General features: G+C 70.4%; 98 protein-coding genes, 2 tRNA genes and 1 riboswitch (2 of these 101 running past the window's edge). Of the genes, 54 read left to right on the top strand and 46 right to left on the bottom strand.

Annotated elements, in window-relative coordinates; genetic code table 11:
* Together ACFY30_RS22955 and ACFY30_RS22960 are read left to right on the top strand one after the other, a co-directional pair.
* A protein-coding gene (locus tag ACFY30_RS22955; protein ID WP_390847022.1) for a PLP-dependent aminotransferase family protein crosses the window boundary here: on the top strand, nt 1-1,140 show its 3' portion. The gene continues 237 nt to the left of window position 1, outside the view; 1,140 of the gene's 1,377 nt are visible here — the last part of the coding sequence; the start codon falls outside the window, past its left edge; it ends in the stop codon at nt 1,138-1,140.
* 114 nt (nt 1,141-1,254) lie between these two features.
* Complete coding sequence (locus ACFY30_RS22960; protein WP_390847023.1) at nt 1,255-2,472, top strand: MFS transporter; 1,218 nt, start codon at nt 1,255-1,257, stop codon at nt 2,470-2,472.
* Nucleotides 2,473-2,838: 366 nt separating this feature from the next.
* Here the strand turns inward: ACFY30_RS22960 and ACFY30_RS22965 are convergent, their stop codons facing one another.
* The 3 genes from ACFY30_RS22965 to ACFY30_RS22975 all read right to left on the bottom strand — a co-directional run bounded on the left by ACFY30_RS22965 (nt 2,839) and on the right by ACFY30_RS22975 (nt 5,210).
* Complete coding sequence (locus tag ACFY30_RS22965) at nt 2,839-3,705, bottom strand: triphosphoribosyl-dephospho-CoA synthase (RefSeq protein ID WP_390847024.1); 867 nt, start codon at nt 3,703-3,705, stop codon at nt 2,839-2,841.
* An 8-nt stretch (nt 3,706-3,713) separates the two neighbouring features.
* Complete coding sequence (locus ACFY30_RS22970; RefSeq protein ID WP_390847025.1) at nt 3,714-4,643, bottom strand: intradiol ring-cleavage dioxygenase; 930 nt, start codon at nt 4,641-4,643, stop codon at nt 3,714-3,716.
* A 111-nt stretch (nt 4,644-4,754) separates the two neighbouring features.
* A complete protein-coding gene (locus tag ACFY30_RS22975; RefSeq protein WP_390847026.1) occupies nt 4,755-5,210 on the bottom strand; it encodes an ATP-binding protein in 456 nt (151 codons plus the stop codon).
* A 253-nt stretch (nt 5,211-5,463) separates the two neighbouring features.
* On the opposite strand from ACFY30_RS22975, the gene ACFY30_RS22980 reads away from it, so the two are divergent.
* From ACFY30_RS22980 to ACFY30_RS23020, 9 genes are all read left to right on the top strand, one after another.
* Nucleotides 5,464-6,336: a hypothetical protein gene (locus ACFY30_RS22980; protein ID WP_390847027.1), complete on the top strand. Its 873-nt coding sequence runs from the start codon at nt 5,464-5,466 to the stop codon at nt 6,334-6,336.
* Nucleotides 6,337-6,499: 163 nt separating this feature from the next.
* Nucleotides 6,500-7,252 carry a YcnI family protein gene (locus ACFY30_RS22985; RefSeq protein ID WP_390847029.1) on the top strand — a complete coding sequence of 251 codons (753 nt, stop codon included), beginning with the start codon at nt 6,500-6,502 and terminating at the stop codon, nt 7,250-7,252.
* A gap of 101 nt (nt 7,253-7,353) precedes the next feature.
* Nucleotides 7,354-8,007 (top strand): SCO family protein, encoded by a 654-nt coding sequence (locus ACFY30_RS22990; protein ID WP_390847030.1) that lies wholly within the window; start codon nt 7,354-7,356, stop codon nt 8,005-8,007.
* A gap of 23 nt (nt 8,008-8,030) precedes the next feature.
* Nucleotides 8,031-8,501, top strand: a complete 471-nt coding sequence (locus ACFY30_RS22995) for a copper chaperone PCu(A)C (protein WP_390847031.1) — start codon at nt 8,031-8,033, stop codon at nt 8,499-8,501.
* A gap of 13 nt (nt 8,502-8,514) precedes the next feature.
* Nucleotides 8,515-10,416 carry a copper resistance CopC/CopD family protein gene (locus tag ACFY30_RS23000; protein ID WP_390847032.1) on the top strand — a complete coding sequence of 634 codons (1,902 nt, stop codon included), beginning with the start codon at nt 8,515-8,517 and terminating at the stop codon, nt 10,414-10,416.
* An 8-nt stretch (nt 10,417-10,424) separates the two neighbouring features.
* Nucleotides 10,425-11,717 carry an iron uptake transporter deferrochelatase/peroxidase subunit gene (gene efeB, locus ACFY30_RS23005; RefSeq protein ID WP_390847033.1) on the top strand — a complete coding sequence of 431 codons (1,293 nt, stop codon included), beginning with the start codon at nt 10,425-10,427 and terminating at the stop codon, nt 11,715-11,717.
* A 211-nt stretch (nt 11,718-11,928) separates the two neighbouring features.
* Nucleotides 11,929-12,861 (top strand): prephenate dehydratase, encoded by a 933-nt coding sequence (gene pheA / locus ACFY30_RS23010; protein WP_390847034.1) that lies wholly within the window; start codon nt 11,929-11,931, stop codon nt 12,859-12,861.
* Between the two features lie 562 nt (nt 12,862-13,423).
* Entirely contained in the window at nt 13,424-14,701 is a 1,278-nt protein-coding gene (gene serS / locus ACFY30_RS23015; protein ID WP_390847035.1) for a serine--tRNA ligase, read from the top strand.
* Entirely contained in the window at nt 14,698-15,501 is an 804-nt protein-coding gene (locus ACFY30_RS23020; RefSeq protein WP_390847036.1) for an HAD family hydrolase, read from the top strand. The genes serS and ACFY30_RS23020 overlap by 4 nt, the downstream gene beginning before the upstream one ends.
* 112 nt (nt 15,502-15,613) lie before the next feature.
* On the opposite strand, the gene ACFY30_RS23025 is transcribed toward ACFY30_RS23020, so the two are convergent.
* The 6 genes from ACFY30_RS23025 to ACFY30_RS23050 form a co-directional block, all read right to left on the bottom strand.
* Nucleotides 15,614-15,700 (bottom strand) — tRNA-Ser (locus ACFY30_RS23025).
* 239 nt (nt 15,701-15,939) lie between these two features.
* On the bottom strand, nt 15,940-16,182 hold the full coding sequence (locus ACFY30_RS23030; RefSeq protein ID WP_390847037.1) for a hypothetical protein: 243 nt from the start codon (nt 16,180-16,182) through the stop codon (nt 15,940-15,942).
* Between the two features lie 91 nt (nt 16,183-16,273).
* Nucleotides 16,274-16,993: an ABC transporter permease subunit gene (locus tag ACFY30_RS23035; RefSeq protein ID WP_390822908.1), complete on the bottom strand. Its 720-nt coding sequence runs from the start codon at nt 16,991-16,993 to the stop codon at nt 16,274-16,276.
* Between the two features lie 10 nt (nt 16,994-17,003).
* Nucleotides 17,004-17,915, bottom strand: a complete 912-nt coding sequence (locus ACFY30_RS23040) for an ABC transporter ATP-binding protein (protein ID WP_390659851.1) — start codon at nt 17,913-17,915, stop codon at nt 17,004-17,006.
* Complete coding sequence (locus ACFY30_RS23045) at nt 17,912-18,820, bottom strand: ABC transporter permease (protein WP_390847038.1); 909 nt, start codon at nt 18,818-18,820, stop codon at nt 17,912-17,914. The genes ACFY30_RS23040 and ACFY30_RS23045 overlap by 4 nt, the downstream gene beginning before the upstream one ends.
* Nucleotides 18,810-19,775: an ABC transporter ATP-binding protein gene (locus tag ACFY30_RS23050; RefSeq protein ID WP_390847039.1), complete on the bottom strand. Its 966-nt coding sequence runs from the start codon at nt 19,773-19,775 to the stop codon at nt 18,810-18,812. Before ACFY30_RS23050 ends, ACFY30_RS23045 begins: the two co-directional genes overlap by 11 nt.
* 262 nt (nt 19,776-20,037) lie before the next feature.
* Here ACFY30_RS23050 and ACFY30_RS23055 point away from each other — a divergent pair, with 262 nt between their 5' ends.
* The 5 genes from ACFY30_RS23055 to ACFY30_RS23075 all read left to right on the top strand — a co-directional run bounded on the left by ACFY30_RS23055 (nt 20,038) and on the right by ACFY30_RS23075 (nt 24,953).
* Nucleotides 20,038-21,804: an SDR family oxidoreductase gene (locus ACFY30_RS23055; RefSeq protein WP_390847040.1), complete on the top strand. Its 1,767-nt coding sequence runs from the start codon at nt 20,038-20,040 to the stop codon at nt 21,802-21,804.
* Between the two features lie 215 nt (nt 21,805-22,019).
* On the top strand, nt 22,020-22,568 hold the full coding sequence (locus ACFY30_RS23060; protein WP_390847174.1) for an RNA 2'-phosphotransferase: 549 nt from the start codon (nt 22,020-22,022) through the stop codon (nt 22,566-22,568).
* A gap of 18 nt (nt 22,569-22,586) precedes the next feature.
* Nucleotides 22,587-23,030 (top strand): hypothetical protein, encoded by a 444-nt coding sequence (locus ACFY30_RS23065; RefSeq protein ID WP_390847041.1) that lies wholly within the window; start codon nt 22,587-22,589, stop codon nt 23,028-23,030.
* A gap of 42 nt (nt 23,031-23,072) precedes the next feature.
* Nucleotides 23,073-23,975, top strand: a complete 903-nt coding sequence (locus ACFY30_RS23070; RefSeq protein WP_390847042.1) for an LLM class flavin-dependent oxidoreductase — start codon at nt 23,073-23,075, stop codon at nt 23,973-23,975.
* 90 nt (nt 23,976-24,065) lie between these two features.
* A complete protein-coding gene (locus ACFY30_RS23075) occupies nt 24,066-24,953 on the top strand; it encodes a Cof-type HAD-IIB family hydrolase (RefSeq protein ID WP_390847043.1) in 888 nt (295 codons plus the stop codon).
* 82 nt (nt 24,954-25,035) lie between these two features.
* Here the strand turns inward: ACFY30_RS23075 and ACFY30_RS23080 are convergent, their stop codons facing one another.
* The 5 genes from ACFY30_RS23080 to hisC all read right to left on the bottom strand — a co-directional run bounded on the left by ACFY30_RS23080 (nt 25,036) and on the right by hisC (nt 33,651).
* Entirely contained in the window at nt 25,036-26,091 is a 1,056-nt protein-coding gene (locus ACFY30_RS23080; protein ID WP_390847044.1) for a murein hydrolase activator EnvC family protein, read from the bottom strand.
* Between the two features lie 112 nt (nt 26,092-26,203).
* Nucleotides 26,204-29,722 (bottom strand): thiol reductant ABC exporter subunit CydD, encoded by a 3,519-nt coding sequence (gene cydD, locus ACFY30_RS23085; protein WP_390847045.1) that lies wholly within the window; start codon nt 29,720-29,722, stop codon nt 26,204-26,206.
* Nucleotides 29,723-29,734: 12 nt separating this feature from the next.
* Nucleotides 29,735-30,742, bottom strand: coding sequence for a cytochrome d ubiquinol oxidase subunit II (gene cydB, locus ACFY30_RS23090; protein WP_390659843.1), 1,008 nt, complete (start codon nt 30,740-30,742; stop codon nt 29,735-29,737).
* Nucleotides 30,743-30,762: 20 nt separating this feature from the next.
* Entirely contained in the window at nt 30,763-32,271 is a 1,509-nt protein-coding gene (locus tag ACFY30_RS23095) for a cytochrome ubiquinol oxidase subunit I (RefSeq protein WP_390847046.1), read from the bottom strand.
* A 300-nt stretch (nt 32,272-32,571) separates the two neighbouring features.
* Nucleotides 32,572-33,651, bottom strand: a complete 1,080-nt coding sequence (gene hisC, locus ACFY30_RS23100; protein WP_390847047.1) for a histidinol-phosphate transaminase — start codon at nt 33,649-33,651, stop codon at nt 32,572-32,574.
* Nucleotides 33,652-34,071: 420 nt separating this feature from the next.
* Between hisC and ACFY30_RS23105 the strand changes: the two genes are divergently transcribed.
* The 3 genes from ACFY30_RS23105 to ACFY30_RS23115 all read left to right on the top strand — a co-directional run bounded on the left by ACFY30_RS23105 (nt 34,072) and on the right by ACFY30_RS23115 (nt 38,004).
* Nucleotides 34,072-35,184 (top strand): LacI family DNA-binding transcriptional regulator, encoded by a 1,113-nt coding sequence (locus ACFY30_RS23105; RefSeq protein WP_390847048.1) that lies wholly within the window; start codon nt 34,072-34,074, stop codon nt 35,182-35,184.
* Between the two features lie 641 nt (nt 35,185-35,825).
* Entirely contained in the window at nt 35,826-36,908 is a 1,083-nt protein-coding gene (locus ACFY30_RS23110; protein WP_390847049.1) for a metallophosphoesterase, read from the top strand.
* A 214-nt stretch (nt 36,909-37,122) separates the two neighbouring features.
* The gene (locus ACFY30_RS23115; protein WP_390847050.1) at nt 37,123-38,004 is read left to right on the top strand and encodes a hypothetical protein; all 882 of its coding nucleotides are present in this window, start codon (nt 37,123-37,125) and stop codon (nt 38,002-38,004) included.
* A 141-nt stretch (nt 38,005-38,145) separates the two neighbouring features.
* Here the strand turns inward: ACFY30_RS23115 and ACFY30_RS23120 are convergent, their stop codons facing one another.
* Both ACFY30_RS23120 and ACFY30_RS23125 read right to left on the bottom strand, forming a co-directional pair.
* Complete coding sequence (locus ACFY30_RS23120) at nt 38,146-39,645, bottom strand: VWA domain-containing protein (RefSeq protein ID WP_390847051.1); 1,500 nt, start codon at nt 39,643-39,645, stop codon at nt 38,146-38,148.
* Nucleotides 39,646-39,691: 46 nt separating this feature from the next.
* Nucleotides 39,692-40,588 carry a LysR substrate-binding domain-containing protein gene (locus ACFY30_RS23125; RefSeq protein WP_390847052.1) on the bottom strand — a complete coding sequence of 299 codons (897 nt, stop codon included), beginning with the start codon at nt 40,586-40,588 and terminating at the stop codon, nt 39,692-39,694.
* A 117-nt stretch (nt 40,589-40,705) separates the two neighbouring features.
* Here ACFY30_RS23125 and ACFY30_RS23130 point away from each other — a divergent pair, with 117 nt between their 5' ends.
* A complete protein-coding gene (locus ACFY30_RS23130) occupies nt 40,706-41,110 on the top strand; it encodes a VOC family protein (protein ID WP_390847053.1) in 405 nt (134 codons plus the stop codon).
* A 79-nt stretch (nt 41,111-41,189) separates the two neighbouring features.
* Here ACFY30_RS23130 and thiC read toward each other — a convergent pair whose 3' ends face one another.
* The gene (gene thiC / locus ACFY30_RS23135; RefSeq protein WP_390847055.1) at nt 41,190-42,998 is read right to left on the bottom strand and encodes a phosphomethylpyrimidine synthase ThiC; all 1,809 of its coding nucleotides are present in this window, start codon (nt 42,996-42,998) and stop codon (nt 41,190-41,192) included.
* Nucleotides 42,991-43,179, bottom strand: a riboswitch (TPP riboswitch). It overlaps the preceding gene by 8 nt.
* A gap of 396 nt (nt 43,180-43,575) precedes the next feature.
* Here thiC and ACFY30_RS23140 point away from each other — a divergent pair.
* Entirely contained in the window at nt 43,576-45,243 is a 1,668-nt protein-coding gene (locus tag ACFY30_RS23140; protein ID WP_390847175.1) for a YibE/F family protein, read from the top strand.
* 147 nt (nt 45,244-45,390) lie between these two features.
* Here the strand turns inward: ACFY30_RS23140 and ACFY30_RS23145 are convergent, their stop codons facing one another.
* From ACFY30_RS23145 to ACFY30_RS23160, 4 genes are all read right to left on the bottom strand, one after another.
* Nucleotides 45,391-45,837 (bottom strand): SsgA family sporulation/cell division regulator, encoded by a 447-nt coding sequence (locus ACFY30_RS23145; RefSeq protein WP_390822916.1) that lies wholly within the window; start codon nt 45,835-45,837, stop codon nt 45,391-45,393.
* Nucleotides 45,838-45,937: 100 nt separating this feature from the next.
* Nucleotides 45,938-46,813, bottom strand: coding sequence for an IclR family transcriptional regulator (locus tag ACFY30_RS23150; protein ID WP_390847056.1), 876 nt, complete (start codon nt 46,811-46,813; stop codon nt 45,938-45,940).
* 206 nt (nt 46,814-47,019) lie between these two features.
* Nucleotides 47,020-47,232, bottom strand: a complete 213-nt coding sequence (locus ACFY30_RS23155) for a DUF5326 family protein (protein ID WP_390659830.1) — start codon at nt 47,230-47,232, stop codon at nt 47,020-47,022.
* 156 nt (nt 47,233-47,388) lie between these two features.
* The gene (locus ACFY30_RS23160; protein WP_390659829.1) at nt 47,389-47,706 is read right to left on the bottom strand and encodes a cupin domain-containing protein; all 318 of its coding nucleotides are present in this window, start codon (nt 47,704-47,706) and stop codon (nt 47,389-47,391) included.
* A gap of 58 nt (nt 47,707-47,764) precedes the next feature.
* Between ACFY30_RS23160 and ACFY30_RS23165 the strand changes: the two genes are divergently transcribed.
* The 5 genes from ACFY30_RS23165 to ACFY30_RS23185 all read left to right on the top strand — a co-directional run bounded on the left by ACFY30_RS23165 (nt 47,765) and on the right by ACFY30_RS23185 (nt 51,513).
* On the top strand, nt 47,765-48,142 hold the full coding sequence (locus ACFY30_RS23165; RefSeq protein WP_390847057.1) for a phage holin family protein: 378 nt from the start codon (nt 47,765-47,767) through the stop codon (nt 48,140-48,142).
* Nucleotides 48,143-48,149: 7 nt separating this feature from the next.
* Nucleotides 48,150-48,641 (top strand): low molecular weight protein-tyrosine-phosphatase, encoded by a 492-nt coding sequence (locus ACFY30_RS23170; protein WP_390847058.1) that lies wholly within the window; start codon nt 48,150-48,152, stop codon nt 48,639-48,641.
* Nucleotides 48,638-49,795 (top strand): cystathionine gamma-lyase, encoded by a 1,158-nt coding sequence (locus ACFY30_RS23175; RefSeq protein ID WP_390847059.1) that lies wholly within the window; start codon nt 48,638-48,640, stop codon nt 49,793-49,795. The genes ACFY30_RS23170 and ACFY30_RS23175 overlap by 4 nt, the downstream gene beginning before the upstream one ends.
* 230 nt (nt 49,796-50,025) lie before the next feature.
* Nucleotides 50,026-50,931 (top strand): LysR family transcriptional regulator, encoded by a 906-nt coding sequence (locus ACFY30_RS23180; protein WP_390847060.1) that lies wholly within the window; start codon nt 50,026-50,028, stop codon nt 50,929-50,931.
* A gap of 99 nt (nt 50,932-51,030) precedes the next feature.
* Entirely contained in the window at nt 51,031-51,513 is a 483-nt protein-coding gene (locus ACFY30_RS23185) for an NUDIX domain-containing protein (protein ID WP_390659824.1), read from the top strand.
* Between the two features lie 25 nt (nt 51,514-51,538).
* Here ACFY30_RS23185 and ACFY30_RS23190 read toward each other — a convergent pair whose 3' ends face one another.
* On the bottom strand, nt 51,539-53,185 hold the full coding sequence (locus ACFY30_RS23190) for a globin domain-containing protein (RefSeq protein ID WP_390847061.1): 1,647 nt from the start codon (nt 53,183-53,185) through the stop codon (nt 51,539-51,541).
* A 425-nt stretch (nt 53,186-53,610) separates the two neighbouring features.
* The gene (locus ACFY30_RS23195; RefSeq protein WP_390847062.1) at nt 53,611-54,243 is read right to left on the bottom strand and encodes an HAD family hydrolase; all 633 of its coding nucleotides are present in this window, start codon (nt 54,241-54,243) and stop codon (nt 53,611-53,613) included.
* Nucleotides 54,244-54,424: 181 nt separating this feature from the next.
* Between ACFY30_RS23195 and ACFY30_RS23200 the strand changes: the two genes are divergently transcribed.
* Complete coding sequence (locus ACFY30_RS23200; protein ID WP_390847063.1) at nt 54,425-55,294, top strand: GNAT family N-acetyltransferase; 870 nt, start codon at nt 54,425-54,427, stop codon at nt 55,292-55,294.
* A gap of 86 nt (nt 55,295-55,380) precedes the next feature.
* Here ACFY30_RS23200 and ACFY30_RS23205 read toward each other — a convergent pair whose 3' ends face one another.
* Nucleotides 55,381-55,800 (bottom strand): heme-binding protein, encoded by a 420-nt coding sequence (locus tag ACFY30_RS23205; RefSeq protein ID WP_390847064.1) that lies wholly within the window; start codon nt 55,798-55,800, stop codon nt 55,381-55,383.
* Nucleotides 55,801-55,897: 97 nt separating this feature from the next.
* On the bottom strand, nt 55,898-57,106 hold the full coding sequence (locus ACFY30_RS23210; protein WP_390847065.1) for an MFS transporter: 1,209 nt from the start codon (nt 57,104-57,106) through the stop codon (nt 55,898-55,900).
* A 142-nt stretch (nt 57,107-57,248) separates the two neighbouring features.
* Between ACFY30_RS23210 and ACFY30_RS23215 the strand changes: the two genes are divergently transcribed.
* Nucleotides 57,249-57,713: a MarR family winged helix-turn-helix transcriptional regulator gene (locus ACFY30_RS23215; RefSeq protein WP_390847066.1), complete on the top strand. Its 465-nt coding sequence runs from the start codon at nt 57,249-57,251 to the stop codon at nt 57,711-57,713.
* 32 nt (nt 57,714-57,745) lie between these two features.
* Nucleotides 57,746-58,198, top strand: a complete 453-nt coding sequence (locus ACFY30_RS23220; RefSeq protein WP_390847067.1) for a GNAT family N-acetyltransferase — start codon at nt 57,746-57,748, stop codon at nt 58,196-58,198.
* A gap of 92 nt (nt 58,199-58,290) precedes the next feature.
* Here the strand turns inward: ACFY30_RS23220 and ACFY30_RS23225 are convergent, their stop codons facing one another.
* Together ACFY30_RS23225 and ACFY30_RS23230 are read right to left on the bottom strand one after the other, a co-directional pair.
* On the bottom strand, nt 58,291-59,676 hold the full coding sequence (locus ACFY30_RS23225; protein ID WP_390847069.1) for a serine hydrolase domain-containing protein: 1,386 nt from the start codon (nt 59,674-59,676) through the stop codon (nt 58,291-58,293).
* Between the two features lie 51 nt (nt 59,677-59,727).
* A complete protein-coding gene (locus ACFY30_RS23230; protein WP_390847070.1) occupies nt 59,728-60,408 on the bottom strand; it encodes a TetR/AcrR family transcriptional regulator in 681 nt (226 codons plus the stop codon).
* Between the two features lie 69 nt (nt 60,409-60,477).
* Between ACFY30_RS23230 and ACFY30_RS23235 the strand changes: the two genes are divergently transcribed.
* Nucleotides 60,478-61,587 carry an FAD-dependent oxidoreductase gene (locus ACFY30_RS23235; RefSeq protein ID WP_390847071.1) on the top strand — a complete coding sequence of 370 codons (1,110 nt, stop codon included), beginning with the start codon at nt 60,478-60,480 and terminating at the stop codon, nt 61,585-61,587.
* 106 nt (nt 61,588-61,693) lie between these two features.
* Here ACFY30_RS23235 and ACFY30_RS23240 read toward each other — a convergent pair whose 3' ends face one another.
* Nucleotides 61,694-62,329 (bottom strand): SMI1/KNR4 family protein, encoded by a 636-nt coding sequence (locus tag ACFY30_RS23240; protein ID WP_390847072.1) that lies wholly within the window; start codon nt 62,327-62,329, stop codon nt 61,694-61,696.
* Nucleotides 62,330-62,528: 199 nt separating this feature from the next.
* Entirely contained in the window at nt 62,529-64,001 is a 1,473-nt protein-coding gene (gene dnaB / locus ACFY30_RS23245) for a replicative DNA helicase (RefSeq protein ID WP_390847073.1), read from the bottom strand.
* 459 nt (nt 64,002-64,460) lie between these two features.
* Here dnaB and ACFY30_RS23250 point away from each other — a divergent pair, with 459 nt between their 5' ends.
* Complete coding sequence (locus ACFY30_RS23250; RefSeq protein WP_390847074.1) at nt 64,461-65,798, top strand: MATE family efflux transporter; 1,338 nt, start codon at nt 64,461-64,463, stop codon at nt 65,796-65,798.
* Between the two features lie 207 nt (nt 65,799-66,005).
* Here the strand turns inward: ACFY30_RS23250 and rplI are convergent, their stop codons facing one another.
* The 4 genes from rplI to rpsF all read right to left on the bottom strand — a co-directional run bounded on the left by rplI (nt 66,006) and on the right by rpsF (nt 67,760).
* Nucleotides 66,006-66,452 (bottom strand): 50S ribosomal protein L9, encoded by a 447-nt coding sequence (gene rplI, locus ACFY30_RS23255; RefSeq protein ID WP_166000401.1) that lies wholly within the window; start codon nt 66,450-66,452, stop codon nt 66,006-66,008.
* Between the two features lie 18 nt (nt 66,453-66,470).
* Nucleotides 66,471-66,707: a 30S ribosomal protein S18 gene (gene rpsR, locus ACFY30_RS23260; RefSeq protein WP_003949403.1), complete on the bottom strand. Its 237-nt coding sequence runs from the start codon at nt 66,705-66,707 to the stop codon at nt 66,471-66,473.
* A gap of 81 nt (nt 66,708-66,788) precedes the next feature.
* Nucleotides 66,789-67,388 carry a single-stranded DNA-binding protein gene (locus tag ACFY30_RS23265; RefSeq protein ID WP_390847075.1) on the bottom strand — a complete coding sequence of 200 codons (600 nt, stop codon included), beginning with the start codon at nt 67,386-67,388 and terminating at the stop codon, nt 66,789-66,791.
* A gap of 81 nt (nt 67,389-67,469) precedes the next feature.
* The gene (rpsF, locus tag ACFY30_RS23270; protein WP_004950685.1) at nt 67,470-67,760 is read right to left on the bottom strand and encodes a 30S ribosomal protein S6; all 291 of its coding nucleotides are present in this window, start codon (nt 67,758-67,760) and stop codon (nt 67,470-67,472) included.
* Nucleotides 67,761-68,046: 286 nt separating this feature from the next.
* Between rpsF and ACFY30_RS23275 the strand changes: the two genes are divergently transcribed.
* The 3 genes from ACFY30_RS23275 to ACFY30_RS23285 all read left to right on the top strand — a co-directional run bounded on the left by ACFY30_RS23275 (nt 68,047) and on the right by ACFY30_RS23285 (nt 70,777).
* Complete coding sequence (locus ACFY30_RS23275; protein WP_390847076.1) at nt 68,047-68,361, top strand: hypothetical protein; 315 nt, start codon at nt 68,047-68,049, stop codon at nt 68,359-68,361.
* A 213-nt stretch (nt 68,362-68,574) separates the two neighbouring features.
* The gene (gene femX / locus ACFY30_RS23280; RefSeq protein ID WP_390847077.1) at nt 68,575-69,696 is read left to right on the top strand and encodes a peptidoglycan bridge formation glycyltransferase FemX; all 1,122 of its coding nucleotides are present in this window, start codon (nt 68,575-68,577) and stop codon (nt 69,694-69,696) included.
* A 49-nt stretch (nt 69,697-69,745) separates the two neighbouring features.
* Entirely contained in the window at nt 69,746-70,777 is a 1,032-nt protein-coding gene (locus ACFY30_RS23285) for an alanine racemase (RefSeq protein WP_390659808.1), read from the top strand.
* Nucleotides 70,778-70,921: 144 nt separating this feature from the next.
* On the opposite strand, the gene ACFY30_RS23290 is transcribed toward ACFY30_RS23285, so the two are convergent.
* Nucleotides 70,922-72,451, bottom strand: a complete 1,530-nt coding sequence (locus tag ACFY30_RS23290; RefSeq protein WP_390847078.1) for a glycosyltransferase family 87 protein — start codon at nt 72,449-72,451, stop codon at nt 70,922-70,924.
* Between the two features lie 130 nt (nt 72,452-72,581).
* Complete coding sequence (locus ACFY30_RS23295) at nt 72,582-75,242, bottom strand: transglycosylase domain-containing protein (RefSeq protein WP_390847079.1); 2,661 nt, start codon at nt 75,240-75,242, stop codon at nt 72,582-72,584.
* 362 nt (nt 75,243-75,604) lie between these two features.
* On the opposite strand from ACFY30_RS23295, the gene ACFY30_RS23300 reads away from it, so the two are divergent.
* From ACFY30_RS23300 to ACFY30_RS23315, 4 genes are all read left to right on the top strand, one after another.
* Nucleotides 75,605-76,285 carry a PadR family transcriptional regulator gene (locus ACFY30_RS23300; protein WP_390847080.1) on the top strand — a complete coding sequence of 227 codons (681 nt, stop codon included), beginning with the start codon at nt 75,605-75,607 and terminating at the stop codon, nt 76,283-76,285.
* A 44-nt stretch (nt 76,286-76,329) separates the two neighbouring features.
* The gene (locus ACFY30_RS23305; RefSeq protein WP_390847081.1) at nt 76,330-77,412 is read left to right on the top strand and encodes an inositol-3-phosphate synthase; all 1,083 of its coding nucleotides are present in this window, start codon (nt 76,330-76,332) and stop codon (nt 77,410-77,412) included.
* A 97-nt stretch (nt 77,413-77,509) separates the two neighbouring features.
* Complete coding sequence (locus ACFY30_RS23310; RefSeq protein WP_390847082.1) at nt 77,510-78,772, top strand: MFS transporter; 1,263 nt, start codon at nt 77,510-77,512, stop codon at nt 78,770-78,772.
* Between the two features lie 129 nt (nt 78,773-78,901).
* A complete protein-coding gene (locus tag ACFY30_RS23315; protein ID WP_390847083.1) occupies nt 78,902-79,387 on the top strand; it encodes a hypothetical protein in 486 nt (161 codons plus the stop codon).
* A gap of 102 nt (nt 79,388-79,489) precedes the next feature.
* Here ACFY30_RS23315 and ACFY30_RS23320 read toward each other — a convergent pair whose 3' ends face one another.
* Nucleotides 79,490-80,956, bottom strand: a complete 1,467-nt coding sequence (locus ACFY30_RS23320; protein WP_390847084.1) for a CCA tRNA nucleotidyltransferase — start codon at nt 80,954-80,956, stop codon at nt 79,490-79,492.
* A gap of 258 nt (nt 80,957-81,214) precedes the next feature.
* On the opposite strand from ACFY30_RS23320, the gene ACFY30_RS23325 reads away from it, so the two are divergent.
* From ACFY30_RS23325 to trxA, 7 genes are all read left to right on the top strand, one after another.
* Nucleotides 81,215-83,611 (top strand): DUF6049 family protein, encoded by a 2,397-nt coding sequence (locus ACFY30_RS23325; RefSeq protein WP_390847085.1) that lies wholly within the window; start codon nt 81,215-81,217, stop codon nt 83,609-83,611.
* 44 nt (nt 83,612-83,655) lie between these two features.
* Complete coding sequence (gene murJ, locus ACFY30_RS23330) at nt 83,656-85,929, top strand: murein biosynthesis integral membrane protein MurJ (RefSeq protein WP_390847086.1); 2,274 nt, start codon at nt 83,656-83,658, stop codon at nt 85,927-85,929.
* Between the two features lie 137 nt (nt 85,930-86,066).
* Entirely contained in the window at nt 86,067-87,761 is a 1,695-nt protein-coding gene (locus tag ACFY30_RS23335) for a protein kinase family protein (protein WP_390847087.1), read from the top strand.
* 20 nt (nt 87,762-87,781) lie between these two features.
* Nucleotides 87,782-88,507 carry an RNA polymerase sigma factor SigM gene (gene sigM / locus ACFY30_RS23340; protein ID WP_390847088.1) on the top strand — a complete coding sequence of 242 codons (726 nt, stop codon included), beginning with the start codon at nt 87,782-87,784 and terminating at the stop codon, nt 88,505-88,507.
* Nucleotides 88,504-89,430, top strand: coding sequence for an anti-sigma factor family protein (locus ACFY30_RS23345; RefSeq protein WP_390847089.1), 927 nt, complete (start codon nt 88,504-88,506; stop codon nt 89,428-89,430). Before sigM ends, ACFY30_RS23345 begins: the two co-directional genes overlap by 4 nt.
* Nucleotides 89,431-89,595: 165 nt before the next feature.
* Complete coding sequence (gene trxB, locus ACFY30_RS23350; RefSeq protein ID WP_390847090.1) at nt 89,596-90,564, top strand: thioredoxin-disulfide reductase; 969 nt, start codon at nt 89,596-89,598, stop codon at nt 90,562-90,564.
* Between the two features lie 44 nt (nt 90,565-90,608).
* On the top strand, nt 90,609-90,941 hold the full coding sequence (trxA, locus tag ACFY30_RS23355; protein ID WP_390659794.1) for a thioredoxin: 333 nt from the start codon (nt 90,609-90,611) through the stop codon (nt 90,939-90,941).
* Between the two features lie 90 nt (nt 90,942-91,031).
* Here the strand turns inward: trxA and ACFY30_RS23360 are convergent, their stop codons facing one another.
* From ACFY30_RS23360 to rpmH, 9 genes are all read right to left on the bottom strand, one after another.
* Nucleotides 91,032-91,649, bottom strand: a complete 618-nt coding sequence (locus tag ACFY30_RS23360; protein ID WP_390659793.1) for a GNAT family N-acetyltransferase — start codon at nt 91,647-91,649, stop codon at nt 91,032-91,034.
* A 311-nt stretch (nt 91,650-91,960) separates the two neighbouring features.
* Entirely contained in the window at nt 91,961-93,055 is a 1,095-nt protein-coding gene (locus ACFY30_RS23365) for a ParB/RepB/Spo0J family partition protein (RefSeq protein ID WP_390847091.1), read from the bottom strand.
* The gene (locus ACFY30_RS23370; RefSeq protein WP_390847176.1) at nt 93,052-94,125 is read right to left on the bottom strand and encodes an AAA family ATPase; all 1,074 of its coding nucleotides are present in this window, start codon (nt 94,123-94,125) and stop codon (nt 93,052-93,054) included. Before ACFY30_RS23370 ends, ACFY30_RS23365 begins: the two co-directional genes overlap by 4 nt.
* A gap of 263 nt (nt 94,126-94,388) precedes the next feature.
* A complete protein-coding gene (gene rsmG / locus ACFY30_RS23375; RefSeq protein ID WP_390847092.1) occupies nt 94,389-95,105 on the bottom strand; it encodes a 16S rRNA (guanine(527)-N(7))-methyltransferase RsmG in 717 nt (238 codons plus the stop codon).
* Nucleotides 95,106-95,223: 118 nt separating this feature from the next.
* The gene (locus ACFY30_RS23380) at nt 95,224-95,736 is read right to left on the bottom strand and encodes a protein jag (protein ID WP_390659790.1); all 513 of its coding nucleotides are present in this window, start codon (nt 95,734-95,736) and stop codon (nt 95,224-95,226) included.
* A 15-nt stretch (nt 95,737-95,751) separates the two neighbouring features.
* Nucleotides 95,752-97,026 (bottom strand): membrane protein insertase YidC, encoded by a 1,275-nt coding sequence (gene yidC / locus ACFY30_RS23385; RefSeq protein ID WP_390847093.1) that lies wholly within the window; start codon nt 97,024-97,026, stop codon nt 95,752-95,754.
* A gap of 3 nt (nt 97,027-97,029) precedes the next feature.
* Nucleotides 97,030-97,383, bottom strand: coding sequence for a membrane protein insertion efficiency factor YidD (gene yidD / locus ACFY30_RS23390; protein ID WP_390847094.1), 354 nt, complete (start codon nt 97,381-97,383; stop codon nt 97,030-97,032).
* Complete coding sequence (gene rnpA, locus ACFY30_RS23395; protein ID WP_390822928.1) at nt 97,380-97,751, bottom strand: ribonuclease P protein component; 372 nt, start codon at nt 97,749-97,751, stop codon at nt 97,380-97,382. Before rnpA ends, yidD begins: the two co-directional genes overlap by 4 nt.
* 21 nt (nt 97,752-97,772) lie before the next feature.
* Complete coding sequence (gene rpmH, locus ACFY30_RS23400) at nt 97,773-97,910, bottom strand: 50S ribosomal protein L34 (protein ID WP_003956500.1); 138 nt, start codon at nt 97,908-97,910, stop codon at nt 97,773-97,775.
* A 382-nt stretch (nt 97,911-98,292) separates the two neighbouring features.
* Between rpmH and dnaA the strand changes: the two genes are divergently transcribed.
* The 9 genes from dnaA (at nt 98,293) to ACFY30_RS23445 (ending at nt 111,323) form a co-directional block, all read left to right on the top strand.
* Complete coding sequence (dnaA, locus tag ACFY30_RS23405) at nt 98,293-100,251, top strand: chromosomal replication initiator protein DnaA (RefSeq protein WP_390847095.1); 1,959 nt, start codon at nt 98,293-98,295, stop codon at nt 100,249-100,251.
* A gap of 1,036 nt (nt 100,252-101,287) precedes the next feature.
* The gene (dnaN, locus tag ACFY30_RS23410) at nt 101,288-102,418 is read left to right on the top strand and encodes a DNA polymerase III subunit beta (protein WP_390659785.1); all 1,131 of its coding nucleotides are present in this window, start codon (nt 101,288-101,290) and stop codon (nt 102,416-102,418) included.
* Nucleotides 102,419-102,619: 201 nt separating this feature from the next.
* On the top strand, nt 102,620-103,495 hold the full coding sequence (gene gnd, locus ACFY30_RS23415) for a phosphogluconate dehydrogenase (NAD(+)-dependent, decarboxylating) (RefSeq protein WP_390847096.1): 876 nt from the start codon (nt 102,620-102,622) through the stop codon (nt 103,493-103,495).
* A 76-nt stretch (nt 103,496-103,571) separates the two neighbouring features.
* On the top strand, nt 103,572-104,693 hold the full coding sequence (gene recF / locus ACFY30_RS23420; protein ID WP_390659783.1) for a DNA replication/repair protein RecF: 1,122 nt from the start codon (nt 103,572-103,574) through the stop codon (nt 104,691-104,693).
* Nucleotides 104,690-105,220, top strand: coding sequence for a DUF721 domain-containing protein (locus ACFY30_RS23425; protein ID WP_390847097.1), 531 nt, complete (start codon nt 104,690-104,692; stop codon nt 105,218-105,220). The genes recF and ACFY30_RS23425 overlap by 4 nt, the downstream gene beginning before the upstream one ends.
* Before the next feature lie 428 nt (nt 105,221-105,648).
* Entirely contained in the window at nt 105,649-107,712 is a 2,064-nt protein-coding gene (gene gyrB, locus ACFY30_RS23430) for a DNA topoisomerase (ATP-hydrolyzing) subunit B (RefSeq protein ID WP_390847098.1), read from the top strand.
* 42 nt (nt 107,713-107,754) lie between these two features.
* A complete protein-coding gene (gene gyrA, locus ACFY30_RS23435) occupies nt 107,755-110,349 on the top strand; it encodes a DNA gyrase subunit A (RefSeq protein ID WP_390847099.1) in 2,595 nt (864 codons plus the stop codon).
* Between the two features lie 18 nt (nt 110,350-110,367).
* Nucleotides 110,368-111,138 (top strand): DUF3566 domain-containing protein, encoded by a 771-nt coding sequence (locus ACFY30_RS23440; protein WP_390847100.1) that lies wholly within the window; start codon nt 110,368-110,370, stop codon nt 111,136-111,138.
* Between the two features lie 111 nt (nt 111,139-111,249).
* Nucleotides 111,250-111,323 (top strand) — tRNA-Ile (locus tag ACFY30_RS23445).
* 352 nt (nt 111,324-111,675) lie between these two features.
* Here the strand turns inward: ACFY30_RS23445 and ACFY30_RS23450 are convergent.
* A protein-coding gene (locus ACFY30_RS23450; RefSeq protein ID WP_390847101.1) for an AAA family ATPase crosses the window boundary here: on the bottom strand, nt 111,676-115,065 show its 3' portion. 927 nt of this gene lie beyond the right edge of the window; 3,390 of the gene's 4,317 nt are visible here — the last part of the coding sequence; the start codon falls outside the window, past its right edge — the gene reads right to left on this strand; the stop codon is at nt 111,676-111,678.

A 115,065-nucleotide genomic window follows, 5' to 3' on the forward strand; every position in this document is an offset into this window, starting at 1 on the left:
GGGTCGGGGACCCGGGTCGCCTCGCTGACCTCCGCCGGCACCGAACCGCCGGAGGCCGTCACCCGCGCGCGTGAGCCTCGCTTCGACCTGCGGCCCGGCAGCCCGGACGTCGGCGCGTTCCCGGCGGCGGCCTGGCTGCGGGCGCTGCGCCGCGCCATCGCCACGGCACCCTCCCTGGCGTACGACTACGGCGATCCGCGCGGCCGCATCGAGCTGCGCACGGCGCTGTCCGGGTACCTGGGTCGGGCCCGGGGCGTGGTCGCGCCGCCGGAGCGGATCGTGATCACCTCCGGCTATGTACAGGGGCTGGCGCTGCTCACCCGTGTCCTGGAGGGTGCCGAGGTCGCGATGGAGGACCCGGGGCTGCCGTTCCACCGGGAGGTCGTGCGGCGCAACGGCGGGACCGTCGTGCCCGTGGGCGTGGACGAGAAGGGGGTGCGCGTCGCGGAACTGGGGGGCGCGCGGGCCGTGGTGGTCACGCCGGCGCACCAGTACCCGACGGGGGTCACCCTCCACCCCGAGCGGCGACGGGCGCTGACGGACTGGGCACGCGCGCGTGAGGGGCTGATCGTCGAGGACGACTACGACGGGGAGTTCCGCTACGACCGGCAGCCCGTCGGCGCGCTGCAGGGCATGGCCCCGGGACAGGTCGTCTACCTGGGCACGGCCTCCAAGACCCTCGGGCCCGCGCTGCGGCTCGGCTGGATGGTGCTGCCGCCGCATCTGGTCGACGCGGTCGCCGACGCCAAGCTGCACAGCGACCACCACACCGAGTCGATCGGGCAGCTCGCCCTCACCGAACTGATCGACAGTCACGCCTACGACCGTCACGTACGCGCGTGCCGGCTGCGCTACCGGCGCCGCCGTGACCTGCTGCTGGACCGGCTGGGCGCGCGCCGCGGCGTGCGCGGGATCGCGGCGGGGCTGCACGCGCTGGTGGAGGTCGGCGACGAGGCGGAGGTGCTGGCCCGCGCGGAGGCGGAGGGGCTGGCGGTCGGACGGCTCGGGGAGCACTGGCACGGACCCGGCGCGGGCGGCGGGGAACATCTTCAGGGCCTGGTCGTCGGCTACGGGACCCCCCGCGAGCGGGTGTATCCGGATGCGCTGGAGGTGCTGGCGAAGGTGCTGGAGGGAAGCTGATCGGCCGCTGGCCCGGGCGCCGACCCGGATGCTGATCCGGGCGCTGATTGGACCATCCGTACGGCGCCCGATTGGCACTGCCGACCGGTCCACTGCGCGTCTAGCGTCGGCGGTATGACGATCGCCGGTGCGACGAGGACCGCCCGAGGACGCCTGCTCGTGCTCGCCCAGTTGAGCAACTCGGTCGGGGACGGCGCCTACTACACGACGTCGGCGCTGTACTTCACGCAGGTCGTAGGCCTCGCGCCCGCGCGCGTGGGGCTCGGGCTGACCCTGGGGTGGGCGTTCGGTTCACTGGCCGGTGTGCCGTTGGGGCGGCTCGCGGACCGGCGCGGGGCGCGCGGTACGGCGGTGCTGCTGGCGCTGGCGACCGGGCTCGCGGTGGCGGCCTTCACCGTCGTCCGCGGGTTCGTGCCGTTCGTCCTGGTGGCGTGCGGGTACGCGGCCGCGCAGTCGGGGCTCGCGGCGGCGCGGCAGGCGCTGCTGGCGGGGCTGGTGCCCGCCGGGGAGCGCACAGGGCTGCTCGCCCGCCTGCAGTCGACGCTGAACGCCGGGCTCGCGGTGGGCGCCGGGCTCGGGGGGCTCGCCCTGCACGCCGGGACGCGGGAGGCGTATACCGGGGTGTTCGTGGTGGACGCGGTGAGTTTCCTGGTGTGCGCGCTGCTGCTGGCGGGGTTGCCCCGGGTGGCGCGTGCCGTGCGGGTACCCGCGCGTGCCCGAGCAAGTGTCCTGCGCGACCGGCCGTACACGGTCGTGGCGCTGCTCAACACCGTGCTGCTGCTGCGGTTGCCGCTGCTGAGTCTGGTGCTGCCGCTGTGGATCGTCGAGCGGACCGGGGCACCGGCCTGGCTGGTGTCGGCGCTGTTCGTGCTGAACACGGCCGTGGTGACGGTGTTCCAGGTGCGGACGGCGCGCGGGGTGACCGGGCTGGACAGCGCCCTGCGCGCGGTGCGGCGGGCGGGGTGGGTGATGTGCGCGGCGTGCGTCGTGTTCGCGCTGTCCGCGGGGGCGTCGGCGTGGGTGGCCGCGGGGGTGCTGGTGGCGGGGGCGGTGTTGCAGGTGGTCGCGGAGATGGGACAGTCGGCGGGGGCCTGGCAGCTCTCCTTCGACCTGGCCCCGGCCGACCGCGTCGGCGAGTACCAGGGCCTGTTCGGCACGGGCGTCACGCTGGCCCGCACCCTCGGCCCGCTGGTACTGACCTGGCTGCTGGTGGAAGGGGGACCACCCGGCTGGCTGCTGCTGGGCGCGGTGACGGTGACGGCGTCACACGCGCTGAGCCCGGCAACCCGACGGGCGGCCACCACACCCCAACAGCAGCCGGCAACACCGTAGCTGCGGGCAGTCGTACCCCGGGGCCGAGGCCGGGCGGACGCACCGCACCCCGCCCGCGCGCGAACAGCACCGTAGCTGCGGGCAGTCGTACCCCGGGCCAACCCGGGCAGACACACCGCACCCGCCCGCGCCGGCGACCAACACCACAGCTGCGGGCAGTCGTGCCTCTGGGGCGGCACGGGTGGACGCACCGCACCCCGCCTGTGCGCGAACAGCACCTTAGCTGCGGGCAGTCGTGCCGCTGGGGCGGCACGGGTGGGCGCAGCGGCACCCCGCGCGCGCGGGCGAGCGACACCCACCCGGCCCCGGCCCCTCACGCCGGGCGCCCGTCACGCCATCGGACCCGGCCCTCGTAGCGGGCCGCTGTCACGTCACCGGACCCGGCGCCCGCGTACCGGGAACCCGGGTGGCTCCCGCGCCGACGACCGGCAGGGAGTCCGCGAACAGCGCCCCCGCCAGCAACCCGGCACTGCCCCGCGGACTCCACGCCCGCTCGTGCAGATCGGCGTCGAGGGCGGCGAGCGCCTCGCGGCCCGCCGCCGTGGCGGTGCCGCCCGCCTCCAGGACGCCGCGGGCGCCCGCCTGCACGTGCCGCAGGCCCAAGGGCCCGGCGGTGTAGAGGAGTTCGGAGTCCTGGAGGGTGGACATCACGGTGAGCAGGGCGTCCAGCCGCGCCTCCGCCTCGCCCGCCCCGGCCGAGCGCGCCTTGGCCAGGGCGTCCAGGGCCCTCCGTACGTGCGGGAACCCGGCGCGGGCCTCGCCCCGGGCGCCCGCGGCGCCGTACTTGGCGGAGACGGTCGAGCCGCGGGACGGCCGTCGCGGGGCGCCCCGGTCGGGGTGCGCCGCGATCCGCTTGGCGGCCTGGGCGACCTCGGCGCCCCGCGCGCGCGGGTTGAGCGCGGCTGCCGCGACCAGCAGGCCGAGTGTCCACAGCGCGCCCCGGTGCCCGCCGCCGGCCAGGCCCACCGAGTGCTCGACGCACCGTCCGATCGCGCCGAGTTCGGCGCGCAGCCGGGGCGTGGGTTCGCCGGTGCGGCGGGCGGCGGCGGCCATCGCCGCAAGGCCTGGTGCGAGCGCCTTGGCCGACCAGCGCAGCCCGCAGTGGTCTCTGCGGGTGACGCGGGCGTCCAGGTCACGGGGGTCGGGCAGGCCCGGCTTGGGAGCCAGGGCCAGTTGACCGGTGAGCGCGGCCACGGCGGCCTGCGCGAGCACGTCGTCCTCACGGCGCGTCATGGACTCGCCTACGAGGACGCGGAGGCCGTGGGGGCGTCGCTCGGCGGGGTGCCCGTCGGCGCGTCGCCCGGGGGAGTACCGCCGTCGCCGCCACCGCTGCCGCTGCCCGCGCCGGTGTTCTCGGCGTCCGGGTCGATGCCGAGGGTGAGGGAACCCTTGTAGCCCTTGGACGGGTCGGCCTTGTGGACGGCCTTGAGGGTCAGCAGACCGCTGGAGGCGCCGCCGCCGTCGTAGACCATGTCGTTGTCGAGGGTGGTGTAGCTGCCGGAGTGCCGGGAGTAGGGCTCCAGGGCGAAGATCTCCTCGGCGACGGCGTCGTCGAAGAAGAACTGGCCGGTGTAGTTGACCTTGCCGCCCTCGTAGGTGCCGTCCTCCTTCTCGCCGCCGGTGTGCACCTTGACGTGGATGTGGCAGGTGCGGGGCGTGTACCAGCCGGGGAAGATCGTCTCGAACTTGACGACCCCGTTGGCGTTGGCGATCTGGTAGCCGCGCAGGTAGGTGCTGTCGTCGGCGGTGGAGCCGTCCTCGCTCTCGGCGGGGGCCGAGCCGCCGGGGTTGGCGGTGGTGTAGCCGGAGTAGTAGCCCCAGGCGTCGCAGTGCCAGATCTCGACGGCGGCGCCCTTGACCGGGGTGCAGCCGTCGGTGGCGTCGACGACGGTGAGGCGCAGGGTCAGCGGTACGCCGCTCTTGCCCTCGGTGATGTCCTTGCGCACCAAGGCACCGTCGAGGTAGTAGGGCCCTTCCGTGACACTGCTCATCAGTGTCATGCACGCGCTGGCGGTCGAGGTGGCGTCCGCGGTCGCCCCGGCCTCCGTGCCGGTGTCGGCGAACGCCGACTGGTAGCCCGCCACGGCGAGTCCGCCGGCCGCGACCGTCCCGCCCGTCACCGCGAGAGCGCGGCGCCGGGTGATCCTGGTGTCCTTGTGGTTTCCCGTCATGACCAGGAAGTTAGGAACGCAGCCCATCAACGGGCTGGAAGAACGCTGAGAGGAAGCTGTGAGTGCTGAGGAACCTGAAGTTCCGTGCCTCTCACGGGTTCTGAGGGACCGTCACACGGCCATCAGCGGGGCGTCCTTGCGCCACTTCAGGATCTTGTCGAAGCTGACCACCGCTCCCGCGCGCCCCGGCTTGTTGCCGATGTGGACGTGGTCGGCGAGCTCCTGGATGAGGAAGAGGCCCCGGCCCTGCTCGGCGTCGGTGCTCGTGCGCACCGGTACGGGGGCGGGCCGTTCACCGGTGAAGCCGGGCCCCGAGTCGGCGACCTCGATACGGCACTTCTCGCCGTCGAGGTAGGCGGTGACCCGGTACGCCTCCGAGGAGCCGCCGTGCGCGGTGTCCCCGCCGTGCTCGACGGCGTTGGCACAGGCCTCGCTCAGGGCGACGGACAGGTCGTAGCTGACGTCGGGATCGACCCCGGCCGTCTCCATGGCGCCGAGCAGCAGACGGCGGGCGAGCGGAACGCTCGCGGCTTCGCGCCGCAGATGGAGTGACCACCAGATGCTCATGCTCCAGCCTCCTGGCCGCGGCTCGACATACCGATACGTATTGCCGCCCCGGCGGGTATGTAAGCGCGAATTCGACGTGATGCCGCCCATATGGGGGATGCACGGATGACCGGAATCGGTGTATGTGGGGCGCAGGAGGCATCAGCCGCACCAGTCTTACCAGAAGGGGATCTTCCGCATCGTAGGGAGGTGGACCGCATCTTGCGGACCTGCCGTACGGCGGCCGTCGGGCCAGTGCGATGATGAGCCCGCCATGACTGCCCCCCACCAGCGCGCGGCGCGCCCCCGAAGCGAGCGCTGCGGCGCGCGCTCCGGACGCGAGGTCCGACTGCTGCGGGCCGCGGTGTTCACCGCGGTCTGCGTCGTGCTGGCCGCGGCGGGGCACACCCTGGCCTCCTGCGCCACGGTTCCGCTGTGGACGCTCGGAGCCGGCTTCCTGGGCGCTCTCGCGGTCGTGCTGCCGCTCGCCGGGCGCGAGCGTTCGCTGCCGGGCGTCGTGGCGCTGCTCGCCGTCGGACAGACGGTGCTGCACACGCTGTTCGGGCTCGGGCAGCACACCGCCGCCGCGTCCACCGCGGCCGCCTCGATGCCCGCGTCCGACGCCGCGCTCGTCGCGCGGGCGGCCCGGCTGGCCTGCGGGGCGACGGCGGCGGCGATCAGTCCCGCCCAGGCCCGGAAGATCCTGACCGACGCCCGGCTCCTCGGCGGCACCGGCGGTACGGACATGAGCGGGATGAGCGGCATGGGCTCCATGCACCATCCCGCGGACGCGCTGACCACCACCGGCTCGTCGATGTCCCTGCTGCCGTCCCTGCCCATGCTGCTCGGCCATCTCCTCGCGGCCCTCGCCGCGGGCTGGCTGCTGCGGCGCGGCGACTCGGCACTGCGGCGGCTGATCGAACTGTCGGCGCACGGCGTCGCCGAGGGGGCACTCGTACGGTCCCTGCGCGGGGCGCTCGCGCTGGTGCGCGCCCTGCTCGCGGGGCTGCCGGCCACGCCGGAGGCGGGCCCGCGCGCCCCGCGCACCGCCCTTCTCCCGCTCCCGGTGCCCCGGACCACCGCACTCCAGCACACGGTGACCAGACGCGGCCCGCCGGCCGTACCCGCCCTCGTCCTCGCTGCCTGACACGACCCGACCAGCACTCCGCGCTCCGTACTCCGTACGTCACGTGGGAGGCGTGGCCGCCGTCGTGCGGCACGCGCGCGTGCGCCCGGCCCGCCGGTCTCCTCCGGCCCGCCGCGCACGCCTCCCACCGTCAGACCTCACTCGGAGTGGAGTGCTCCCTGCCATGAAGGCCTCTCGTATCGCCGCCGCCGCCGCTGTCGCCGGTTCCGCCGTCCTCGCGCTGTCCTCACCCGCCCTGGCGCACGTCAGCGTGCAGCCGGACGGCACGGCCGCCAAGGGCGGGTACGCCCTCGTCAACTTCCGCGTCCCCAACGAGCGCGACGACGCCTCGACCACCAAGCTCGAGGTCACCTTCCCGACCGACCACCCGCTGGCCTCAGTGATGCCGGAGAAGATCGACGGCTGGAAGGCCACCGTCACCAAGAGCAAGCTCGACAAGCCGCTCGAGGTGCACGGCCGGCAGATCTCCGAAGCCGTCACCAAGGTCACCTGGACCGCCGACGGCAAGGGCATCGAGCCCGGCTACATCCAGCGGTTCCCGGTCTCCATGGGCGCGCTGCCCGACGACGCCGACGAACTCGTCTTCAAGGCGGTCCAGACGTACTCCAACAAGGAGGTCGTGCGCTGGATCGAGGTGCAGGAGGACGGCGCGGAGGAACCGGAGAACCCGGCGCCCGTGCTCGCCCTGGCGGACGCCTCCGAGGACGACCACCACGGCGGTGCGGCCGCCGAGGACGCCTCCGACGAGTCCTCCGACGACGCCGAGGCCGCCGCCTCGACGACCGAGGCCGCCTCCGACTCCGGCGGCACCGACACCACCGCCCGTGTCCTCGGCGTGGTCGGCATCGTCGTCGGCGCCGCGGGCGTGGCCTACGGCGTGCTCGCCGGCCGCCGCCGGACGACGTCCGACGCCTGACCCACCCCGCTCCGCCACCGCACGCACCGGGGCACGTGCACCCGCACGGACGCGCACGACCCCGGTGCGTGCCGGAGTTCACACATCTGGGACATTTCTCTATGCGCAAGAAGACGTTCGCCGCGGCCGCGCTGCTCGCCGCCGCCACCCTCACCCTCTCCGCGTGCGGCAGCGGGGACGGCGGCGCCGGCTCCGTCGCCGCCGTCTCCGAGGAGACCGGCAAGCAGCAGGCCGCGACCGTGCTCGACCAGCCCTTCACCAAGCCGGACCTGGTCCTCACCGACACCCGCGGCACCTCGTACGACCTCCGCAAGGAGACCAAGGGCCACCCCACGCTGGTCTACTTCGGCTACACCAACTGCCCGGACGTCTGCCCGCTGACGATGAACAACATCGCCGTCGCCAAGAAGCAGCTGTCCAAGGCGGACCAGGACGAGCTGCGCGTGGTGTTCGTCACCACCGACCCCGACCGGGACACCCCGGCCGCGCTCGGCAAGTGGCTCAAGGGCATCGACCCCCAGGTCGTCGGCCTCACCGGCAAGTTCGCCACCATCCAGGCCGCCGCCCGCACCCTCGGCATCTCCGTCGAGGCGCCGCACAAGGACAAGAACGGCAAGATCGTCTCCACCCACGGCACCCAGGTCATCGCCTTCTCCCCGAAGACCGACGGCGGCTACCTGCTGTACGGCGAGGGCGCCACGGTCGACGACTACACCAAGGACCTGCCGAAGATCATCAAGGGGCAGACCCCGTGAAGTGCCGAGCAACGCACCACCCCGTGAAACCGGGGACCCGCGGCAGGCACCTCGCCGTGCCCGCCGCCGTGGCCACCGGGGCGCTGCTGCTGGCGGGCTGCGGCTCGGGCCCGGACGGCGAGGCCGAGCTGTCCGTCCGGTCCGCCTACATGCCGCAGCCGGTCTCGGACACCATGGCCGCGGGCTTCCTCACCGTCGTCAACACGGGCGGCGCCAAGGACGAGCTCACCTCCGTCACCAGTGCCGCCGCGGGCAGCGTCACCCTCCACGAGACCGTCGGTTCCTCGATGGAGGAGGTCACCTCCCTCGACGTCCCCGCGCACGGTCAACTCGTGTTCAAGAGCGGTGGGAACCACCTGATGTTCGAGAAGCTGAAGAGCAGGCCGGTGCAGGGCGAGAAGGTGACCGTCGAACTGCACTTCGCCGAGTCCGGCCCGGTCACGGTCGAGATCCCGGTGAAGTCCGCCACGTACACCCCGAAGACCGGCCACTGAGGGAGGGACCACCTTGACGCAGACCATCGCCCCCCGCGTCCGGATGCTCGTGCTGCTGTTCCTGGCGGTCACCGCGGCGCTGCTCGCCGGTGCCGGACCGGCCTCCGCGCACGCCGCACTGACCGGCAGCGACCCCGCGCAGGGGGTGGTGGTCGACAAGGCGCCCACCCAGGTGACGCTGACCTTCTCCGAGAGCGTCTCGCTGAACGACGACTCGCTGCGCGTCCTCGACCCCAAGGGCGCCCGCGTCGACAGCGGCAAGGCAGCTCACACGAGCGGCACCTCGTACGCGGTGCCGCTGCACTCGGGCCTGCCGGACGGCACGTACACCGTGACCTATCAGGTGGTGTCCGCCGACAGCCACCCCGTCGCCGGCGCCTACACCTTCTCCATCGGCTCCCCCTCCGAAACCAGCGTCTCGGTGTCCGACCAGGAGGCGGGCGGCGGGGTCGTCGGCGGGCTGTACGGTTTCGGCCGTTACGTGTCGTACGCCGGTTTCATCGTGATGACGGGCGGGGCCGCCTTCGTGCTGGCCTGCTGGCAGCGCGGCACCGGCGTACGGGCGCTGCAGCGGCTGGTGGTCTCCGGCTGGCTCGCGATGACCGCGGCCACCCTGTTCCTGCTGCTCCTGCGCGGCTCCTACACCGGATCCGGCACGTTCGGCGACGTCTTCGACCTGGCGCTGCTCGGGCAGGTGCTGCAGACCAAGACGGGCGCGGCCCTCGTCTCCCGGCTGCTGCTGCTGGCCGCGGCCGCGCTGTTCATCGCCGTCCTCTTCGGTGCCTACGACAAGCGGGAGGACGAGGAGAAGCGCGACCTGAGGTTCGGCCTCGCGGTCGGCGGAACCGTCGTGGCCGCCGGGCTCGCCGCGAGCTGGGCCATGGCCGAGCACGCCTCGACGGGGCTGCAGCCCGGCATCGCGATGCCGGTCGACGTCCTCCATCTGCTGGCGGTCGCCAGCTGGCTGGGCGGCCTCACCGCGCTCCTCGTGGCCCTCTACCGGGCGCCCGCGGAGCGGCCTGTCGAGATCACCGCGGTCCACCGCTTCTCCCAGGTCGCCTTCGGCAGCGTCATCGCCCTGATCGCGACCGGCGTCTACCAGTCCTGGCGCCAGCTCGGCTCCTGGTCGGCCTTCACCGAGACCCGCTACGGGCAGCTGCTCCTCGTGAAGATCGGCCTGGTGGCCCTGCTCGTCGGCATCGCCTGGATCTCCCGGCGGTGGACCGCACGGCTGGCGGACACCACGGTCGCCCCGGAGGAGGCCGGGAAGGAGCAGCCCGCCAAGGAGCACGCGCCCGTGGCCGCGGGCGCCGGCGACTCCCAGCGTGCCGCCCAGCTCGCCCGGCAGCGGGCCGCCGTCGACGCGGCCCGCGAGAAGCGGCTGCGGGACGGCGACCCGAACCGCTTCGGTCTGCGCCGCTCGGTGCTCGCCGAGGCCGGCGTCGCCGTCGTGCTCCTCGCCGTCACCACCGCGCTCACCTCGACGGAGCCCGGCCGTACGGAGCTGGAGGCCGCCAAGGCCGCCTCGGCGTCGTCCGCTTCCTCCTCGTCCTCCTCGTCGGACTCCACCTCGGGCGCCCTGACCCTGGACATGTCCTTCGACACCGGCGGCGCCGACGGCAAGGGCGTCGTCAGCGTCGACCTCGACCCGGCCCGCACCGGCGCCAACGAGATGCACGTCTATGTGACCCGGCCCAACGGACGCGCCTTCGACGTCCCCGAGGTCAAGGTCGCCTTCACCCTCGACACCAAGGACATCGGGCCGCTGCCCGTCGCCCCCGACCACATCACCACCGGCCACTGGGCGGCGACCGGAGTGCAGATCCCCATGGCCGGCGAATGGAAGATCGCCGTGACCGTGCGGACCTCCGACATCGACCAGGTGACCGTCTCCAAGAACGCGCAGATCGGCTGAACCGCACCATGCCCGACCAGACACTCCCCGAGGCCCCCACCCCCCGGTCCGCCTCCGCCGAGCCTCCGTCCGCCGAGGGCCCGACGCGTCTCACGCGACGCAAGCTGCTCGGTACCGCAGGCGCCACCGGGCTGGTGCTCGGGGCGGCGGGAGCGGCCGCCGGCTATGCGGCGGCGCCCGCGCAGGCGACCCCGCTGTCCTCGATCGGGGCGGGCCAGGCGCCGTTTCACGTGAAACATCAGCCCGGCATCACCCAGGGCCTCCAGGCCCGCGGGCACCTGGTGGCCTTCGACCTCGCGGCCGGCGCGGGCCGCAAGGAAGCCGCCGCGCTGCTGCGCCGCTGGTCCGAGTCGGCCCGCCGGCTGATGGCGGGCGAGGCGGCCCCGAACGACGACACGGACGTCGCCCGGGACGCCGGCCCGTCCTCGCTGACGATCACCTTCGGCTTCGGCAACAGCTTCTTCGCCCGCACCGGCCTGGAGAAGCAGCGCCCGGTCGCCCTGGATCCGCTGCCGGACTTCTCCTCCGACCACCTCGACAAGGCCCGCAGCAACGGCGACCTGTGGGTGCAGATCGGTGCGGACGACGCCCTGGTCGCCTTCCATGCCCTGCGCGCGATCCAGAAGGACGCGGGCAGCGCGGCGAAGGTCCGCTGGCAGATGAACGGCTTCAACCGCACGCCGGGCGCCACCGCCCACCCCATGACGGCCCGCAACCTGATGGGTCAGATGGACGGCACCCGCAATCCCAAGCCGGCGGACTCCGACTTCGACGAGCGCATCTTCGTCCCGGCGAAGAGCACGAAGGACCCCGCCTGGATGGCGAACGGCTCCTACGCCGTCGTCCGCCGGATCCGCATGCTCCTCGACGACTGGGAGAAACTGTCGCTCACCGCGCAGGAGCAGGTGATCGGGCGCCGCAAGTCCAACGGGGCACCGCTGTCCGGGGGCGGTGAGACGACCGAGATGGACCTGGAGAAGACGGACGCGAACGGCGATCTGGTCGTCCCGATCAACGCGCACGCCCGCATCACCCGGCCCGACCAGAACGGCGGCGCGGCCATGTTGCGGCGGCCCTTCTCCTACCACGACGGCATCGACGCGGACGGCACTCCCGACGCGGGCCTGCTCTTCATCTGCTGGCAGGCGGACCCGCTGCGCGGCTTCGTCACCGTGCAGCGCAAGCTGGACCGCGGGGACGCCCTGTCGAAGTACATCCGCCACGAGTCCAGCGGCCTCTTCGCGGTGCCGGGCGGGGCGGCGGAGGGCGAGTACGTGGGGCAGGCGTTGCTGGAGGGGTGAGCCGGGAGGCCGGAGGGATGCGCGGGGAGAGTGCGGCGGGTGGGATGCGGGCGTAGCGCGGCAGGCAGGGTGTGCGGGCAGGAGTGGGTGATCGGGCCGGCTGCTGCGGTCTGGTCCATCGCTTCCTTCCGGGGTTACGCGGATTCATTCCTGCGAGGGGCGCTCGTGAGACACGGGGGCCCGGTCGCACAAGGGCCATTAGGGTGAGGTCATGCCAGCGAGCTATGCGTACCTCGGCCCCGAGGGCACCTTCACGGAGGTCGCCCTGCGCACGCTTCCGGAGACCGCCACCCGGCAGCTGATTCCCTATGTGTCCGTGCAGTCCGCGCTCGACGCGGTGCGCGGCGGCGAGGCCGAGGCCGCGTTCGTGCCGATCGAGAACTCCGTCGAGGGCGGCATCACCACCACCCTGGACGAACTGGTCGCGGGCAGGCCGCTGATGATCTACCGCGAGGTGCTGCTGTCGATCACCTTCGCGCTGCTGGTCCGGCCCGGCACGACCCTGTCGGACATCAAGACGGTCTCGGCGCATCCGGCCGCCCAGCCGCAGGTCCGCAACTGGCTGAAGGCCCACCTCCCCGACGCCGTCTGGGAGTCGGCCGCCTCGAACGCGGACGCCGCCCGCCTGGTCCAGGAAGGCCGCTACGACGCCGCCTTCGCGGGCGAGTTCGCCGCGGCCCGGTACGGCCTGGAGGCCCTGGAGACCGGGATCCACGACGCCGAGAACGCCCAGACCCGGTTCGTGCTGGTGGGCCGGCCCGCCCGGCCCGCGGCGCCGACCGGCGCGGACAAGACCTCGGTGGTGCTGTGGCAGCGCGACGACCACCCCGGCGGGCTGCGCGACCTGCTGGGCGAGTTCGCCACCCGGGGCATCAACCTCATGGTGCTGCAGTCCCGGCCGACCGGCGCCGGTATCGGCAACTACTGCTTCTGCATCGACGCCGAGGGCCACATCTCCGACCGCCGGGTGGCGGACGCGCTGATGGGGCTGAAGCGGATCTGCCGCGATGTGCGCTTCCTCGGCTCGTACCCGCGCGCCGATGTGACGGTGGCGGACGTACCGGCTCCGCTGACCGGGACCTCGGACGGGGAGTTCGTCGCGGCGGCGGACTGGGTGGCGCGCTGCCAGGACGGCCGGTTCTAGACCGCCCCGGGTCCGGTGCAGACCTGTCCTACCTGCATATCTTCGTTATCCACAGGAGTTATCCACAGGTGGGCTTCTCGACCTGGGGACAAGTCGACAACAAAGGGCCGTCCGGTCGACAAATCGCCCTGAGCGGGCCCAGTGCGCCCACAGCCGCGCACATCACTCTTCGTCCACCCGTTTCCTTCGATCAATCCTTTGGGGCGACCCATTTCCACTCGAAAGTGGAGGTGGAGCGGGTTTGAAACAGGAATTCCTCGCTCCGCGACCCCGCCTCGGAATGATCCATTCCGATGTCCACAGACCTTTCGCACACCCTGTGGATAACTCACTCGGGGTGTGGATGCCTGTGGACAACCGAGCCCCCAAGTCCCGCACACCGCAAGGAGATCGAGTCAATGCGACGCCCGTCACATGCCCCGTCCCAGGGAGTGAGACACCTTTCCTTGACACGCTCGGCAATTCCCTCATAACGGAACGTAAGCCGCGATTCGCAGTGATCGGCGCGCGGTTCGGAATAGTGAGTCGTGAGCCGCAAGCGCGCACCGGTAGCCTTGACCGCGTGATTGACCTTCGCCTGCTCCGTGAGGACCCCGACCGTGTGCGCGCGTCCCAGCGCGCCCGTGGAGAGGACGTCGCGCTCGTCGACGCTCTCCTGTCTGCCGACGAGCGGCGCAGGTCGTCCGGCGTCCGCTTCGACGAGCTGCGCGCCGAGCAGAAGGCGCTCGGCAAGCTGATCCCCAAGGCCTCCGCCGACGAGAAGGCCGAGCTGCTCAAGCGAGCCGAGCAGCTCAAGGCCGACGTCAAGGCGGCCGACGCCGAGAGCAACGCGGCCGACGCCGAGACCCAGGAGCTCCTCCTCCAGCTCGGCAACCTCGTGCACCCGGACGTGCCCGTGGGCGGCGAGGAGGACTTCGTCACCCGTGAGACGCACGGCACCATCCGCGACTTCGGCGCCGAGGGCTTCGAGCCCAAGGACCACCTGGAGCTCGGCCAGCTGCTCGGCGCGATCGACGTCGAGCGCGGCGCCAAGGTCTCCGGCTCCCGCTTCTACTTCCTGACCGGTGTCGGCGCCCTGCTGGAGCTGGCCCTGGTCAACGCGGCGATCGCCCAGGCCACGGCGGCCGGCTTCACCCCGATGCTCACCCCGGCCCTGGTCCGCCCCCAGTCGATGGCGGGCACCGGCTTCCTCGGCCAGGCGGCCCAGGACGTCTACCACCTCGACAAGGACGACCTGTACCTGGTCGGCACCTCCGAGGTCCCCCTCGCCGCGTACCACATGGACGAGATCATCGACGCGGACCGTCTGCCGCTGCGCTACGCAGGTTTCTCCCCCTGCTTCCGCCGCGAGGCGGGCTCGCACGGCAAGGACACCAAGGGCATCTTCCGCGTCCACCAGTTCGACAAGGTCGAGATGTTCTCCTACGTCTCCCCCGAGGACTCGGAGGCCGAGCACCAGCGCCTGCTGGAGTGGGAGAAGCAGTGGCTGACCTCGCTGGAGCTGCCGTTCCGCGTGATCGACGTCGCCACAGGTGACCTCGGCGCCTCGGCCGCCCGCAAGTTCGACTGCGAGGCGTGGATCCCGACGCAGGGCAAGTACCGCGAGCTGACCTCGACCTCGGACTGCACCGAGTTCCAGTCCCGCCGGCTGTCGATCCGCGTCCGCGAGGGCAAGCAGGTCCGCCCGCTGGCCACGCTCAACGGCACGCTCTGCGCCGTCCCGCGCACGATCGTGGCGATCCTCGAGAACCACCAGCAGGCCGACGGTTCCGTGCGCGTGCCCGAGGTGCTGCGCCCGTACCTCGGCGGCCGGGAGGTCCTGGAGCCCGTCGCCAAGTGAGTACCGGGTTTCCGTACAAGCTGATCGCGACCGACCTCGACGGAACGCTGTTGCGTTCCGACGAGTCGGTCTCGCAGCGCACCCGTGACGCGCTCGCCGCCGCCACCGCGGCGGGCGCGGCGCACATCGTCGTCACGGGCCGCGGGGTCCCCTGGACCCGGCACATCCTCGACGACCTCGGCTACGACGGCCTCGCCGTCTGCGGCCAGGGCGCCCAGGTCTACGACGCCGGCGCGCACCGCCTGCTGACGTCGGTGACCCTGGACCGGCAGCTGGCCGGGGTGGCCCTCGCGAAGATCGAGGCGGAGGTCGGCCCGCTGTACCTGGCGGCGAGCCGGGACGGGCTGGACGGCGACGTGCTGGTCGGCCCCGGCTACGCGGTCACCGGCAGACTGCCCTCGACCCCCTTCACGGACGCGTCCGACCTGTGGACGGCACCGCTGAGCAAGATCTACATACAGCATCCGACGCTGACGGACGACGAGCTCGCGGAAGCCTCCCACCGGGCCGCGGGCGGCTTCGTCACCGTCGCGATGGCCGGGGAGGGCATCGTGGAACTCCTCCCGCTGGGCCTCTCCAAGGCCACGGGACTCTCCCTGGCGGCCCGCCGCCTGGGGGTGAAGGCCGCGGAGACGATCGCCTTCGGCGACATGCCCAACGACATCCCGATGTTCGCCTGGGCGTCCCGGGGCGTGGCCATGGCCAACGCCCACGAGCAGTTGAAGGCGGTCGCGGACGAGGTGACGTCCTCCAACGAGGAGGACGGGATCGCGGTGGTGGTGGAGCGACTGCTGGGCTAGGGATCGCCGCAGGCGATCCCTGGGCGCGGGGAACTGCGCGACCGGCCAGGACGCTCCCGCATCCGTGCGGCCACCTGGTCGGTCACGCCCCAGTCCCAGTGACAACGTCTCGCGGAGGATGCACGGATCGAACGTGCGCGAGGTGTGACCCCCGACCACGGTTTAGCAAACCGGTGCCTTACCACTCGGCCAATCCTCCGGGTGGGCGGCCCACGCGAGAGCGACATCGCGTGCTCGAAGCGGCCGCCCCGGGCAGCTCCCCGTGCGACACAGGCTCCACGGAGGGGTAACTACTCCGAAGCCCGCCGCCGGCTGCCCTGTCGGGAGCTGGACGTACTGCCGTGCATGGACATCGCCCCGCTCCTCTCCCCGTTCGTGGTGGACGACAACCACTCTGCCCGGCGGACGAGTTGGGCGCCACCGAATAAAACAGCCGCGCTAACGGCGGCGCCACCTGCGGCGGCGGGCCTTGCTGAAGAACCATCCGGCGGGCGGCTCGTCGGAACGCCAGGGCTGGGGCTCGGGTTCCTCCGCCCGCCAGCGTGCGGCGAGCATCCGGGCCCGGGCGGACGGCTCGGACGTCTCGGCGGCGCGGATGAACTCCTCGTCCAGGACGAGGTCTTCCCAGACCTCGTCCCCGGAGCGTCCGCGACCGTCGCTGACCGGTATGTCGTCCGCCATCCCGTCCTCCCTGGCCGTATCCGCTTCGCCCAGTGTGCCCGGAGGGGGATGAAATCCCCGTCAAGAACGGTCCGCCCTCCGGGAAGCCCGCCTACTCCTCGCCCGCCAGCGTCAGCGACCGCAGCTTCTGCCCCGCGTACCAGGTGGCGAGGACGGTCACCGCGACCAGGAACACCGTCGCCGTCGTCAGTCCGACGTCCGAGGTGACCAGGTCCCCGCCGGCCACCTTGTGGGCGACGGCCAGCGACCACTGCTGGACGCTGAGGGTGCGCGCGCCCGGCACCAGGGAGCCGAACAGGGCCTCCCAGACGAGGGCGTAGACGAGGCCGAAGACCACCGCGTGCCGCGACACCGTGCCCAGCAGCAGGAACAGTGCCGCGTAGGCGATGGAGGAGACCAGCGCCGCGACCGTGTAGGCCACCGCGATCTGCTGGCCGTTGCCGTTGAGGATGAACCCGGCGATCAGCGTCGGCAGGGCCGAGAACACCATCGTCACCGCTATCGCGACGATCAGCTTGGTGAAGATGATCGTCGGCCGCTTCAGCGGCTTGGACAGCAGATAGACCACGGAGCCGTCGTCGATCTCCGGGCCGATCGCGCCGGTGCCGGCGATGACGCCGATGATCGGCACCATCGTGGCCAGCGCGAGCCCGCCCAGCAGGTCGGACGCGGTCTGGTCGTCGGCGCCGGCCAGGGCGCGCACGACCAGGGAGATCACGATCAGCAGCAGGGGCAGGGCGCCCAGAATGAGGGCCCGACGCCGGCCGAGCAGGGCCCGGTAGGTGAGCCGGGCGACTGTGGGGTCGTACATCGTGGGCCTCCTACGCCGCGACCAGGTACGAGAACACGGACTCGAGGGACTCGTCGGACGGCGAGACCGTCAGCAGCCGGATGCCGTGGTCCTTGGCGACCCTCGGCAGCAGCGTCGTGAAGCGGCCGAAGTCGACGGCCTGGATGCGCAACGCACCCTCGGCCAGGTCGACTTCGATGCCGGCGGTGGACGGGTCGGCGATCAGCGCGGCCGCGAGGGCGCGGTCGTCGCTGGAGCGCACCAGATAGCGGTGCGGGCGGTCGGTCATCAGCCGGCGGATCTTGCGGAAGTCGCCGCTGGCCGCGTGCCGTCCGGCGACCACGACCTCGATGTGCCAGGCGAGTTGTTCGACCTCTTCGAGGATGTGGGAGGAGAACAGCACGGTGCGGCCCTCGTCGCCCATACGCCGCAGCAGGTCCATGAGCTGCATGCGCTGGCGCGGGTCCATGCCGTTGAAGGGCTCGTCGAGCAGGAGCAGCGACGGCTCGTGCACGAGAGCGCTGGCCATCTTCACGCGCTGGCGCATGCCCTTGGAGTAGGTCGCGATCTTGCGGTCCTGCGCGTACTCCATCTCGACCGTGGCCAGGGCGCGTTGGGCGGCCTTGTCGCCCAGGCCGTGCAACTCGGCGTTGGCGACGACGAACTCGCGGCCGGTGAGGAAGTCGTACATCGCCTCGCGCTCGGGGACGATGCCGATGTGCCGGTAGATCGCTTCGTTGCGCCAGACGGGCTGTCCGTCGAGCGTGACCGTGCCGGTGGAGGGGGCCAGGAAGCCGCCCATCATGTTGATGAGGGTCGACTTTCCGGCGCCGTTGGGGCCGAGCAGGCCGGTGACTCCAGGGCCGATGGTCATGGTGATGTCGTTGACGGCGACCACGTTGCCGAACCAGCGGGAGACGTGGTCGATGCTGAGCGTGGTCACAGGCCCACCTTCCGGTAGCGGCGCGTCAGGAGGCCGTAGCAGGCCGCGATCAGCCCGAGGGCGACGAGGACGTAGACGGCGCCCTCACTGGTGGACGGGCCTATGGCCCCCGGGAAGGCGGAGCTCGCGCCGAGGAACGCGGACTGCACGCCGTCGATGAGCGTGACCGGTGAGAACAGGCCGATCCAGGGGATCGCGCCGGTGCTGTTCTGGGCCTCGGCGATGGCCTGGAGCGTGGAGACCGCGCCGTAGGAGATGGTCAGGACGGCGATGACAGCCGCGATGCCGAAGCCCCGTCGGGGGGTCACCGAGGCGATGACCAGGCCGATGCCGGCGAAGAGCAGCGAGAGCAGTGCCACGGAGACGAGTCCCTGCGCGAATCCCTTGGTCTGGTCGGCGAAGTCGAGCTTGGCCAGCAGCGCGCCGATGTAGAGCACCAGCAGGGGGGCGGCGGTGAGGATGAACAGCGCCGAGGCCAGCGCCGCGTACTTGGCGCGTACGTAGTCCGCGGTCTCGATGGGCCGCGAGAAGTACAGCGGGACCGTCTTGAAGCGCAGGTCGCGGGAGACGGACTGGGGCGCCTGCGAGGCGACGTAGAGGCTGATGACGGCCTGCATGACGATCGCGTAGCGCGTGTAGTCCAGGGGGAGTTCCTTGGACTTCGTGGCGACCGCGACGGCGACCATGATGGCCGCGGGCACGCACATCACCACGAACAGCAGCATGGGCAGCACCTTGGACTTCACCGAGCGGCCGAGGCCGTAGGCGCCGCGCAGGGACTGCGAGTACAGGGAGCGGCGGGCGTAGGCGCGTCCGAGGCGGGGGCCGTCGTAGCTGCGGTAGCCGATGTTGTGGATGCGGGTCTGGTCCCCCGAGGGGGTCGTGACGGGGTGCTCAACCGCCATGGCCGACGGCCTCCTTCCTTGTCGTGTCGCTGTCCTTGAAGACCTCGGAGATGTGGTGTCTGCGCTGTTCCATGCGGACCAGGCCGAGGCCGAGGTCGGCGACCACGTCCCGGACGACGTCGTAGGTGTCCTCGCCCTGGGCGGTCAGCAGCAGGATGTGGCCGGCGCCCGGCAGGCCGCCGCCGGAGTCCAGGACGTCCACCCCGCGCGCGTGGAGCGCCTCCCGCACCGCGCGGGTGCCGTCCGGGTGGTCGTCGGTGTCGGTGACCTCGATCGCCAGGGTGGTCGTGGTCTGAGTGAAGTCGGTGGTGGAGCTGGAGCGCAGGAGCTTGCCGCCGTCGACCACCACGACGTGGTCGCAGGTGCGCTCCAGTTCGCCCAGGAGGTGGGAGGTGACCAGGACCGAGATGCCGAAGTCGGTGTGGATGCGGCGGATCAGGCCGAGCATCTCGTCGCGGCCGACCGGGTCGAGGCCGTTGGTCGGCTCGTCGAGGAAGACCAGCTGCGGGTCGTGCACCAGCGCCTGGGCGAGCTTGACGCGCTGCTTCATGCCGGTGGAGTAACCGCCCATGGGGCGGTAGCGCTCCTCGTACAGCCCGACATGGCGCAGGGTGTCCGCGGTGCGCTCGCGCGCGGCGGTGGGCGGCAGGCCGGACATGCGGGCCATGTGCACGACGAACTCGGTGGCCGAGACGTCGGGCGGCAGGCAGTCGTGTTCCGGCATGTAGCCCACCCGCTCGCGGATGGCGGCGCCCTTGGTGGCCACGTCGAGGCCGAGCACCTCGGCGCGGCCCTCGGTGGCGGGCGAGAGACCCAGCAGGATCTTGATGAGCGTGGACTTGCCGGCGCCGTTGGCACCGACGAGTCCTGTCACACCGGGTCCGATGTCCACGGACAGCCGGTCGAGAGCGGTCACCCGGGGGAACCGCTTGCTCAGGCTTTCGGTCGCGATCACAGTCACAGCGTCGAATGTAGTGACGCACGCCACGGAAATCGTCAGACCTCAGAGCCGTCTTCGCGTCAGACCTCAGATGTACGGGCCCGTAAGGGATCCCCTGCCTGAGAGCTACCTGAGAGGCCGCCCCGGGCCACGTCCGCCCTATTGACGCTTTCTCTAACAAGTGCCAGATTCTGCGGGGTCACGTTACGGACACGTACCGGAGCCGGCTCGGGCCGCTTCGGATGGACGCCGGGGTGCGGCGCTGGGCGAAGGGGAAGTGACGGTGCTGAAGGGCGCGCGCGAGCGGCGGGTGCGGACCGGCGGGATCGATCTGTGCGTGGCCGAGCTGGGGGACCCCGGGCGGCCGACGGTCGTGCTGGTGCACGGTTACCCGGACAGCAAGGAGGTGTGGTCCGAGGTCGCGGCCCGGCTGGCCGACCGGTTCCACGTGGTGCTGTACGACGTCCGGGGCCACGGCCGTTCCACGGCGCCGAAGCCGCTGCAGGGCGGGTTCACCCTGGAGAAGCTGACGGACGACTTCCTGGCGGTCGTGGACGCGGTCAGCCCGGACCGGCCGGTGCACCTGGTGGGGCACGACTGGGGTTCGGTGCAGTCCTGGGAGTTCGTGACCGTCGAGCGGACCAGGGGGCGGATCGCGTCCTTCACGTCGATGTCCGGGCCGTCCCTCGACCACTTCGGCCACTGGATCAACGAGCGTCTGGCCAGGCCCACTCCACACGGGGTCGGTCAACTCCTCGGCCAGGGAGCCAGGTCCTGGTACGTGTACCTGCTGCACACGCCCGCGCTGCCCGAACTCGCCTGGCGCGGACCGCTCGGCAGGCGCTGGGCCGGGCTTCTGCGGCGGGTGGAGAAGGTGCCGGGCGTTGACTACCCGACGCCGTCGCTGCCGTCGGACGCGGCCAACGGCGCCTGGCTGTACCGGGACAACGTACGAACCCGGCTGCGCCGCCCGTGCCCCGACGCGCACGCGCACGCGCACGTTCCCGTGCAGCTCGTCACGCCCCTGGGCGACATGTTCCTGTCGGAGCGGCTCTACGACGAACTGGAGCGGTGGGCACCGCGGTTGACCCGGCGGACGCTTCCCGCAAAGCACTGGATCCCGCGTACGCGTCCCGACCTGCTCGCTTCCTGGATCACCGAGTTCGTCACATCGGTCGAGTCCGGCGGGGAGCCGCACCGGCAGGCAGGCGGACGGTACTCCGACCGTTTCCGCGGGCAGTTGGTGCTGGTCACGGGTGCGGGCAGCGGCATCGGCCGGGCCACGGCGCTCGCGTTCGCCGAGGCGGGGGCGCGGATCGTCGCCGTCGACCGGGACGCGGAGAGCGCGGCCCGCACGGCCGAGAGCTCCCTCCTGCTCGGCGCCCCGGAGGCCTGGGCGGAGACCGTCGACGTCTCCGTGGAAAGGGAGATGGAGGAACTGGCGGCCAAGGTCCATGCCGAGTACGGGGTGGTGGACGTCCTGGTGAACAACGCCGGTATCGGGCTGTCTGGTTCGTTCCTCGACACCACGGCCGACGACTGGCGCAGGGTCCTGGACGTCAACTTGTGGGGAGTCGTCCACGGGTGCCGCCTCTTCGGACGGCGGATGGCCGAGCGAGGGCAGGGCGGCCATATCGTCAACACCGCCTCGGCTGCGGCGTTTCAGCCGTCCCGGGTGCTGCCCGCCTACAGCACGTCCAAGGCGGCCGTCCTGATGCTGAGTGAGTGCCTGCGCGCCGAACTGGCCGGGCGGGACATCGGTGTTACGGCGGTCTGCCCCGGGCTGGTGAACACGAACATCACCGCCACGGCGGCCTTCGTGGGCGTCGACGCGGCGGAGGAGGAACGCCGGCGGAAGCGCTCCACCCGCGCGTACCGGCTGCGCAACTACCCGCCGGAGAAGGTCGCGGACGCGATCCTGCGCGCCGTGGTCCGCAACGAGGCGGTGGTGCCGGTGACACCGGAGGCACGGGCAGTCCATGCTCTGTCCCGTTTCGCACCGGGGGTGTTGAGGCGTGTCGCACGGTTGAAGCCGCCGCTGTAGAGCGACTTGGAACGCACCCTCTCAAGTGATGTGCCGTCAGCTGTCGTTGGCGAAAGGGCTTCAGCGGAAGTCCAGTTGTCCACAGAAACTCCAACTCCCCTGTGGATAACTTCTGTTGCTTGTGGATCAAACCTCGCGCCCAAAAGAAAATGCGTGATCCACGTCTCTCCCGCCATCCTGAGGGGATGAGCGAGAAGGACACGCATGACATGAGCATGGACGAGAGACGGACCGTGAAGGTGTCGAAGTACCTCTCGAAGCACCTGCGGCATCAGCCCGAGCGCATCGGCCTCACCCTGGACGAGGCCTGCTGGGTCGAGATCGACGAGCTGATCGCTGCGTGCGCCGCGCACGGCTTCCACTTCACCCGCGACGAGCTGGACCACGTCGTCGCCGCCAACGACAAGAAGCGCTTCGCGATCGAGGGCACCAGGATCCGCGCCAGCCAGGGCCACAGCATCGAGGTCGACCTCGGGCTGCCCCCGGCCACGCCTCCGCCGTACCTCTACCACGGGACCGTGGCCCGCTGTCTGGACGCGATCCGCGACGAGGGGCTGCGGCCCATGAACCGGCACGACGTGCACCTCTCGCCCGACCGCGAGACCGCGACCCGGGTCGGAGCACGACGGGGCCGCCCCGTCGTCCTCTCCGTGGACGCCGGCGCCATGCACCGGGACGGCCATGTCTTCCACGTCAGCGCCAACGGGGTGTGGCTGACGAAGGCCGTACCTCCGCAGTACGTGCGGTTCCCCGAGAAGCACTGACCCTGCATGATCAGTGGTATGGACCACCTCCCGACCACCGAGGCCGCCGTCGCCGCCCTCCGTGCGATCGCCGACACCTACGCCCTCGAGATCGAGGTCACCCACGACATCGGCGCCGACCAGACCTCCCGCCGCACCGCCGCGGGCGTCGGCGTCACCACCGACCCGGACGGCTCGCTGCCCCACGAGGCCTGTGTCGAGCTGGGCGGCCGTCCCCGCGTGAGCGTGCGGCTCTACCCGGAGGACGACGCCCTGATCACCGTCGACGGCGTCGCATGCCCCGACGTGGACCGGGACGACGTCCCCGCCTTCCTCCACGCCCTCTATGAGGGCCACGCCTGGGTCAAGACGCGGCGCTTCCCGCCGAGCGCCATTCTGCTGGTGCCCCTGCCGGGTGACCGGGTGCACAAGGAGTTCATCCCGGTCGGCCTCAGTCCGTGGCTGGCCGGCCGCGTACGGTGACGGTTTCACGTGAAACACGTTCGGCCGCATACGCTCGATGACATGAGTCTGCGCCTGAGCACCGTGATCCTCCCGTACCGACGCTGGAACGAGGGGGGTCGTTCGGCGTGGACGCGAGCCGAGCAACTCGGCTTCCACACCGGTTACACCTACGACCACCTGTCCTGGCGCACCTTCCGCGACGGGCCCTGGTTCGGCGCGATCCCCACGCTCACCGCCGCCGCGGCCGTCACCGACCGTCTGCGCCTCGGCACGCTGGTGACCTCGCCGAACTTCCGGCACCCGGTGACCCTCGCCAAGGACCTGATCTCCCTGGACGACGTGTCCGGCGGCCGGGTGACCCTCGGTATCGGCGCGGGCGGCACCGGCTTCGACGCCACCGCCCTCGGCCAGGAGCCGTGGACCCCGCGCGAGCGGGCCGACCGGTTCGCCGAGTTCGTGCCGCTGCTCGACCGGCTGCTCACGGAGGACTCCGTTTCCTACGAGGGCGACTACTACTCGGCGCACGAGGCGCGCAACATCCCGGGCTGTGTCCAGCGCCCCCGGCTGCCCTTCGCCGTCGCGGCGACCGGACCGCGCGGGCTGCGCCTCGCGGCCCGCCACGGCCAGGCGTGGGTGACCACCGGAGACCCCAGGCTGTACGAGAGCGGCACCCCGGAGCAGTCGGTTCAGGCCATTCGCGGTCAGGTCGGGAAACTCGCCGACGCCTGCGCGGCCCAGGACCGGGACGTGCAGGAGCTGGACAAGATCCTGCTCACCGGATTCACCCCGGACCGAGGCCGCCCCCTGGAGTCCCTGGCCGCCTTCGTCGACTTCGCGGGCCGGCACCAGGAGCTCGGCTTCACGGAGCTGGTGCTCCACTGGCCCATCCCTGATTCCGACTTCGCGGCGGACCAGAAGGTCTTCGAGCAGATCGCCATGGAGGCACCGGCCCAACTCGGCTGACGGTGAAGGCCGGCGCCGGACTCCAGGACCGGCCGTCCGAGCCGCACCGTTGACTCATGTGTGCGGACTCCCGCACGGCCGTGCGGGCATATGCGCGAGAATGGCCGGGTGACCTCAGCGACCATACAGCCCGAGACCCCGGCCCCCGCTCTCCCGCCGCGGCTGATCGCCACCGATCTCGACGGCACTCTGCTGCGCGACGACAAGTCGGTGTCCCCGCGCACGGTCGCCGCCCTCGCGGCCGCCGAGGAGGCGGGCATCGAGGTCTTCTTCGTCACCGGCCGCCCGGCCCGCTGGATGGACGTGGTCAGCGAACACGTCCACGGGCACGGGCTGGCGATCTGCGGCAACGGCGCCGCCGTCGTGGACCTCCACGGCGGCCCCGGCACCCACCGTTTCGTGAAGGTGCGCGAACTGGAGCGGAACAACGCGCTGGACGCCGTACGGCTGCTGCGCGACGCGGCGCCCGGCACGATGTACGCGATCGAGCAGACGTACGGCTTCTACCAGGAGCCGACGTACCCGAAGATGCACATGGAGGTCCCCGACGACCTCGCGCCCGCCGAGGACCTGCTGGCACCGGAGGGACCCGGTTCCACCGAGCCGGTGCTGAAGATCCTCGCGTTCCACCCCACGCTCGACCCCGACGCCTTCCTCACCCTGGCGCGCCTCGCCATCGGCGACCGCGCCAACGTCACCCGGTCCAGCCCCAGCGCCCTGCTGGAGATCAGCGGCCCGGACGTCTCCAAGGCCAGCACCCTCGCCCTGTGCTGCGCCGAGCGCGGCATCTCGCACGAGGAGGTCGTCGCGTTCGGCGACATGCCCAACGACGTCGAGATGCTGACCTGGGCGGGCCGGTCGTACGCCATGGGCAACGCCCACCCGGACGTGATCGCCGCGGCCTCGGGGCAGACGGTCGCCAACAACGAGGACGGGGTCGCCGTCGTCATCGAGCAACTGATCGCCGAACGGCGGTAGTCACGCAGGGTACGTCCCGCGCGGCGGCAGTCACCCGGGGCAGGTCCGGCGGGGCAGGACCCCCGGATCCCGCGAGCAGACCCTAGGCAACGGGCACCCCGCGGGCCGCCAGCCAGGGCACCGGATCGACCCCCGAGCCCAGCTGAGGAGTGACCCGCGCCTCGAAGTGCAGATGGGGGCCGGTGGAGTTGCCGGACGTGCCCGACTGTCCGATCCACTGGCCGGCCGTCACGCTCTCGCCCTGGTCGACCATGACGGCGGCGAGATGGGCGTACTGGGTGTAGTAGCCGTCGGAGTGCCGGAGCACGATCTCGATGCCGAACGCGCCCCCGCACGACACCCGCACCACGCGCCCCGCCCCGACCGCCCGCACGGGCGTCCCGATCGGCACCGCGAAATCCTGCCCGGTGTGCCGGTTCGCCCAGCGCTCACCGCCGCTGCCGAAGCCCGCGGACAGGGTGTACGTCTCGACGGGGGCGACCCACTCGCCGGTGACCCGCGGAGGCGGCTGGTCGAGCCGCACGGCGCCACGGCAGGCGCCCGCCGCCACCGAGGCGTCCGCCCGGCCCTGCAACTGCCACCGCGCCTGCTCGAGCTTGTCCTCGATGTCCTTCTTCAGGGCGGCGAGTTCGGCGGTGCGCCGCTCGACCGTCCGCCAGGCCTCCACAGCCTTCGCCTCGTCGCCGGCCAGCCGTTCCTCGGCCCGTCGGCTCTTGTCCATCGCGTTGTCGACGGCCAGATTCGCCTGGGAGAGCATGTGCTGACCGCGCATCAGCCGGTCCGGATCACCCGCCAGCAGCATCTGCGCGGCGACCGGCAGCCCGCCCCCGCCGCGGTACTGGGCCCGGGCGATACGCCCGAGTTCCTCGCGCAGCACGGCGATCTCCCGCCGTTCCCGGACCAGCAGTCCCTCCAGCCGCCTGACCTCGCCCTGCTTCGCCTCCGCCTCGCGCCGCCCCGCCTCATACCGCTGGGTGGCCGCGGCCGCGTCGTCGTAGAGCCGCGCCACCTGCGTGCTGAGCCCGGAGTCGGACCCGTCGCCGGGGTCCCCGTCGGCGGCCGTGGGGCGGGCCACGAGCACGGCGGCCCCGCACAGCAGAACCGCGACGAGCCTGGGGCGACGCAGAAGTGAGCGCATGTCAGCGATCGTGACCCGTCGAAGCGGGTCCGGTCATGTTGTGGTCGTACGCACGGGGGACGCCTCGCCCCTGATGGCTCAATGCCCGCGGCCGCCCGGCCCAATGCCCGGCCTAGCGTGCCCCCACCAGCAGCTCCGCCGCCTCCTCCCGCTCGACCATCCTCCGCAACGGCCCTTCCACGGCCGCCAGTTCCTGGTACGGCCCGCGCTGTACGACCCGGCCCGCGTCCAGGACGACCACCTCGTCCACCGCCGCGAGCCCGGCCAGCCGGTGGGTGATGAGCAGGGTGGTACGGCCCTCGGTGGCGGCCAGCAGATCCGCGGTGAGCGCGTCGGCGGTCGGCAGGTCGAGATGCTCGGCGGGCTCGTCGAGCACCAGCACGGGGAAGCCGGCGAGGAGCGCGCGGGCCAGCGCGAGCCGCTGCCGCTGACCGCCCGAGAGCCGGGCCCCGTGCTCGCCGACGAGCGTGTCGAGCCCGTCGGGCAGCCCGTCCGCCCACTCCAGCAGCCGGGCCCGCGCCAGCGCGTCCCGCAGTTCGTCCTCGCTCGCGCCCTTCCGCGCCAGCAGCAGGTTCTCGCGCACCGAACTGTCGAAGAGGTGCGCGTCCTGCGCGCACAGACCGACGAGCCGCCGTACGTCGTCGCCGTCCAGCGCGCCGGCGTCCACCCCGCCGAGCGTGTACGAGCCCGCGTCCGCGTCCAGGAAGCGCAGCAGTACCTGGGCGAGCGTCGTCTTGCCGGAGCCCGAGGGCCCGACGACGGCGATCCGGCGCCCCTGCGCGAGCGTGAGGTCGACTCCGGCGAGCGCCTCCCGGTCCTGTCCGGCGTGCCGGGCGGACAGTCCCCTGACGACGAGCGGGAAAGGCGAGGCGGGCGCCTGCCGGGGCCGCTCCGGCTCGCGCACCGGCTCGGGGGAGTCCAGGACCTCGTACACCCGCTCCGCGCTCCTGCGCACGCGCTGGCGGTACTGCACGGCCAGCGGGAGCCCCAGGACGGCCTCGAAGGCGGCCAGCGGGGTGAGGACCACCACCGCCATGGTGACGCCGTCGAGTCGCCCGGCGGCGACCGCCTGAGCGCCCACGAGGGCGGCGGCCGCGACGGTCAGCCCGGAGACGAGCGCGGTCAGCCCGTCGCCGAGCGCGGTGGCTGTGGCGGCCCGTGAGGCGATCCGGGTCAGCACGCCGTCGGCCGCGCGCACCTCGGCGGTACGGGCGGGCAGGGCACCCGCGACGGTCAGCTCGGCGGTACCGGTCAGCAGGTCGGCCGTGCGGGTGGCGAGCACGCCCCGGGCGGGGGCGAGCCGGCGCTCGGCCCGGCGCGCCACCGCGCCGGTGACCAGCGGGACACCCACGCCGGCGGCGAGCAGCCCGGCGGCCAGCACCGCGCCCGCCTCGGGCAGCAGCCACGCGGTGAACGCCACCGACCCGGCGGACACGACGGCGGCGGCACCGGCGGGCAGCAGCCAGCGCAGCCAGTAGTCCTGCAGGGCGTCCACGTCGGCGACCAGCCGCGTCAGCAGGTCGCCCCGGCGGGTCGTCCGCAGTCCCGCGGGCGCCAGCCGCTCCAGGCGCCGGAACACCGCGACCCGGGTGTCGGCCAGCATCCGCAGCACGGCGTCGTGCGACACGAGCCGCTCCGCGTACCGGAACACCGCGCGCCCGATGCCGAAGGCACGGGTCGCCGTGACCGCCACCATCAGGTAGAGCACCGGCGGTTGCTGCGAGGCCCGCGAGATGAGCCATCCGGAGGTGGCCATGAGCCCGACGGCACTGCCGAGGGCCAGGCTGCCGAGCAGCAGTGCGAGGGCGAGCCGGCCACGACGGGCACCCGCCATGCCACGGACCCGGGCGAGCACGCTGCCGCCGGTCCCGGAGCTGCCGGTCCCGGAGCCGCCCGCGGCGGGGACGGCCGCCTCCGCCGCGGGTGCGGGAGCAGGCGCGGCCGCGGATGCCGCCGCCCCGGGCCGGTCCGCCCCGGCCTCGGCCGGTGCCGCCACCTGGTCCGCCAGGTCCAGCCGCACCACGCGGTCGGCCACCCCCAGCAGCGCCGGCCGGTGCACCACCAGCAGCACGGTCCGGCCGGCCGCCAGCCGTCGCACGGCGGCCACGACCTCCGCCTCGGTCTCCCCGTCGAGCGCCGCCGTCGGCTCGTCCAGCAGCAGTACGGGACGGTCCGCGAGGAACGCCCGGGCCAGCGCGATCCGCTGCCGCTGCCCTGCCGACAGCCCTGCCCCGTCCTCACCGAGGACCGTGTCCGGTCCGTCGGGCAGCGCGGCCACGAAGTCCAGCGCCCCCGCGTCCGCGAGCGCCTGCCGCACGGCGGCCTCGTCGGCCCCGGGACGCGCCAGCCGTACGTTCTCGGTGATCGTCCCGGCGTACAGATGCGGGCGCTGCGGCACCCATGCGATCCGCGACCGCCACTGCTGCAGGTCGGCTTCGGCGAGGTCGACTCCCCCGGCCCGCACCCGGCCTCCGGTGGGCTTCACGAAGCCCAGCAGGGCATGCAGCAGGGTCGACTTGCCCGCGCCGCTCGGGCCCACCAGCGCGACGGTCTCCCCCGGTTCGACGGTGAAGGACGCGTCGGAGACGGCGTCGGCCGAGCGTCCGGGGTAGCGGACCGTCACGCTCTCGAAGGCCAGACCGCCCGTCGGAACCGCCGTGGTGCCCGCTGACGGGACCGGGGTCTCCAGCACGGAGAAGATCTCCTCGGCGGCCGCGAGCCCCTCGGCGGCCGCGTGGTACTGCGCCCCGACCTGCCGCAGCGGCAGATACGCCTCGGGGGCGAGCACCAGGATGACCAGTCCGATGTACAGGTCCATCTCGCCGTGCACCAGCCGCATGCCGATCGTCACGGCGACCAGGGCCACCGAGAGCGTCGACAGCAGCTCCAGCGCGAACGACGAGATGAAGGCGATCCGCAGCGTCCGCATCGTCGCCCGGCGGTACTCACCGGTGATGCGCCGGATCGACTCGGCCTGCGCCTTGGCCCGCCCGAACACCTTCAGCGTGGGCAGCCCGGCGACCACGTCCAGGAAGTGCCCGGAGAGCCGTGACAGCAGGCGCCACTGACGGTCCATCCGTGCCTGGGTGGCCCAGCCGATCAGCATCATGAACACCGGGATCAGGGGCAGGGTGGCGACGATGATGGCCGCCGAGACCCAGTCCTCGGTGACGATCCGCGCCAGCACCGCGACCGGCACGACCACGGCGAGTCCCAGCTGCGGGAGGTAGCGGGAGAAGTAGTCGTCCAATGCGTCCACGCCCCGTGTGGCGAGCGCGACCAGCGAACCGGTGCGCTGCCCGCCGAGCCAGCCGGGCCCCAGCGCGGTGGCCCGCTCCAGGAGCCGCCCCCGGAGCTCGGACTTCACGGCCGCGCTCGCGCGGTGTGCGGCGAGCTCGGTGAGCCAGGAGACCAGAGCCCGGCCGAGGGCCACGGCCGCCAGGAGCACCAGGGGGGTGCGGAGTCCGGTGACCGGGAGGCCCTCCTGGAACGCGCCGACCACCACGTCGGCGATGAGCATCGCCTGGGCGATGACCAGGAGAGCCCCGACGGCGCCCAGGCCGACCACGGCCATCAGGAAGAACCGGGTGGCCCGGGCGTATCGGAGCAGACGTGGATCGATTGGTTTCACGTGAAACACACCTCAGTGGGCGGCGTCGACAGCGAGGTGTTGCGTACCGATCCGCTTGCGGAACACCCAGTAGGTCCACCCCTGGTACAGCAGCACGATCGGCGTGGCGATCCCTGCGCACCAGGTCATGATCTTCAGGGTGTACGGGCTCGACGAGGCGTTGGTCACCGTGAGGCTCCAGTCCGCGTCGAGCGTGGACGGCATGACGTTCGGGAAGAGCGTCAGGAAGAGCATGGCCACGGCGGCCACGATGGTGACCCCGGACAGGGCGAACGACCAGCCCTCCCGCCCTGCCTGGTTGGCCACGAGCGCCGCGACCAGGGCGGCGACCGCCACGGCCAGCGCGACCAGACTCTTCGCGTCACCGCTGTCGATCTGCGTCCACACCAGGAAGACCAGGGCGAGGACGGCGGTGACCAGGCCGACCTGAAGGGCCAGCTTCCGTGCGCGCTCCCGGATCTCACCGACGGTCTTGAGCGCCGTGAACACCGCGCCGTGGAAGGTGAACAGCGTCAGGGTGACCAGGCCGCCGAGCAGCGCGTACGGGTTGAGCAGGTCCCAGAAGGTGCCCACGTACTCGAAGTTCCGGTCGATCCGCACACCCCGCACGATGTTGCCGAAGGCCACACCCCACAGGAACGCGGGGAGGAGCGAGGTCCAGAAGATCGCGGTCTCCCAGTTGCTCTGCCACTTCTCCTCCGGCCGCTTCGCCCGGTACTCGAAGGCGACGCCCCGCACGATGAGGCAGATGAGGATGAGCAGCAGGGGAAGGTAGAAGCCGGAGAAGAGCGTGGCGTACCACTCCGGGAAGGCGGCGAAGGTCGCGCCGCCCGCCGTGAGCAGCCACACCTCGTTGCCGTCCCAGACGGGTCCGATGGTGTTGATCAGCACCCGCCGCTCGGGCCGGTCGCGGGCGAGCAGCCTGGTGAGGATGCCCACTCCGAAGTCGAAGCCCTCCAGGAAGAAGTAGCCGATCCACAGGACGGCGATCAGGACGAACCAGACGTCGTGCAGTTCCATGACTGTGCAGCTCCCTCGGCCTAGTAGGAGAAGGCCATCGGCTTGTCGGCGTCACGGGAGTCGCCGCCGATCTTCGTGGGCGGGTTGAGGTCGGCCTCGGTCAGCTCGGGCGGGCCGGCCTTGACGTACTTGGCCAGCAGCTTGACCTCGACGACGGCGAGGACGGCGTACAGGGCGGTGAAGACGATCATCGAGGTGAGGACCTCACCCTGGGAGACACCGGGGGAGACCGCGGCGCGGGTCTGCAGGACGCCGTAGACGGCCCAGGGCTGGCGGCCCATCTCGGTGAAGATCCAGCCCCAGGAGTTGGCGATCAGGGGGAAGCCGAGGGTCCAGATCGCGGCCAGCCAGTACAGCCTGGAGAGCTTGGGGCTGAGGGCCTTGTTCCTGAAGAGGACCAGGTGCGGCACCTCGTCGTCGCCGACCCGCAGGTGCTGCGGCAGCATGAACTTCTTGCGGGTGAGCCAGAGTCCGGCGAGGCCGATGGCGAAGGACGCCATGCCGAAGCCGATCATCCAGCGGAAGCCCCAGAAGGTGACGGGGATGTTCGGCCGGTAGTCGCCGGCGCCGTACTTCTCCTGCTCGGCCTTGTTGACGTCGTTGATGCCGGGGACGTACGAGGTGAAGTCGTCGTTGGCGAGGAACGACAGCAGGCCGGGGATCTCGATGGCCACGGAGTTGTGGCCCTTCTCCACATCGCCGTAGGCGAAGATCGAGAACGGTGCGGAGTCCTGGCCGTCCCACAGGGCCTCGGCGGCGGCCATCTTCATCGGCTGCTGCTTGAACATCACCTTGCCGAGGACGTCACCGCTGATCGCGGTGAGCAGGCCGGCGATGACCACGGTGACCAGACCCAGCCGCAGTGAGGTCTTCATCACGCTGACGTGCTTCTTGCGGAACAGGTGGAGGGCGGCGATGCCCACCATGAAGGCGCCACCGGTCAGGAAGGCCGCCGACAGCGTGTGGAAGACCTGGCTGAGCGCGGTGTTCTGGGTCAGCACCGCCCAGAAGTCGGTGAGCTCGGCCCGGCCCTTCTCCTCGTTGATCCGGTAGCCGACCGGGTGCTGCATCCACGAGTTGGCCGCGAGGATGAAGTAGGCCGACAGGATCGTGCCGATGGAGACCATCCAGATGCACGCCAGGTGGATCTTCTTCGGCAGCTTGTCCCAGCCGAAGATCCACAGGCCGATGAAGGTGGACTCGAAGAAGAAGGCGATGAGGGCCTCGAAGGCCAGCGGGGCGCCGAAGACGTCGCCGACGAAGCGCGAGTAGTCGGACCAGTTCATACCGAACTGGAACTCCTGCACGATGCCGGTGACGACACCCATCGCAATGTTGATCAGGAAGAGCTTGCCCCAGAACTTGGTCGCTCTGAGGTACTTCTCGTTCTCCGTGCGCACCCAGGCCGTCTGCAGTCCTGCGGTGAGGGCCGCGAGGGAGATCGTCAGGGGGACGAACAGGAAGTGGTAGACGGTGGTGATGCCGAACTGCCAGCGCGCCAGGGTTTCCGGCGCCAAAGCCAGGTCCACGTCGCCGCTCCTTACCTCACAGGATCGCGGAACACGCTTGTGAAAGCGTTCACATTCACAAGCAATTATGACGCATACCCGTTCGAGGTCGGAGAGGCGGGGGGTCCCTAATCCGGACCACCCGGCCCCAGCAGGGTGGTACCGACCGGCCCCTGGCGCGCGTGAGGGCGCCTCGGTTCCACGTGAAACCAAGACGCCCCATGGCTCGCGGCAGGCCGGGAGCGGCCTGCCGCGGTGGCCTGTCGAGGTGACCTGTCCATGTGGCCTGGCGCCGGCGGATCCCCGCGGAGGAGCCGCCGGCTACAGCTCCTTGCGGAAGTCCTCCGCCGCCTTCAGGAAGATGTCGTTCGCCTCGGCCTCGCCGACCGTCACCCGGACCCCCTCGCCCGGGAACGGCCGGATCACCACGCCATGCTGCTCGCACGCCGCCGCGAACGCCGCCGTTCGCTCCCCCAGCCGCAGCCACACGAAGTTGGCCTGGGTCTCGGGGACCGTCCACCCCTGGGCACGCAGCCCGTCGACCACCCGGGCGCGCTCGCACACCAGGGAGCCGACCCGGCCGAACAGCTCGTCCTCGGCGCGCAGCGAAGCGATCGCCGCCTCCTGCGCGAGCTGGCTCACACCGAACGGCACCGCCGTCTTGCGCAGCGCCTCCGCCACGGGCTCGTGGGCGATCGCGAAGCCGACCCGCAGGCCCGCGAGACCGTACGCCTTCGAGAACGTCCGCAGGACGCAGACGTTCGGCCGGTCCCGGTACAGCTCGACGCCGTCCGGCACCTCGGGGTCGCGGATGAACTCCCGGTAGGCCTCGTCCAGCACGACCAGCACATCGCTCGGCACCCGGTCGAGGAACCGCTCCAGCTCGGCCCGCCGCACGACAGTGCCGGTGGGGTTGTTGGGGTTGCAGACGAAGATCAGCCGGGTGCGGTCGGTGATCGCGTCGGCCATCGCGTCCAGATCATGCACGTCCCCCGGCGTCAGCGGGACCTGCACCGGGGTGGCGCCGCTGATCCGCGTGATGATCGGGTACGCCTCGAAGGAGCGCCAGGCGTAGATCACCTCGTCGCCGGGACCCGCGGTCGACTGCACCAGCTGCTGGGCGACACCGACCGAACCGGTACCCGTGGCCAGGTGCGAGGCGGGCACGCCGAAGCACTGGGAGAGTTCGTCCAGCAGGGCCGTGCACGCCAGGTCCGGGTAGCGGTTGAAGTTGGCGGCGGCGGCCGTCACGGCCTCCATGACCCCGGGAAGCGGCGGGTAGGGATTCTCGTTGGAGGACAGCTTGTAGGCCACGGGACCGCCGGCTGCCGCGGGCTTGCCCGGCTTGTAGGTGGGAATCCCCTCCAGCTCTGCACGCAGCTTGGGGCTCGTCTCGCTCACCGCAGTCCTCCTCGTGACCACCACCGGCTCCCGGCTTCAATACTGCTCACCTTATGAGGATTCGGTGCGGGAGCGTACAGGTGAGGGACCGCCTCTCTCCGGGGCGGGCGGATTTCCGTGATCTCTGCGGACGAAGACGTACGAAGGCGTACACGTCAGGGGGCGCGCCATACATATATCTACGCGCCGGTGGCTCGCGCCGTGGCGCGCATCCCTCGTGCAGGTGAGTTGAGACCTCTTCGAAACATCGGTGCCTTGGCAGGCTCATGCGCGCCAACACGTCACGTCCTGCCATACGAACGCCCAACTACCTTTATTTCAAAGGGATTTGACACCCTTTGGCCTTGCAGAAACGTGCCTGTCAACGCGTGCATATGCGTCCGCCCTACCCCACCGGATGAGCCCTACTATCGGCTCGCCATGACAGCAGCAGGGAAGCACCAGGTGAGCCGCGCGGAAACCTCACGTCGAGGCAACCGGCCGGGCCGGGCGGGCATCAGGGACGTGGCCGCCGCCGCCGGAGTCTCCATCACAACCGTCTCCGACGCCCTCAACGGCAAGGGCAGGCTCCCCGACGCCACCCGACGCCATGTCCGCGAGGTCGCCGACCGACTGGGCTACCGCCCCTCGGCGGCGGCCCGAACACTCCGTACCGGCAAGTCGGGCCTCATCGGTCTGACCGTGACGACGTACGGGGATGAACCTTTCACCTTCACCGAGTTCGCGTACTTCGCGGAGATGGCGCGCGCCGCCACCTCGGCCGCGCTCGCCCGCGGCTACGCGCTCGTCATCCTCCCCGCGACCTCGCGCCACGACGTGTGGTCGAACGTCGCCCTGGACGGCACGGTCGTCATCGACCCGTCCGACCAGGATCCGGTGGTGAGCGAGCTCGTCCGGCAGGGGTTACCGGTCGTCTCCGACGGCCGCCCGGCCGGCCCGCTGCCGGTCACCGCATGGGTCGACAACGACCACGAGGCCGCCGTCCTCGACATCCTCGACCACCTGGCCGACGCCGGCGCCCGCCGGATCGGCCTGCTGACGGGGACCACGACGGACACGTACACCCATCTGTCGACCACCGCGTACCTGCGCTGGTGCGAGCGCGTCGGCCAGGACCCGGTCTACGAGGCGTACCCCGCCCACGACCCGTGCGCGGGCGCCGTCGCCGCCGACCGGCTGCTGGCCCGCCCGGACCGGCCCGACGCGGTCTACGGCCTGTTCGACCCCAACGGCACCGATCTGCTCGCCGCCGCCCGCCGCTACGGGATGCGGGTGCCGGAGGACCTGCTGCTGGTGTGCTGCAGCGAGTCGACGGTGTACGCGAGCACCGAGCCGCCCATCACCACGCTCTCCCTGAAACCGCGCCGCATCGGCACGGCGGTGGTCCAGCTCCTCATCGACGCGATCGAGGGCGTGGAGTCCGACCGGCCCGTCGAACAGGTGATACCGACCGAGCTGATCGTCCGTACCTCTTCTCAGCGACGTCCGCCGCGGACGACGGTCAGCCCGCCCCGGGCGCCGGAGAACGGGTAGGGGCGACGCGCTCGCCTGTACGGCGGCCGGTCGGTACGGCGGGTCGGTACGGCGGGTCGCTCGGGTCTTGGCGCGGTGCCGATCCAGGGCTGGGGGCGGCGCCCGGTCCCGGCACGCGCTGCCAAGGCCACGACACGGGTGCGTACGTGCACAGCGGGCCTGTGCCGTAGGGCGCGTACGGGCTCGCGACGTGGGGCCGGACGCGCGTGCGGGCACTGCCGGCATGCGGTCGTAGGGCGCGCGGGCGGACACGCCGGGCGTGGGGGGAGGGCGCGTGCGACGCGCGGGGTGCGGCGGAGCGCGCGACGCCCTCGCACGGCTTCGGCGCGCATCCGCCGTACGCGCCCCCTGCCACCGCCCTGCGTCCCTTCGCCGCCTTCCGCTACGGGGCGAGAAGGCGAACTGCGCCCCGCCGGAAGGTCCGGGCGCGTACGAGTGGGGTGTGCGCCGGGTGTGTGTCGACTGCCGAAGCCCGGCCCAATCGGGGCGAAAGCCGCGAGGAACTGGAGCCCTGCTCCGATTCACCACCCCTGGGTCATCACACGGCCCGATCCGCATTCCTATGATGGGCGCACGGCACCGCGGGCAGCTGCGACCAGGCAGCCCGAAGGGTGCATGCGGCGCGATGGTGGAGGGGTCTGATGACTCAGGGGGCCGGTCAGGGACCCGAGGCGGAGCGGACGGCGACGTTGCGCGACTTCCGGGTACCCGCGTACGTGCACGAGACCGGTCCGTACGACCAGGACACGCATCCGGGCAACGTCGCCCCGCCCCTCGAGGAGCCCCTGGAGCACCCGGACGGCTACACGCCCACGCAGCGCGACCTGCCGGTCATCAACCGCGGTGACACGCTCCAGGTGGCCGTGGACCCGGCGGCCGCCCCGGCCCCGCTGCCCGCGACCGGTCCCGGACCGCTGTTCGTCGTCGGGGACGTGCACGGCTACCTCGACGAACTGGTGGCCGCGCTGCAGGAGAAGGGCCTGATCGACACGGCCGGCCAGTGGTGCGCGGGCACCGCCCGGCTGTGGTTCCTCGGCGACTTCACCGACCGCGGCCCGGACGGCATCGGCGTCATCGACCTGGTGATGCGCCTGTCCGCCGAGGCCGCCGCGGCCGGCGGCTACTGCAAGGCCCTGATGGGCAACCACGAGCTGCTTCTGCTCGGCGCCAAGCGGTTCGGCGACACGCCCGTCAACTCCGGTGCGGGCACCGCCACCTTCCAGGCGGCCTGGCTGCTCAACGGCGGCCAGAAGTACGACATGGACCGCCTCCAGGACCACCACCTCCAGTGGATGGCCCGGCTCGACGCCGTCGAGGAGGTCGACGGTCATCTGCTCGTCCACTCCGACACCACCGCCTACCTCGACTACGGCGACTCGATCGAGGCGGTGAACGACACCATCCGCGAGACGATCACGCGCAACGACGCGGACGAGGTGTGGGATCTGTTCCGCAAGTTCACCAAGCGCTTCTCCTTCCGCGACGAGGGAGGCGCCGACGCCGTCCGCTCCCTGCTCGATACGTACGGCGGCACCCGCATCGTTCACGGACACAGCCCGATCCCGTACCTGCTGGGCGAGGTGGGCTCCGAGGACGGCGAGGACGACGGCGGCCCGCACGTCGAGGGACCGCACGTCTACGCCGACGGACTGGCCATCGCGATGGACGGCGGAGTGACGATGGCCGGAAAGCTGCTGGTCCAGCAACTGCCGCTGGACGTCTGAGCGTTCACGAGCGGCCGGCCGGGCGCTCACGAGGCGGCCGCGGCCCGCGTCGGGGCGGCCTGCGGCGTCGCAGGCCAGGGGCCAATTTCGGCAAACCCCCTGTCACCACGGGCCGTCGCCGCTCTACCATCGGCTTATCCGTAGCAGGCTCCCCTCCGTTTCTGCCCGACGGCTCGTTGGCATGCGAGCCCCAAGCCCTACGGAGCATCGGGGGATGCACATGAACAGCGTTCCGCAGCACCTGCACAGTGAGGACCGCCAGGAGTACGAGCGGGTCCTCGACGAGGCGCTGCGCTCCGCACCACACCACCCGGAACTGGCCGCGGTCGGACAGCGGCTCAACCCCGAACAACTGCGCACCATGGCGCTCAACGCCACCGCGCTGATCACGGCCGCCGCGGCGACCGAGTACCACCACTATGTGAAGGTCCGCGAGGAACTGCGCCACCCGGCGCCGTCCACCCCGTCGTCCCCGCACGAGTCCGGCCCGGGTGAGCCGGGCGCGGCCGCGATGGGGCTCGCCACCACCATGGGGGAGGCGGCGCAGGCCGCCGAGGCCGCCGGGGCGGGCGCCGTCGCCGTCGCCGCCGTCCTCACCCCCGTCCTCGCCGGAACCGCCGCGGTGATCTTCCTGCTCGTGGGCTACCTCCTCAGGGCGGTCGAACCCGATCAGACGGTCGCCCAGGCCATGCTCAACGTCGGATGGGCGTTCGGGGCCATCGCCGCCGCGGCGATCCTCGTCGCCACCGTCGGGCTGCTGCTCACCGCACTGCGCAACCGTCCCTCGCTGGAGGCCGGACCGTACGGCGAACTGAGCGACGAGGTCGACCGCGCCAGGGAGGCCTGGCGGGACGCCCTGCTGGAGCGCGGGATCCTGCCGTTCCTGCGGGAAGCCCTCGCCGACCCCGGCACGACGGCCGCGCTGCGCCCGGAACCGTCACCGCCGGCCCCCACCGGTCGCCTCCCGAAGATCGGGTACGACCGTCCGGGCTTCACCAGCCCCGACGGCGGCCCGGGGACCGGCCCGCGCCCGAGCTTCACCAGCCCGGACTACACGAGCCCGGACTTCGGCGGCCCGGAGCACCAGCCGGAATAGGCCCTCGGCTTGCGCCCCCGTACGCGTGTGGACCTGGGGAGCGTGGGGGAGCGCAAGCCGTTCGGTCGATGTCGGCGTGGACCGGCCCATGTCTGCGCTGATCAGCCGAGACCGGCGTGGATCAGCCGAGGCCGGCGCGGATCAGAGGATGCCCGCCCGGCCGGCCGCCGTGATCCAGGACGGGAACTCCGACAGCAGCCGGTCGTAGAGCTCCTGGTCCGGGACGGTGCTGATGTCGTCCACGGCGAAGAAGCCGACGTTGTCGACGCGACGGCCGGGAAGCGTGTCGAACCGTTCCAGGACGCCGTAGTTGGACCGGCCGAGCCCCACGAACTGCCAGAAGACCGGTTCCTCGACCGCCGCGCGCAGCTCCTGCTCGATCGCCGCGTCGCGGTAGACCCCTCCGTCGGAGAAGAACAGGACCAGGGTGGGCGCGGTCGCGGGGTTGTCCCGCACATAGGCCCTGACCTCGGCGATCGCCTTCTGCTCCTCGTTCTGGATGCCGACCGCCCGCATGTCCACCTGCCCCGCCTCCAGTCCCTTGCGCGGCTTCTTGCCCCGGCGGAACAGGCTGATCTCGCCCACCCGCACATGCAGCCGCAGCCACTCGGGGAGCTCGCCCAGGCGCAGGTCGGGCAGTCGTGCGGGGTTGCTGGCGAACGTCCAGGCCTGCATCTCACCGTCGTCGTCGAGCTGGGCCGCCACCGCGGCCATGCGCTCCACGACGTCCGCCACCACACCGCGCGAGTACAGGAACGCCATCGAGCCGGAGGCGTCCAGGACGAGGATGACCCGGGCGCGGATCCCCGCGGCGCCGCGCTTGCTCAGGCTGACGGCCACCTGTTCCTTGCGCAGGGACAACCGTTTGCGCATATCCACGGGCAGCCGCTCCTCGCCTTTGGTCAGGCGGGGGCCGGAAGGCGGCGTGGTCGCGGCGGGCGACGAAGGGGGCGGGGTGGGAGGCGCCGGGGCGGCCCCCGCGGGGAAGGGCGGGGCGACCGCCCCAGGGGGTGGCGGGGCGGCCGCGGCGCGAGGCGTCGGGGCGGCTGCGGCAGGAGGTGCCGGGGCAGCCGCCGCGGGGGACGGCGGGGCGGCCGCGCCGGACGGTTCCTCGTCGACCGTGATCCCGAAGTCGGTGGCCAGACCGGCGAGTCCGGAGGCATACCCCTGACCGACCGCGCGGAACTTCCAGCGCCCCTCGCGCTGGTACAGCTCGCCGCCGATGAACGCCGTCTCCGTCTCCGCCCGCATCTCGAAGCGGGCCAGTTCGGACCGCCCGTCCGGGCCGAGCAACCGCAGCGTCAGGCCGGACACCTGTCCGAAGGTGCCGCCGTCGGCCGACGCGCACAGCACGACACGCGCGATGGCGCTCTCCAGCGCGCCGAGGTCCACCTGCACCGTGTCGGTCACGACTCCGCCGGCCCGCTGCTTGCCGAGGTGCGTCACGGCGCCGGACGTATGACGCGGCTGGTTGTAGAAGACGAAGTCACCGTCGTCCCGCACCCGGCCGGCAGCGGTCAGCAACAGAGCCGAGGCATCGACGTCCGGTCCTCCGGTCCCCTCGGACCAGCTCAGTTCCACACGAACTGCGGGCGAGTCGACCGGCAGGTTCGCGCCCTTGCTCATGGATCGCGCAGTCATGGGCTCAGTCAAGCACCGACGCCCCGCCTTTCCGAGCCGTGCGCGCTCAGGCGAACGCGGGGTTCTCCGCGGCGTCGGCCGCTGCCCGGACGAACGCGTGGATCCGCTGCGTGGTGTTCCCCTCCCTCCAGACCGGCCCCCGCTCGATCAGCGGCGCGTCGTGAAGGGGTACGTAGGACACGTCCGGCCGGGGGTAGTAGCGCCGGGCGTGTTCGCCGACCGGCAGAACGCCTCTGCCCATCGCCACCAGCGTGAGCATCTCGGAGAAGGACCCTCCGGTCGGCCCCTTGGGCACCGGTCGGCCCGAGGGGGTGCGGTCCGGTGTGCGGTCCCGTTTGAACCCCGCCGAGGTCACCTCCGGGTACTGCACCACGGGATGGTCCGCGAGCACTTCGAGCGACACCGCCTCCTCGCCGGCGAGCGGATGCCCGGCGGCGACCGCGAGGACCCGTCTCTCCCTGAGCATGACCGGGCCGCAGGCCATGCCGTCGAACGGGTACGAGGCGATCAGGACGTCGATCGAGCCGTCGAGCAGGCTGGCACGGGAGTTGGACAGCTGAACCTCCCGTACGTCGACTCTGCAGTCCGGGTGCCGCTCACCGAACAGGGCGACCGCCTTCAGGAGGGCGGGTGCCGTCCCCTCGCCGAGGAAGGCGACCCGTAGTTCTCCCGTGACACCGCGACTGGCGTCAGCCGCACGCCGGAGCGCCTCCTCCATCCCCGCGACCAGGGGAACCAGATCATCGGCCAACTGCCGTCCGATCGGCGTGAGTCGCACGGTTCTGCTGGTCCGCTCGAACAGCGAGCCCCCGATCCGCCGCTCGACCTTCTTGATCACCTGGCTGACGCGCCCCGTCGTGACGCGCAGGCGCTCGGCGGTACGGCCGAAGTGCAGCTCCTCGGCCAGCGTCAGAAAGGTCTCGATCTCCACCCGTTCCAGCACGGTCCCCCCGGCGTTTAGCCATGCTCAACGATCTTATGCCGATCCTGCCTTGATGGCGGATGCCCTTCAGCGGATCGTGAGAGGTGTCCGCCCGCACCCCCACCCGAGGAGCCCGCCATGACCGCTTCGACCGCTCTACGCGTGAAGGCATTCGACCACCTGGTCCTCAACGTCGGCGACATCGAGCGGGCCCTGGACTTCTACGCCGGACACCTCGGCCTGCAACCGGTACGCGTCGCCGAATGGCGGGCCGGCAAGGTCCCCTTCCCCTCGGTGAGGATCACCCCCGACACCATCCTCGACCTGGTCGGCCGGCCCCGCGGAGAGTCCAACGTCGACCACATATGTCTCACCGTGGACCCCCTGGACTGGGACGAGTTCATCAGGACGGGAACCTTCACGGTCCTCGAAGGCCCCGTGGAGCGCTTCGGCGCACGCGGCACCGCCACGTCGGTCTACGTCCAGGACCCGGACGGCAACACCGTGGAACTCCGCTGGTACCCGCAGGACCTCCCGGCCTGACCGGCCGGGCGCCCGGTCCGGGTCAGCCACTCCCCGGACCGGGACCCTCGGGACGGCCTCGGTCCCCTGCCGGGCCGCCTCAGTCGGCGAGGGGGAGATACACGCGGTTCCCGCTCGCCGCGAACTCCTTCGACTTCTGGGCCATGCCCTCCTCGATCTCCTCCTGGCTCCCGCCGTGCGCCCTGCGGATGTCCTGAGAGATCTTCATCGAACAGAACTTCGGCCCGCACATCGAGCAGAAGTGAGCCGTCTTGGCCGGCTCCGCGGGCAGGGTCTCGTCGTGGAACTCCCGGGCCGTGTCAGGATCGAGGGCCAGGTTGAACTGGTCCTCCCAGCGGAACTCGAAACGGGCGTCGGACAGCGCGTCGTCCCATTCCTGCGCACCGGGGTGCCCCTTGGCGAGATCGGCCGCGTGGGCGGCGATCTTGTAGGTGATGACGCCGGTCTTGACGTCGTCACGGTTGGGCAGGCCCAGGTGCTCCTTGGGCGTGACATAGCAGAGCATGGCCGTGCCCCACCAGGCGATCATCGCGGCACCGATGCCGGAGGTGATGTGGTCGTACGCCGGCGCGACGTCCGTGGTCAGCGGGCCGAGGGTATAGAACGGAGCTTCATCGCAGATCTCCTGCTGAAGGTCGATGTTCTCCTTGATCTTGTGCATCGGGACGTGGCCCGGGCCCTCGATCATGGTCTGTACGTGGAAACGCTTGGCGATCGCGTTGAGTTCCCCGAGCGTGCGCAACTCCGCGAACTGCGCCTCGTCGTTGGCGTCCGCGATCGAGCCGGGCCTGAGGCCGTCACCCAGCGAGTAGGTGACGTCGTAGGCGGCGAGGATCTCGCAGAGTTCCTCGAAGTTCTCGTACAGGAACGATTCCTTGTGGTGCGCCAGGCACCAGGCCGCCATGATCGAGCCGCCGCGCGAGACGATGCCGGTCTTGCGGTTCGCGGTGAGGGGGACGTACGGGAGGCGGACACCCGCGTGGACCGTCATGTAGTCCACGCCCTGCTCGGCCTGCTCGATGACGGTGTCCTTGTAGATCTCCCAGGTCAGTTCCTCGGCCTTGCCGTCGACCTTCTCCAGCGCCTGGTAGAGCGGCACCGTGCCGATCGGGACGGGGGAGTTGCGCAGCACCCACTCGCGGGTGGTGTGGATGTTGCGGCCGGTGGAGAGGTCCATGACCGTGTCGGCGCCCCAGCGGGTCGCCCAGGTCATCTTCTCCACCTCCTCCTCGATGGAGGACGTCACCGCCGAGTTGCCGATGTTGGCGTTGACCTTCACCAGGAACCCCTTGCCGATGATCATCGGCTCGATCTCCGGGTGGTTGACGTTGGCGGGCAGCACCGCCCGGCCCGCCGCGATCTCCTCGCGGACCACCTCGGGAGAAACGTTCTCCCTCAGAGCCACGAACTCCATCTCGGGCGTGATCTCCCCCCGGCGCGCATACGCGAGCTGGGTGACTGCCTTGCCGTCCCGGCCGCGGCGCGGCAGCCGCGGGCGTCCCGGAAACACCGCGTCGAGATTGCGCAGTCCGCCGCGTGGCGCGGTGTGCTTGATGCCGTCGTCCTCGGGACGGACGGGACGGCCCGCGTACTCCTCGGTGTCGCCGCGAGCGATGATCCAGTTCTCGCGCAGCGGCGCCAGGCCCCTGCGTACGTCGGTGTCGACGAGCGGATCGGTGTACGGGCCGGAGGTGTCGTACAGCGTGACCGACCGACCGTTGGTGAGATGCACCTGGCGAACCGGCACGCGCAGGTCGGGGCGGCTGCCCTCGACGTACCCCTTGTGCCAGCCGATGGACTTCCCGGCCTTCTCGCTGGTCGCGTCGGCGGCGTTTCCGCCGGCCGCGTTCTGCGTGAAGGCAGGCGTGCGTGCGTCCTTGTTGGTCATGAGACCTACTCCCTACGCCGGCATTACCCGGTAACAGGTTCGGCGGTCGACGCAGCGGCTACCGTCTGCCGACGTTCATGTGACACATCACTCGGCTCAAGTGACGTTCCACGTGAAACATCGCGAAGACGGAGGTCAGCGCCCTCTCAGCCCGGTGCTCCGAGCTCCCGCGTGTGCAAAAGGTGGCTCCACGCTAGCGTCCTTTGTGGCGCGGTGAACAGTGGGCCTCTTTCGTTCTTGCGATGATCGGGCGGTGACCACGACACACCAGCCCCCGTATCCGCCGCCCGAGCCACCCCGCAGGCCCGGCACCGGCGGCGGCCCCGGAAACGGTCCTGGCGGCGGCCCGGGGAACGGTCCCGGGGGCGGCCACGGGAGCAGCCCCGGCCATGGCCCCGGGAACGGTCCTCTCGGCGGTCCTCGCAGCGCGCCCTCCCAGGGCCGCGGAGACGACCGCGACTTCGGCAGCGGGCCCGGGCGGGCACCCGACTCCGGCCGCGGCCACGACCTCAGGCGTGGTCCCGGGCCAGGCAACGGCCAGGGCCGCGAGGCCGGTCCCGGACATGGCCGTGGTCCGCTGGGGCAAGAACAGGACAGAGGTCCCGGGCACGGCGGCGGCGAGGGATACGGCGGAGACCACGGCCACCGCCCCGGCCAGGAATACGGCGGAGGTCACCAGCACCGTGACGGTGCGGGATACCGCACGGACCAGGGGCAGGACGCCGGTGAGGCGTACGGCGGGGGGCATGAGCCCCACGACGGTGCGGAACACGGCCGAGGCCCTGCACACGGACCCGGGCACGGTGCCGGCGAAGGACATGCGCACGGCCCCGGCGACGGGCACACCGGCGGGCACGGCCCGGGTGACGGCCGGCACGGCGGGCACGGCGCCGGTTCGGGTGGCGCCCGCGGGCATACGCACGGGCACAGCCACAGTCATGGCCCGGCCGCCCCGGTCTCCAAGCATCTCCGCAAGGTCATCGCGGCCGTCCTCATCCCGTTCGCGGCGGCGGTGCTGGTCGGGCTGGTGGTGCTGTGGCCGGGTGGTGCCCCGGCGCACGAGCGCACCGGGGTCGGCTTCGACCGGCAGACCCAGCAGGCCACGGTCACCAAGGTGGTGAGCGTGAGCTGCCAGTCGGTGAACGCCTCCGGCGGTACGCCGACCGGCGACACCTCGACCGCCGAGGGCTCCTCCGCCGAGCAGCAGGCGAACGGCACCTGCAAGAAGGCCACGATCCGTGTGGACACCGGCGACGACACGGGCCGTACCTTCACCGAGATCGTCCAGCCGGACCAGTCACGGCAGTTGCACGAGGGCGAGAAGGTCGTGGTCGCCTACGAGCCCTCGGCGCCGAAGGACCTGCAGTACTCGGTCACCGATGTGAACCGCCGGGTCCCGATGACGGTGCTGGCGATCATCTTCGCGGTCGCCGTCGTGATCGTCGGGCGGCTGCGGGGCGTCATGGCGCTGGTGGCGCTCGCCGCCAGCTTCCTGATCCTGAACTTCTTCATCCTGCCCGCGATCCTGCAGGGCTCGAACCCGCTGCTGGTGGCCGTGGTGGGATCGAGCGCCATCATGCTGATCGCCCTGTATCTGTGCCATGGTCTCTCGGCCCGTACGTCCGTAGCCGTGCTCGGCACGCTCATCTCACTGATGCTGATCGGCTTCCTCGGCTCCTGGTTCATCGACTGGGCCGCGCTCACCGGCAACACGGACGACAACACCGGCCTGATCCACGGCCTGTACCCGTCGATCGACATGAGCGGTCTGCTGCTCGCCGGCATCATCATCGGCTCGCTCGGTGTCCTGGACGACGTGACGGTCACCCAGACCTCCGCGGTCTGGGAGCTGCACGAGGCCAACCCGGCGATGGGCTGGCGCGGGCTGTACCGGGCCGGCATCCGTATCGGCCGCGACCACATCGCGTCCGTGGTGAACACGCTCGTCCTCGCCTACGCCGGTGCCGCGCTGCCGCTGCTGCTGCTCTTCTCGATCGCGCAGAGCAGCGTGGGCGCGGTCGCCAACAGCGAGCTGGTCGCCGAGGAGATCGTGCGCACGCTGGTGGGCTCGATCGGCCTGGTGGCGTCGGTTCCGGTCACGACGGCTCTCGCGGCCCTCGTGGTCGCGGCCGACCGCCCGGAAACGGGAACAGCGGCCGCTTCGGTGACGGAGTCGATTCCGGCGGGAGCGGCGGCAGGCCCCGCCCAGCCCCGGAGCGGCCGGGGCAGGCGGCGCAAGCGCTGAGGCGGCGGAAGCGTTGAGGCGGCGGGGCGCCCGAGAGGCGCCCCCCGCCCCGGCGGAGGGCGAGCCACCGGCAGATCAGAGAAGAAGCGTTACTGCGGGCCCCCACCCCCGTGGCGAAGCGTTCCGTCACGGCTTGCCCCGGGCGGGTCAGCCGGTGCTTCGCTCCTCCGCCAGGATCCGGTCCAGCGCCTCGTCGAGGTGCGTGTCGAAATCGGCGAGCGCACCCTCCTGGCCCAGCGGCACCAGCTTGTCGGTGCGGTCCAGGAAGGCCACCAAGGGGGCGGCCGACGACCGGAACAGCGCCTGGTCGCCGCCCACCTGAAGCCGGATCAGAACCTCGCCGAGCACATCGGGGTCCACGGGCGAGACCCGTACGTCCCCCTCCCCGCACGGCCGGCCCACCCCGTCGATGAGCAACTCGCGCCCGAAGGCCCAGGTCACCGGGGCGTCACCAGGCAGATGAAAGGTGAGCCGTACGGCATAGGGATCGCACGCCTCATAGCCCAGTTCCACCGGAATGCGGAACGAGAGCTCCTCGGACACGAGGAAGCTCATCATCACTTCTGCCTGAACTGCCTGTACGGACTCGCGCATCGCGTTACCCCGTCATTTGCCGTCGAATGGCCGGTAATCAACCCAAGACACTGCATCGCATCTTGCTGAAAGTGCACAACACATCACAAGGAGTGAGTTTTCAGATGCTGATAGAGATCGCAATTGACCCCAGCGTGCGCCCGACCTCGCTCTGCAACCGCCGCGCCGCGGGGAGCAGTCGTTCGGCCTGATGTGCGGGCAGGGAGATGGCCATCGTCGCCGCCGCGGTGCCCACGGTGATCGGGATCGCGGCGCACACCGTGCCCAATGCGTATTCCTGCCGCTCCACGACCGGTTCCATGCGTCGCATGCGCTCCAGACGCCGCAGCAGGGTGTGGTCGTCACGGACGGTGTACGGGGTGATCGACCGGACCGGGTAGCGGCTCAGGTGGTCGCGGCGGGCGTCCTCGTCCAGCTGGGACAGCAGGCACTGTCCGACGGCGTGCGCGTGCCCGGTCTCGCGGAAGTCGGCCCACTCCTCCACCGCCGGGTTGGCGGGGGTGTCGGAGACGCACATGACCTCGATCTCGCCGTCGCGGTACCGGGCGTAGTACACGGGGGCACCGATCGAATCGCGCCACTGGGCGAGGATGTCGGCGACCGTGCTGCGACGTTTCTGCGCCGCTCCGCTGCTGCCCAGCCGCTCGGCCGCCTCGCCGAGGAAGAACAGCCCCTTGTCCCGGCGCAGATAGCCCTCGTACACGAGGGTGCGCAGCAGGTGGTAGGCCGTGGGAAGCGCGAGCCCGGTCTCGCGGGCCAACTGCTTGGCCGGGGCTCCGCACTCGTGCGCGGCGACGGACTCCAGCAGACGCATCGCCCGCTGGACGGAGCCGATGAGCGTCGAGGCCGGGTGAGGCGATCTCGTGGCGGCGCCGGGCTGCTCGGGGAGGGCCGTGCTCGGCGGGCGCTGGAGCGGGGGTGCGGAGGACCGCGGGGCGGGGGGCGCGTGCGATTCCACGGATGCGGTGTCGACCATGGCCAAGGGGTCACTCCCGAAGCGCGAGGGGGCGGCCCGTGCGGGGAAACACGGGAGGGGGGTGTACGCCGCTCGCGGGGCTCTTCCCCGCGACGAGTTCCGGACTTTAACCGTCCGCCACCGCCCACAGCCGGGCCCTGCGCCAAACTTCCCCCGGGCGAGGGAACAGGCGATTCCTGTTACCGCTCAGGCGCCGCCCGTACCGCTCACCAGTCGCCGCGTGACGAGGAACCCGCCATGAACTTCCGTACGACATAAATGAGTCCGCCGACCAGGGCCACGAAGATCAGCACCTTGAACAGCAGCCAGACCACGAAGCCGACGACGCTGGCTATCAGCCCGCCGAACACGACCAGGGCGATGACCGGCACCGCCACCCACTTCACCCACCACGGCAGTCCCGCGAAGATCTCTCGCATCGCCCTAGTCCTTGTCCTCGTCCGGCCGGAACTCCCTCTGAGTCCGGATGATTCCGGTGTCCTGCCGTCGATGCTAGGTCCGCGAGGGGTGCCGGCGGGGGCCTCGCGCCCCTTGTCCTCCCCTGATCGATCCCCTAGGGAACCCGGGGCACCGGGTCACGCCTCGGGCGGAGAGAACACCACCAGGACCCGCAGGTCCTCGCTGATGTGATGGAACTTGTGGGCGACCCCGGCCGGGACGTACACCACGCTGCCGCGCGCGACCTGAGTGGTCTCCAGACCGACGGTGATGGAGGCGCGGCCACTCACGACGAAGTACACCTCGTCCTGGTTGTGCGGATTCTGCGGATCATGCTCTCCGGCGTCGAGCGCGTACAGGCCGACGGACATGTTCCGCTCCCGCAGGAACTGCAGGTAGGCGCCGTCGTTGGCGGCTCGCTCCGCCTCCAGTTCGTCCAGCCGGAATGCCTTCATCGTCTTCGTCCGCCCTTGCCCGGTGCCCATTGCCGATCTCTCTGCCACGATCAGACACATGAAGAATTTCGTAGTCAAGACGATCGCCAACGCGGGTGCCCTGGCGGTCGCCGTCTGGCTGCTCGACGACATCACTCTGACCGGTGACAGCACGGGCAAGAAGATCGGCACCCTGATAGTCGTCGCTCTGCTCTTCGGCCTGGTCAACTTCCTGGTCAAGCCGATCGTGAAGGTGCTGACCTTCCCGCTGTTCATCCTGACGCTCGGTCTGATCACCCTGGTGGTCAACGCCCTGATGCTGCTCCTGACCTCGTGGCTGGCCGACAGGCTCGACCTGAGCTTCCACGTCGAGGGCTTCTGGACGGCGGTCCTGGGCGGTCTGATCATCTCCGTCGTCTCCTGGGCGCTCAACGCCTTCCTGCCCGACGGGGACTGAGCCCGCGATGACCTACCGTGTCTGTTTCGTCTGCACCGGCAACATCTGCCGCTCGCCGATGGCCGAATCGGTCTTCCGCGCGCGTGTGGCGGAGGCCGGGCTCGACGGGCTGGTCGAGGTCGACAGCGCCGGCACGGGCGACTGGCACGAGGGCGAGGGCGCCGACCCGCGCACCCTCTCCGTCCTGGAGGGGAACGGCTACACCCTCGATCACACGGCCCGGATGTTCGAACGGTCCTGGTTCGCCCGCCTCGACCTCGTGATCGCCCTGGACGCCGGGCACCTCAGGGCCCTGCGCCGCCTGGCGCCCACAGCGGAGGACGCCGAGAAGGTGCGCCTGCTGCGTTCCTACGACCCCGCCGCACGAGACGACCTCGACGTCCCCGATCCCTACTACGGGGGCCGGGACGGCTTCGCGGCGTGCCTTGAGATGGTGGAGGCGGCGGCCGACGGGCTGCTGGCCGCCGTGAGCGAGAACCTGGAAGGACGGGTGTCATGAACGACTCCACCATGCCCGGCGGCGTACCCGGGGACGCGGGTGAGGGCACGCGCGCGGTACGGGCCGGGCTGCCCGAGCCGGTGAAGCACGAACCGACCCTTCCGGGCCCGGTGTTCGCCGCCCACTACCACCTGCCGGGTGAGCCGACGGGGCCGTACACCTACGGCCGTGACGAGAACCCCACCTGGACCCTTCTGGAGCGCGCCGTCGGCGAGCTGGAGGCGCCGGGGCGGGACGACGTCGAGACGCTCGTCTTCGCCTCCGGCATGGCGGCCGTCTCGGCGCTGCTCTTCTCGCAGGTGCGCTCCGGTGACACCGTCGTCCTGCCCAGCGACGGCTACCAGGCGCTGCCGCTGGCCCGCGCCCAGCTGGAGACGTTCGGCGTCGAGGTGCGGACCGCGCCCACCGGCGGCGACGCCCAGCTCGACGCCCTCGACGGCGCCCGGCTGCTGTGGATCGAGTCGCCGTCGAACCCCGGTCTCGACGTGTGCGACATCCGGCGGCTCGTCGAGGCGGCACACGCGCGTGGCGCCCTCGTCGCCGTCGACAACACGCTCGCCACTCCGCTCGGACAGCGCCCGCTGGAGCTCGGCGCCGACTTCTCGGTGGCCAGCGGGACGAAGCAGCTCACCGGACACGGCGACATCCTTCTCGGTTATGTCTGCGGGCGGGCCGGTGAACCGATGACCGCCGTCCGGCGCTGGCGGAAGATCGTCGGGGCGATTCCCGGCCCCATGGAGGCCTGGCTGGCGCACCGGTCGATCGCCACTCTGGGCCTGCGCGTCGAGCGGCAGGCCGCGAATGCCCTGGCCGTCGCGGAGGCCCTGCGGGGCAGACCGGAGGTGACCGGGCTGCGCTACCCCGGGCTGTCCGACGACCCCGCCCACAAGGTGGCCGTCCAGCAGATGCGGCGCTTCGGATGCGTGGTGTCGTTCACGCTGCCCACGCGCGCGCGTGCCGAGCGTTTCCTGGAGGCGCTGCGGCTCGTGGACGACGCGACGAGCTTCGGCGGGGTGCGCTCCACCGCCGAGCGGCGTGGGCGCTGGGGCGGCGACGCGGTGCCGGAGGGCTTCATCCGGCTGTCGGTCGGTGCCGAGGACCCCGAGGACCTGGTGGCGGATGTGCTGCGTGCGCTGGAGGAGTCGGCGGCATGACCGGTTCACGGGGCCGGGGAGGAGTGCCGCGCCGCACGTCGGACGGTCCGAGCCTCCCCCCTCGTGGCTCGGACCGCCCTCGGTTCCGCGCGCGAAGAACCGCGCGACCAAGGCTAGTTGACTCTGTGTCAGTGTCCAATCACCGTAGCGACAGAGACCTATCGACATATTTATAGTTAAGGCCTGCCCCTGAGCCGGGAGAAAGACAGGGGAAGGCAGGAGGACGCTCCATGGATCTGGCCTTGCTGCGCACCTTCGTGACCGTGCACCGGGCCGGCTCCTTCACCCGCGCCGCCGCCCTGCTGGGCCTGTCCCAGCCGGCCGTCACCTCCCAGATCCGCACACTGGAGCGGCAGGTGGGCCGCCCCCTGTTCCTGCGCCAGGCCCGCGGCGTGACACCGACGACCATCGGGGACGAACTCGCGCACAAAGCCGCCCCGCATCTCGACGCCCTGGTGGAGATCACCGAGACCGGCCTCGACGACGAGTCCTCCCTGCGATCCCTGCATCTCGCCGGGCCCCCCGAGTTCACCGCCGAACGCGCTCTTCCGGCCCTCACCGAACTGAGCGGCGCCGACGGCCAGGGACTCGCCCTGCGGGTCTCCTTCGGCACCGCCGAGGAGGTCCTGGAAGGACTGGCGGCCGGCCACCACGACCTGGCGATCAGCACCGCCCGGCCGCGCGGCGCCCTGCTCACGGCCACCCCGCTGTGCGACGAGGAGCACGTCCTGGTCGCGGCCCCGCAGTGGGCGGAGCGGATCGACGCCGGAAAACTGCGCCGCAAGGACGCCTCCGCGCTGGAGAACCTCCCCGTCGTGGAGGTGCACGAGTCGCTGCCCCTCGTCTCCCGCTACTGGGCCTCCGTCTTCGACTCCCGCCCCGCCGCCTCTGGCACGGTCATCGTCCCGGACCTGCGCGCGGTGCTCGCCTGCGCCGTCGCGGGCGCCGGGCTCGCGGTGCTGCCCCGCTATCTGTGCGCGGACGCCCTGGAGTGCGGTGAGGTCGTCGCACCGCACGAGCCGGCGGTGCCGCCGCTGCGGACCTACGTCCTGGTGACCCGGACCGGCACCCTGGCGATACCGCACATCGCCCGCGCCCATGAGTGGCTGCTGGGAGCGGCGGCCCGGTGGTGCTGAGCGGGTTCCCCGGGTACCTCCCGGCCCTGTCACGCCGTGCGCTCGGTTGGTGACGTTTCGCGATGTTTCACGTGGAACATGCGGGGCCACATTTCTCCCATGACCGTCCGACCTGTGGTCAAGCGCACCGCCCGTGCAGTTCTACTGGACGGCGACGACCTGATCCTGATCAAGCGCACCAAGCCCGGTGTCGATCCCTACTGGGTCACGCCCGGTGGAGGCGTCGAGCCGGATGACGCGACCGTCGTCGACGCCCTGCACCGCGAGGTGCACGAGGAACTCGGCGCGAAGATCACCGACGTGGTTCCCTGCTTCGTCGACACCGTCGAGCACATCGGCGAGGACGGCGGCGCGACCGGAGTGAAGGTCCAGCACTTCTTCGTCTGCCGGCTGGAGTCCATGGACCCCGCCCAGCGGCACGGCCCCGAGATCGACGAGCCCGCCGGCGAGTACGAGATCGTCTGGGTGCCGTTCACCCGGGTGGGTATCGCTTCCGTCCATCTCGTGCCGCTGTCGCTGCGCCACTACCTCGACGGCAACATCGAGGGCGTACGGGCCATGCACGCACCCGATCTGGGGTGAGGGCCCACGGCATCCGGGTCCGGCGTCAGCTGCCCGCGGCGACGAGTTCCTCGACCGAGTCGTGCCGTATGCGCTCGGAGGGGAAACCGACGCCGCGCAGGGCGTCCACCCCGCTGCGGATCATGCCGGGCGGACCGGAGACATAGGCGTCGTACCCGGTCCAGGGGCCGAAGGTACGGATGGCGTCCGGCAGTTGGAGCAGGCCGTGCCGGTCCACCACGGGGTGGACCTCCAGCCAGGGGTGCGACTGCTGGAGCCTGCGCATCGTGTCGATGTCGTACAGATCGTGATCGCTGCGGGCGCCGTAGAACACCTCGACGGCGCGGCGCGCGCCGTGTTCGGCGACATCCTCGATCAGTGCCTTGATCGGGGCTATGCCGGTGCCGCCGCCCAGACAGAGCAGGCCGCTGTCCCGGCCGTGGTCGACGGTCATGGTGCCGGCCGGCGGGCCGAGCCGTACGACGTCGCCGGGGTGGGCGCGGTGCACCAGGGCGTTGGAGACCCACCCGGCCGGAACGGCCTTCACGTGGAAGGTGAGGAGCCCGTCGGAACGGGGGGCCGACGCGAACGAATAGTGCCGCCAGATGCGCGGCCACCACGGGGTCTCGAGGCTCGCGTACTGCCCGGCGAGAAAGGGATAGGGCTGGTCGGGGCGGAGGGTGAGGACGGCGACGTCGGGCGTTCTGCGCTCGTGGGAGACGACCTCGGCGTGCCACCAGGCCGGAGCGCGCAGTTCGTCCGCGGCCGCCGCGTCGATCATGACCTGGGAGATCGTCGTGTACGCCCGGACCCAGGCGGCTTCCGTCTCGGCGCCCCAGACGGTGTCGGCGTACTTGCTCAGCGCGCCGATGAGGCATTCACCGACGGCCGGATAGTGCTCGGCCCGGGTGCCGTACTTACGGTGGCCGCGGCCGAGGTTCTGCAGGTAGTCGACGAGGACCGGGGTGTTGTCGATGTGCTCGGCGGCGGTCAGCAGGGCCTTGAGCAGCCGGTCGCGCTGGGCGTCCATCGCCGGTGGGAAGAGGGGGCGCAGTCCGGGGTGGCGGACGAAGAGCAGAGCGTAGAAGTACGAGGTGACCTTGTCGGCCACCGGTGCCACCTCTGCCATGGTCCGGCGGATGAGCACGGCGTCCGGCGAGGCCTCCCGGACGGGGGCCGGACGCTTGGCGGGAACCAGCGGATCGGTGAGCGGGGAGATCTGGAGCGCCGGGGGAGGAAGCGGTTCGGCGAGCCCGGGCCGGGGAGGAAGGGCCGCTGCGGGCCGGTGCGGGGGTGAGTCGGCCCAGGAGGCCGCCGGCGCCGGAGCGGGCGGGCTGAGCGGGCTCTGCGGCCCCGGCTCCGGGCCCCGCGCAGCATCGGCGCCCTGCCCCCGCGCCGCATCCGTGTCCGGCCCCGGCGCCGGGTCGGCGTCCGGTCGGTGCGCCGGGCCTGTCTCCTCTCGCTGCCCCGCGTCCTCCCTGCGCTGCTCCGCGTGTGTGGGAGCACCCCGGGGCGGGGCGCCGTCGCCTACGGTGGTGCCGCGGCCCACCGGACGCAGCGCGGCCAGGCGATGGCCGCCCGACGCGCCCTGCTCGCCTGCGGCAGCCGGCTCCGGCTGTTTGCGCGGGGTGAACCATCCGTCCCCGCCGCCGGACGTGCCGTTGTCGGCCGACTTGGTGGTCGGAGCGTCCATGGTGTGCCTCGCCTCGAACATCTTTCGGTCGGTCTGCGCACTTCCTGGCTCGGAAGATGCCTGCTTCCCCCGCAGACGGCTTGGTATTCCGTGCGGTCCGCGACCGGCAAGGCCGCGGTCCCCCGTTTTCCGCTCCGCATGAACGCACCAGGCGAGAGTGCGACCTGGTCCACAGCACTCTCACCGCAGCGTCCCATCCCGTGGAGACGCTCCGGCCGCACAACCGGAAATGCGGGTCTTCGATCTCTCCGTCCCGTTAGGCTGCATTGCCCTGCTCGCGGCCCGCCCGGAATGTGTGCGCCAGGTCCGGCGAACACCGCTCCCGAAGCGAACCGGAGTCGACCATACCGGCCGCGGTCGACCGCACAAGTCCCCCCTTGCCTCCCCGGTGCACGGCTCGGGGAGTGAACCGTCGATTCCCTCAACTACCGGACGGGAAGCACCAATTCATAGGCTTCCCACAGATCCTCACCCGAGTAGGAATGGGTCGCGATGCTCGCCAGATGATGGTCCGCATTCACCGCCACGGACACGGGTACGGCTCCGAACAGATCTTTGTCGGAGAGCGAGTCGCCGTAGGCGACACAGTCGTCCCGCGTCACTCCGAACTCAGCGCACAAGCGATCGGCGATCACCACCTTCGCCGCGGCATTGAGCACCCCCGCCGGATCCACCGGCCCGGTGAAAGGAAGCGCGGGAAAACGGGATCCATAGGCCGCGTGGGCGCCCCAGCCCATGAGTCTTTCCACAAAGAAGGAGGGCGAGAGCGACACGACCGCGCAGTACTCCCCTCTGCTGCTGATCTCCCCCCAGACCTCACGAATGCGGGCCAGCCACGGTGCTCCCTCGAACGCCGCCGTCACATGGTCCTCGGTGAGGCTCGTCCACAGGGCGTGCACCTGGGTCGCGTACTCGGGCGGCCCGATCCGTCCGGCGGAGATCGCCTGTTCCAGCGCCACCGTCTCGGCCACCAGACCGAGTTGGCGGGAGATCTCCAGGGGCGCGGACGTTCCGTGCAGCAAAGTGCCGTCGAGGTCGAAGAGATGAAGTCTCGCCATGGGCCGAGGCTAACCATGAGTGCTGTCAGCCCCGGCGCCCGCGCCCTGCGCCGGTCACCGCGGTTTCACGTGAAACGGTCTCCTGCTGTGCTGCGCCGTGGACCGCGACATGGCCAAAAGCGCGTACGTCTCCCAGGAATCAGGTGGACGCCAGGGGTGCCCGTCGGACAGCCTGACCCGCGTGCCGACTCCTTCCCTCGCCGCTCTGCCCGTTCGCCGCCTGACGCACCGCGACCTCACCGCCTGCGCCGACCTGTCCGAGGACCGGGGGTGGCCGCGCGAGGAGCGCAAGTGGGGTCTCCTCCTCTCCGCCGGGCAGGGGTACGGCATCGACGACCCCGCCGGGGGTCTGGTCGCCGCCTGCGTCGTCACCGCGTACGGTCCGTCCGACCGTCCTGCCCTCGGGGCCGTCGGGATGGTGCTGGTCGCCGAGCGGCACGCCCGGCAGGGCGTCGGCCGCCGACTGATGCGGCACATCGTCTCCACGATGGGCCCCACCACCCCGCTGACCCTGCACGCGACCCCGAACGGCCGTCCGCTGTACGAGGAGCTCGGCTTCAAAGTCACGGGGCGGGCGGAGATGGTGTGCGGGCACTTCAGCCCGGACGGACCGCCGTCGGACATCGTCACCCGCCCGGCCACGGCCGAGGATCTGCCCTCGATCCTCCGGCTCGACGAGGAGGTGTTCGGCGCCGATCGCACACACATGATCACTCGGCTGCCCGCCTTCGCCGACCAGCTGCGGATCGCCGAGGACAACGGCCGGATCATCGGCTACGCCGCCGCCTGGCCCAACATGGCCACCCATGTCGTGGGTCCGCTGATCGCCCGGGACACCGAGACCGCGAAGGCCCTGCTGGCCTCCCTCGCCGCCCGCACCGACCGGCCGCTGCGGACCGACATCGACGTACGGCACGAGGAACTGCTGGCGTGGGTGAAGGCCCGGGGTCTGGAGTCCGTGGCCTTCAACGCCGTCATGAACCTTGGCATCGCGGATCTTCCTGGCGACTGGAGCCGGCGGTTCGCGCCGCTGACGGTGGCGGCCGGCTGAGGCACACGCGCACGACGACGCCGGTTCCCCGGGACGACGGGAAACCGGCGTTCTGCCTGCGGCCGGCGTTCAGCGGGCCGCCACGCTCAGCCGAGCGTCCGCACGGCGGCCGCGGCGAAGGCGTGGTCCTGTTCCGGGGCACCACCGCCGACTCCGATCGCGCCGATCAGGCGGCCGTCGCGGTGGACCGGTATGCCACCCGCGATGAACAGCAGCGGCCGGTCGAGTGCGGTGGGAAGGGTGTGGAAGGGCCCATCCGGCCGCACGGCGTCGACGAGGCCGGCGGTGGGGGCGTCGAGCTGCAGCGCGGTGTACGCCTTGCGGGTACTCGTCTCGCCCGAGATGAGCACGGCCCGGTCGTCCCGCCGGAAGGCGAGCAGATGGCCGCCCGCGTCCAGGACGGTGACGCTGACCGTGGCCCCGGCCGCCTCGGCGGCCCGGCGGGCGGCCGTGACCAGGACCTCGGCGTCGTCGGTGGTGAGGGGCGCGACGGCGGTGGTGCTCATGTGGGGGTCTCTCCTTGCGCTGCTGCTGAGGCTGTGGGTGTGGTGAGGGGGTACGGCCTGCCGGGGCCGGTTCCGGCCCCGGCGGGGCGGGCGAGGGTCAGTGGTGGACGGCCGTCCGCTGCGCGGCGGATGCGGCGCCGGCGACGACCGTGCCGGAAGCGCCGTCACGGCGTTCCAGCGCGGACGAGACGAGGGCGAGGACCAGGGCGGCCGCGGCGAGGACGGCGCCGACCCAGTTCGGGGCGGTGTAGCCGAGGCCGGCGGCGATGACGAGGCCGCCGAGCCAGGCGGACAGCGCGTTGCCGAGGTTGAAAGCGCCGATGTTCACGGCCGAGGCGAGCGTCGGGGCGCCGTGGGCCTGGTCGAGGACCCGCTTCTGCAGCGGCGGGACGGTGGCGAAGCCCAGTGCGCCGATCAGGGCGATCGTGAGGGCCGCGAGGACCTTGTTGTGGGCGGTGAGCGTGAAGAGGGCCAGGACGACCGCCAGGGCGCCCAGAGAGACGTACAGCATGGGCATCAGGGCGCGGTCGGCGTACCTGCCGCCGACGAGGTTGCCGCCGACCATGCCGAGCCCGAAGAGGACCAGCAGCCAGGTGACGGAGCCGTCGGCGAAGCCGGTCACGTGCGTCATCATCGGCGCGATGTAGGTGATGGCCGCGAAGACGCCGCCGAAGCCGAGCACGGTCATCGCCATGGCGAGCAGGACCTGGGCGTTCTTGAAGGCGGCCAGCTCGTGACGCAGGTGCACGCCCTCGGCCCGGGGCATCTCGGGGACCAGCCGGGCGATGCCGGCCAGGCCGACGACGCCGAGCACGGCGACGATGCCGAAGGTGACCCTCCAGCCGACGTTCTGCCCGACGAGGGTGCCCAGCGGGACTCCGACCACGTTGGCGACGGTCAGACCGGTGAACATCATGGCGATGGCGCCGGCCTTCTTGTCCGGGGCTACCAGATCGGCCGCGACGACCGAGCCGATGCCGAAGAAGGCGCCGTGGGCGAGCGAGGCGACGACGCGACCGACGAGCATCACGGAGAAGACGGGGGCGACGGCGGAGAGCAGGTTGCCGACGATGAACAGGCCCATCAGGAGCATCAGCATCCGCTTGCGGGAGACCCGGGTGCCGAGGACGGTCATCAGCGGGGCGCCGAACATGACGCCGAGCGCGTAGCCGGTCACGAGGAAGCCGGCCGTGGGGATGGAGACCCCGAAGTCGCCGGCGACCTCGGGCAGCAAGCCCATGATCACGAACTCGGTGGTTCCGATGCCGAAGGCCCCGATCGCGAGGGCCAGAAGCGCGAGAGGCATGGAGGATGGACCTTCCCAGAAGATTGCAGGTGCGCTTTACGTGCGTTCACAATAGTTGCAGACGCGGCATACATGCAAGCGCCGACTATTGCGTCGCTGCTCTATCCTGGTGTCAGCCGCTCCGGGACGGAGGAGAACGCCCATGACCGCGACGGACCCCGCGCTCACCGCCCTTGCCCAGGGCTGGTGCGCCCTCTCCCTGTTGCACGGGAGGATCGAGGCCCACATCGAGCGGGCGCTGCAGGCCGGGCACGACCTGAGCGTGCGCGAGTACTCCCTGCTCGACGTGCTGAGCCGGCAGCACGACGGCGAAGGGGGCCATCTGCAGATGAAGCAGGTCGCCGACGCGGTCGTTCTCAGCCAGAGCGCCACCACCCGGCTGGTCACCCGGCTCGAGGACCGTGGCCTTCTGGAGCGCTATCTCTGCCCCACCGACCGCCGGGGCATCTACACCAACGTCACCGAGGCCGGCCTCGCGCTGCTCGCCGCAGCACGGCCGACCAACGACATCGCTCTGCGCGAGGCCCTCGACGAAGCCGCGAGGAATCCCGAACTGGCGCCCCTGGTAAGGGTCGTGGAGTCACTGAAGGCACCCGCCGCCGCGTAGAGGGCGGAGTGGAAGGCGCTTAGGGTGCGGCCATGGGAGATCTTGAAATCCGGCCCGCGGTCGCCGAGGACATCCCCGCGATCGTGGACATGCTCGCGGACGACCCCCTGGGCGCCCAGCGCGAATCCCCGGACGACCTCACGCCCTACCGCAGGGCTCTGGAGCGGTTCAGCGCCGATCCGAACCAGCGCCTGGTCGTCGCCGTGCGCGAGGGGCGCGTGGTCGGCACCCTCCAGCTGACGATCATCCCCGGTCTGTCCCGTCGGGGCGCCACCAGGTCGATCATCGAGGGTGTGCGGGTGCACGCCGACGAGCGCGGCAGCGGCCTGGGCACCCGGTTCATCGAGTGGGCAGTCGAGGAATCCCGGCGGGAGAACTGCCAGTTGGTGCAGCTCACCTCCGACAACACGCGCACGGACGCCCATCGCTTCTACGAACGGCTGGGATTCGTGGCCTCGCACGTGGGCTTCAAGCTGCAGCTCTGAGAGCCCGGTTCCCTGCCGTACGAAAGCCAGGTTCGATGACGGAGGCGCCGTGTTTCACGTGAAACACGGCGTCTCCATCTCCACCGGAGCGGTCAGCCGATCCCCCGCCAGCCCTCCGGGTGCACCCCACCGGGCACGGCGGCCCCCTCCTCGTACGGCTGACGCGTGAACACGAACGATCCGAGGTCCAGGTGGTCCAGGGTTCCGTCCGGCCGCCGTACGGCCCGCAGAACCTCCCCGGCGAAATAGCCCTCGATCCCGGTCCAGCTGCCGTCCCCGTTCGGCCGGAACCGCGAGCGTCGGCCGCCACCGGACAGCGGCCCCAGCGAGACGAGCCCGTCGGCCGTCACCCGCAGGACGGAGGGGCTGGTCCCCCAGTACCATTGGCCCGCCAACTCCAGCACGGAACGGTCGGCTTCCCGCAGCGGCCGCCACGGCTCCGGGATCCGTGGCTCCGCCTCCGCGACGAGGCGTACGAGATCGGTGGCCACCTGGGCCACGAAGAGGCCGGAGGTGCAGTTGGCCAGCACCACCGCGGCGACATCGTCCTCCACCCCGATGAAGAGAGCCGCGAGGAAGCCCGGCACCGAGCCGGCATGCCCCACGAGCAGCCGCCCGTCACGGTGCAGAAGCTGGAGTCCGAGCCCGTACGTGGAGCCGTCCGCCAGTTCCGCCGCCTCGGCCGGTGCCGCCGGTGTCCGCATCTCCCGCAGGGTCTCCGCGCTCAGCACCCGGTCGTCGCCCCGCACCAGGAAGGCGGCGAACCGCGCGAGGTCCGCGGTCGTGGACCAGAGCTGGCCCGCCGGGGCCATCGGCCCGTAGTCCTCGACGGGTTCCGGCTGCATCACGTCGGCCCAGGGATGCACCGCCCAGCCGCCCGCTGCGGGGGCCTGCGGTCGGACGCTCGTGCGATCCAGACCCAGAGGTTCGAGCACTTCACGCAGGAGCACCTCCTCCCACGGGGCGCCGCGCAGCTTCTCGACCAGGGCGCCCAGGACGGCATAGCCCGGGTTCGAGTAGTGGAACCGGCGGCGGGCCGGATGCGGGGCCGTCCGGTTGCCGAGGACGTCGGCGAGCTCGGGCCGCAGGGAACCCGGCGTCCGCTCCCACCAGGGACCGGGCGTCTCGGCCGCCAGCCCTCCCGTGTGGGCGAGCAGTTGGGCGATCGTGACTTCCCCCGCCCCGGTGCCGGGCAGGTGCTTCTCCAGCGGGTCCTCGAGGTCGAGCGCTCCTTCGTCGCGCAGCCGCAGCACCAGAACGGCGGTGAAGGTCTTGGTGATCGAGCCGATCCGGTACTGCACGTTCTCGTCGGGTCCGTGCCCGTCCACCGAGGTCCGCGCCCCGTGCCACACCGCCCGCCCGTCCCGTACGACCGCGGCGACGAGTGACGGGGCGCGGCCGTCGGCCTGGGCCACGGCGATCCGGTGCAGCAGCGCCCGCCGGGTGGCGGGCAGCAGCTCTTCCTGAGGTGTCGTCATGGGTTCAGTCCACCCGCCCGCGCAGCCTGCGTCGAGTCCATTTCGCCCAGGTCACTGCGAGATGCGGGCTTCGATGCCGTCGAGCAGGAAGTCGAGGCCGATCCGGAAGGTGCGGTCGGCGTCCAGGTGGGCGGCATCGCGCACCACCGTGGCCAGCGCGGGGAAGTGGCCGGTGGCGAAGGTGCGCTCCAGATAGGGCCCGAGTGAGGCCTGCCAACGCTTCTCGTCCATCCCGGTGGCCCGCTCGGCACGCCGCTCGGCGATCTCCCGACGCACCGCGCCGATCACGTACGCGTTGACTGCGGCGACCACCGGCATGACGGCGTCCACGTCGACCTCGCCCAGCGCGGCCACCACGGCCTCCCCGCTGGCCAGCGCATGCGGCCCGAGCTGGGGTCGGCCACCCAGCAGATCGGCGAGCCATTCGTGCTCGTGAGCGGCGTGCCGAGTGGATTCGGCAAGGGACGTGAGCACCTCCCGCCAGCCGTCTCCGGCCGGCCGGATCCCGGCGTAAGCGGCGTCGACCATCAGGTCGAGCAACTCCTCCTTGCTCGCGATGTAGCCGTACAGCCGCATCGGACGGACGTCCAGCGCGGTGGCGACCTTGCGCAGCGACACCGCGTCCAGGCCGTCCGCGTCGGCCAGCTGGATCGCCGCCCGCACGATCCGGTCCCGGCTCAACGGGGCTGGCACGGGTCGATTCGGTGGCTCCGGCCTCTCCCACACCAACATTCCGCCAACAATACATCGCATCGCGTCATACAGTGTATCGACCAGTACGGTGTATCGGAGGGAACGACCATGACCATCGCCATCGTCGGAGCCGGCCTCGGCGGCCTCGCTCTCGCCCGTGTTCTGCACGTGAACGGCATGGATGCCGTTGTGTACGAGCGTGAATCGTCACGCGGTGCACGTGGTCAGGGCGGCATGCTCGACATCCACTCCGGCCAGCGGGCGCTGCGCGAGGCCGGTCTGATCGACCAGTTCCACGCGATTGCCCGTGGCGAGGGCCAGGACATGCGTCTTCTCGAACCGGACGGCACGCTGCTGCTCCAGGAGGACACACCCGACGACGCCCCGCTCGAGCGACCCGAGGTCGACCGCGCCGATCTGCGCGCCCTGCTCCTGGATTCCCTCCCCGAGGACGTGGTGCGCTGGGGCCACGCGTTCGAATCCGCCGAGGGCGGCCTGCTGCACTTCGCCGACGGCAGCAGCGCGCCGTACCGCCTACTGGTCGGCGCGGACGGCGCGCAGTCCCGGGTCCGCGCGCTGCTCACCGACGCCCGCCCGACGCATATCGGCCAGAACGTCGTGGAGATCGGCATCCCCGACATCGACCGCACACACCCCGACCTCGCGGCGATGGTCGGGCGCGGCAACTACTGGGTGCTCGGCAACGGCGTGTCCCTGGCGGCGCAGCGCAACGGCGACGGCCGCGTCCGCATCGGCCTCAGCTTCTACAACACCGCCGAGGACTGGTTCGCCACCAGCGGGATCCCGTTCGACGATCCGGCCGCCGCCCGGGCGCGGCTGATCGACCTGCTTCCCGGCTGGGACTCACGCTTCACCGCGCTGATCGCGGCCTGTGACGACATGATCGTGCCGCGCTCGATCACCACTCTTCCGGCCGGCCTGACCTGGCCGTCGACGCCGGGCGTCACGCTGCTCGGCGATGCCGCGCACCTGATGCCGCCGGTGGGAGAGGGCGCCAACATGGCGCTGCTCGACGGCGCCCTGCTCGGTCTCGCGCTGGCCGCGCACCCCGACGACTTTCCCGCCGCCGTCAGCGAATACGAACGAGAGATGTTCGAACGCACCAGCGCCGCCGCCCGGATGTCCGCGGACATCCAGGAATTGCTGATGTCGCCGGACGCCGCCCGGAAGATGCTCGCGTTCTTCCAACCCGGCTGAACGCGACCGAAGGCGACCAGAACCGGTCACCTGGGGATTTCCGGCTGTAGGTTCTCAGCCTCGATGTCATGTGGCTGACCTCACGACCCGCATCTTCCGGCTGTTCTCAACCGGATGGCATGGCTCCGGATTCTCGGTTGCGTGACAGATCCTCTCGGCTGCGGTGCTTCCTCAGGGCTCGGTCGAGGGGAGCTCGCAGGGCGGGCGAGGTCAGTTCCAGGTCGCGGTTGTCGCGGCCGTCGAGCATGTGGTCGAGCCAGCGTTCGTACCAGGCCAGGAAGTCGACGGCCGACGAGACGTTGGGGCCCCAGAAGCCGTCGGCGTTTCCGGTGACGACGCGGCCGGCCAGTGGACCGGTGATGCCGAGAAGCACCAGGTCGGTGCACCCTGCCTCGATGATGTGCAGGAAAAGGTCGCTTCGGTGAAGGGGGCCGCTGACGAACGTGAAGCCCCGAGGGCGGCCGGGCTCGCCTCGGGGGCCCATCGTGAACAGCCGGCATGACTGCAACGGCAGCAGGCCGTAGAAAGGCGATGCGCCGCCCCCGCCCAGTGTGGTCAGGAAGCTGCGGTAGGGATCGGGCAGTTCGATCTGGTGGTCGGCCTCGAACTCAGTGACCTTCGCGTCCGGCAACGGAGGTTCGAGGCGGAACCCGTGCTTCTCTTCACCAAAGGAGTGGCTTCGCATCGCGGCATAGGGCACTTTGGCCAGCTTGCGTCGGATGCGGAAGATCCGGGAGTCCATGCGAACTCTTCTCTCTGTCCTCCGCAAACTACCTGCTCACCGGTGTGGGTGTCACCCGTGTGATCGGCCGCCCGTAAGCCAGCTCTGCCCCGACATCGCGCCCTGGGATCCTCCCCCGGTGACCGGCATCGGCCTCCGCCGGCCACATGACATCGCGACTGAGAAAATGACGGGATTTGAGAACCTACAGCGGCGGGGATCAGGTCTGCGCCATGTCCACGAAGCGCGAGTAGTGGCCCTGGAAGGCGACGGTGATGGTGGCCGTGGGGCCGTTACGGTGCTTGCCCACGATGATGTCCGCCTCGCCCGCGCGCGGTGACTCCTTCTCGTAGGCGTCCTCGCGGTGCAGCAGGATCACCATGTCGGCGTCCTGCTCGATGGAGCCGGACTCACGCAGGTCGGAGACCATCGGCTTCTTGTCCGTGCGCTGCTCGGGACCACGGTTGAGCTGGGAGAGCGCGATCACCGGGACCTCCAGCTCCTTCGCCAGGAGCTTGAGGTTACGGGACATGTCCGAGACCTCCTGCTGACGGCTCTCGGAGCGCTTGCCACCGGACTGCATCAGCTGCAGATAGTCGATGATGACGAGCCTGATGTCGTTGCGCTGCTTCAGCCGGCGGCACTTGGCGCGGATCTCCATCATCGACAGGTTCGGGGAGTCGTCGATGAAGAGCGGCGCGGACGACACCTCGGGCATCCGGCGCGCCAGGCGCGTCCAGTCCTCGTCCGTCATGGTGCCGGAGCGCATGTGATGCAGGGCTACGCGGGCCTCGGCGGACAGCAGACGCATCGCGATCTCGTTGCGGCCCATTTCGAGGGAGAAGATGACGCTGGGCAGGTTGTGCTTGATCGACGCGGCCCGGGCGAAGTCCAGCGCGAGCGTGGACTTGCCCATGGCGGGACGGGCGGCGATGACGATCATCTGACCGGGGTGCAGACCGTTGGTGAGCGAGTCGAGGTCCGTGAAGCCGGTGGGCACACCGGTCATCTCACCGCTGCGCGAGCCGATCGCCTCGATCTCGTCGAGGGCGCCCTCCATGATGTCGCCGAGCGGGAGGTAGTCCTCGCTGGTGCGCTGCTCGGTGACCGCGTAGATCTCGGCCTGCGCGCGGTTGACGATCTCGTCGACGTCGTCGTCGCCCGCGTATCCCATCTGCGTGATGCGGGTGCCGGCCTCGACCAGGCGGCGCAGCACCGCACGCTCGTGCACGATCTCGGCGTAGTACTCGGCGTTGGCCGCCGTCGGCACGGTCTGGACGAGGGTGTGCAGATACGACGCCCCGCCGACCTTGTTGATCTCACCGCGCTTGGTGAGCTCCGCGGCGATGGTGATGGGGTCGGCGGGCTCGCCCTTGGCGTAGACGTCGAGGATCGCCTGGAAGATCGTCTCGTGCGCGGGCTTGTAGAAGTCGTGGCCCTTCAGGACCTCGACGACGTCGGCGATGGCGTCCTTGGACAGGAGCATGCCGCCGAGGACGGACTGCTCGGCGTCCAGGTCCTGCGGCGGTACGCGCTCGAAGGCGCTGCCGCCCTCCCACTCACCGCTGTCCCGGCCTCGCTCGTGCTGTTCGTCCCGGCCGCGGCCGCCGTCGCCGCGCCGACGGGCGGAGGGCAGACGATCACTGGGTCCGCTGTCGGCCCACGGGTCGTCCAAGGGCTCGGAAATGCTCACCGAGCCACCTCCTCCCGTCCGCCGAGCGGACCTCGCCGTGCCCTCAGTTCTACGGCACGACACTGACAATTGAGAGGCCCAACTCCGGTTCAGGCGCGACTGTTTTGTGAGGGTTTCACGGGCCGTCGGACGCAGCGGGCGCCGGACCACGGTAGGCCCGCGGGCACCGTCAGCCAATCTGGTTATCCACAGGGCATGTGGACGACGGCCCGGATGCTGTGGACAACTCCGCAAAACCTGTGCACGAGCCGGTGGACAGCCCTGTGAACAAGCCCTCGTCTTTTCCTGCCGACCGCCTCTGACCTGGTGCTTTACGATCCACCGGCTGTGCAGAAGAAAAACTTTCCCGGTCAGCGCAAGATCGCTTCGAACGAGGGGCGGGACGATACGCAGCGCAACGACAGGTAAGGGTCATAGCCTCATTGCATCTCTTACCTGTGGACGATTAGATTGGTGTCCATGACACAGGCTCCCGCGACCCCGCGGGCCATCCGCCGACAGCACGATCGGGAGATCGTCGCGCTGGCCGTCCCCGCCTTCGGTGCACTCGTCGCCGAGCCCCTCTTCGTCCTGGCCGACAGCGCGATCGTCGGCCATCTCGGCACCGCCCAGCTCGCCGGGCTCGGCATCGCCTCCGCCCTCCTGACAACGGCCGTCAGCGTCTTCGTCTTCCTCGCCTACGCCACGACCGCGGCCGTCGCCCGCCGCGTGGGGGCCGGTGACCTCCCCGCCGCCATCCGCCAGGGCATGGACGGCATCTGGCTGGCCCTGCTGCTCGGCGCCGTCGTCATCACCGCCGTCCTGCCCACGGCCCCGGCACTGGTGGAGCTCTTCGGAGCCTCGGACACCGCCGCGCCGTACGCCACCACCTATCTGCGGATCTCGGTGATCGGCATTCCGGCCATGCTCGTCGTGCTCGCCGCGACCGGAGTACTGCGGGGTCTCCAGGACACCAGGACGCCTCTGTACGTCGCCGTCGCGGGCTTCGTCGCGAACGCCGCCCTGAACGCCGTCCTGGTGTACGGCGTCGGGCTGGGCATCGCCGGCTCCGCCTGGGGAACGGTCGTCGCCCAGTGCGGCATGGCCGCCGTCTACCTCGCCGTGGTCATCCGGGGCGCCCGCCGCCACGGGGCCTCCCTGCGTCCCGACGCCGCCGGCATCAGGGCGTCCGCCCAGGCCGGGCTGCCCCTGCTGGTGCGTACGCTGTCCCTGCGGGCGATCCTGATGATCGCCACGGCCGTCGCAGCGCGCCTCGGAGACACCGACATCGCGGCGCACCAGATCGCGCTGTCCCTGTGGAGCCTGCTCGCCTTCGCCCTCGATGCCATCGCCATCGCCGGACAGGCCATCATCGGCCGGTACCTCGGCGCGGGTGACGCCCAAGGCGCCCGTGAAGCCTGCCGCCGCATGGTGCAGTGGGGCATCGCCGTCGGACTGGCACTCGGCCTCCTGGTCATCGTGGCCCGTCCCGCGTTCCTGCCGTTGTTCACCAGCGACTCGGGCGTGACGGACACCGCGCTGCCCGCCCTGCTCGTGGTGGCTCTGTCTCAGCCGGTCTGCGGCATCGTCTTCGTCCTGGACGGCGTACTGATGGGAGCGGGGGACGGGCCGTATCTGGCCTGGGCGATGGTGCTCACCCTCGCCGTCTTCACTCCCGTGGCGCTGCTGGTCCCGGCCCTCGGAGGCGGCCTCACCGCGCTCTGGGGAGCGATGACGCTGATGATGACCGTGCGCATGCTGACGCTCTGGCTGCGGGCCCGTTCCGGCCGGTGGATCGTCACCGGCGCGACGCGCTGACTCTCTCGTGCGAGGCCCGCGCTCACTGTTTCACGTGAAACACCGGCTCTCGCCGCACCGTTTCACGTGAAACACGGCGCCTTCCACCGCACGCTCACTGACGACACCTACGTCGAGGCATGAAAGCCCCGGCATGCAAAAGGGGCCGCACCCTGCGGGGTGCGGCCCCTCTCACTGACTCGAGCGAGCCGAGCGATCACGCGGCGATCAGGCCGCGACGACCTCGATGTTGACCTTGGCGGCAACCTCGGGGTGCAGACGCACGGACGTCTCGTGGGCGCCCAGGGTCTTGATCGGCGTGCCGAGCTCGATGCGGCGCTTGTCGACCTCGGGGCCACCGGCAGCCTTGATCGCGGAAGCGATGTCGGCCGGGGTGACAGAACCGAAGAGACGACCGGCGTCGCCGGAGCGGACGGCCAGGCGGACCTTGACACCCTCGAGCTGGGCCTTCACAGCGTTGGCCTGCTCGATGGTCTGGATCTCGTGGATCTTGCGAGCACGACGAATCTGCTCGACATCCTTCTCGCCACCCTTGGTCCAGCGGATAGCGAACTTCCGCGGGATCAGGTAGTTGCGAGCGTAGCCGTCCTTGACGTCGACGACGTCGCCGGCGGCGCCGAGGCCGGAGACCTCGTGGGTGAGGATGATCTTCATGTTTCGGTCACCCTTCCCTTAGCGCGCGGTGGACGTGTAGGGCAGCAGCGCCATCTCACGGCTGTTCTTGACGGCCGTGGCGACGTCACGCTGGTGCTGCGTGCAGTTGCCGGTCACGCGGCGGGCACGGATCTTGCCGCGGTCGGAAATGAACTTCCGCAGCATGTTCGTGTCCTTGTAGTCCACGTACGTGACCTTGTCCTTGCAGAAAGCGCAGACCTTCTTCTTCGGCTTGCGCACAGGCGGCTTCGCCATGGTGATTCTCCTGTGTGATCAAGAAGTGGGGATACGACCCGCCCTCGACCTGCTCGGACCCGGACGACCGGGCCCGAAGGTCTAGAAGGGGGGCTCGTCCGAGTAGCCGCCGCCGCTGCCGCCGCCGCTGCCGCCGGAGTTTCCACCCCAGCCGCCACCGCCGCCCTGGTTGCCACCGGCGGGAGCACCGGTCGCCCACGGGTCGTCGGCGGGAGCGCCGCCGCCCTGCTGACCGCCGCCGGGGCCGCCGCCCCAGCCGCCGCCGGCCTGGCCGCCACCGCCGCCGTAACCGCCCTGGCCACCGCGTCCGCCGCCGCCGCTGGTCTTGGTGACCTTGGCCGTGGCGTTGCGCAGGCTGGGGCCGACTTCCTCGACGTCCAGCTCGAAGACCGTGCGCTTGACACCCTCACGGTCCTCGTAGGACCGCTGCTTCAGCCGGCCCTGCACGACGACGCGCATGCCTCGCTGGAGCGACTCCGCGACGTTCTCCGCCGCCTGGCGCCAGACCGAGCAGGTCAGGAACAGGCTCTCGCCGTCCTTCCACTCGTTCGTCTGGCGGTCGAAGGTGCGGGGGGTGGACGCGACACGGAACTTCGCGACCGCCGCACCCGAGGGGGTGAAGCGCAGCTCGGGGTCGTCGACAAGATTGCCGACGACCGTGATGACGGTCTCGCCTGCCATGGGGGAACCTCTCGGCGGGTTTGCTGCTGCTGGCTGCTTGTGCTGCTACTCAGAGTCCCGAGATCGGCTGAGCGGGAGAGCTCAGTGGGTCTCGGGGCGGAGGACCTTGGTCCGGAGGACCGACTCGTTCAGGTTCATCTGGCGGTCGAGCTCCTTGACGACCGCAGGCTCGGCCTGCAGGTCGATGACCGAGTAGATACCCTCGGGCTTCTTCTTGATCTCGTACGCGAGACGACGACGGCCCCAGGTGTCGACCTTCTCCACCTTTCCGTTGCCCTCACGGACGACGGAGAGGAAGTTCTCGATCAGCGGGGAGACAGCGCGCTCCTCGAGATCGGGGTCGAGGATGACCATCACCTCGTAGTGACGCATGTGGAACCCACCTCCTTTGGACTCAACGGCCACGGTCGTTCCGTGGCAGGAGGGTTGTGATGCGTACGCAACGGTATCGGCCGCCACTGACAATCGGGGGTCGGCTTGCGACCACCCGCGCTGACCTGGGCGGAGTTCCTGGCTGTGCCTGGGCAGACACCGGTGCAGAGGGTACAGACTACCCGCACACACGCTTCCGGTTGAAATCCGGCCGTGGGGACCGCCAATCTGTACACGTCGGGTGTGTATGGCGCTACGATGCGCCGCCTTCCGCAGGAGGTGCCCCATGGCACAGGCATTGCGACCCAACACCGGAGTCGGTTCCCTCTTCGCCACCGACGGCAGGCCCCATCCGGTCCAGGACGCCCTCATGGCGGTGACCCTGGTCCTCGGGCTGGTGTCGTTCGTCACGGCGATGTTCGACAACCTCCATCTGATCAGCTCCTGGACCGGTCTGGTGGGGATCGGGACCGGCGCCTACGGACAGTGGATCTCCGAGACCACCCGTGAGCGCTTCTTCCTGATCCTGGGCCTCGGGGCCTCTGGTGTCGGCTTCTTCCTCGGCATGGCGCACGGCGGTCTGTTCGGCGGACTGTGGTGACCCCACCGTCCCCCGTCCGGCCCCACGCGCACCGCCGGCCGCCGAGGGACACGTAGGACATCTACGAACCCTGACGTAACGCCCCGGCCGCCAACTGGCCGGGGCGAAGGTGCCGTACGCCCAGTCAGGCCGCGCGCCGGGCGCAGTAGGCTTCGGCGCTAGAGCCGGAGCCCCTGTACCCATGGGGACACACCAGCCCGAGGAGCGCCCCGAATGAGCCTGACCCTGAGGACGATCAGTCGCGAGCAGCATCTGGCGTACATCCAGAGCCTGCCGTCGGCGAGCCACATGCAGGTTCCGGCCTGGGCTGACGTCAAGGCGGAGTGGCGTTCGGAGAGCCTCGGCTGGTTCGACGAGCGGACCGGCGAACTGGTCGGCGTGGGTCTGGTCCTCTACCGCCAGCTGCCCAAGATCAAGCGTTACCTGGCCTATCTGCCCGAGGGCCCGGTCATCAACTGGTACGCGCCGAACCTGACGGAGTGGCTGGAGCCGATGCTCGCCCACCTCAAGCAGCAGGGCGCCTTCTCGGTGAAGATGGGCCCGCCGGTGATCATCCGGCGCTGGGAGGCCACCTCCATCAAGGCGGGCATCCAGAACCCGGACGTGAAGCGGCTGCGCGACATCGAGGCCGACTTCATCGAGCCGCGCGCCTTCGAGGTGGCCGACAAGCTGCGCCGTATGGGCTGGCAGCAGGGTGAGGACGGCGGCGCCGGCTTCGGCGACGTCCAGCCGCGCTACGTCTACCAGGTGCCGCTGGCGAACCGTTCCCTTGAAGAGGTCCACAAGAACTTCAACCAGCTGTGGCGCCGCAACATCAAGAAGGCCGAGAAGGCCGGTGTCGAGGTCGTCCAGGGCGGCTACCACGACCTCGAGGAGTGGCAGCGGCTGTACGAGATCACGGCCGTGCGCGATCACTTCCGGCCGCGCCCGCTGTCGTACTTCCAGCGCATGTGGACGGCCCTCAACACCGAGGACCCCAACCGCATGCGGCTGTACTTCGCCCGGCACAACGGCGTGAACCTGTCGGCGGCGACCATGCTGATCGTCGGCGGGCACGTCTGGTACTCCTACGGAGCCTCCGACAACATCGGCCGTGAGTTCCGCCCGTCGAACGCCATGCAGTGGCGGATGCTGCGCGACGCCTACGCGCTCGGCGCCACCGTGTACGACCTGCGCGGCATCTCGGACTCGCTGGACGAGACCGACCACCTCTTCGGCCTGATCCAGTTCAAGGTCGGCACGGGCGGGCAGGCCGCCGAGTACCTCGGCGAGTGGGACTTCCCGCTGAACAAGCTGCTCCACAAGGCTCTCGACATCTACATGTCGCGCCGCTGACGTCACACCTCCCCACTTCCGAGCCACGAGAAAGGTCCCAGGTCCGGCCATGGCGCTCACGCTCTACGTCGACACCGCGCGCTGGCGGGCGCACCACAAGCACGTGCAGGAGCAGTTCCCGGGGCTCGTCCCGGTCTGCAAGGGCAACGGCTACGGCTTCGGGCACGAGCGGCTGGCGGAGGAGGCCACCCGGCTGGGCTCGGACATCCTCGCCGTCGGCACGACGTACGAGGCCGCGCGCATCAAGGACTTCTTCGGCGGCGACCTGCTGGTGCTGACGCCGTACCGGCGCGGCGAGGAGCCCGTGCCGCTGCCCGACCGGGTGGTGCGTTCGGTGTCGTCGGTGGACGGCGTGTACGGGCTCGTGGGCGCCCGGGTGGTCATCGAGGTGATGTCGTCGATGAAGCGGCACGGCATCAGCGAGCAGGATCTGCCGCAGTTGCACGCCGCCATCGAGAACGTCCGGCTGGAGGGCTTCGCCATCCACCTGCCGCTGGACCGCACCGACGGCTCCGACGCCGTCGAGGAGGTCATCGGCTGGATGGACCGGCTGCGCGCGGCCCGGCTGCCGCTGCACACCATGTTCGTCAGCCACCTCAAGGCGGACGAGCTCGCCCGGCTGCAGCAGCAGTTCCCGCAGACCCGGTTCCGGGCCCGCATCGGTACGCGGCTGTGGCTGGGGGACCATGAGGCCACCGAGTACCGCGGCGCCGTCCTGGACGTCACGCGCGTCGCCAAGGGCGACCGTTTCGGCTACCGGCAGCAGAAGGCGGCCTCGGACGGCTTCCTGGTGGTCGTGGCGGGCGGTACGTCGCACGGGGTGGGGCTGGAGGCCCCCAAGGCGCTGCACGGCGTCATGCCGCGTGCCAAGGGCGTCGCCCGCGCCGGCCTCGCCACGGTGAACCGGAACCTCTCGCCGTTCGTCTGGGGCGGCAAGCAGCGCTGGTTCGCCGAGCCGCCGCACATGCAGGTCTCCATCCTGTTCGTGCCCTCGGACGCGCCGGAGCCCTCGGTCGGCGACGAGCTGGTGGCCCATCTGCGGCACACCACGACCCAGTTCGACCGGCTCGTGGACCGCTGAGACGGTGGACCGCTGACCGACAGGGCGGGCACGCCGAGAGACACAGCAGGCAACAGGAAGGCCGTACCCGGGGATCCCGGGTACGGCCTTCTCCGCGTGCACGTCCGGTCCGGCTCCGCTACGGCCGGAGGGCGCCCTGTTCGCTCACGGCGAACCGTCGACGGCGTCCGGCCTGCCCCACTCCAGCTGCGGTCCTTCCTGCCTGCCCCACTCCACCTGAGCGCCCTCGTAGGGGGAGGCGTGGCGGGGCGGATGGGCCGCGGCACCGAGGACGAAGACGTCCTCCGCCTCGTCGAGGACACCCCCGGAGGGGTCGTCGTCGCCGCCTTGGCGCACCACGTCCCGCTCCGGCATCAGGATGTCGCGCACGACCACGGCACACAGGTAGAGCGTGCCCAGCAGGTGCACCCCGATGACCCAGTGGTAGCCGTCGGTCGGCAGCCCCTTGTGGGCGTCTCCGCTGGTCGTGTAGGCGAGGTACATCCAGATGCCGAGGAAGTACGCGACCTCGCACGCCTGCCAGATCAGGAAGTCCCGCCACTTGGGCCGGGCCAGCACGGCCAGCGGCACCAGCCACAGGACGTACTGCGGCGAGTAGACCTTGTTGGTGACGATGAAGGCCGCCACGACCAGGAAGGCGAGCTGGGCGAACCGGGGGCGGCGCGGTGCGGTCAGCGTCAGCCAGGCGATGCCGGCGAAGCACACCACCACCAGGAGTGTCGCGAGCGTGTTGACGCTGTCGGTGGTGAGGGGATCGCTGGAGTTCTGGGCCAGGATCAGCCAGAAGGATCCGAAGTCGACGCCCCGCTCCTGACTGAACCGGTAGAACTTCGACCAGCCCTCGAAGGCGAAGAGCATCACCGGCAGGTTCACCACCAGCCAGGCGACGGCGGCGCCTCCCAGAGCCTTGCCGTAGTCCCGCCACTTCCCCGCGCGCCAGCAGAGCAGGAGAAGCGGTCCCAGGAGGAAGACGGGGTAGAGCTTGGCGGCCGTGGCGAGCCCCAGCAGCACGCCGAAGGCGAGGGAGCGGCCCCGCGCCCACATCATCATCGCCGCGGCCGTCAGGGCGACGGCCAGCAGGTCCCAGTTGATGGTGGCGGTCAGCGCGAAGGCAGGCGCCAGAGCCACCAGCAGACCGTCCCAGGGACGCCGGGCGTGCGTCCGGGACACGCAGACCGCGATGACGGCCGCACAGGCCATCAGCATCCCTGCGTTGACCATCCAGTACCACTGCTCCTGGTGCTGGATGCTGCCGCTGCCCGGCGTCAGCCAGGCGGCGACCTCCATGAACACTCCGGTCAGCACCGGGTATTCGAGGTAGTCCATGTCGCCGCTGAGCTTGTCGAAGTACGGCACGAGCCCGTCGGCGAAGCCGCGCCCCTGATAGAGGTGCGGAATGTCCGAATAGCAGGCGTGGGTGTACTGGGTGCTGGCACCGAAGAACCAGCCCCCGTTGTAGCAGGGCGCCTTCTGGACCAGGCCGAGGGCGAACATCCCGATCGCCACGAGCGCGACGACCCGCACGGGCGTCCACCAGGACGTCCCGAGCAGGGCCCGCTGTCCGAGGGGGCCGCCGATCAGCTCGCTGCCGGCCTCGGCCACCTTGTCGTCCCTGGTCGGCCGCACCGGCTCCGGCTCGTGCACGCGCGCTGGCGTCGATTCTGCACTGGGCATGGGCCACATCCTGCCGTACCGAGCTAGGAAAAAGCCGAGAGCCGCCCCACCTGGTGCGATGGAGCGGCTCTCGTTTCACGTGAAACATCTCCCTGTTTCACGTGAAACGCCCGTGGCGGGCGGAATGCGATTAACCGGAGCCTCCGAAGAGGCCTCCGTTCTGATTGCCTCTGGTGCTGTCGGTCTCGGTCGTGGTCGGTGTCGGTGAGGTCTGCCCGCCCGTGCCGCCGTCCGTGGTGCCGGCGTCCGTGCCGCCGTTGTTGTTGCACTGGAAGAAGTTGTTGCAGGTCTCCGTCGCCGTGGGCGACGGCTGCGTCTCCGTCGCCGTGGCACTCGGGGTCGGAGACGGCTCCGTCTCCTCGGTCTCGGTGGCCGTCGGGGTCGGCGTGGGCGACGGTTCCGCGTTGACGACCTCACCGATGGGCTCGGGCTCCGGGAAGCCCTCCTTCGGCATGCCTTCCAGGGCCTCGGCCATGTAGTCGTGCCAGATCTGCGCCGGGAACGAGGCGCCGTGGATCTTCTCCTCGCCACCCGTGCCGAACATCTCCAGGAACGTCCGGTTCTTGTTCTTCTCGTTGTCGTCCAGCCGGAACATGCTGACCGCGGTCGACAGCTGAGGCGTGTATCCCACGAACCAGGCCGACTTGTTGCCGTCGGTCGTACCGGTCTTGCCGGCCACCTCACGGCCGGGCAGCTGGGCGTTGGTACCGGTGCCCTTCTCCACCACGGTCTTCAGGACGTCCGTGACGTTGTCGGCGACCTTCGAGGTGAAGGCCTGCTTCGTCTCGGTCTTGTGCGTGAAGATCTGGCCTTCCTCGCTCGTGACCTTCTCGACCGAGTACGGGTCCCGCTGCTTGCCGCTGGCGGCGAAGGTCGCGTAGGCGCCCGCCATGCGGATCGCGCTCGGGTCGGAGATGCCGATCGAGAACGACGGGAAGGTGGTGCCGGTGAGGCTGCCCTCCCGCAGGCCGGCACTGGTGGCGGCCTCCTTCACCTTGTCCAGGCCGACATCCATGCCGAGCTGCACGAAGGCGGAGTTCACCGACTCGCGCATCGCCTCACGCAGGTCGATCTTGTAGTCCGGCGGAGAGCCGTACGAGGCGTTGCCGTCATTGGTCTGCAGCCACTCCTCGCCCTTCTCGTTCTTCCAGACCGTCCTGTTGTAGTCCTGGATCTTGAGCTTGTTCTTGCCGCTGAACAGGCTCTGCGGGGAGACGATGGTGCGCTCGTCCTGCGCCTGGGAGGACCCCAGGTCGGGATTGCGCACGCCCCAGGTCATCGCGGCCGCCAGCACGAACGGCTTGAACGTCGAACCGACCTGGGCACCGGTTTCGTCGGCGTTGTCGGTGAAGTGCTTGGTCGCGTCCTCGCCGCCGTAGATGGCCCGGATGGCACCGGTGTCCGGTTCCACGGACGCCCCGCCGAACTGGACGTGCGTGTCCGTCTCCGGGCGCTCCTTCGGCTTGATCTTGGCCTTCTGGACCTTCTGCACGGCTTCCTCGAGCTGCGTGACCTTCTTCTTGTCGAAGGTCGTGTAGATCGAGTAGCCGCCCTGCTGCAGCAGGTTCTGGGTGATCCCGGTCTCCTTGCTGTGGGTGACCAGGTAACCGTTGGCGAGGTCGACGAGGTAGCCGATCTGCCCCTTCAGGTCGGTGTTCGACCGGGGGTTCTTCACCACGGGGAGCTTCGTGTACTTGGCCCTGACCTGAGCGTCGAGGTGGCCGTACTCGACCATCTTGGTCAGGGTGTCCTGCATCTGGAGCAGCGCCCGCTTGCTGTTCTTGGCGGGCGTCGCACCGGTCGGGTCGATGGAGGTCGCACCCGCGGGGTCGTAGTACGTGGCGCCCTTCAGCATGGCGGCCAGGAACGCGCACTCGCCCGGGTTGAGCTTGATCGCGTCCTTGTCGAAGTAGGCGCGGGCGGCGGCCTGGATCCCGTACGCGTTGCGCCCGTAGTACGCGGAGTTCAGGTAGCCGGCCATGATCTTGTTCTTGTCGACCTCGGCGCCGACCTTTATCGACACGAAGATCTCCTTGAACTTACGGGAGATCGTCTGCGACTGGTCGTTGAGCATCGCGTTCTTGACGTACTGCTGGGTGATGGTCGAACCACCCTGCGTCTGTCCGCCCCGGGCCATGTTGAACAGGGCGCGGGCGATGCCCTTGGGGTCGATGCCGCTGTCTTCGTAGAACGTCTTGTTCTCCTGCGAGATCACCGCCCATCGCATCTCCTCCGGGATCTGCGACAGGTCGATGTTCTGCCGGTTCGTCTCCCCACCGGTGGCCACCATCTGGGTGCCGTCTTTCCAGTAGTAGACGTTGTTCTGGGCGGTCGCCGTCTTGGCGACGTCCGGCACGCCCACCATGGCGTAGCCGATGCCCGCCACCGCCACCAGACTGCCGACGAAGCCGACGAACAGGCCCGCGACGAGTTTCCAGGACGGCATCCAGCGCTGCCAGCCGTACCTGTCGGCGCGCGGATAGTCGATCAGGCGCTTCCTGCCGGGCGCCGAGCGCCCTCTGGGGCCGGCCGGGCCGCCTCGGCGGCCGCTCGCGGGCTCGGGACCTCTGCGCCGACCACCCGAGCCTCTCTGGGCCGCGCGTCGGGCCTCGGCGCGGCCGCCGAACGACTGCTCCTCGCTTCCCGACCCGTGGCCCAACCCATAGTCGGCAGGAGATCCGGTGGCGCCTCGCGGTGCGCGGCGGCCGGGGGGCGGCCCGGACTGGCCGCGTCGGGCCGCGGCACGTCCGCCTCCCTGCGGCTGCGGCGGTTTGCGACGGTGCTCGCTCATCGAACGATTACTCCTAGGGCAGGCGCATCCGTGCGCGCCTGGAAAGGGCGGCTGGTTTCCTGTCCCCCCGAAGTACGGATGCGGTCGGTCGCGCATTCACCCGTACGGCACCGGGGACCTCGACGCCCCCCGGCGTCCCATGGGTTCCGGTGGTGTGCATGGCGCACAGACTACGCACCGTCAAAACCTGCCCAGCCCCGAGGTTCACCCCAAATCAGGCAAGTTGCCTGCAACTAATCGGTGATGTGATCCCGTTCACCGTCTTCCCCCTTGTCCCATCCGGAAGGCCGTTCTATCGTCATGATGTATCGAGTCGATACATCAGAGCGAGATAAGCGGACCAGGCACGAGAGGAGGCGACGGTGAGCCGACGCTCCGGCATCCTCGAGTTCGCCGTACTCGGCCTGCTCCGCGAATCCCCGATGCACGGCTACGAGCTGCGCAAACGACTCAACACATCGCTGGGGGTGTTCCGTGCGTTCAGCTACGGGACGCTGTACCCCTGCCTGAAGACGCTGGTCGCCAACGGCTGGTTGATCGAGGAGCCGGGGTCCACGTCCGAGGACGCCCTCGCCGCGCCCCTCGCGGGGCGTCGCGCCAAGATCGTCTACCGGTTGACGGCGGAAGGTAAGGAACACTTCGAGGACCTGCTCTCGCAGACGGGCCCCGACGCCTACGAGGACGAGCACTTCGCCGCCCGTTTCGCCTTCTTCGGGCAGACGTCGCGCGATGTGCGGATGCGCGTCCTGGAGGGCCGCCGCAGCCGGCTGGAGGAGCGGCTGGAGAAGATGCGCGCCTCGCTGGCGCGCACCCGGGAGCGCCTCGACGACTACACGCTTGAGCTCCAGCGCCATGGGATGGAGTCCGTGGAGCGCGAAGTGCGCTGGCTGAACGAGCTCATCGAGAGCGAGCGGGCCGGACGGGACCTGAAGGGTTCCGCTTCCGGGGGGACCGCTCAGCAGAACACCAATGGAGCGCCGGGCGTCCTGCCCCGTCCCGGGGACACCCCCGGGACGGATACGCCCGGCGACACCACCACGTGAGCGCCCATCCAGGGCCTCACTCGTACACACAGGGAGCAACCGGAATGGGTTCGGTTCGCGTAGCCATCGTCGGTGTGGGCAACTGCGCCGCATCGCTGGTGCAGGGCGTCGAGTACTACAAGGACGCCGACCCGGCGTCCAAGGTCCCGGGCCTGATGCACGTCCAGTTCGGCGAGTACCACGTCCGTGACGTCGAGTTCGTCGCCGCGTTCGACGTGGACGCCAAGAAGGTCGGGCTCGACCTGGCGGACGCCATCGGCGCGTCCGAGAACAACACCATCAAGATCTGCGACGTGCCCAACACCGGTGTCACCGTGCAGCGCGGCCACACCCTCGACGGTCTCGGCAAGTACTACCGCCAGACCATCGAGGAGTCCGCCGAGGAGCCAGTCGACGTCGTCCAGATCCTCAAGGACAAGCAGGTCGACGTCCTCGTCTGCTACCTGCCCGTCGGCTCCGAGGACGCGGCGAAGTTCTACGCCCAGTGCGCCATCGACGCCAAGGTCGCCTTCGTCAACGCCCTCCCGGTCTTCATCGCCGGCACCAAGGAGTGGGCGGACAAGTTCACCGAGGCGGGCGTCCCGATCGTCGGCGACGACATCAAGTCCCAGGTCGGCGCCACCATCACGCACCGCGTCATGGCGAAGCTGTTCGAGGACCGCGGTGTCATCCTGGACCGCACCATGCAGCTGAACGTCGGCGGCAACATGGACTTCAAGAACATGCTCGAGCGCGAGCGCCTGGAGTCCAAGAAGATCTCCAAGACGCAGGCCGTCACCTCCCAGATCCCCGACCGGGACCTCGGCGAGAAGAACGTCCACATCGGCCCGTCCGACTACGTCGCCTGGCTCGACGACCGCAAGTGGGCGTACGTCCGCCTCGAGGGCCGCGCCTTCGGTGACGTCCCGCTGAACCTGGAGTACAAGCTCGAGGTCTGGGACTCCCCGAACTCCGCGGGTGTCATCATCGACGCCCTGCGCGCCGCGAAGATCGCCAAGGACCGCGGCATCGGCGGCCCGATCCTGTCGGCGTCGAGCTACTTCATGAAGTCCCCGCCGGTCCAGTACTTCGACGACGAGGCCCGCGAGAACGTCGAGAAGTTCATCCGCGGCGAGGTCGAGCGCTAACTCGTCCGAGCGCGCTGAAAATTCGCTCCTGCCAGGGCTGAGAAGGGTCCCCGGGTCGCACGACCCGGGGACCCTCCCGTATGTGAGGCTGGGCCCCATGGCCGTCGTCCGTGATCTGCGCGTCCTCCTGCGCCTCGGCAACTTCCGGCGCCTTCTCGCCGTGCGGCTGCTGTCCCAGTGCGCCGACGGCGTCTACCAGGTCGCGCTCGCCACGTACGTCGTCTTCTCCCCCGAGAAACAGACCTCGGCCGCGGCCATCGCCTCCGCGATGGCCGTCCTGCTCCTCCCGTACTCCCTGGTCGGCCCCTTCGCCGGTGTCCTGCTGGACCGCTGGCGCCGCCGCCAGGTCTTCCTCCACGGCAATGTGCTGCGCGCCCTGCTGGCGTCCGCGACAGCCGTCCTGATGCTCAGCCAGGTACCCGACTGGCTCTTCTACGTCTCGGCGCTGTGCGTCACCGCCGTCAACCGCTTCGTCCTCGCGGGCCTGTCGGCGGCGCTGCCGCGGGTGGTCGACGCCGAGCGTCTGGTGCTGGCCAACTCCCTCTCCCCGACCGCCGGAACGCTGGCCGCGGTCGCGGGCGGAGGTCTCGCCTTCGTCGTACGGCTGGCGATCGCGGACACCGATGCCGCGGTGGTGCTGCTCGGCAGCTTCCTGTACCTGTGCGCCGCGCTCATGTCCCTGACCATGGCTCCGGATCTGCTCGGTCCCGAACGTGACCGCGTCCCGGCCCGGTTGACGGCAGCCCTCAGCGGCACGGCCCGCGGGCTGGCCGCCGGTGTACGCCACCTGGCCGAGCCGAAGCGCAGACAGGCCGCCCGAGCGCTCGGCGCGATCACCCTGCTGCGCTTCTGCTACGGCGCCCTGACCGTCATGGTGCTGATGCTGTGCCGGTACGCCTGGTCGTCGGACACCGACGAGGGACTGGCCTTGCTGGGCCTGGCCGTGGGGATCTCCGGCGTCGGTTTCTTCGTCGCGGCCGTGGTGACCCCGTGGGCGGCGGTACGGCTGGGGCCGGCCCGCTGGATCGTCGTCTGCTCCACGGCCGCCGCCGTCCTGGAGCCGGCCCTGATGCTCCCGTTCACCCAGGCGACCACGTTCGTCGCGGCCTTCGTCCTCGGACTGGTCACCCAGGGCGCCAAGATCGCGACCGACACCATCGTCCAGTTCGCCGTGGAGGACGGGTTCCGCGGCCGGATCTTCTCCCTCTACGACGTCCTGTTCAACGTCGCGTTCGTCGGTGCCGCCGGTGTGGCCGCCCTGATGCTGCCCCCTGACGGCCGCTCAGCGGCACTGGTGGTCACGGTCGCTGTTATCTACGGAGCGATTGCGGGGATTATGGCCCGCTTTGAGCGCCGGTAAGTGTCACATCAAAGACACAGAGTTCCCCTGAAGGAGGGGACTGTCAGTGGCTGCCGGTACTTTACGTGGGTCTTATTTCGCGCCACGCGCAGATGTTCCTGCGCACCCATGTTCTAGGGGGACCCCAGCATGACCACTCCGCCGCCACCTCAGGGCCAGAACCCGTACGCCCAGCCCTCCGCACCCTCGGGGCAGCAGCCCGGTCAGCCGGGAGTCCCGCAGCAGCCGTACGCCCCGTTCCCGAACCAGGGCGCCCCGGTCACCCCGCCGCCCCCGCCGGCCCGGAACGGCGGCAAGAAGGTCATGCGGATCGTCGGCGCCATCGTCGTCGGCATACTCGTGCTCGGCGTGAAGTTCGGTATCGGCTGGTGGGCCGACCGCACCGACGCGGAGACCACGTCGGTGGGCGCCTGCATGCACAACGACGGCAACAACACCAACCCCGACCTCCAGGAGGTCGACTGCTCGTCAAGCGACGCGCAGTACAAGGTCGTCGAGAAGTTCGACAACTCCAGCGACGACAGCAAGTGTGAGGCCGTCACCACGGCGGAGATCTCCTACATCCAGTACGGCAGCGGCCACGACGTGGTGCTCTGCCTGAAGGAAGTCAAGTAGCAGCACGGCTGTCATGCGCGAGGGCCGGTGTTTCACGTGAAACACCGGCCCTCGCCGTGCAACGGGGGGTGTTTCACGTGAAACACCCCCCGTTGCACGGCCTCAGTTCTGCTCGGCCCACCACTCCTTGAGAGCAGCGACCGCCGCGTCGTACTCCATCGGGCCGTTCTCCAGGCGCAGTTCCAGCAGGTGCTTGTACGCCTTGCCGATGACCGGGCCGGGGCCGACGCCCAGGATCTCCATGATCTGGTTGCCGTCGAGATCGGGGCGGATGGAGTCGAGCTCCTCCTGCTCCTTGAGCTGGGCGATGCGCTCCTCCAGACCGTCGTACGCCCGCGAGAGCGCGACGGCCTTGCGCTTGTTGCGGGTCGTGCAGTCCGAGCGGGTCAGCTTGTGGAGGCGTTCGAGAAGCGGTCCCGCGTCGCGGACGTAACGGCGCACGGCGGAGTCGGTCCACTCGCCCGTGCCGTAGCCGTGGAAGCGCAGGTGGAGCTCGACGAGGCGGGAGACGTCCTTCACCAGGTCGTTGGGGTACTTCAGCGCCGTCATGCGCTTCTTGGTCATCTTCGCCCCGACCACCTCGTGATGGTGGAACGAGACCCTGCCGTCCTTCTCGAACCGCCGGGTGCGCGGCTTGCCGATGTCATGGAGCAGCGCGGCGAGCCGCAGCGTCAGGTCGGGGCCGTTCTCCTCCAGCGCGATCGCCTGTTCCAGCACGATCAGCGTGTGGTCGTAGACGTCCTTGTGCCGGTGGTGCTCGTCGCTCTCCAGCCGCAGGGCGGGCAGCTCCGGCAGGACATGGCCGGCGAGGCCGGTGTCGACCAGGAGGGCCAGGCCCTTGCGGGGGTGTGCGGAGAGGATCAGCTTGTTCAGCTCGTCCCGTACGCGTTCCGCGGAGACGATCGTGAGGCGCTCGGACATCTCCTTCATCGCCGTGACGACCTCGGGGGCGACCTCGAAGTCGAGCTGGGCGGCGAACCGGGCGGCGCGCATCATGCGCAGCGGGTCGTCCGAGAAGGACTCCTCGGGCGTACCCGGGGTGCGCAGCACCCGGGCCGCGAGGTCGTCGAGGCCCCCGTGCGGGTCGATGAACTCCTTCTGCGGAAGCGCCACGGCCATCGCGTTCACGGTGAAGTCACGCCGGACGAGGTCCTGCTCGATCGAGTCGCCGTACGACACCTCGGGCTTGCGCGAGGTGCGGTCGTACGCCTCGGAGCGGTACGTCGTCACCTCGATCTGGAAGCTTCGGACAGCGTCCCCGACGCGGGCCTCCTTCTGGGCGCCGACCGTGCCGAAGGCGATGCCGACCTCCCAGACCGCGTCCGCCCACGGCCGCACGATCTTCAGGACGTCCTCGGGACGGGCGTCGGTCGTGAAGTCCAGGTCGTTGCCGAGCCGGCCGAGCAGCGCGTCCCGGACCGAGCCGCCGACCAGGGCGAGTGAGAACCCGGCCCCCTGGAAGCGGCGGGCGAGGTCGTCGGCGACAGGCGCGATCCGCAGCAGTTCACTCACCGCGCGGTGCTGCACCTGGCTCAGGGCACTGGGGGTGTCTTCGTTGGCGTTCGGCACAACAGAAAAGGGTACGTGGCCCGGCGGGCCCCGGGCTCCCGGATTACGACCGGCGGACACCTGCGTCGATAGCCGTCGAAGATCAGCGTTTGAGCTTTTTCACACCTACTCCTCCTTATACGCGAACATAGAGGGCAGGAGGACGGCCTCACCTGATCTTGTAGAGCCCTCCGCGGCACTTCACCTCAGCGCACCTCGTTACCATGCGTGGACGCACTTTCCGACGACCACTGACGACGACGAGAGACGGGCGAACGCGTGGCCGAGGCGGCAGACTTCCCGGGGATGAGTCCCTCACCTGCCCGCCGGTGGCTGCGGCGCACCGGAGCACTGCTCGCCGGGGCGCCCCTGCTGGCGGGTCTGCTCCAGCTGTCCGCACTCCCGGCACACGCCGACGCCCCGGCGGCCGCCAAGGAGACCGCCGACACCGGCTCGGTCGCCGTCGCCGTCGACTCCCTCAGTCCCGCCGTCCCCACCGACGGCGACACCGTGACCGTCTCCGGCACGGTGACCAACAACGGCAAGCAGGCCGTCACCGACGCGCACGTCGGCCTGCGGGTGGGGTCCGCGCTGACCACACGCTCGGCGATCGACGACGCCGCGAAGGGCACGAGGGCCCTCAACGGCGCCTACGGCTCCGAAGTGGGCGGCAAGTACGTCGCCGAGTTCTCCAAGCTCACCCCGGGCGTGGCCGAGCACTTCAGCATCTCCGTACCGGTGGACGAGCTGGACCTCGGCCGTGAGGGCGTCTACCCGCTCGGTGTCTCCCTCTCGGGTGAGACCTCCGCGCAGCAGTGGGAGCAGGTGCTGGGCATCCAGCGGACCTTCCTGCCCTGGCAGCCCGACGGAGCGGACAAGGCGACGAGGACCACGGTGCTGTGGCCGCTGGTCTCCACCGTCCACATGACGGCGGAGACGGGTTCGAACGCGCAGCAGACGCCCGTCTTCCGCAACGACGACCTGGCCGAGGAGATCGCCCCCGGCGGCCGCCTCGACCAGCTTCTGAGCCTCGGCAAGGAGCTCGACGTCACCTGGGTGATCGACCCGGACCTGCTGGCGTCCGTCGACGCCATGACCGGCAGCTACCGGGTTCGCACCGACAGCGACACCACCAGGGCCGGCACCCACCAGGCGGTCGCCAAGCAGTGGCTCGCCGAGCTGCAGCAGGCGGTGGCCGAGAAGGAGGTCGTCGCGCTGCCCTTCGCCGACCCGGACCTGGCCTCCCTCGCCCACAACGGCACCGGTGTGGCCGGCTCGCTGAGCCAGCTGAAGGCGGCCACCGACGTCGCCGCGACCACGGTGGAGACGGTGCTCCACGTGACCCCGAGCACCGACTTCGCCTGGCCGGTGGACGGGGCCGTCGACCCGTCGATCGTGAAGGTCGCCACCTCCGCCGGCGCCGACAAGGTGATCGCCCGCAGCGACAGCCTGGCGGAGACCGGCGGCCTGTCCTACACCCCCTCCGCGGCGCGGCCCATCGGCGGCGGCACCACGGCGGTGGTCGCGGACGCGCGCCTGTCGAAGACGTTCCAGGGCGACCTGACGAAGGCGTCCGCGTCCACGCTCGCGGTACAGGAGTTCCTCGCCCAGAGCCTGGCGCTGAACCTGCAGACGAACAAGCAGCGCAGCATCGTCGTGGCCCCGCAGCGCACGCCCACCGCGAGCCAGGCCCAGGCGATGGCGGCAGCGGTCACGGCCCTCCAGGGCGGCGGCTGGTCGCAGGCGGAGGACCTCACGGCGGCCGCCGCGGCCAAGCCCGACGGCGGTGCCACCACGAAGGTGCCCTCGCGGTCCGCCTACCCCTCCTCGCTGCGCAAGCAGGAGCTGCCGAAGTCGGCCTTCGAACAGATCGCGGCCACGCAGGACAAGCTCGACAACTTCAAGGTGATCCTCGCCGACAAGTCCCGGGTGGTGACCCCCTTCGGGCGGGCCATGAACCGGGAGATGTCCGCGTCGTGGCGGGGCCGCTCCACGGCGGCCGGCACCTTCCGCGAGAGCGTGCTGTCCTACCTCGACACCCTCACCGACCAGGTCAAGCTGATCGACAAGTCGGAGACCAAGCTCTCCGGGCGCAGCGCCACGATCCCCGTGACCGTGCAGAACAACCTGGTGCAGGGCGTCGAGCATCTGATCCTCCGGCTCAGCTCGACCAACGACACCCGCCTGGAGATCGGCGGCCACGTCTACGCGGAGCAGGACATCGAGGTCTCCGGCGGGCACAGCACGACGGTGAAGTTCACCACGTCCGCCAACGTGAACGGCCAGACCACGGTGGTCGCCCAGCTGTACACCGAGGACGGCCAGGAGTACGGCGACCCGGTCGTCTTCGACGTGAAGGTCACCGAGATCACGGCCACCGTCATGCTGGTCATCGGCGGCGGTGTCCTGCTGCTCGTGCTGGCCGGCTTCCGCATGTACACCCAGCGCAAGCGGGCCGCGGCCCGTGAGGCGGAGGAAGCGGAGGAGGCCGGCGCGGAGGAGAGCGACGAGGCCGACGGCGGCCCGGGTGAGCACCGGGGATCCGAGGACCGTACGGAGGAAGAGTCGGGTGCCCACGCCGGGGCAGACGACCCGGAGCAGCCGAGTGACGGGAGCCCGGACACCGCAGCGGAAAGCACGGCCCCCTCGGGCACGGGTGAGAGAGTGGACCGTTGAGGATGTCGTGGCCGGTGGGCCCGGGACGATGAGGTGGGGTAACCATGAACGCGCCGTACGAGGGTGACCGCGGCCAGGCCGCGGGCAGCTCGGGTCACCCCGAGGGCCCGCCGCCCGAGCACGGCCAGGTGCCGCCGCAGCACCCCGCGGACATGTACCTCCAGGACGCCTACGACCAGGACCCCTACCGGTCCCAGGACCTCAGCGCGCAGGACCCGGTCGCCGAGGCGCTCTACGACCGTGCCGCGCACCCCCCGCCGCCCCCGGGCACGTACCAGCCGCAGCAGCCGCTCTACGGCAGCCCCGCGCAGTCGCCGTACGCGCCCGACCCGCGCGTGTGGGCCCAGCCCCCGGCGCCCGAGCCGGAGGGCCCCAGCCAGTACCTGCCCTACGGCGACGACCCGCGCACCACCCAGTTCGTGGGCGTGGACGACCTGGTGTCGCACTCCGGCGAGCAGCAGCAGCCCGACGCCTTCGCCCATCTCTTCAAGGACCAGCAGCAGGGCGGCGTGCGCCCGCAGGCCGATGCTCCGGCCGTGCCGGGGCCGGCCCACGCCCCGGGCGGGCCCGCCGCGGCGCAGAACCACGCTCCGGCGGCCCCGTCGCCGGAAGCCGACCGGACCATGAACCTCACCGCCACGCCGGCCGAGGCCCCCGAGCCGCCCGCGGCCCCCACCGCGAAGAAGGGCGGCCGCGCGGCCGGACTGCTGAAGTCCAGCGCCGTGATGGCCGCGGGCACGATGGTCTCCCGCCTCACCGGTTTCGTCCGCTCCGCGCTGATCGTCTCCGCGCTCGGCGTCGGCCTCCTCGGCGACACCTTCCAGGTCGCCTACCAGCTGCCGACGATGATCTACATCCTGACCGTCGGCGGCGGCCTCAACTCCGTGTTCGTGCCGCAGCTCGTGCGCGCCATGAAGGAGGACGAGGACGGCGGCGAGTCCTACGCCAACCGTCTGCTGACCCTGGTCATGGTGGCGCTGGGCGTGCTCACGATCGCCGCGATCGCCGCCGCACCCCTGCTGATCCGGGCCCTGTCCGACCCGGTCGCCAGCGACCCGGCGGCCAACGAGGTCGGCATCACGTTCGTCCGCTACTTCCTGCCCTCGATCTTCTTCATGGGCGTCCACGTCGTGATGGGTCAGATCCTCAACGCGCGCGGCAAGTTCGGCGCGATGATGTGGACCCCGGTCCTGAACAACATCGTCATCATCGTGACGCTGGGCATGTTCATCTGGGTCTACGGCACCGCCGCCGACTCCGGCATGAAGGTCACGACCATCCCGCCGGAGGGCCAGCGGCTCCTCGGCATCGGCGTGCTGCTCGGCCTGGTCGTGCAGGCCCTGGCGATGATCCCCTACCTGCGGGAGACCGGCTTCCGGCTGCGGCCGCGCTTCGACTGGCGGGGCCACGGCCTCGGCAAGGCCGTGACGCTCGCCAAGTGGACCTTCCTGTTCGTCCTCGCCAACCAGGCCGGCGCGATCGTCGTGTCCCAGCTGTCGACCGCCGCGGGCAAGGAGTCGCCGGTCGACGGCACCGGCTTCGCCGCCTACGCCAACGCCCAGCTGATCTGGGGCCTGCCGCAGGCCATCATCACCGTCTCGCTGATGGCCGCCCTGCTGCCGCGCATCTCCCGCTCGGCGGCCGAGGGCGACGGCGGCGCGGTCCGCGAGGACATCTCCCAGGGGCTGCGCACCACGGCCGTCGCGATCGTGCCGATCGCCTTCGGCTTCCTCGCCCTCGGCATCCCGATGTGCACCCTGATCTTCGGCTCCTCCGGCACCAGCGAGGCCACCAACATGGGCTTCATGCTGATGGCCTTCGGCCTCGGCCTGATCCCCTACTCGGTGCAGTACGTCGTCCTGCGCGCCTTCTACGCCTACGAAGACACCCGCACCCCCTTCTACAACACGGTCATCGTGGCCGCGGTCAACGCAAGCGCCTCGGCGGTCTGTTACTTCGTCCTCCCGGCCCGCTGGGCAGTGGTGGGCATGGCGGCCTCCTACGGCCTGGCCTACGCGATCGGCGTCGGTGTCGCCTGGAACCGGCTGCGCAAGCGGCTCGGCGGCGACCTCGACGGCTCCCACGTCCTGCGCACCTACGCCCGGCTGTGCATCGCCTCCGTACCGGCGGCGCTGATCAGCGGCGCGGCCTGCTACGGCATCGCGCACAGCGTGGGCCAGGGCGTCCTGGGCTCCTTCGCCGCACTGCTGGCCGGAGGCGCCCTGCTGCTCGGCATCTTCTTCGTCGCCGCCCGCCGCATGCGCATCGAGGAGCTCAACTCCCTCGTCGGCATGGTCCGCGGACGCCTGGGCCGCTGAACGAGGGGGTACGCGCACAACCATCGTCAGCCGCCGCGTGTCGTGCATAGCGGCGGACTGTGGGCACAATTGGATCCGGCGTCGGACGGCGCGCACGAGGTCGGCGGCGCGCATGGGATGGGGAGGCAGGAACGACGGTGGCGGAACGGAGCACAGCTGCCGTCGACGTGGCAGACAACAGCGGCGACAAGCCGCTGACCGCACAGGCGGACCAGTCCACGGCCGACGGGGTGGCCAAGAACCGGGAGCGGGACACGGACAGCGACGAGGCACAGGGGAGTAGCGGGACCGAGCATCCCGGCAAGGCCTCGACGCCTGAACTGCACAGCGGCCACAAGCTCGCCAGACGCTATCGTCTCGAGGACTGCGTCACCCGTCTGGACGGTTTCAGCAGTTGGCGGGCCGTCGACGAGAAACTCCGCCGGGCCGTGGGCGTCCACGTCCTGCCCGCGGACCACGCACGCGCCCGTTCGGTGCTGGCCGCGGCCCGCTCCTCGGCGCTGCTCGGCGACCCCCGCTTCGTCCAGGTGCTGGACGCAGTCGAGGAGAACGACCTCGTCTACGTCGTCCACGAATGGCTGCCCGACGCCACCGAACTGACCACGCTGCTCGCGGCCGGGCCGCTGGAACCGCACGACGCGTACCAGATGGTCAGTCAGATCGCCTCGGCGATGGCCGCCGCGCACCGCGAGGGCCTGTCGCATCTGCGCCTCAACCCCAACGCGGTCCTGCGCACCTCCACCGGCCAGTGGCGCATCCGCGGCCTCGCGGTCAACGCCGCCCTGCGCGGCATCACCTCCGACACCCCGCAGCGCACCGACACGGAGGCGATCGGCGCCCTGCTGTACGCCACGCTCACCCAGCGCTGGCCGTACGAGAACGACGCCTACGGCCTGTCCGGGCTGCCCAAGGACGTCGGGCTGATCGCCCCCGACCAGGTCCGCGCCGGCGTCCACCGGGGCCTGTCCGAGCTCACCATGCGCGCGCTCGCCAACGACGGTGCGACCGCGTCCCGGCACGAGGCCGCGTGCACCACGCCGGAGGAGCTGGTGAAGGCGATCGGCGAGATGCCCCGCATCCGTCCGCCGGAGCCAGCGTTCACCGCGCCGCCGGAATACCAGCGCACGACGTACCAGCAGGGCACCTACGGCCGCCCCGCACCCCGCCCGGGTGCCACCCAGCCCGTGCCCACCCCGCCGCCCCCGCTGCAGAGCCGCACCGGCCGCGCCCTGAAGTGGGCGGTCTCCGCCCTGCTCATCGCCGCACTCGGCCTCGGCAGCTGGCAGCTCGCGGACGCCCTGATGAACCAGGACAAGTCCGACGAGACGAACAAGACGCAGACGACGGACGGGGACGGCGACAAGAACAGTCCCACGAAGCCCGCGAGCCAGCCGATCACCATCACGGGTGCCCGGGACTTCGACCCCTTCGGAGACGGATCCGAGAAGCCCTCCGACATACAGAAGGCCTACGACAACAGCAGCGCAACGTACTGGCAGACGGACTTCTACAACGGCTCCAACTTCGGGAACCTGAAGCCGGGCCTCGGCATAATCCTCGATCTCGGCAAGGCCCAGCAGGTCGGGAAGGTGACCATCACGTTCCTGGGGAAGACGTCCGTCGAGTTGCGTGCCGCCTCAGGCGACGCGGGCTCGGTACCCACGTCCTTCAAGGCCTACTCGAAGGTCGCAGCGGGCTCGGGCACGAATGTGACTCTCACGCCGTCCCAGTCCGCCAAGACGCGCTACCTCCTGGTCTGGCTGACCGAGCTGCCATTGACCGAAGAGGGCACCTACCGTGCCCGCGTGGCGGACATCAAAGTAGCGAGCTGAGGCCGAGGGGAGGGGACCCGGTGGCGGAAGGCGGCGGCTATGACGCGGTAAGCGATCAGGATCTCCTCGCCCGGCACGTGGAAGGCGATCCGGAGGCCTTCGGGGAGCTTGTGCGGCGGCACCGGGACCGGCTCTGGGCTGTCGCCCTGCGGACGCTCGGGGACCGGGAGGAGGCCGCTGACGCCGTCCAGGACGCCCTCGTGTCTGCCTACCGTGCCGCCCACACCTTCCGCGGCCAGTCCGCCGTCACGACCTGGCTGCACCGCATCACCGTGAACGCCTGCCTGGACCGGGCCCGGAAGGCGGCCTCCCGCAAGACGTCGCCGGTCGACGACACCGAGCGCCTGGAACAGCTGCTGGAGCCGCACGAGTCGGCCTCGGCCCCCGCCGAGCGCAACGACCTGCACCGCCAGCTCCTCGAAGCGCTCGGCACCCTCCCGCCCGATCAGCGGGCCGCCCTCGTCCTCGTCGACATGCAGGGCTACCCCGTCGCCGAGGCCGCCCGCATCCTCGACGTGCCGACCGGGACGGTGAAGAGCCGCTGCGCCCGGGGCAGAGCCAGACTCGTGCCGCTGCTCACCCATCTGCGGCCGGGTAGGACTAGCGACGAGCAGAAAGGCGGTGAGGGACGGAACCGGGCGCAGGGGACATCCGTCCCACCGGCAGCGGAGCCTCGGGACGAGGGGCCGGACAGCGCCGGGAGAGGCGATTCAGCTGCTGTGAAGGGCGGAGGTGGGCGAGCGTGACATCGACGACGGACACGACCGGGCACCCGGACGTCGCGGAGATCTCCGACCTCACCGAAGGTCTGCTGACACCTTCCCGCAGCGCTGATCTGCGCCGGCATCTCGACGGCTGCGAACTCTGCGCCGACGTCCACGCGTCGCTGGAGGAGATCCGCGGACTTCTGGGCACGCTTCCCGGTCCGCCGCGGATGCCGGACGACGTCGCCCAGCGCATCGATGCCGCCCTCGCCGCCGAAGCGCTCCTCACCGCCACGGCACCGGAGCCCGAGACCACCCCGGAGAGCCCGCAGGGGGCCTCCGCCGTCACGGACGACGCCGAGGCACCCCACGTTTCACGTGAAACACCGGCTGAGGACCGGCCCTCGGGCCGCGCCCGCACCACCTCCACCGGCCCGGGGCGCAAGGGCGGCAAGGACAGCATCGGCCCGCGTCGGGGCGGGCGCCGCAGGGGCGCGGTCCTGGGCGCCCTCCTGGGCGTCGCGGCCCTGGGGCTCGGTGGCGTCCTGGTGTCCTCGCTGGCCGGAGACGACGGTTCAGGCGTCTCCTCGCCCGGGCAGTCCACCGCCGCGGACACCTTCGCCCAGGGCACGCTGGAGCGGAAGGTCACGAATCTCCTCGACACGGCACAGGGATCCAAGGAACCGGACAGTCTGGCTGTCGAGAGTGCTCCCGGCAGCCCGCGGCCCAGGATCCTCCAGCAACCCACCGTCCCTGCCTGCGTCCAGAAGGGCATCGGGCGCAGCGACGCGGCCCTCGCCACCGAGGAGGGCGTGTACCGGGGAACGGACGCCCTGCTCGTCGTGCTCCCCGACGTCTCCGACAGCACCAGGGTCGACGCGTACATCATGGACAGGACCTGCGTCACACACCCGTCGTCGGACCCCGCCAAGATCCTTCTGAAGAACTCCTACACCCGTCGCTGACGGCCCACCTGCGGGTCCTTCCCCGGCGGCTCTCCCCACGGGGTGGTCCCTCCGTGTGCCCGGACACACCGGGAATGCGCGCCCCTTAGGATCCGTTGGGTGGGGTGAGAGTGCAGAGCAGCTCCCCCGGTCGAACGACGCAGACCAGAGACGAGGAACAAAGCCGTGAGCGACGTCCGTAACGTGATCATCATCGGCTCCGGGCCCGCCGGCTACACCGCCGCGCTCTACACCGCGCGCGCGTCGCTGAAGCCGCTGGTGTTCGAAGGCGCCGTCACCGCGGGTGGTGCGCTGATGAACACGACCGAGGTGGAGAACTTCCCCGGCTTCCAGGACGGCATCATGGGTCCCGAGCTCATGGACAACATGCGCGCGCAGGCCGAACGCTTCGGCGCCGAGCTCATCGCGGACGACATCGTCTCCGTGGACCTCACCGGTGAGATCAAGACCGTCACGGACACGGCCGGCACGGTCCACCGCGCCAAGGCCGTCATCGTCGCCACCGGCTCCCAGCACCGCAAGCTCGGTCTGCCGAACGAGGACGCCCTCTCCGGCCGCGGCGTCTCCTGGTGTGCCACGTGTGACGGGTTCTTCTTCAAGGACCAGGACATCGCCGTGATCGGCGGCGGCGACACCGCGATGGAGGAGGCCACCTTCCTCTCCCGCTTCGCCAAGTCCGTCACGATCGTCCACCGCCGGGACACCCTGCGCGCCTCCAAGGCGATGCAGGAGCGCGCCTTCGCCGACCCGAAGATCAAGTTCATCTGGGACAGCGAGGTCGCCGAGATCCAGGGCGACCCGAAGCTGGCCGGCCTGAAGCTGCGCAACCTCAAGACCGGCGAACTCTCCGACCTGGCGGTCACCGGCCTGTTCATCGCGATCGGCCACGACCCGCGCACGGAGCTCTTCAAGGGCCAGCTCGACCTGGACGAGGAGGGCTACCTGAAGGTCGCCGCGCCCTCCACCCGGACGAACCTGACCGGTGTCTTCGCCGCCGGCGACGTGGTCGACCACACCTACCGCCAGGCGATCACCGCCGCCGGCACCGGCTGCTCCTCCGCTCTCGACGCCGAGCGCTACCTCGCCGCCCTCGCGGACGAGGAGCAGGCCGAGCCCGAGAAGACCGCTGTCTGATCCCCTCCTCCCGCCCCACCGCACAAGGAATTAAGGAGCCCCCTGTGGCCGGCACCCTGAAAAATGTGACCGACGCCGACTTCGATGAGGTCGTCCTCAAGAGCGACAAGCCCGTTCTGGTGGACTTCTGGGCCGAGTGGTGCGGCCCGTGCCGCCAGATCGCTCCCTCGCTCGAGGCCATCGCCGCCGAGCACGGCGACAAGATCGAGATCGTCAAGCTCAACATCGACGAGAACCCGAACACGGCCGCGAAGTACGGCGTCATGTCGATCCCGACGCTGAACGTCTACCAGGACGGCGAGGTCGCCAAGACCATCGTCGGTGCCAAGCCGAAGGCCGCGCTCGTCCGCGACCTGGAGACCTTCATCGCCGAGTGACGCACTGTTTCACGTGAAACATGAGAAGGGGCCGGCCCGAAAGGACCGGCCCCTTCTCATGCCGGAAACCACCCCTGGCCCCGACCACGCCTACAGCGGTCGCAGCACCGGTTCCTTCTGCACGGCCCCCAGCAGCCGGTCCAGTGCCATCTCCACGTCTTCCTTCCAGGAGAGCGTGGTCCGCAACTCCAGCCGCAGCCGAGGGTGGGTGGGATGCGGACGCACCGTCTTGAAGCCCACCGCCAGCAGATGATCGGCAGGGAGCATGCAGCCCGGTTCCTTCCAGCGGGCGTCACCGAAGGCCTCGATCGCCTTGAAGCCCCGCCGCAGCAGATCCTTGGCGACCGTCTGCACCATCACCCGGCCGAGTCCCTGCCCCTGATACCCCGGCATGATGAACGAGGTCATCAGCTGCACGGCGTCCGGTGCCACCGGGCTCGTGGGGAACGCCGTCGAGCGGGGCACATAGGCGGGCGGAGCGTAGAGGACGAACCCGACGGGGACGTCGTCGACGTACACCACGCGCCCGCACGACCCCCAGTCCAGCAGGACGGCGGAGATCCAGGACTCCTTCTCCAGGGCTGCCCTGCCCGCCTTTACCGCAGCCTCGCCGCTGACGGGGTCCAGTTCCCAGAAGACGCACGAGCGGCAGCGCTTGGGAAGGTCCTGGAGGTTGTCCAGCGTGAGCGGTACGAGCCGACGCCCCATGAAGGCTGTTCCTCGCTTCCTTCGCCCGCAGCATCGCGAGCGGCTGTCAGAGCGCTGCGTTCCCTGAGCAGACTGCCGACGAAGCCGCCGACCACGCCCAGCCCCAGCCCCGCGCTCACCAGTCCGGTCCGGCTCATCGTTCGCATGGCCCCCGCCTCCCACTCCGAGGTGCTGCCTCGTGGATGCGCCATACCCCACCGCATCGTATCCACGATGAGATTCCCGTCGATACCGACTGAACGCAAAGAGCGAGCCGTGTTCCGGACACACCGGACACGGCTCGCTCAGCGGTCGCGCGACTGAGGCGCGGCTCAGTCCTCCGGCTGTTCCGACTCGTCGCCGGCCTTCTGCAGGGCGAACCCCTCACCGGGAGCCAGCGTGCCGAGGATCCGCTCCAGGTCCTCCACGGAGGCGAACTCGACGGTGATCTTGCCCTTCTTCTGTCCCAGGTCGACCTTCACCCGGGTCTCGAAGCGGTCCGAGAGCCGGGTGGCGAGCTCGGACAGCGCCGGGGAGACCAGGGCACCGGCACGCGGCTTCCTGGCGCGCTGCGCCGTCTGCGGGCGGGAGCCCATGAGGGTCACGATCTCCTCGACACTGCGCACCGACAGCCCCTCGGCCACGATCCGGTGGGCCAGCCTCTCCTGCTCCTCCGAGTCCTCCACGGAGAGGAGCGCCCGGGCATGCCCGGCGGAGAGCACACCTGCCGCCACCCGGTTCTGGACCGCCGGCGAGAGCTTCAGCAGTCGCAGGGTGTTGGAGACCTGTGGGCGGGACCTGCCGATGCGGTCAGCGAGCTGGTCGTGCGTGCAGTTGAAGTCCTTGAGCAGCTGGTCGTAGGCCATCGCCTCTTCCAGCGGGTTCAGCTGGGCCCGGTGGAGGTTCTCCAGGAGGGCGTCCAGGAGAAGCTTCTCGTCGTCCGTGGCGCGGACGATGGCCGGAATCGCCTCCAGACCCGCCTCACGGCAGGCCCGCCAGCGGCGCTCACCCATGATGAGCTCATAGCTCCCCGCGGCCACCTCACGCACCACGACCGGCTGGAGGAGGCCGACCTCCTTGATGGAGGTGACCAGTTCTTCCAGCGCGTACTCGTCGAAGACCTCGCGCGGCTGGCGCGGGTTCGGCGTGATCGCGTCGAGGGAGATCTCCGCGAAGTACGCCCCGATGGGCGGGGCGGGCGTCTCCGTGACGCCAAAGACCGACGGCTCCTCTGTTTCACGTGAAACAGAAGGCAGCGTGGCCACCTTCGCCGCGGCCACCCCGCGGTCGGAACTGGGGCCCGGGATGGCCGCCGAGGACGGGCCGCCGGCGCTTCCCACTGCGCTCTGTGCCGGCGTCTTCTCCGTCGGGGCGGCAGGGATCAGTGCGGCGAGACCACGGCCCAACCCCCTCCGTCGCTCATTCACTGGATCCCCTCCACCATGCTCGGATTGTTCTGTGCGCCGATATGGGCGTGGGTCGCGTCGTAGCTGACACCGACACCCCTCAGCGCGATCTCTCGTGCCGCCTCAAGATAGGAGAGGGCACCACTCGATCCTGGATCGTAGGTCAGCACCGTCTGCCCATAGCTCGGGGCCTCGGAGATACGGACCGAGCGCGGAATGCTCGTCCGCAGCACCTCGTCGCCGAAGTGGGTGCGCACCTCCTCGGCGACCTGCGACGCCAGGCGCGTCCGGCCGTCGTACATGGTGAGCAGGATGGTCGACACATGCAGGGCGGGGTTGAGGTGCCCCCGCACCAGATCGACGTTGCGCAACAGCTGACCCAGCCCCTCCAGCGCGTAGTACTCGCACTGGATCGGGATGAGGACCTCTGCACCGGCCACCAGCGCGTTGACCGTCAGCAGGCCGAGCGAGGGCGGGCAGTCGATGAGGATGTAGTCCAGTGGCTGCTCATAGGCCTGGATGGCCCGCTGCAGCCGGCTCTCGCGGGCCACCAGGGACACCAGCTCGATCTCCGCACCGGCGAGATCGATCGTGGCGGGAGCGCAGAAGAGGCCTTCGACATCGGGGACCGGCTGGACGACTTCCGCGAGCGGGCGGCTGTCGACCAGCACGTCGTAGATGGACGGAACCTCGGCGTGATGGTCGATCCCCAGGGCAGTGGACGCATTGCCCTGCGGGTCGAGGTCAACCACCAGAACGCGGCCGCCGTGGAGGGCCAGAGACGCGGCAAGGTTGACGGTCGTCGTCGTCTTGCCGACCCCGCCCTTCTGGTTGGCGACCACGATGATCCGGGTCCGCTCAGGGCGTGGCAGACCCTCGCCGGCGCGGCCCAGTGCCTCCACCGCCAGTTGGGCAGCACGACCGATCGGGGTGTCGTCCATCGGGGGCGGTGTTTCACGTGAAACATCCTCCCCGAGGGACTCGGTACGGGGACCGGGGACCGGATCGGCCATCGGTCCCGCGATGTTGGCGTCGGACCGCAAGGATTCACTCTCCTCGACTTCAAGCTCGCAATGAACAGAGCCTGCCATGTCTTCGGGGTCGCGAACCAGTGAGGCCTGGGGTTCTGTGGAGAAATCCACCTCTGTGGACAACTCCCGTCCCGCATCGAGTGAACCGAGAGGCTTACGGTCGCGGGGTTCGGCCGCGGCACGACCGCGGCTGATGATGCCATGCAGCAGGGAGCGACGTTTCACGTGAAACACGATGCACAGCGCCCGCGGCCGAACTGTCGCGACACTCCGTCATGCTCAGGTTTGGCAGCTTGTGTGGAGTACGCCTCACCACGTCACCGTCAACGACGGCGACGTGCCCGCCCCGTCCGAGCCGCCTTCGCCCGCTTGGCGGCGAACCGCACACCGCCGGGGCTCTCCCCGACCTCGACCCGCACCACCGTGGAGAGCGGATCGACGACGCCCTCACCGACCTGGAGGATCGAGGTGGCGACCGCGCCGAGCTTGCTCAGGGCGGTGGCCGCACTCTTCAGTTCCTCCTCGGCGGTGTCGCCCTTGAGGGCGAGCATCTCGCCGTAGGGACGCAGCAGAGGGATGCCCCAGGTGGCCAGGCGGTCCAGGGGGGCCACGGCGCGGGCAGTCACCACATGGACGGGCGGGAGCTTGCCCATGACCTCCTCGGCACGGCCACGGACCACGGTCACATGGTCCAGCCCGAGGAGCTCGACCACCTCGGTCAGGAAGTTCGTCCGCCGCAGCAGAGGCTCCAGCAGGGTGATCTTCAGGTCCTCACGCACGAGCGCCAGGGGGATGCCGGGCAGACCGGCGCCCGAGCCGACATCGCACACGGTCACACCCTCGGGTACGACCTCGGAGAGCACCGCGCAGTTCAGGATGTGCCTCTCCCACAGGCGGGGCACCTCTCGCGGGCCGATGAGGCCGCGCTGCACGCCTGCCTCGGCGAGGAGCTCGGCGTACCGGACCGCATCCGCGAAGCGATCACCGAATACCTCGCGTGCCATCTCAGGCGCAGGGGGGAGCTCCGCTGCCTCCGTCACGGGGACCGTCCTTCCGTACCGCATCGGCGCGTCCAGCACCGACCACCAGAACTACCAGGCTGACAAAGACCGGCCCCGCCTGCGCAACAGACGGGGCCGGAGAGACGTACGTACCGAATCAGTCGGGGAGCACGACGACGAACCGCTGCGGCTCCTCGCCCTCGGACTCGCTGCGCAGGCCCGCGGCCTTCACCGCGTCATGGACGACCTTGCGCTCGAAGGGCGTCATCGGCTTCAGCTTCACGGGCTCGCCGCTGTTCTTGGCGTCGGCTGCGGCCTTGGCGCCCAGTTCGGAGAGCTCGGCGCGCTTCTGGGCCCGGTAGCCCGCGATGTCCAGCATCAGCCGGCTGCGGTCGCCGGTCTCCCGGTGCACGGCCAGGCGCGTCAGCTCCTGCAGCGCCTCCAGTACCTCGCCGTCCCGGCCGACCAGCTTCTGCAGGTCACGGGTGCCCGTATCGCTGATGATCGACACAGAGGCACGGTCGGCTTCGACGTCCATGTCGATGTCGCCGTCGAGATCAGCGATGTCCAGCAGACCCTCGAGGTAGTCCGCCGCGATCTCGCCCTCCTGCTCCAGGCGGGTCAGGGTGTCTGCACCCTCGGCGGCGGCGGAGGTGGTGCCTTCCGTCACGGGATGGGCTCCTTCTTACTTCTTGGACGGGGACTTGGGGCGCTGCGGGCCGCCCTTGCGCTGCCCGGACTGGGCCTTGCTGCGGCCACTGGCTCCAGGCTTGGCGGCGGCCTGCCGGTCGGCGCCGGAGGGCTTGGTGTCCTCGGGCTCGTCGGACTTGCTCAGCGACGTGGGCTCGCCGGCCGCCTTGGGGCCGCCGGTCTGGCGCTGGGACTTCGTCTGCCGCTTCGGCTGCTGACGCTTGGCGGCGGCCCCCGTGGTGGTGGGCGTGCCGTCCTCGGTCTGGGCGACGGTCTGGGCATCGCTCTTGACCACGGTGCCGTCGGCCTGGGCCGCGAGGCCCGCCTTGGTCAGACCGTTGATGAACTTGCGCTCGGCCTCGTTGCGGTCGCGGCCCTTGGCGACGATGGCCTTGATGATGGTCTTCTCGCTGCGGCGGCGCGCCTTGCCGTGGTGCGTGACGTGCTTGTACAGACGCTCGAGGTACGCAGCCTGGGCCTTGGAACCCGGGGTCGGGTTGTTGTGGATGACGTACATCTGCTGGCCCATGGTCCACACGTTGGTGGTCAGCCAGTAGACGAGGACACCGACCGGGAAGTTGATGCCGAAGACGGCGAACATGACCGGGAAGACGTACATCAGCATCTTCTGCTGCTGCATGAACGGCGTCTTCACCGTGGTGTCGACGTTCTTCGTCATCAGCTGACGCTGGGTGAAGAACTGCGAGGCCGACATCAGGACGATCATGATGGCGGTGACGACCCGCACATCGGTGATCGTGGCGCCGAGGGCCTCCACCTCCGACGCGCTGTCGGTGAACTTCGCGGCGAGCGGAGCACCGAAGATGTGCGCCTTCTGCGCGCTCTCCAGCAGGTTCTGGTTGATCACGCCGATGGTGTCACCGGACGCGATGCCGTTGAGCACGTGGTACAGGGCGAAGAAGAACGGGGACTGCGCCAGGATGGGAAGGCACGAGGAGAGCGGGTTGGTGCCCGTCTCCTTGTACAGCTTCATCATCTCTTCGGACTGGCGCTGCTTGTCGTTCTTGTAGCGCTCCTGGATCTTCTTCATCTCGGGCTGCAGCGTCTGCATGGCCCGGGTCGCCTTGATCTGCTTCACGAAGAGCGGGATCAGGCAGATGCGGATCAGGATCACCAGGGACACGATCGACAGGCCCCAGGCCCATCCGGTGTCGGGGCCGAAGATCTTGCCGTACACCGTGTGGAACTGGACGATGACCCAGGAAACGGGTGTCGTGATGAAGCTGAAGAGGCTGGCAATCGTGTCCACTAATCATGCTCCTTGGGCATGGGACGAGGTCTCTGCGGCCGGGCTCGGAGAAGAATTCTCCCCGATGGCCGTTGAGGCGGCGGAGGTCCCGCCCCTGCGTGCACGCCAGGCGTCGCGCAGCATTTCGTGCCACCGCGGGCGCTGCCGCGGCGGGACATGGTCCACACCCCCCAGCGACCACGGGTTGCACCGCAGGATGCGCCAGGCGGTGAGTGCCGTTCCCTTGATCGCGCCGTGCCGGTCAATGGCCGTATAGCCGTAGTGGGAGCACGACGGGTAGTACTTGCACACGGGCCCGAGCAGCGGACTGATCGTCCACTGGTAGAGCTTGATCAGGGCCAGCAGCGGGTACTTCATCGCGCGCCCCCTCCCAGCAGCCGTTGAAGGGCGGCATCAAGGTCTTGGGCCAGCTGTGCGTGGTCGGCGTCACCCGCACCGGGCAGCGCCCGTACGACTACCAGGCTACCGGGGGGCAGCAGGACCACTCGCTCGCGCATCAGATGGCGAAGCCTGCGCTTCACCTTGTTGCGCACGACCGCTCCGCCCACGGCCTTGCTCACGACGAAACCCGCACGCGTCGGGGGAGCGCTCTCCCCAGGCGCGTGCGGGTCCGTTGCACCGCTTCGAAGGTGGACGACGAGCGTCGGGCGTCCGGCCCGGCGCCCTCGTCGTACCGCGGTCGCGAAGTCCTCGCGCCGCCTCAGCCGGTTCTCGGTGGGCAGCACGACGGCATGACCTGACCGGGATCAGGCGGACAGACGGGCGCGACCCTTGCTACGGCGGGACGCGAGAATCGCGCGGCCGGCACGGGTGCGCATACGCAGCCGGAAGCCGTGGGTCTTGGCGCGACGACGGTTGTTCGGCTGGAAGGTGCGCTTGCTCACTCGGGGGCTCCAGAAATCAAATCGGTGTGGCGGGTGCCGTCCTGGCTGTCACCGTGCGCCCACGAGTAGCTCTCGTTACGCCCGAGTGCACCGCTTCCCGATCACCTGACGCGATCTGTGCCCATCGGAGGCAGGCGGCAGCAGCCATCGACAACTCGACCTGGTTACGGTACGCGCGGCTACGCCATCCGGTCAAACCAGGGGTCACTGGGAGACACTGTCCACAGGCTGGGGACAACAACTTGAACCGCACCGGTCGCCCTGACTACCGTGACTGGACTCCGATTCGTTCCTTTGTCCCCTGTTCTCGGCTCCCCGCCGATGCGAATCCCGACCCGTCCCGCAACCACACGTTCGTGGGACCCACGAGAGAGCGTGCCCTGTGGCTGACGTACCTGCCGATCTTGCCGCAGTGTGGCCACGAGTACTGGAGCAGCTCCTCGGTGAGGGCCGTGGCCAGGGTGTCGAGGTGAAGGACGAGCACTGGATCCGCCGCTGCCAGCCGCTCGCGCTGGTCGCCGACACCGCCCTGCTCGCGGTCCCCAACGAATTCGCGAAGGGCGTACTGGAGGGCCGGCTCGCCCCGGTCGTGAGCGAGACGCTGAGCCGCGAGTGCGGGCGCCCGATCCGTATCGCGATCACCGTGGACGACACCGCCGGCGAGTCCCCGGCCCCTCCGGCACCCCCCGTCCAGCAGCCTCCGCAGTCCCGCTACGAGGAGCCCGAGCTCCCGTCCGGTCCGTACGACGAGCCCAAGGGCCGCTACGACAGCACGTACGACAACGCGTACGACAGCCCGTACGAGGGGTACGGCCGGCACCGCGCCGAGCAGCGCCCGGCCCCCTCCGGCGACGGCTCGCGCGCGGACCAGCTGCCGACCGCGCGGCCCGCGTACCCGTCGGAGTACCAGCGGCCCGAGCCCGGCGCCTGGCCGCGGCCCCAGCAGGACGAGTACGGCTGGCAGCAGCAGCGGCTCGGTTTCCCGGAGCGCGATCCGTACGCCTCGCCCTCGCAGGACTCCTACGGCTCTCCGCCGCAGGACCCGTACGGCTCGTCGTCCCAGGACGCCTACTCCCAGGACTCCTACGGGCAGCCGAAGCAGGACTACCGCCCGCAGTCGATGGAGCGCCCGTCGTACGACTCCGCTCCCTACGAGCAGAAGCGGCCGGACTACGACCAGCGGGACGCGGTCCGGCGGGAGATGCCCGAGCCGCCGGCCGGTTCCGGCCCGCCGCAGCGGCCGGGCGCACCGGGTGTGCCCGGGTCCTCGGCCGCGCCGTCGCCGTCGGCCGGCGGGCCCGGCGAGCCGACCGCCCGGCTGAACCCGAAGTACCTGTTCGACACGTTCGTCATCGGCGCGTCCAACCGCTTCGCGCACGCGGCCGCGGTGGCGGTCGCCGAGGCGCCCGCGAAGGCGTACAACCCGCTCTTCATCTACGGCGAGTCGGGGCTCGGCAAGACGCACCTGCTGCACGCGATCGGACACTACGCGCGGAGCCTCTACCCCGGCACACGCGTGCGGTACGTGAGCTCGGAGGAGTTCACCAACGAGTTCATCAACTCGATCCGCGACGGCAAGGGCGACAGCTTCCGCAAGCGGTACCGGGAGATGGACATCCTGCTCGTCGACGACATCCAGTTCCTGGCGGACAAGGAGTCGACGCAGGAGGAGTTCTTCCACACCTTCAACACGCTCCACAACGCCAACAAGCAGATCGTGCTGTCCAGTGACCGGCCGCCCAAACAGCTGGTGACGCTGGAGGACCGGCTGAGGAACCGTTTCGAGTGGGGTCTGATCACCGACGTCCAGCCGCCCGAGCTGGAGACGCGGATCGCGATCCTGCGCAAGAAGGCGGTGCAGGAGCAGCTCAACGCCCCGCCGGAGGTGCTGGAGTTCATCGCCTCACGGATCTCGCGCAACATCCGTGAGCTGGAGGGCGCGCTGATCCGGGTGACGGCGTTCGCGTCGCTCAACCGGCAGCCGGTGGACCTCGGGCTGACGGAGATCGTCCTGAAGGACCTGATCCCCGGCGGCGAGGACTCGGCACCGGAGATCACCTCCACGGCCATCATGAGCGCGACCGCCGACTATTTCGGCCTCACGGTCGAGGACCTGTGCGGAACCTCGCGCGGGCGCGCGCTGGTGACGGCCCGGCAGATCGCCATGTACCTGTGCCGGGAGCTGACGGACCTCTCGCTGCCGAAGATCGGCGCGCTGTTCGGCGGCCGCGACCACACCACGGTGATGCACGCCGACCGCAAGATCCGCAATCTGATGGCGGAGCGGCGCTCCATCTACAACCAGGTGACCGAGCTGACCAACCGCATCAAGGCCGGCTGACGCCGTTAGACCCCGCCGAGGGCGTTCCGGGAGCTGATCCCGGGACGCCCTTTCTCGTGGGGAGAGCCGCCCGTGGACACCGGCCGTGGACCGGCCGTGGACACCGGCCGTGGACGCCGGCGGTGGACGCCGGGCGGGGCCGTCGGGGGACGGGAGGGGCCGTCGAGCACCCCGTGCAGGGCTGTCGGGCGCCCCGGGCGGAGGTCTCAGGGACGGTGGATCAGGAGGCCGGGCCCGTGCTCCCGGCCCTGCGCTGTTCGATTAGCCGCCGGGTTACGGCCTCTCTCCACAGATTCGGTGACTTTTTCCCGTCCACACCCTGGGGACCGGGAAGTTGTCCAGACTGTATCCACAGGCGACCCTGTGGGAGGAGCATCGGTCCAGGTCACCTGGCTGTGGATTCGTGGACGAAGGATCTCCACAGGCTGTGGACAAAAAGTCGGTCCACAGGCTGTGCACGAAGTTGTCCACCGGCAACCCACAGGCTGGGGCCGGTTGTCCCCAGCGATCAGCGGTTTCTCCACATCTCTGTCCACTGTTCGGCAAGGCGACGCACCTCCTCACCGCGTCGAGTGAAAGGCGTCACATGAAGTTGCCGAGTCGGCCTGTGGGAAAGACGGGCAAACCTGGGGACGACGCTGGGGAGAACTCGCCCCTCCCTGTGCACGGAGTGTGCAGAACTTTCTGTTCTCCACAGAAGGCCCCGGTTGTCCACCGCCTCCACCCACAGGGCCAGTGGACAAAATCTTGCCTCTGAGCTGCACAAACGGAGTTATCCACGGTTTCCACAGGCCCTACTACTACTGACAACTAGAGAGAGCCAGGAATCCGTTTCGAAGGGGGCCCTGTGCACAACTCGCTCTTCGGTGCCCGACCGCCCCTCGTCACGACTTGACCCCGAGAGGCACCTACTGTCAGTGCGGTGCGTCAGACTGGTCCCCGGTGGTCCTTCCCTTCACAGGGGCCGATCACACAGAGACCAGACGACGAAGCCAGGCAGGCCGAGAAGCGCCGGCAACAGCAGGAGGCGGCAAGAGTGAAGATCCGGGTGGAACGCGACGTACTCGCGGAGGCAGTGGCCTGGGCGGCGCGCAGCCTTCCGGCCCGTCCGCCGGCGCCTGTCCTCGCCGGCCTGCTGCTGAAGGCCGAGGACGGCGCCCTCAGCCTCTCCAGCTTCGACTACGAGGTCTCCGCGCGCGTGTCCGTGGAGGCCGAGGTCGAGGAGGAGGGGACGGTCCTCGTCTCCGGCCGTCTGCTGGCCGACATCTGCCGCGCCCTCCCCAACCGGCCGGTGGAGATTTCCACAGACGGTGTACGGGCGACCGTGGTCTGCGGCTCCTCCCGGTTCACCCTCCACACGCTGCCGGTGGAGGAGTACCCGTCCCTGCCCCAGATGCCGAACGCGACGGGCACGGTGCCCGGCGAGGTCTTCGCCTCCGCCGCCGCCCAGGTCGCCATCGCCGCGGGGCGGGACGACACGCTGCCCGTCCTCACCGGTGTGCGCATCGAGATCGAGGGCGACACGGTGACGCTGGCCTCCACCGACCGCTACCGCTTCGCGGTCCGCGAGTTCCTGTGGAAGCCGGAGAACCCCGACGCCTCCGCGGTGGCCCTGGTGCCCGCCAAGACGCTCCTGGACACCGCCAAGGCGCTCACCAGCGGCGACAGCGTCATCCTGGCGCTGTCCGGCTCGGGTGCGGGCGAGGGCCTGATCGGCTTCGAGGGCGCCGGGCGGCGGACGACCACCCGTCTCCTGGAAGGCGACCTGCCGAAGTACCGCACGCTGTTCCCGACCGAGTTCAACTCCGTCGCCGTGATCGAGACCGCCCCCTTCGTGGAGGCCGTCAAGCGTGTGGCCCTGGTCGCCGAGCGGAACACTCCGGTGCGGCTCAGCTTCGAGCAGGGCGTGCTCATCCTGGAGGCCGGTTCCAGCGACGACGCACAGGCTGTGGAAAGGGTCGACGCGCAACTGGAGGGCGACGACATCTCGATCGCCTTCAACCCGACCTTCCTGCTGGACGGCCTGAGCGCCATCGACTCCCCGGTCGCCCAGCTGTCCTTCACCACGTCCACCAAGCCCGCGCTGCTCAGCGGCAAGCCGGCGCTGGACGCCGAGGCGGACGACGCCTACAAGTACCTGATCATGCCGGTGCGCCTGAGCGGCTGATCGCGGTCCCGCGGTGTGCCCGGTTGTCCACAGGCAGTGGAGAACCGGGCGGCTTCCGCGGGCGAGGCCGACGGCGAATCCGCAGGTGGGGCCGTACGTATGAGCGCGTATGCCCACAGGTGTGCGTGACCGTCCGGGTTTAGGCTCGGACATGGGTACGAAGGTGCCCCTCACGCCACACAGCGACCTAAGGAACAACTGATGGAGCTCGGTCTCGTCGGCCTCGGCAAGATGGGCGGCAACATGCGCGAGCGGATACGCCGCGCAGGCCACACCGTCGTCGGATACGACCGCAACCCGGACCTCGCCGATGTCCACAGCCTCGAAGAACTCGTGGGCAAGCTCGAGGGCCCGCGCGTGGTGTGGGTGATGGTCCCGGCCGGGGCCGCCACCCAGTCGACGATCGACGAGCTGGGCGAGCTGCTGGAGCCGGGCGACGTCGTCGTGGACGGCGGCAACTCCCGCTGGACGGACGACGAGAAGCACGCCGAGGAGCTGGCCGCCAAGGGCATCGGCTTCGTCGACTGCGGCGTCTCCGGCGGCGTCTGGGGCCTGGAGAACGGCTACGCGCTGATGTACGGCGGCGACGCGGAGAACGTCGCCAAGGTGCAGCCGGTCTTCGACGCGCTCAAGCCCGAGGGCGACTTCGGCTCGGTGCACGCCGGCAAGGTCGGCGCAGGCCACTTCGCCAAGATGGTCCACAACGGCATCGAGTACGCCATGATGCAGGCCTACGCCGAGGGCTGGGAGCTGCTGGAGAAGGTCGACTCCGTCACGGACGTGCGCGAGGTCTTCCGCTCCTGGCAGGAGGGCACGGTCATCCGGTCCTGGCTGCTCGACCTGGCGGTCAACGCCCTCGACGAGGACGAGCACCTCGACAGGCTGAAGGGCTTCGCGCAGGACTCCGGCGAGGGCCGGTGGACGGTCGAGGCCGCCATCGACAACGCGGTGCCGCTGCCCGCGATCACGGCCTCGCTGTTCGCGCGGTTCGCCTCCCGTCAGGAGGACTCGCCGCAGATGAAGATGATCGCGGCGCTGCGCAACCAGTTCGGCGGCCACGCGGTCGAGAAGAAGTAGTCCACAGGGTCGCCCCGCGATCCACACGACGGATCGCCCCGCGATCCACGAGCCTCGGGGAGGTCGGCGAACGACCATGCACGTCACGCATCTGTCGCTGGCCGACTTCCGCTCGTACGCCCGGGTCGAAGTTCCGCTCGACCCGGGCGTCACCGCCTTCGTCGGCCCCAACGGGCAGGGCAAGACGAACCTCGTCGAAGCCGTCGGCTATCTCGCCACCCTCGGCAGCCACCGGGTCGCCTCCGACGCGCCCCTGGTCCGCATGGGCGCCGAGCGCGCGATCGTCCGGGCCCAGGTGCGGCAGGGCGAGCGGCAGCAGCTGGTCGAGCTGGAACTCAACCCCGGCAAGGCCAACCGCGCCCGCATCAACCGGTCCTCGCAGGTCAGACCCCGGGACGTGCTGGGCATCGTACGGACCGTGCTGTTCGCGCCCGAGGACCTCGCGCTCGTCAAGGGGGATCCCGGGGAGCGGCGGCGGTTCCTGGACGAGCTGATCACCGCGCGTTCCCCGCGCATGGCCGGGGTGCGGTCCGACTACGAGCGGGTGCTCAAGCAGCGCAACACCCTGCTGAAGTCGGCGGCCCTCGCGCGGCGGCACGGCGGGCGGTCCATGGACCTGTCCACGCTCGACGTCTGGGACCAGCACCTCGCGCACGCCGGTGCCGAGCTGCTCGCGCAGCGGCTGGACCTGGTCGCCGCAGTGCAGCCGCTCGCCGACAAGGCGTACGAACAGCTGGCGCCGGGCGGCGGACCGGTCGCGCTGGAGTACAAACCGTCCGCGCCCGGCGAGGCCCACACGCGCGAGGACCTCTACGCGCAGCTGATGGCCGCGCTCGCGGACGCCCGCAAGCAGGAGATCGAGCGGGGCGTCACGCTCGTCGGCCCGCACCGGGACGACGTGGTGCTCAAGCTCGGTCAGCTGCCCGCCAAGGGGTACGCCTCGCACGGCGAGTCGTGGTCCTACGCGCTGGCGCTGCGGCTGGCCTCCTACGACCTGCTGCGGGCCGAGGGCAACGAGCCGGTGCTGGTGCTCGACGACGTGTTCGCCGAGCTGGACGCTCGCCGGCGGGAGCGGCTCGCCGAACTCGTCGCGCCCGGCGAGCAGGTGCTGGTGACGGCGGCGGTCGACGACGACGTACCCCATGTGCTGAGCGGAGCGCGGTACACCGTGGCGAACGGGACGGTGGAACGCGTATGAGCGAGCAGAAGCCCGGGAAGACGCCCGAGCCCTCCGGCGTCGACCTCGCGCGCGTGGCGCTCAGGGCGGCGCGTGAGCAGGCACGCGCGCGCGGTGACGCGGCGCAGCAGAAGAAGCAGGCGCGGCGCGGCGGCGGCCTGCGCTCCGGCGCGCGGGCGGACGGGCGCGACCCCATGGCGCTCGGTGCCGCGATCAACCGGCTGCTGACCGAGCGCGGCTGGGAGGCACCGGCCGCGGTGGGCGGGGTGATGGGCCGCTGGCCGCAGATCGTCGGCGAGGACGTGGCCAAGCACTGTGTGCCGGAGCGGTACGACGAGGACGAGCGGGTACTGGTGGTGCGCTGCGACTCCACGGCCTGGGCGACGAACCTGCGGCTGCTCGCCCCGACCCTGGTGGCCCGGCTCAACGAGGACCTCGGGCACGGCCGGGTCCAGCAGATCAGGGTGCAGGGACCGGGCGGCCCCGCCCGCCGCTACGGCCCGCTGCGGGCCCCGGGGAGCACCGGTCCCGGCGACACGTACGGGTGATCTGCGTCACGTAGCGGGACGGCCGGGGCGGTGCCGCGTACCGCGCCGGCCGTCTTCTCGTATGCCCGCGGCCGGTCCGGGGGTCTTCCGCGGACGGCCCGCGAGGGGCTGTGAACAGCCCGCACGAGGTTGCGAATTCCGACGTGACTCCCCGGTAGCCAAGGGTTGACACCCGGAAGCGCTGAGTGCCGCTGTGAGCCTCTTGGAGCCCCCTTCCGTATATCGGGACCCGTCGGAGACCGGTTGAGGGCGGCACATCCGGACTCAGGTACCGGCAAACCCCCATCACTGTCAGTGCTACCGGTAGACTGGAACGCAATCCCGCCCCAAACGTGGGGACCGCCCGGGACAAGCTGAGCAACGCTGATCAAGGCTTACCAACGCAACATGCCGCAGCCGCTCCGGCAACCCGCCGACGAGCATGGCTAGTGCTGTGCCAGAAAGGGCGCTTCGTGGCCGATTCCGGCAACCCCAACGAGAACATCCCGTCCACCGACGCCGGCGCGAACGGCGAGGTCACCGCCTCGTACGACGCCAGCGCCATCACCGTCCTCGAGGGCCTGGACGCGGTCCGCAAGCGCCCCGGTATGTACATCGGATCCACGGGCGAGCGCGGTCTGCACCACCTCGTGTACGAGGTCGTCGACAACTCGGTCGACGAGGCGCTGGCCGGCCACGCGGACACGATCGACGTGACGATCCTGGCCGACGGCGGCGTCCGCGTCGTCGACAACGGCCGTGGCATCCCGGTCGGCATCGTCCCCTCCGAGGGCAAGCCGGCCGTCGAGGTCGTGCTGACCGTGCTGCACGCGGGCGGCAAGTTCGGCGGCGGCGGCTACGCGGTCTCCGGCGGTCTGCACGGCGTGGGCGTGTCCGTCGTGAACGCGCTGTCGTCGAAGGTCGCCGTCGAGGTCAGGACCGACGGCCACCGCTGGACGCAGGACTACAAGATGGGCGTCCCCACGGCGCCGCTGGCCAAGCACGAGGCCATCGAGGCGACCGGCACCTCGGTCACCTTCTGGGCCGACGCCGACATCTTCGAGACCACCGAGTACTCCTTCGAGACGCTCTCCCGGCGTTTCCAGGAGATGGCGTTCCTCAACAAGGGTCTGACGATCAAGCTCACGGACGAGCGCGAGTCGGCGAAGGCCACCACCGGGGCGGACGAGGCGGGCGCCGACGTCAAGGACGAGGTCAAGACCGTCACGTACCACTACGAGGGCGGCATCGTCGACTTCGTGAAGTACCTCAACTCCCGCAAGGGCGACGCGGTGCACCCGACGGTGATCGACCTCGAGGCCGAGGACAAGGAGCGCAGCCTCTCCCTCGAAGTCGCGATGCAGTGGAACAGCGGTTACAGCGAGGGCGTGTACTCCTTCGCCAACATCATCCACACGCACGAGGGCGGTACGCACGAGGAGGGCTTCCGCGCGGCCCTGACCAACCTGGTCAACAAGTACGCGCGCGACAAGAAGCTGCTGCGCGAGAAGGACGACAACCTCACGGGTGACGACATCCGCGAGGGTCTGACCGCGATCATCTCGGTCAAGCTGAGCGAGCCGCAGTTCGAGGGCCAGACCAAGACCAAGCTGGGCAACACGGAGGCGAAGACCTTCGTCCAGAAGGCGGTCTACGAGCACCTCAACGACTGGCTGGACCGCAACCCGGTCGAGGCGGCGGACATCGTCCGCAAGGGCATCCAGGCGGCCACCGCGCGCGTGGCGGCCCGCAAGGCCCGGGACCTGACGCGCCGTAAGGGCCTGCTCGAGTCGGCGTCCCTGCCGGGCAAGCTCTCCGACTGTCAGTCGAACGACCCCACCAAGTGCGAGATCTTCATCGTCGAGGGTGACTCCGCCGGCGGCTCGGCCAAGTCCGGCCGCAACCCGCAGTACCAGGCGATCCTCCCGATCCGCGGCAAGATCCTCAACGTGGAGAAGGCGCGGATCGACAAGATCCTGCAGAACCAGGAGATCCAGGCGCTGATCTCGGCCTTCGGCACCGGGGTGCACGAGGACTTCGACATCGAGAAGCTCCGCTATCACAAGATCATCCTGATGGCGGACGCCGACGTCGACGGCCAGCACATCAGCACCCTGCTGCTGACCTTCCTGTTCCGCTTCATGCGGCCGCTGGTCGAGGCCGGGCACGTGTACCTCTCCCGCCCCCCGCTCTACAAGATCAAGTGGGGCCGGGACGACATCGAGTACGCGTACTCCGACCGCGAGCGCGACGCGCTGATCGAGATGGGCCGTCAGCGCGGCAAGCGGGTGCGCGAGGACTCGATCCAGCGCTTCAAGGGTCTCGGTGAGATGAACGCCGAGGAACTGCGCGTCACGACGATGGACCAGGAGCACCGCGTCCTCGGCCAGGTCACCCTCGACGACGCCGCCCAGGCCGACGACCTGTTCTCGGTCCTCATGGGCGAGGACGTCGAGGCGCGCCGCGCCTTCATCCAGCGCAACGCCAAGGACGTCCGCTTCCTCGACATCTGAGTCGGTCTCAGCTGACCGCACCGGAAAGGATCCTCACCAGCAATGACCGACGAGAACACTCCCGTCACCCCTGAAGAGGGCGGCGACATCGCCATGCGCATCGAGCCCGTCGGGCTCGAGACGGAGATGCAGCGCTCGTACCTCGACTACGCGATGTCCGTCATCGTCTCGCGTGCGCTGCCGGACGTCCGGGACGGCCTCAAGCCCGTCCACCGCCGGGTGCTGTACGCGATGTACGACGGCGGCTACCGACCCGAGCGCGGCTTCTACAAGTGCGCCCGCGTGGTCGGCGACGTCATGGGTAACTACCACCCGCACGGCGACAGTTCCATCTACGACGCGCTGGTGCGCCTCGCGCAGCCCTGGTCGATGCGCATGCCGCTGGTCGACTCCAACGGCAACTTCGGCTCCCCGGGCAACGACCCGGCGGCGGCCATGCGGTACACCGAGTGCAAGATGGCGCCGCTGTCGATGGAGATGGTCCGCGACATCGACGAGGAGACCGTCGACTTCACGGACAACTACGACGGCCGCTCCCAGGAGCCGACCGTCCTGCCCGCGCGTTTCCCGAACCTGCTGATCAACGGCTCGGCCGGAATCGCGGTCGGCATGGCGACCAACATCCCGTCGCACAACCTGCGCGAGGTCGCGGCCGGCGCCCAGTGGTACCTGGAGAACCCCGAGGCCTCGCACGAGGAGCTCCTGGACGCCCTCATCGAGCGCATCAAGGGCCCCGACTTCCCGACCGGCGCGCTCGTCGTGGGCCGCAAGGGCATCGAGGAGGCGTACCGCACGGGCCGCGGCTCGATCACCATGCGCGCGGTCGTCGAGGTCGAGGAGATCCAGAACCGCCAGTGCCTGGTGGTGACCGAGCTGCCGTACCAGGTGAACCCCGACAACCTCGCGCAGAAGATCGCCGACCTGGTCAAGGACGGCAAGATCGGCGGCATCGCGGACGTCCGCGACGAGACCAGCTCCCGGACCGGGCAGCGTCTCGTGATCGTGCTGAAGAGGGACGCGGTCGCCAAGGTCGTCCTGAACAACCTCTACAAGCACACGGACCTGCAGACGAACTTCGGCGCCAACATGCTGGCGCTGGTCGACGGCGTCCCGCGCACCCTCTCGCTGGACGCGTTCATCCGCCACTGGGTGACGCACCAGATCGAGGTCATCGTCCGTCGTACGCGCTTCCGGCTGCGCAAGGCCGAGGAGCGGGCGCACATCCTGCGCGGTCTGCTGAAGGCCCTGGACGCCATCGACGAGGTCATCGCGCTGATCCGGGGCAGCGAGACCGTCGAGGTCGCGCGCACGGGCCTGATGGAGCTCCTGGAGATCGACGAGATCCAGGCCAACGCGATCCTCGAGATGCAGCTGCGCCGGCTCGCCGCCCTGGAGCGCCGGAAGATCGTCCAGGAGCACGACGAGCTCCAGGCGAAGATCAACGAGTACAACGAGATCCTCGCCTCGCCGGTCCGCCAGCGCGGCATCGTCAGCGCGGAACTCGCCGCGATCGTCGAGAAGTACGGCGACGACCGCAAGACCATGCTGGTGCCCTACGACGGTGACATGTCCATCGAGGACCTGATCGCCGAGGAGGACATCGTCGTCACCGTCACGCGGGGCGGCTACGTCAAGCGCACCAAGGCGGACGACTACCGCGCCCAGAAGCGCGGCGGCAAGGGCGTGCGCGGCGCGAAGCTGAAGGAAGACGACATCGTCGACCACTTCTTCGTCTCCACCACGCACCACTGGCTGCTCTTCTTCACCAACAAGGGCCGGGTGTACCGGGCGAAGGCGTACGAGCTGCCCGACGCCGGGCGTGACGCGCGTGGACAGCACGTCGCCAACCTGCTCGCCTTCCAGCCGGACGAGGCGATCGCCGAGATCCTCGCCATCCGCGACTACGAGGCGGCGCCCTACCTGGTGCTCGCCACCAAGGGCGGCTTGGTCAAGAAGACGCCGCTGAAGGATTACGATTCGCCCCGCTCCGGCGGTGTCATCGCCATCAACCTCCGTGAGACGGAGGACGGTTCCGACGACGAACTGATCGGCGCCGAACTCGTCTCGGCCGATGACGATCTGCTGCTGATCAGCAAGAAGGCCCAGTCGATCCGTTTCACCGCCACGGACGAAACGCTGCGTCCCATGGGCCGTGCGACCTCGGGTGTCAAGGGCATGAGCTTCCGTGAGGGAGACCAGCTGCTCTCGATGAATGTTGTTCGACCCGGTACGTTCGTGTTCACTGCCACAGACGGCGGGTACGCGAAGCGGACCGCTGTCGACGAGTACCGCGTCCAGGGCCGCGGCGGCCTCGGTATCAAGGCCGCCAAGATCGTTGAGGACCGCGGTTCGCTCGTCGGCGCGCTGGTGGTCGAGGAGACCGACGAGATCCTCGCCATCACGCTGTCGGGCGGTGTGATTCGTACGCGAGTCAACGAGGTCAGGGAGACGGGCCGTGACACCATGGGCGTCCAACTGATCAACCTGGGCAAGCGCGATGCCGTCGTGGGCATCGCACGTAACGCCGAGGCGGGGCGTGAGGCGGAGGAGGTCGACGGCGACGAGGCCGTGGACGAGACCGCCGAGGGCGCCGCGACCACCGGCACGGACGAGGGTGAGGTGCCCTCGGCCGAGTAGCACGAGGAGTGAGTCATCGTGAGCGGAGCCACGGGCGCCGGTACGTCTTCCGGTACGGAGAAGGGCGGCGGCCGTGGCTCCGCCGCGCCGGAGGGGAACGCGCGCAAGACCGGCGCGCGAGGCGCGGAAGGGCCGGTGGCGGACACCCACACGACCCAGCTGAAGGCGATCAAGCCGACCGCGGCCGACTCCCCCTCCTCCTCGCCCGACACGCAAGGATCCAGAGGATCCCAGGGGGGAACCGTGACCGACACCCGAGGCGGCCAGCCGGCCCAGCCGCAGCCGGCCTCTCCGCTGCCCGGTGAGCGGCAGCCGCAGCAGCCCACCGGGCCGTACCACCCGCCGCAGGCCTACCCGTCGCAGACGGCGGCGACCGGCGCCGTACGGCGCCCGCGCACCGGTGCCCGCACCGTCCCGCGGGTGCGCAAGGCGCGGCTGCGGGTGGCGAAGGCCGACCCGTGGTCGGTGATGAAGGTCAGCTTCCTGCTGTCGATCGCGCTCGGCATCTGCACGATCGTCGCGGCGGCGGTGCTGTGGATGGTCATGGACGCGATGGGCGTCTTCTCGACGGTCGGCGGCACGATCTCCGAGGCCACGGGCTCCAACGAGTCCAACGGCTTCGACCTGCAGTCCTTCCTCTCCCTCCCCCACGTCCTGATGTTCACGTCGATCATCGCGGTCATCGACGTCGTCCTCGCGACGGCCCTGGCGACGCTCGGCGCGTTCATCTACAACCTCTCCGCGGGCTTCGTGGGCGGCATCGAGCTGACCCTCGCCGAGGACGAGTGAGGCGCTTCAAACCTCCCGTGGGCGGTCCTACGACTATCGATTTTGGGACTGCCCACGTCGTGCGCTAATCTTCAGGAGTCAGCGCGCGGGACACACACCGCAGAGCGCGGCGGGGCTATAGCTCAGTTGGTTAGAGCGCATCCCTGATAAGGATGAGGCCACAGGTTCAAATCCTGTTAGCCCCACAGTGAGAGACCCCCGGTCCGGATGGACTGGGGGTCTTTGGCGTTCCATGGCTCGGCTGAGGTCGCGTGAGTACCGGTTGCGTGCCAGACAGCAGTTCATGACGCACAGCCGAAAAGGGTTGTGCCGCGTAGGCGCCTCTCGCGCCTCAGGGCGGACAGCGTGCGGTACGGCGATCCGCCGCATCGTTGGTGGCGCGGCGCCTTCCCGCGGTACGGGCGTGAAAAGGCCCGGTCGCTGGCGACGGGGGATGCACCAGCGACCGGGCTTGGGCCAAGGCTAACAAGGGTGGTTGATCAACGGGAGGCGACTGGTCGGGCGGAGGGGGGAGTTGTGACCGGGATCACTTTGGACTCAGGGGTCGCACGGAGGGTCGTACGAGAGGCGGGGGAGGTATTCGTTCCACTTCTGGGGGGTCAGGACGTTCCGGGTGGTCGAGCAGATGTGGGCGATCGCCTGGTCGACGTCGAGGTTCCACAGACGGACCGTGTCGGCGCCGCTGGAGACGCCCAGCATGTGGCTCTCGGGGCTGAAGGAGAGGAAGTTGCCGGTCTTGGCGTTGGGGCTCATCGCCTGGCCGATGGGGGAGGCGTCGGAGGGGACGCGGACGTTCCACAGGCGGACCGTGTTGTCGTTGCCGCCGCTGGCCAGCGTGCCGCCGTCCTGGCTGAAGGTGAGGGAGACGACCGCCTCCGTGTGCCCGGTGAGGGGGGAGCCGAGGCGGGTGGCCCTCGCGGGGTCGGCGATGTTCCACAGGCGGACCGAGTCGTCGTCGCTGCCGGACGCCAGGGTCCTTCCGTCGGGGCTGTAGACCAGGGCGTTGACCGGACCGAGGTGGCCCTTGAGAGGGGAGCCCAGGCGGACCGTACGGCTCGGGTCGGTCACGTTCCACAGGCGGATGGTGCCGTCCGCGCTGCCGGACGCCAGCGTTCTCCCGTCGTGGCTGAAGGCCAGGGCGTTGACGTACCCCTTGTGGCCCGTGAGCGGTGAGCCGAGCCGGGTGACGTGGGAGGGGTCGGCGACGTTCCACAGCTGGACGGTGCGGTCGTCGTAGCCGGTCGCCAGGGTGCGGCCGTCCGGGCTGTAGGCGAGCGCGTCGGGGCCCGTGAAGCGGGTGCGCAGGGTGATCGGTGATCCGTAGGACACCGGGTGGGCCGGGTCCGTGACGTTCCAGAGGTGGACCGCGCGGTTGCCCGTCAGCACCGCGAGGGTGCGGCCGTCGGGGGAGAAGACCAGCGAACGGTAGCCGCCGTCCCCGGGCATGAACGGTTCGCCGAGCGGCTCGGGCCGGTCCGGGCGGCGCACGTTCCACAGGCGGAGGCGTCCGTCGCGGGCGGCCGTGCCGAGCACCTTGCCGTCCGGCCGGAACGCGCCGGTGCGGCCGACCATGTCCGACGTGGGGACCGACCACAGGCGGATCTTGTTGTCCCCGCTGCCGGTGGCGAGGGTGGTGCCGTCGGGACTGAAGCCCAGGGCGTACATCTCGCCGCTGCTGCCCGCGAGGGGCTCGCCCACCTGGGAGGGGTACGCCGGATCGCCGACGTTCCACAGGATGGCCGTGCTGTCCGCGCTGGCGGCGGCGAGCATCGAACCGTTCGGGCTGAACGCCACGGACCACACCGGGCCGGTGTGGCCGGTGAGCGGGACGCCGAGAGCGGCCGCGTGCCCGGGGTCCGCCACGTTCCACAGCCGTACGGTGTCGTCCGCGCTGCCGCTGGCGAGCGTACGGCCGTCCGGGCTGAACGCCACCGAGTGGACCGTGCCGTCGTGCCCGGTGAGCGGCTTGCCCAGCGGTCGCGGGTGCCCGGGGTCGGCCGTGTTCCACAGCCGTACGGTGTTGTCGTCGCCGCCGGTCGCGAGGGTGCGGCCGTCCGGGGCGAACGCCACGGAGCGCACGGCGGCGGTGTGGCCGCCGAGCGGGGCGAGAGCCTTCGGGGCGGACGGGTCGGCGACGTTCCAGAGGCGGACCGTGCCGTCCTCGTGCGCGGAGGCCAGGGTGCGGCCGTCCGGGCTGAAGGCGACCAGGTAGACCGTGCCGCCCCGGGCCTTCAGCACATCACCCAGGAGGCGGGGTGCGGCCGGGTTGCGCACGTCCCACAGGCGGACCGTGCCGTCGTCGCCGGCGCCGGCGAGCGTGTGGCCGTCCGGGCTGAAGACCGCGCTGCTCACCCAACTGGTGTGACCGGTGAGGGGTTTGCCCAGCGGCTCGGGGCGGGACGGGTCGGCCACGTTCCACAGACGGATGGTCCGGTCGTAGCTGGCGGTGGCCAGGGTCTTGCCGTCCGGGCTGAACGAGGTGAGGTAGACGGCGCCGGTGTGGCCGAGGAGCGGCGTGGCCAGCGGGGCGTTGACGATCGAGATCAGCCGGTTGCGCGCGCCCTCGTCGCCCGGCCGCAGCCGGTGGGCGACCAGGTCGAGCTGGGCGGACAGCGACGGGTCCGTGTACTGCACGCGGTCGGCCTCCGCGACCACCTGCTCGAACACGGCGTCGTTGCGCTGCTGCCACGCGACGACCGCCGCGCCGACCGCCAGCATCGCCAGCACCACCAGCGCCGACACCGCGCCGCGGCTGATCCAGACCGTGCGCCGGCTCAGCCGGACCGACGCGGCCAGGAAGTCCACCGCGCTGCGGGTCAGGAAGGTGTCGCCGGCCGACTTCGCCCAGGTGTGCGCCTGTTCCAGGCGTGATCCCCGGTACAGCAGCGAGGAGTCGCGGTGGGAGTTCTCCCAGGCCCGGCCGTCCTCCTCGAGGCGCTGACGCAGCAGATGGTCGCTGCGGTCCTCGTCGATCCACTCGCGCAGCCGCGGCCACGCGGTCAGCAGGGCCTCGTGGGTGATCTCCACGGACTCCGCGTCCAGGGTCACCAGCCGGGCGCGCACCAGCGCCTCCAGGGACTCCTCCGTCGCGCCGGGGTCGGTCGACTCCTGCGCCAGCTGGCGGCGGGTGCCGCGGCGGCGGGTGGCCTGGGTGTCCTCGCCGAGCCGGACCAGCCTCAGCAGCAGCAGCCGGGCGGCCGTCCGGGCGGCCGGGTCCAGCCCGGACCAGGCCCGCTCGGCGGTCGCGGCCACGGCGCCCTGGATGCCGCCGGCCGCCCGGTAGCCGGCCAGGGTCAGCCGGCCGGCCTTGCGGCGCTGCCAGGTGGCGAGCAGGGCGTGGGACAGCAGCGGCAGGACGCCGGCGTCGTGGGCGCCGCGCGGGCCGTCGGCGCTGACCTCCCGGACGATCAGCTCGGCGAGTCCTGGTTCGAGCTCGAGACCGACGGCCTTGGCCGGGCCGGTCACCGCCTCGCGCAGCTCCGCCGTGGTCAGCGGACCGAGGACCATGTGCCGGTGCTGGAGGGCGTCGGCCAGTTCCGGATGGGCGAGGCACTGTTCGTAGAAGTCGGCGCGGATGCCGAGGACGACCAGTACCGGGGCCCGCTCCCCCGGCCGGGCGGGCGTGGCGGCGGCGTGCAGCAACTGGACGAAGGCGCGCCTGGCGGCCTCGTCGGAGCAGAGGGTGAAGGCCTCCTCGAACTGGTCCACGATGACCACCGGCCGCGCGGCCTCGGGCGACGCCCGGAGCGCCCAGGCCGTGACGGCCTCCCGCGCGGCCCGCGCGAACTCGCGGGTGCCGGGTTCGGGGTTGCGGGAGAAGGGGTTGCGGGGGGAGGGGGCGCGGGGGGTGGAGCCGCGGGAGGTCGGGATGCGTGTGTCCGGGGCGCCGGGGTTCGGGGAGGTGCCTCGGATGTCCGGGGTGCGGGG

Source organism: Streptomyces sp. NPDC000345 (genome assembly GCF_042898825.1).
Taxonomy (GTDB): Bacteria; Actinomycetota; Actinomycetes; order Streptomycetales; family Streptomycetaceae; genus Streptomyces.

Bases quoted from the DNA above. Each gene is read 5' to 3' on its own strand.
- ACFY30_RS23240 (WP_390847072.1), bottom strand. From the start codon at position 62,329: ATGGACTCCCGGATCTTCCGCATCCGACGCAAGCTGGCCAAAGTGCCC.
- ACFY30_RS23170 (WP_390847058.1), top strand. From the start codon at position 48,150: ATGACCTACCGTGTCTGTTTCGTCTGCACCGGCAACATCTGCCGCTCG.
- ACFY30_RS23305 (WP_390847081.1), top strand. From the start codon at position 76,330: ATGGGTTCGGTTCGCGTAGCCATCGTCGGTGTGGGCAACTGCGCCGCA.
- ACFY30_RS23110 (WP_390847049.1), top strand. From the start codon at position 35,826: ATGACTCAGGGGGCCGGTCAGGGACCCGAGGCGGAGCGGACGGCGACG.
- cydB (WP_390659843.1), bottom strand. From the start codon at position 30,742: ATGGAACTGCACGACGTCTGGTTCGTCCTGATCGCCGTCCTGTGGATC.
- ACFY30_RS23115 (WP_390847050.1), top strand. From the start codon at position 37,123: ATGCACATGAACAGCGTTCCGCAGCACCTGCACAGTGAGGACCGCCAG.
- ACFY30_RS23175 (WP_390847059.1), top strand. From the start codon at position 48,638: ATGAACGACTCCACCATGCCCGGCGGCGTACCCGGGGACGCGGGTGAG.
- rpsR (WP_003949403.1), bottom strand. From the start codon at position 66,707: ATGGCGAAGCCGCCTGTGCGCAAGCCGAAGAAGAAGGTCTGCGCTTTC.
- gyrA (WP_390847099.1), top strand. From the start codon at position 107,755: ATGACCGACGAGAACACTCCCGTCACCCCTGAAGAGGGCGGCGACATC.
- murJ (WP_390847086.1), top strand. From the start codon at position 83,656: ATGAACGCGCCGTACGAGGGTGACCGCGGCCAGGCCGCGGGCAGCTCG.
- ACFY30_RS22980 (WP_390847027.1), top strand. From the start codon at position 5,464: ATGACTGCCCCCCACCAGCGCGCGGCGCGCCCCCGAAGCGAGCGCTGC.
- yidD (WP_390847094.1), bottom strand. From the start codon at position 97,383: ATGAAGTACCCGCTGCTGGCCCTGATCAAGCTCTACCAGTGGACGATC.
- ACFY30_RS23225 (WP_390847069.1), bottom strand. From the start codon at position 59,676: ATGACGACACCTCAGGAAGAGCTGCTGCCCGCCACCCGGCGGGCGCTG.
- ACFY30_RS23370 (WP_390847176.1), bottom strand. From the start codon at position 94,125: ATGGCAGGCTCTGTTCATTGCGAGCTTGAAGTCGAGGAGAGTGAATCC.
- ACFY30_RS22990 (WP_390847030.1), top strand. From the start codon at position 7,354: ATGCGCAAGAAGACGTTCGCCGCGGCCGCGCTGCTCGCCGCCGCCACC.
- ACFY30_RS23035 (WP_390822908.1), bottom strand. From the start codon at position 16,993: ATGTACGACCCCACAGTCGCCCGGCTCACCTACCGGGCCCTGCTCGGC.
- ACFY30_RS23315 (WP_390847083.1), top strand. From the start codon at position 78,902: ATGACCACTCCGCCGCCACCTCAGGGCCAGAACCCGTACGCCCAGCCC.
- ACFY30_RS22985 (WP_390847029.1), top strand. From the start codon at position 6,500: ATGAAGGCCTCTCGTATCGCCGCCGCCGCCGCTGTCGCCGGTTCCGCC.
- ACFY30_RS23215 (WP_390847066.1), top strand. From the start codon at position 57,249: ATGACCGCGACGGACCCCGCGCTCACCGCCCTTGCCCAGGGCTGGTGC.
- ACFY30_RS22965 (WP_390847024.1), bottom strand. From the start codon at position 3,705: ATGACGCGCCGTGAGGACGACGTGCTCGCGCAGGCCGCCGTGGCCGCG.
- ACFY30_RS23065 (WP_390847041.1), top strand. From the start codon at position 22,587: ATGGACCACCTCCCGACCACCGAGGCCGCCGTCGCCGCCCTCCGTGCG.
- ACFY30_RS22975 (WP_390847026.1), bottom strand. From the start codon at position 5,210: ATGAGCATCTGGTGGTCACTCCATCTGCGGCGCGAAGCCGCGAGCGTT.
- ACFY30_RS23235 (WP_390847071.1), top strand. From the start codon at position 60,478: ATGACCATCGCCATCGTCGGAGCCGGCCTCGGCGGCCTCGCTCTCGCC.
- ACFY30_RS23160 (WP_390659829.1), bottom strand. From the start codon at position 47,706: ATGAAGGCATTCCGGCTGGACGAACTGGAGGCGGAGCGAGCCGCCAAC.
- ACFY30_RS23205 (WP_390847064.1), bottom strand. From the start codon at position 55,800: ATGAGCACCACCGCCGTCGCGCCCCTCACCACCGACGACGCCGAGGTC.
- ACFY30_RS23265 (WP_390847075.1), bottom strand. From the start codon at position 67,388: ATGGCAGGCGAGACCGTCATCACGGTCGTCGGCAATCTTGTCGACGAC.
- rpsF (WP_004950685.1), bottom strand. From the start codon at position 67,760: ATGCGTCACTACGAGGTGATGGTCATCCTCGACCCCGATCTCGAGGAG.
- ACFY30_RS23185 (WP_390659824.1), top strand. From the start codon at position 51,031: ATGACCGTCCGACCTGTGGTCAAGCGCACCGCCCGTGCAGTTCTACTG.
- ACFY30_RS23180 (WP_390847060.1), top strand. From the start codon at position 50,026: ATGGATCTGGCCTTGCTGCGCACCTTCGTGACCGTGCACCGGGCCGGC.
- thiC (WP_390847055.1), bottom strand. From the start codon at position 42,998: ATGACCAACAAGGACGCACGCACGCCTGCCTTCACGCAGAACGCGGCC.
- ACFY30_RS23360 (WP_390659793.1), bottom strand. From the start codon at position 91,649: ATGGGGCGTCGGCTCGTACCGCTCACGCTGGACAACCTCCAGGACCTT.
- ACFY30_RS23120 (WP_390847051.1), bottom strand. From the start codon at position 39,645: ATGACTGCGCGATCCATGAGCAAGGGCGCGAACCTGCCGGTCGACTCG.
- ACFY30_RS23105 (WP_390847048.1), top strand. From the start codon at position 34,072: ATGACAGCAGCAGGGAAGCACCAGGTGAGCCGCGCGGAAACCTCACGT.
- ACFY30_RS23060 (WP_390847174.1), top strand. From the start codon at position 22,020: ATGGACGAGAGACGGACCGTGAAGGTGTCGAAGTACCTCTCGAAGCAC.
- ACFY30_RS23145 (WP_390822916.1), bottom strand. From the start codon at position 45,837: ATGCGCGAGTCCGTACAGGCAGTTCAGGCAGAAGTGATGATGAGCTTC.
- ACFY30_RS23190 (WP_390847061.1), bottom strand. From the start codon at position 53,185: ATGGACGCTCCGACCACCAAGTCGGCCGACAACGGCACGTCCGGCGGC.
- ACFY30_RS23070 (WP_390847042.1), top strand. From the start codon at position 23,073: ATGAGTCTGCGCCTGAGCACCGTGATCCTCCCGTACCGACGCTGGAAC.
- ACFY30_RS23030 (WP_390847037.1), bottom strand. From the start codon at position 16,182: ATGGCGGACGACATACCGGTCAGCGACGGTCGCGGACGCTCCGGGGAC.
- ACFY30_RS23210 (WP_390847065.1), bottom strand. From the start codon at position 57,106: ATGCCTCTCGCGCTTCTGGCCCTCGCGATCGGGGCCTTCGGCATCGGA.
- gnd (WP_390847096.1), top strand. From the start codon at position 102,620: ATGGAGCTCGGTCTCGTCGGCCTCGGCAAGATGGGCGGCAACATGCGC.
- ACFY30_RS23230 (WP_390847070.1), bottom strand. From the start codon at position 60,408: ATGTTGGTGTGGGAGAGGCCGGAGCCACCGAATCGACCCGTGCCAGCC.
- ACFY30_RS23075 (WP_390847043.1), top strand. From the start codon at position 24,066: ATGCGCGAGAATGGCCGGGTGACCTCAGCGACCATACAGCCCGAGACC.
- ACFY30_RS22960 (WP_390847023.1), top strand. From the start codon at position 1,255: ATGACGATCGCCGGTGCGACGAGGACCGCCCGAGGACGCCTGCTCGTG.
- recF (WP_390659783.1), top strand. From the start codon at position 103,572: ATGCACGTCACGCATCTGTCGCTGGCCGACTTCCGCTCGTACGCCCGG.
- ACFY30_RS23195 (WP_390847062.1), bottom strand. From the start codon at position 54,243: ATGGCGAGACTTCATCTCTTCGACCTCGACGGCACTTTGCTGCACGGA.
- ACFY30_RS23220 (WP_390847067.1), top strand. From the start codon at position 57,746: ATGGGAGATCTTGAAATCCGGCCCGCGGTCGCCGAGGACATCCCCGCG.
- ACFY30_RS23130 (WP_390847053.1), top strand. From the start codon at position 40,706: ATGACCGCTTCGACCGCTCTACGCGTGAAGGCATTCGACCACCTGGTC.
- ACFY30_RS23150 (WP_390847056.1), bottom strand. From the start codon at position 46,813: ATGGTCGACACCGCATCCGTGGAATCGCACGCGCCCCCCGCCCCGCGG.
- rplI (WP_166000401.1), bottom strand. From the start codon at position 66,452: ATGAAGATCATCCTCACCCACGAGGTCTCCGGCCTCGGCGCCGCCGGC.
- ACFY30_RS23275 (WP_390847076.1), top strand. From the start codon at position 68,047: ATGGCACAGGCATTGCGACCCAACACCGGAGTCGGTTCCCTCTTCGCC.
- ACFY30_RS23165 (WP_390847057.1), top strand. From the start codon at position 47,765: ATGAAGAATTTCGTAGTCAAGACGATCGCCAACGCGGGTGCCCTGGCG.
- ACFY30_RS23080 (WP_390847044.1), bottom strand. From the start codon at position 26,091: ATGCGCTCACTTCTGCGTCGCCCCAGGCTCGTCGCGGTTCTGCTGTGC.
- ACFY30_RS23285 (WP_390659808.1), top strand. From the start codon at position 69,746: ATGGCGCTCACGCTCTACGTCGACACCGCGCGCTGGCGGGCGCACCAC.
- efeB (WP_390847033.1), top strand. From the start codon at position 10,425: ATGCCCGACCAGACACTCCCCGAGGCCCCCACCCCCCGGTCCGCCTCC.
- ACFY30_RS23425 (WP_390847097.1), top strand. From the start codon at position 104,690: ATGAGCGAGCAGAAGCCCGGGAAGACGCCCGAGCCCTCCGGCGTCGAC.
- pheA (WP_390847034.1), top strand. From the start codon at position 11,929: ATGCCAGCGAGCTATGCGTACCTCGGCCCCGAGGGCACCTTCACGGAG.
- femX (WP_390847077.1), top strand. From the start codon at position 68,575: ATGAGCCTGACCCTGAGGACGATCAGTCGCGAGCAGCATCTGGCGTAC.
- ACFY30_RS23250 (WP_390847074.1), top strand. From the start codon at position 64,461: ATGACACAGGCTCCCGCGACCCCGCGGGCCATCCGCCGACAGCACGAT.
- ACFY30_RS23045 (WP_390847038.1), bottom strand. From the start codon at position 18,820: ATGGCGGTTGAGCACCCCGTCACGACCCCCTCGGGGGACCAGACCCGC.
- ACFY30_RS23310 (WP_390847082.1), top strand. From the start codon at position 77,510: ATGGCCGTCGTCCGTGATCTGCGCGTCCTCCTGCGCCTCGGCAACTTC.
- ACFY30_RS23155 (WP_390659830.1), bottom strand. From the start codon at position 47,232: ATGCGAGAGATCTTCGCGGGACTGCCGTGGTGGGTGAAGTGGGTGGCG.
- ACFY30_RS23295 (WP_390847079.1), bottom strand. From the start codon at position 75,242: ATGAGCGAGCACCGTCGCAAACCGCCGCAGCCGCAGGGAGGCGGACGT.
- ACFY30_RS23290 (WP_390847078.1), bottom strand. From the start codon at position 72,451: ATGCCCAGTGCAGAATCGACGCCAGCGCGCGTGCACGAGCCGGAGCCG.
- ACFY30_RS22970 (WP_390847025.1), bottom strand. From the start codon at position 4,643: ATGACGGGAAACCACAAGGACACCAGGATCACCCGGCGCCGCGCTCTC.